The 113,537-nt window shown below is 73.9% G+C and carries 102 protein-coding genes, 5 tRNA genes and 2 pseudogenes (2 of these 109 only partly in view); 84 read left to right on the forward strand and 25 right to left on the reverse strand.

Features of this window, described 5'->3' with window-relative positions:
* A protein-coding gene (locus tag DEH69_RS01275) for an acetylornithine transaminase (RefSeq protein WP_113684980.1) crosses the window boundary here: on the forward strand, window positions 1-448 show its end. Its footprint begins 803 nt before the window's first position; 448 of the gene's 1,251 nt are visible here — the last part of the coding sequence; its start codon lies off the left edge, out of view; its stop codon occupies window positions 446-448.
* 67 nt (window positions 449-515) lie between these two features.
* Entirely contained in the window at window positions 516-1,064 is a 549-nt protein-coding gene (locus tag DEH69_RS01280; protein ID WP_113684981.1) for an arginine repressor, read from the forward strand.
* On the opposite strand, the gene DEH69_RS01285 is transcribed toward DEH69_RS01280, so the two are convergent.
* The 6 genes and pseudogenes from DEH69_RS01285 to DEH69_RS01305 all read right to left on the reverse strand — a co-directional run.
* Window positions 976-1,992 carry a 4-hydroxy-3-methylbut-2-enyl diphosphate reductase gene (locus DEH69_RS01285; RefSeq protein WP_113684982.1) on the reverse strand — a complete coding sequence of 339 codons (1,017 nt, stop codon included), beginning with the start codon at window positions 1,990-1,992 and terminating at the stop codon, window positions 976-978. The genes DEH69_RS01280 and DEH69_RS01285 overlap by 89 nt on opposite strands.
* A gap of 96 nt (window positions 1,993-2,088) precedes the next feature.
* On the reverse strand, window positions 2,089-3,159 hold the full coding sequence (locus tag DEH69_RS01290) for a polyprenyl synthetase family protein (protein ID WP_113684983.1): 1,071 nt from the start codon (window positions 3,157-3,159) through the stop codon (window positions 2,089-2,091).
* Complete coding sequence (locus tag DEH69_RS01295) at window positions 3,156-3,473, reverse strand: hypothetical protein (protein ID WP_113684984.1); 318 nt, start codon at window positions 3,471-3,473, stop codon at window positions 3,156-3,158. The genes DEH69_RS01290 and DEH69_RS01295 overlap by 4 nt, the downstream gene beginning before the upstream one ends.
* Before the next feature lie 207 nt (window positions 3,474-3,680).
* On the reverse strand, window positions 3,681-3,803 hold the full coding sequence (locus DEH69_RS32280; protein WP_258534357.1) for a hypothetical protein: 123 nt from the start codon (window positions 3,801-3,803) through the stop codon (window positions 3,681-3,683).
* 24 nt (window positions 3,804-3,827) lie between these two features.
* The gene (locus DEH69_RS01300) at window positions 3,828-4,679 is read right to left on the reverse strand and encodes a TIGR02452 family protein (protein WP_113684985.1); all 852 of its coding nucleotides are present in this window, start codon (window positions 4,677-4,679) and stop codon (window positions 3,828-3,830) included.
* 71 nt (window positions 4,680-4,750) lie between these two features.
* Window positions 4,751-5,329: pseudogene (locus DEH69_RS01305) on the reverse strand (pyridoxamine 5'-phosphate oxidase family protein); the annotation flags it as partial.
* A 107-nt stretch (window positions 5,330-5,436) separates the two neighbouring features.
* On the opposite strand from DEH69_RS01305, the gene DEH69_RS01310 reads away from it, so the two are divergent.
* Window positions 5,437-6,633 carry an argininosuccinate synthase gene (locus DEH69_RS01310; RefSeq protein ID WP_113684987.1) on the forward strand — a complete coding sequence of 399 codons (1,197 nt, stop codon included), beginning with the start codon at window positions 5,437-5,439 and terminating at the stop codon, window positions 6,631-6,633.
* A complete protein-coding gene (argH, locus tag DEH69_RS01315; protein ID WP_113684988.1) occupies window positions 6,630-8,063 on the forward strand; it encodes an argininosuccinate lyase in 1,434 nt (477 codons plus the stop codon). Before DEH69_RS01310 ends, argH begins: the two co-directional genes overlap by 4 nt.
* A gap of 65 nt (window positions 8,064-8,128) precedes the next feature.
* Here the strand turns inward: argH and DEH69_RS01320 are convergent, their stop codons facing one another.
* Window positions 8,129-9,133, reverse strand: a complete 1,005-nt coding sequence (locus DEH69_RS01320; RefSeq protein WP_181727201.1) for a Gfo/Idh/MocA family protein — start codon at window positions 9,131-9,133, stop codon at window positions 8,129-8,131.
* 91 nt (window positions 9,134-9,224) lie between these two features.
* Here DEH69_RS01320 and DEH69_RS01325 point away from each other — a divergent pair, with 91 nt between their 5' ends.
* From DEH69_RS01325 to DEH69_RS01350, 6 genes are all read left to right on the forward strand, one after another.
* Window positions 9,225-10,088, forward strand: a complete 864-nt coding sequence (locus DEH69_RS01325; RefSeq protein ID WP_113685125.1) for a DUF4132 domain-containing protein — start codon at window positions 9,225-9,227, stop codon at window positions 10,086-10,088.
* Window positions 10,085-15,094 (forward strand): hypothetical protein, encoded by a 5,010-nt coding sequence (locus tag DEH69_RS01330; protein WP_113684989.1) that lies wholly within the window; start codon window positions 10,085-10,087, stop codon window positions 15,092-15,094. Before DEH69_RS01325 ends, DEH69_RS01330 begins: the two co-directional genes overlap by 4 nt.
* On the forward strand, window positions 15,091-16,263 hold the full coding sequence (locus DEH69_RS01335) for an AAA family ATPase (RefSeq protein WP_113684990.1): 1,173 nt from the start codon (window positions 15,091-15,093) through the stop codon (window positions 16,261-16,263). The genes DEH69_RS01330 and DEH69_RS01335 overlap by 4 nt, the downstream gene beginning before the upstream one ends.
* Before the next feature lie 6 nt (window positions 16,264-16,269).
* Window positions 16,270-19,845: a DUF5682 family protein gene (locus DEH69_RS01340; protein WP_113684991.1), complete on the forward strand. Its 3,576-nt coding sequence runs from the start codon at window positions 16,270-16,272 to the stop codon at window positions 19,843-19,845.
* Window positions 19,842-21,749 carry a hypothetical protein gene (locus DEH69_RS01345; RefSeq protein ID WP_113684992.1) on the forward strand — a complete coding sequence of 636 codons (1,908 nt, stop codon included), beginning with the start codon at window positions 19,842-19,844 and terminating at the stop codon, window positions 21,747-21,749. The genes DEH69_RS01340 and DEH69_RS01345 overlap by 4 nt, the downstream gene beginning before the upstream one ends.
* Window positions 21,750-21,882: 133 nt before the next feature.
* Window positions 21,883-22,854: an aldo/keto reductase gene (locus DEH69_RS01350; RefSeq protein WP_113684993.1), complete on the forward strand. Its 972-nt coding sequence runs from the start codon at window positions 21,883-21,885 to the stop codon at window positions 22,852-22,854.
* Window positions 22,855-22,918: 64 nt separating this feature from the next.
* On the opposite strand, the gene DEH69_RS01355 is transcribed toward DEH69_RS01350, so the two are convergent.
* Entirely contained in the window at window positions 22,919-23,599 is a 681-nt protein-coding gene (locus DEH69_RS01355; protein WP_113684994.1) for a 1-acyl-sn-glycerol-3-phosphate acyltransferase, read from the reverse strand.
* Between the two features lie 255 nt (window positions 23,600-23,854).
* Between DEH69_RS01355 and DEH69_RS01360 the strand changes: the two genes are divergently transcribed.
* Complete coding sequence (locus DEH69_RS01360) at window positions 23,855-25,006, forward strand: glycerophosphodiester phosphodiesterase (RefSeq protein ID WP_113684995.1); 1,152 nt, start codon at window positions 23,855-23,857, stop codon at window positions 25,004-25,006.
* Window positions 25,007-25,233: 227 nt separating this feature from the next.
* Window positions 25,234-25,725 (forward strand): GNAT family N-acetyltransferase, encoded by a 492-nt coding sequence (locus tag DEH69_RS01365; protein WP_113684996.1) that lies wholly within the window; start codon window positions 25,234-25,236, stop codon window positions 25,723-25,725.
* A 15-nt stretch (window positions 25,726-25,740) separates the two neighbouring features.
* On the opposite strand, the gene DEH69_RS01370 is transcribed toward DEH69_RS01365, so the two are convergent.
* Complete coding sequence (locus tag DEH69_RS01370) at window positions 25,741-26,190, reverse strand: hypothetical protein (protein ID WP_113684997.1); 450 nt, start codon at window positions 26,188-26,190, stop codon at window positions 25,741-25,743.
* Window positions 26,183-26,560, reverse strand: coding sequence for a hypothetical protein (locus DEH69_RS01375; protein WP_113684998.1), 378 nt, complete (start codon window positions 26,558-26,560; stop codon window positions 26,183-26,185). Before DEH69_RS01375 ends, DEH69_RS01370 begins: the two co-directional genes overlap by 8 nt.
* Window positions 26,561-26,973: 413 nt before the next feature.
* Between DEH69_RS01375 and DEH69_RS01385 the strand changes: the two genes are divergently transcribed.
* From DEH69_RS01385 to DEH69_RS01420, 9 genes are all read left to right on the forward strand, one after another.
* Window positions 26,974-27,987, forward strand: coding sequence for a methionine ABC transporter ATP-binding protein (locus DEH69_RS01385; protein ID WP_113685000.1), 1,014 nt, complete (start codon window positions 26,974-26,976; stop codon window positions 27,985-27,987).
* Window positions 27,984-28,655, forward strand: a complete 672-nt coding sequence (locus DEH69_RS01390; protein WP_113685001.1) for a methionine ABC transporter permease — start codon at window positions 27,984-27,986, stop codon at window positions 28,653-28,655. The genes DEH69_RS01385 and DEH69_RS01390 overlap by 4 nt, the downstream gene beginning before the upstream one ends.
* A 31-nt stretch (window positions 28,656-28,686) precedes the next feature.
* Window positions 28,687-29,562 carry a MetQ/NlpA family ABC transporter substrate-binding protein gene (locus DEH69_RS01395; protein ID WP_113685002.1) on the forward strand — a complete coding sequence of 292 codons (876 nt, stop codon included), beginning with the start codon at window positions 28,687-28,689 and terminating at the stop codon, window positions 29,560-29,562.
* 109 nt (window positions 29,563-29,671) lie between these two features.
* Window positions 29,672-30,283 carry a GNAT family N-acetyltransferase gene (locus DEH69_RS01400; RefSeq protein ID WP_113685003.1) on the forward strand — a complete coding sequence of 204 codons (612 nt, stop codon included), beginning with the start codon at window positions 29,672-29,674 and terminating at the stop codon, window positions 30,281-30,283.
* A gap of 262 nt (window positions 30,284-30,545) precedes the next feature.
* Window positions 30,546-30,680, forward strand: coding sequence for a hypothetical protein (locus tag DEH69_RS32285; RefSeq protein WP_258534358.1), 135 nt, complete (start codon window positions 30,546-30,548; stop codon window positions 30,678-30,680).
* A gap of 271 nt (window positions 30,681-30,951) precedes the next feature.
* Entirely contained in the window at window positions 30,952-32,196 is a 1,245-nt protein-coding gene (gene cbiE / locus DEH69_RS01405) for a precorrin-6y C5,15-methyltransferase (decarboxylating) subunit CbiE (RefSeq protein WP_113685004.1), read from the forward strand.
* Between the two features lie 157 nt (window positions 32,197-32,353).
* Complete coding sequence (cobT, locus tag DEH69_RS01410; protein ID WP_113685005.1) at window positions 32,354-35,116, forward strand: nicotinate-nucleotide--dimethylbenzimidazole phosphoribosyltransferase; 2,763 nt, start codon at window positions 32,354-32,356, stop codon at window positions 35,114-35,116.
* 227 nt (window positions 35,117-35,343) lie between these two features.
* Window positions 35,344-36,549 (forward strand): uroporphyrinogen-III C-methyltransferase, encoded by a 1,206-nt coding sequence (gene cobA / locus DEH69_RS01415; RefSeq protein WP_113685006.1) that lies wholly within the window; start codon window positions 35,344-35,346, stop codon window positions 36,547-36,549.
* Window positions 36,546-37,388 carry an RNA methyltransferase gene (locus tag DEH69_RS01420; RefSeq protein WP_113685007.1) on the forward strand — a complete coding sequence of 281 codons (843 nt, stop codon included), beginning with the start codon at window positions 36,546-36,548 and terminating at the stop codon, window positions 37,386-37,388. The genes cobA and DEH69_RS01420 overlap by 4 nt, the downstream gene beginning before the upstream one ends.
* A gap of 19 nt (window positions 37,389-37,407) precedes the next feature.
* On the opposite strand, the gene DEH69_RS01425 is transcribed toward DEH69_RS01420, so the two are convergent.
* Entirely contained in the window at window positions 37,408-38,472 is a 1,065-nt protein-coding gene (locus tag DEH69_RS01425) for a serine/threonine-protein kinase (RefSeq protein ID WP_181727202.1), read from the reverse strand.
* A 333-nt stretch (window positions 38,473-38,805) separates the two neighbouring features.
* Between DEH69_RS01425 and DEH69_RS31195 the strand changes: the two genes are divergently transcribed.
* On the forward strand, window positions 38,806-38,973 hold the full coding sequence (locus DEH69_RS31195; RefSeq protein WP_181727203.1) for a hypothetical protein: 168 nt from the start codon (window positions 38,806-38,808) through the stop codon (window positions 38,971-38,973).
* 209 nt (window positions 38,974-39,182) lie between these two features.
* Here the strand turns inward: DEH69_RS31195 and DEH69_RS01430 are convergent.
* From DEH69_RS01430 to DEH69_RS01445, 4 genes are all read right to left on the reverse strand, one after another.
* Window positions 39,183-39,254: transfer RNA gene (locus DEH69_RS01430), tRNA-Val, on the reverse strand.
* A 43-nt stretch (window positions 39,255-39,297) separates the two neighbouring features.
* Window positions 39,298-39,369 (reverse strand) — tRNA-Val (locus DEH69_RS01435).
* Between the two features lies 1 nt (window position 39,370).
* A tRNA-Cys gene (locus DEH69_RS01440) sits at window positions 39,371-39,441 on the reverse strand.
* Between the two features lie 22 nt (window positions 39,442-39,463).
* Window positions 39,464-39,536, reverse strand: a tRNA-Gly gene (locus tag DEH69_RS01445).
* 119 nt (window positions 39,537-39,655) lie between these two features.
* Here DEH69_RS01445 and DEH69_RS01450 point away from each other — a divergent pair.
* From DEH69_RS01450 to DEH69_RS01460, 3 genes are read left to right on the forward strand one after another with little or no spacing between them, the layout of a single operon-like run.
* Window positions 39,656-40,756 (forward strand): chorismate-binding protein, encoded by a 1,101-nt coding sequence (locus DEH69_RS01450; RefSeq protein ID WP_113685009.1) that lies wholly within the window; start codon window positions 39,656-39,658, stop codon window positions 40,754-40,756.
* Window positions 40,731-41,555 carry an aminotransferase class IV gene (locus DEH69_RS01455; RefSeq protein WP_113685126.1) on the forward strand — a complete coding sequence of 275 codons (825 nt, stop codon included), beginning with the start codon at window positions 40,731-40,733 and terminating at the stop codon, window positions 41,553-41,555. Before DEH69_RS01450 ends, DEH69_RS01455 begins: the two co-directional genes overlap by 26 nt.
* Window positions 41,556-41,614: 59 nt before the next feature.
* Window positions 41,615-42,457, forward strand: a complete 843-nt coding sequence (locus tag DEH69_RS01460) for a GNAT family N-acetyltransferase (protein ID WP_113685010.1) — start codon at window positions 41,615-41,617, stop codon at window positions 42,455-42,457.
* Here the strand turns inward: DEH69_RS01460 and DEH69_RS01465 are convergent.
* Window positions 42,439-42,957, reverse strand: coding sequence for a DsbA family protein (locus DEH69_RS01465; RefSeq protein WP_113685011.1), 519 nt, complete (start codon window positions 42,955-42,957; stop codon window positions 42,439-42,441). The genes DEH69_RS01460 and DEH69_RS01465 overlap by 19 nt on opposite strands.
* Window positions 42,958-43,041: 84 nt before the next feature.
* On the opposite strand from DEH69_RS01465, the gene DEH69_RS01470 reads away from it, so the two are divergent.
* The gene (locus DEH69_RS01470; protein ID WP_113685012.1) at window positions 43,042-43,464 is read left to right on the forward strand and encodes a hypothetical protein; all 423 of its coding nucleotides are present in this window, start codon (window positions 43,042-43,044) and stop codon (window positions 43,462-43,464) included.
* Window positions 43,465-43,564: 100 nt separating this feature from the next.
* Window positions 43,565-43,762 (forward strand): hypothetical protein, encoded by a 198-nt coding sequence (locus DEH69_RS01475; protein WP_258534359.1) that lies wholly within the window; start codon window positions 43,565-43,567, stop codon window positions 43,760-43,762.
* Window positions 43,763-43,904: 142 nt separating this feature from the next.
* Here DEH69_RS01475 and DEH69_RS01480 read toward each other — a convergent pair whose 3' ends face one another.
* Window positions 43,905-44,318, reverse strand: a complete 414-nt coding sequence (locus DEH69_RS01480; protein ID WP_003959770.1) for an SsgA family sporulation/cell division regulator — start codon at window positions 44,316-44,318, stop codon at window positions 43,905-43,907.
* A gap of 210 nt (window positions 44,319-44,528) precedes the next feature.
* Between DEH69_RS01480 and DEH69_RS01485 the strand changes: the two genes are divergently transcribed.
* The 4 genes from DEH69_RS01485 (at window position 44,529) to DEH69_RS01500 (ending at window position 48,205) form a co-directional block, all read left to right on the forward strand.
* Window positions 44,529-44,948 (forward strand): SRPBCC family protein, encoded by a 420-nt coding sequence (locus tag DEH69_RS01485; protein ID WP_258534360.1) that lies wholly within the window; start codon window positions 44,529-44,531, stop codon window positions 44,946-44,948.
* A 42-nt stretch (window positions 44,949-44,990) separates the two neighbouring features.
* A tRNA-Val gene (locus DEH69_RS01490) sits at window positions 44,991-45,062 on the forward strand.
* Between the two features lie 536 nt (window positions 45,063-45,598).
* Window positions 45,599-47,578 (forward strand): threonine--tRNA ligase, encoded by a 1,980-nt coding sequence (gene thrS, locus DEH69_RS01495; protein WP_113685013.1) that lies wholly within the window; start codon window positions 45,599-45,601, stop codon window positions 47,576-47,578.
* A 69-nt stretch (window positions 47,579-47,647) separates the two neighbouring features.
* A complete protein-coding gene (locus DEH69_RS01500) occupies window positions 47,648-48,205 on the forward strand; it encodes an HIT domain-containing protein (protein ID WP_113685014.1) in 558 nt (185 codons plus the stop codon).
* A gap of 21 nt (window positions 48,206-48,226) precedes the next feature.
* Here the strand turns inward: DEH69_RS01500 and DEH69_RS01505 are convergent, their stop codons facing one another.
* Entirely contained in the window at window positions 48,227-49,906 is a 1,680-nt protein-coding gene (locus DEH69_RS01505; RefSeq protein WP_258534361.1) for a hypothetical protein, read from the reverse strand.
* Window positions 49,907-50,148: 242 nt separating this feature from the next.
* Here DEH69_RS01505 and pgsA point away from each other — a divergent pair, with 242 nt between their 5' ends.
* The 15 genes from pgsA to DEH69_RS01580 all read left to right on the forward strand — a co-directional run bounded on the left by pgsA (window position 50,149) and on the right by DEH69_RS01580 (window position 65,583).
* Window positions 50,149-50,889, forward strand: a complete 741-nt coding sequence (gene pgsA, locus DEH69_RS01510) for a phosphatidylinositol phosphate synthase (RefSeq protein WP_181727209.1) — start codon at window positions 50,149-50,151, stop codon at window positions 50,887-50,889.
* On the forward strand, window positions 50,886-51,833 hold the full coding sequence (locus tag DEH69_RS01515; protein WP_113685016.1) for a phosphatidylinositol mannoside acyltransferase: 948 nt from the start codon (window positions 50,886-50,888) through the stop codon (window positions 51,831-51,833). The genes pgsA and DEH69_RS01515 overlap by 4 nt, the downstream gene beginning before the upstream one ends.
* The gene (locus tag DEH69_RS01520; protein ID WP_113685017.1) at window positions 51,830-52,990 is read left to right on the forward strand and encodes a glycosyltransferase family 4 protein; all 1,161 of its coding nucleotides are present in this window, start codon (window positions 51,830-51,832) and stop codon (window positions 52,988-52,990) included. The genes DEH69_RS01515 and DEH69_RS01520 overlap by 4 nt, the downstream gene beginning before the upstream one ends.
* A gap of 29 nt (window positions 52,991-53,019) precedes the next feature.
* Window positions 53,020-53,583 (forward strand): hypothetical protein, encoded by a 564-nt coding sequence (locus tag DEH69_RS01525; RefSeq protein ID WP_113685018.1) that lies wholly within the window; start codon window positions 53,020-53,022, stop codon window positions 53,581-53,583.
* A 154-nt stretch (window positions 53,584-53,737) separates the two neighbouring features.
* Window positions 53,738-54,652 (forward strand): pyridoxal 5'-phosphate synthase lyase subunit PdxS, encoded by a 915-nt coding sequence (gene pdxS / locus DEH69_RS01530; protein ID WP_113685019.1) that lies wholly within the window; start codon window positions 53,738-53,740, stop codon window positions 54,650-54,652.
* A gap of 16 nt (window positions 54,653-54,668) precedes the next feature.
* Window positions 54,669-55,259 (forward strand): pyridoxal 5'-phosphate synthase glutaminase subunit PdxT, encoded by a 591-nt coding sequence (gene pdxT / locus DEH69_RS01535; RefSeq protein ID WP_113685020.1) that lies wholly within the window; start codon window positions 54,669-54,671, stop codon window positions 55,257-55,259.
* Window positions 55,260-55,328: 69 nt separating this feature from the next.
* Window positions 55,329-56,081: a YebC/PmpR family DNA-binding transcriptional regulator gene (locus tag DEH69_RS01540; protein ID WP_113685021.1), complete on the forward strand. Its 753-nt coding sequence runs from the start codon at window positions 55,329-55,331 to the stop codon at window positions 56,079-56,081.
* 121 nt (window positions 56,082-56,202) lie between these two features.
* On the forward strand, window positions 56,203-56,757 hold the full coding sequence (ruvC, locus tag DEH69_RS01545) for a crossover junction endodeoxyribonuclease RuvC (RefSeq protein ID WP_113685022.1): 555 nt from the start codon (window positions 56,203-56,205) through the stop codon (window positions 56,755-56,757).
* A complete protein-coding gene (ruvA, locus tag DEH69_RS01550) occupies window positions 56,754-57,383 on the forward strand; it encodes a Holliday junction branch migration protein RuvA (RefSeq protein WP_113685023.1) in 630 nt (209 codons plus the stop codon). The genes ruvC and ruvA overlap by 4 nt, the downstream gene beginning before the upstream one ends.
* Before the next feature lie 44 nt (window positions 57,384-57,427).
* Window positions 57,428-58,492, forward strand: coding sequence for a Holliday junction branch migration DNA helicase RuvB (gene ruvB, locus DEH69_RS01555; RefSeq protein ID WP_113685024.1), 1,065 nt, complete (start codon window positions 57,428-57,430; stop codon window positions 58,490-58,492).
* 175 nt (window positions 58,493-58,667) lie between these two features.
* The gene (gene yajC, locus DEH69_RS01560; RefSeq protein ID WP_113685025.1) at window positions 58,668-59,117 is read left to right on the forward strand and encodes a preprotein translocase subunit YajC; all 450 of its coding nucleotides are present in this window, start codon (window positions 58,668-58,670) and stop codon (window positions 59,115-59,117) included.
* Window positions 59,118-59,333: 216 nt separating this feature from the next.
* Window positions 59,334-61,136, forward strand: a complete 1,803-nt coding sequence (secD, locus tag DEH69_RS01565; protein ID WP_258534375.1) for a protein translocase subunit SecD — start codon at window positions 59,334-59,336, stop codon at window positions 61,134-61,136.
* A 1-nt stretch (window position 61,137) separates the two neighbouring features.
* Window positions 61,138-62,364, forward strand: a complete 1,227-nt coding sequence (gene secF, locus DEH69_RS01570; protein WP_113685027.1) for a protein translocase subunit SecF — start codon at window positions 61,138-61,140, stop codon at window positions 62,362-62,364.
* Window positions 62,361-62,921: an adenine phosphoribosyltransferase gene (locus DEH69_RS01575; RefSeq protein ID WP_113685028.1), complete on the forward strand. Its 561-nt coding sequence runs from the start codon at window positions 62,361-62,363 to the stop codon at window positions 62,919-62,921. Before secF ends, DEH69_RS01575 begins: the two co-directional genes overlap by 4 nt.
* Window positions 62,922-63,126: 205 nt before the next feature.
* On the forward strand, window positions 63,127-65,583 hold the full coding sequence (locus DEH69_RS01580) for a bifunctional (p)ppGpp synthetase/guanosine-3',5'-bis(diphosphate) 3'-pyrophosphohydrolase (RefSeq protein ID WP_113685029.1): 2,457 nt from the start codon (window positions 63,127-63,129) through the stop codon (window positions 65,581-65,583).
* 63 nt (window positions 65,584-65,646) lie between these two features.
* On the opposite strand, the gene DEH69_RS01585 is transcribed toward DEH69_RS01580, so the two are convergent.
* Window positions 65,647-66,876 (reverse strand): DUF349 domain-containing protein, encoded by a 1,230-nt coding sequence (locus DEH69_RS01585; RefSeq protein WP_113685030.1) that lies wholly within the window; start codon window positions 66,874-66,876, stop codon window positions 65,647-65,649.
* A gap of 184 nt (window positions 66,877-67,060) precedes the next feature.
* Window positions 67,061-67,891, reverse strand: a complete 831-nt coding sequence (locus tag DEH69_RS01590) for a peptidylprolyl isomerase (protein WP_113685031.1) — start codon at window positions 67,889-67,891, stop codon at window positions 67,061-67,063.
* Window positions 67,892-68,033: 142 nt separating this feature from the next.
* Here DEH69_RS01590 and DEH69_RS01595 point away from each other — a divergent pair, with 142 nt between their 5' ends.
* From DEH69_RS01595 to DEH69_RS01610, 4 genes are all read left to right on the forward strand, one after another.
* Entirely contained in the window at window positions 68,034-68,747 is a 714-nt protein-coding gene (locus DEH69_RS01595) for an MBL fold metallo-hydrolase (RefSeq protein WP_113685032.1), read from the forward strand.
* A gap of 11 nt (window positions 68,748-68,758) precedes the next feature.
* The gene (gene hisS, locus DEH69_RS01600; protein WP_113685033.1) at window positions 68,759-70,021 is read left to right on the forward strand and encodes a histidine--tRNA ligase; all 1,263 of its coding nucleotides are present in this window, start codon (window positions 68,759-68,761) and stop codon (window positions 70,019-70,021) included.
* Between the two features lie 140 nt (window positions 70,022-70,161).
* Window positions 70,162-70,800 (forward strand): vitamin K epoxide reductase family protein, encoded by a 639-nt coding sequence (locus DEH69_RS01605; RefSeq protein ID WP_113685130.1) that lies wholly within the window; start codon window positions 70,162-70,164, stop codon window positions 70,798-70,800.
* Between the two features lie 61 nt (window positions 70,801-70,861).
* Window positions 70,862-72,211 carry a replication-associated recombination protein A gene (locus DEH69_RS01610; protein WP_113685034.1) on the forward strand — a complete coding sequence of 450 codons (1,350 nt, stop codon included), beginning with the start codon at window positions 70,862-70,864 and terminating at the stop codon, window positions 72,209-72,211.
* Window positions 72,212-72,294: 83 nt separating this feature from the next.
* Here the strand turns inward: DEH69_RS01610 and DEH69_RS01615 are convergent, their stop codons facing one another.
* On the reverse strand, window positions 72,295-73,080 hold the full coding sequence (locus DEH69_RS01615) for a DUF2470 domain-containing protein (RefSeq protein ID WP_113685035.1): 786 nt from the start codon (window positions 73,078-73,080) through the stop codon (window positions 72,295-72,297).
* A 43-nt stretch (window positions 73,081-73,123) separates the two neighbouring features.
* Between DEH69_RS01615 and rpsD the strand changes: the two genes are divergently transcribed.
* Complete coding sequence (gene rpsD, locus DEH69_RS01620) at window positions 73,124-73,756, forward strand: 30S ribosomal protein S4 (RefSeq protein WP_113685036.1); 633 nt, start codon at window positions 73,124-73,126, stop codon at window positions 73,754-73,756.
* Here rpsD and DEH69_RS01625 read toward each other — a convergent pair.
* On the reverse strand, window positions 73,744-76,014 hold the full coding sequence (locus tag DEH69_RS01625; protein WP_113685037.1) for an AAA family ATPase: 2,271 nt from the start codon (window positions 76,012-76,014) through the stop codon (window positions 73,744-73,746). The genes rpsD and DEH69_RS01625 overlap by 13 nt on opposite strands.
* A gap of 214 nt (window positions 76,015-76,228) precedes the next feature.
* Between DEH69_RS01625 and DEH69_RS01630 the strand changes: the two genes are divergently transcribed.
* From DEH69_RS01630 to nusB, 14 genes are all read left to right on the forward strand, one after another.
* Window positions 76,229-76,654, forward strand: a complete 426-nt coding sequence (locus tag DEH69_RS01630) for a DUF948 domain-containing protein (protein WP_113685038.1) — start codon at window positions 76,229-76,231, stop codon at window positions 76,652-76,654.
* A gap of 7 nt (window positions 76,655-76,661) precedes the next feature.
* Window positions 76,662-77,024, forward strand: a complete 363-nt coding sequence (locus DEH69_RS31925) for a DUF6167 family protein (RefSeq protein WP_220131158.1) — start codon at window positions 76,662-76,664, stop codon at window positions 77,022-77,024.
* On the forward strand, window positions 77,011-79,680 hold the full coding sequence (alaS, locus tag DEH69_RS01640) for an alanine--tRNA ligase (RefSeq protein WP_113685039.1): 2,670 nt from the start codon (window positions 77,011-77,013) through the stop codon (window positions 79,678-79,680). Before DEH69_RS31925 ends, alaS begins: the two co-directional genes overlap by 14 nt.
* Window positions 79,680-80,144, forward strand: a complete 465-nt coding sequence (gene ruvX / locus DEH69_RS01645) for a Holliday junction resolvase RuvX (protein ID WP_113685040.1) — start codon at window positions 79,680-79,682, stop codon at window positions 80,142-80,144. Before alaS ends, ruvX begins: the two co-directional genes overlap by 1 nt.
* A gap of 86 nt (window positions 80,145-80,230) precedes the next feature.
* Entirely contained in the window at window positions 80,231-81,958 is a 1,728-nt protein-coding gene (mltG, locus tag DEH69_RS01650; protein ID WP_113685041.1) for an endolytic transglycosylase MltG, read from the forward strand.
* Window positions 81,958-82,794: a shikimate dehydrogenase gene (locus DEH69_RS01655; protein ID WP_113685042.1), complete on the forward strand. Its 837-nt coding sequence runs from the start codon at window positions 81,958-81,960 to the stop codon at window positions 82,792-82,794. The genes mltG and DEH69_RS01655 overlap by 1 nt, the downstream gene beginning before the upstream one ends.
* A gap of 105 nt (window positions 82,795-82,899) precedes the next feature.
* Window positions 82,900-84,084, forward strand: a complete 1,185-nt coding sequence (gene aroC / locus DEH69_RS01660; RefSeq protein WP_113685043.1) for a chorismate synthase — start codon at window positions 82,900-82,902, stop codon at window positions 84,082-84,084.
* Window positions 84,081-84,614 carry a shikimate kinase gene (locus DEH69_RS01665; protein WP_113685044.1) on the forward strand — a complete coding sequence of 178 codons (534 nt, stop codon included), beginning with the start codon at window positions 84,081-84,083 and terminating at the stop codon, window positions 84,612-84,614. The genes aroC and DEH69_RS01665 overlap by 4 nt, the downstream gene beginning before the upstream one ends.
* Window positions 84,611-85,729 carry a 3-dehydroquinate synthase gene (gene aroB, locus DEH69_RS01670; protein WP_113685045.1) on the forward strand — a complete coding sequence of 373 codons (1,119 nt, stop codon included), beginning with the start codon at window positions 84,611-84,613 and terminating at the stop codon, window positions 85,727-85,729. The genes DEH69_RS01665 and aroB overlap by 4 nt, the downstream gene beginning before the upstream one ends.
* The gene (locus DEH69_RS01675; RefSeq protein ID WP_113685046.1) at window positions 85,726-86,166 is read left to right on the forward strand and encodes a type II 3-dehydroquinate dehydratase; all 441 of its coding nucleotides are present in this window, start codon (window positions 85,726-85,728) and stop codon (window positions 86,164-86,166) included. The genes aroB and DEH69_RS01675 overlap by 4 nt, the downstream gene beginning before the upstream one ends.
* A 153-nt stretch (window positions 86,167-86,319) precedes the next feature.
* Window positions 86,320-87,015, forward strand: coding sequence for an AAA family ATPase (locus tag DEH69_RS01680; RefSeq protein WP_113685047.1), 696 nt, complete (start codon window positions 86,320-86,322; stop codon window positions 87,013-87,015).
* Window positions 87,016-87,091: 76 nt separating this feature from the next.
* Entirely contained in the window at window positions 87,092-88,207 is a 1,116-nt protein-coding gene (locus DEH69_RS01685) for a M24 family metallopeptidase (protein ID WP_113685048.1), read from the forward strand.
* A gap of 90 nt (window positions 88,208-88,297) precedes the next feature.
* Window positions 88,298-88,864: an elongation factor P gene (gene efp / locus DEH69_RS01690; protein WP_113685049.1), complete on the forward strand. Its 567-nt coding sequence runs from the start codon at window positions 88,298-88,300 to the stop codon at window positions 88,862-88,864.
* A 2-nt stretch (window positions 88,865-88,866) separates the two neighbouring features.
* A complete protein-coding gene (gene nusB, locus DEH69_RS01695) occupies window positions 88,867-89,292 on the forward strand; it encodes a transcription antitermination factor NusB (protein ID WP_113685050.1) in 426 nt (141 codons plus the stop codon).
* Between the two features lie 76 nt (window positions 89,293-89,368).
* Here the strand turns inward: nusB and bldD are convergent, their stop codons facing one another.
* Window positions 89,369-89,869: a transcriptional regulator BldD gene (bldD, locus tag DEH69_RS01700; RefSeq protein ID WP_113685051.1), complete on the reverse strand. Its 501-nt coding sequence runs from the start codon at window positions 89,867-89,869 to the stop codon at window positions 89,369-89,371.
* A gap of 197 nt (window positions 89,870-90,066) precedes the next feature.
* Between bldD and pyrR the strand changes: the two genes are divergently transcribed.
* From pyrR to DEH69_RS01770, 14 genes are all read left to right on the forward strand, one after another.
* On the forward strand, window positions 90,067-90,669 hold the full coding sequence (gene pyrR / locus DEH69_RS01705) for a bifunctional pyr operon transcriptional regulator/uracil phosphoribosyltransferase PyrR (protein ID WP_113685052.1): 603 nt from the start codon (window positions 90,067-90,069) through the stop codon (window positions 90,667-90,669).
* Window positions 90,670-90,760: 91 nt separating this feature from the next.
* A complete protein-coding gene (locus DEH69_RS01710) occupies window positions 90,761-91,810 on the forward strand; it encodes an aspartate carbamoyltransferase catalytic subunit (protein WP_113685053.1) in 1,050 nt (349 codons plus the stop codon).
* Window positions 91,807-93,105 (forward strand): dihydroorotase, encoded by a 1,299-nt coding sequence (locus DEH69_RS01715; RefSeq protein WP_113685054.1) that lies wholly within the window; start codon window positions 91,807-91,809, stop codon window positions 93,103-93,105. Before DEH69_RS01710 ends, DEH69_RS01715 begins: the two co-directional genes overlap by 4 nt.
* Entirely contained in the window at window positions 93,102-93,761 is a 660-nt protein-coding gene (locus tag DEH69_RS01720) for a hypothetical protein (RefSeq protein WP_258534362.1), read from the forward strand. The genes DEH69_RS01715 and DEH69_RS01720 overlap by 4 nt, the downstream gene beginning before the upstream one ends.
* The gene (gene carA, locus DEH69_RS01725; RefSeq protein ID WP_113685055.1) at window positions 93,758-94,879 is read left to right on the forward strand and encodes a glutamine-hydrolyzing carbamoyl-phosphate synthase small subunit; all 1,122 of its coding nucleotides are present in this window, start codon (window positions 93,758-93,760) and stop codon (window positions 94,877-94,879) included. The genes DEH69_RS01720 and carA overlap by 4 nt, the downstream gene beginning before the upstream one ends.
* On the forward strand, window positions 94,872-98,201 hold the full coding sequence (gene carB, locus DEH69_RS01730) for a carbamoyl-phosphate synthase large subunit (protein WP_113685056.1): 3,330 nt from the start codon (window positions 94,872-94,874) through the stop codon (window positions 98,199-98,201). Before carA ends, carB begins: the two co-directional genes overlap by 8 nt.
* 5 nt (window positions 98,202-98,206) lie before the next feature.
* A complete protein-coding gene (locus tag DEH69_RS01735; RefSeq protein ID WP_113685057.1) occupies window positions 98,207-99,319 on the forward strand; it encodes a quinone-dependent dihydroorotate dehydrogenase in 1,113 nt (370 codons plus the stop codon).
* Window positions 99,316-100,155 carry an orotidine-5'-phosphate decarboxylase gene (gene pyrF / locus DEH69_RS01740; protein WP_113685058.1) on the forward strand — a complete coding sequence of 280 codons (840 nt, stop codon included), beginning with the start codon at window positions 99,316-99,318 and terminating at the stop codon, window positions 100,153-100,155. Before DEH69_RS01735 ends, pyrF begins: the two co-directional genes overlap by 4 nt.
* Window positions 100,156-100,391: 236 nt before the next feature.
* Window positions 100,392-100,715 carry an integration host factor, actinobacterial type gene (mihF, locus tag DEH69_RS01745; protein WP_113685059.1) on the forward strand — a complete coding sequence of 108 codons (324 nt, stop codon included), beginning with the start codon at window positions 100,392-100,394 and terminating at the stop codon, window positions 100,713-100,715.
* Between the two features lie 59 nt (window positions 100,716-100,774).
* Window positions 100,775-101,326 (forward strand): guanylate kinase, encoded by a 552-nt coding sequence (gmk, locus tag DEH69_RS01750; protein ID WP_113685060.1) that lies wholly within the window; start codon window positions 100,775-100,777, stop codon window positions 101,324-101,326.
* 62 nt (window positions 101,327-101,388) lie between these two features.
* A complete protein-coding gene (gene rpoZ, locus DEH69_RS01755; protein ID WP_049564394.1) occupies window positions 101,389-101,661 on the forward strand; it encodes a DNA-directed RNA polymerase subunit omega in 273 nt (90 codons plus the stop codon).
* Window positions 101,662-101,789: 128 nt separating this feature from the next.
* Window positions 101,790-103,013: a bifunctional phosphopantothenoylcysteine decarboxylase/phosphopantothenate--cysteine ligase CoaBC gene (gene coaBC / locus DEH69_RS01760; protein WP_113685061.1), complete on the forward strand. Its 1,224-nt coding sequence runs from the start codon at window positions 101,790-101,792 to the stop codon at window positions 103,011-103,013.
* 114 nt (window positions 103,014-103,127) lie between these two features.
* Window positions 103,128-104,336 (forward strand): methionine adenosyltransferase, encoded by a 1,209-nt coding sequence (gene metK, locus DEH69_RS01765; RefSeq protein WP_113685062.1) that lies wholly within the window; start codon window positions 103,128-103,130, stop codon window positions 104,334-104,336.
* Between the two features lie 82 nt (window positions 104,337-104,418).
* The gene (locus DEH69_RS01770; protein ID WP_113685063.1) at window positions 104,419-106,521 is read left to right on the forward strand and encodes a primosomal protein N'; all 2,103 of its coding nucleotides are present in this window, start codon (window positions 104,419-104,421) and stop codon (window positions 106,519-106,521) included.
* Between the two features lie 19 nt (window positions 106,522-106,540).
* Here the strand turns inward: DEH69_RS01770 and DEH69_RS01775 are convergent, their stop codons facing one another.
* Entirely contained in the window at window positions 106,541-107,053 is a 513-nt protein-coding gene (locus tag DEH69_RS01775; protein ID WP_113685064.1) for a hypothetical protein, read from the reverse strand.
* A 250-nt stretch (window positions 107,054-107,303) separates the two neighbouring features.
* Here DEH69_RS01775 and fmt point away from each other — a divergent pair, with 250 nt between their 5' ends.
* The 4 genes from fmt (at window position 107,304) to DEH69_RS01795 (ending at window position 111,660) form a co-directional block, all read left to right on the forward strand.
* Entirely contained in the window at window positions 107,304-108,284 is a 981-nt protein-coding gene (gene fmt, locus DEH69_RS01780; RefSeq protein WP_113685065.1) for a methionyl-tRNA formyltransferase, read from the forward strand.
* Window positions 108,285-108,374: 90 nt separating this feature from the next.
* Window positions 108,375-109,799, forward strand: a complete 1,425-nt coding sequence (locus DEH69_RS01785; protein WP_113685066.1) for an RsmB/NOP family class I SAM-dependent RNA methyltransferase — start codon at window positions 108,375-108,377, stop codon at window positions 109,797-109,799.
* Between the two features lie 42 nt (window positions 109,800-109,841).
* Complete coding sequence (gene rpe, locus DEH69_RS01790; protein ID WP_113685067.1) at window positions 109,842-110,519, forward strand: ribulose-phosphate 3-epimerase; 678 nt, start codon at window positions 109,842-109,844, stop codon at window positions 110,517-110,519.
* 157 nt (window positions 110,520-110,676) lie between these two features.
* Window positions 110,677-111,660, forward strand: coding sequence for a sugar-binding transcriptional regulator (locus DEH69_RS01795; protein WP_113685068.1), 984 nt, complete (start codon window positions 110,677-110,679; stop codon window positions 111,658-111,660).
* Between the two features lie 74 nt (window positions 111,661-111,734).
* Here the strand turns inward: DEH69_RS01795 and DEH69_RS32290 are convergent.
* Window positions 111,735-111,866, reverse strand: a pseudogene (locus DEH69_RS32290) (XshC-Cox1 family protein); the annotation flags it as partial.
* Window positions 111,867-112,296: 430 nt separating this feature from the next.
* Here DEH69_RS32290 and DEH69_RS01805 point away from each other — a divergent pair.
* Window positions 112,297-113,537, forward strand: partial view of a GuaB1 family IMP dehydrogenase-related protein gene (locus DEH69_RS01805; protein ID WP_113685069.1) — the 5' portion only. 223 nt of this gene lie beyond the right edge of the window; the window shows 1,241 of its 1,464 coding nt (coding positions 1-1,241); the start codon lies at window positions 112,297-112,299; the stop codon falls past the right edge of the window.

Consider the following 113,537-nt stretch of genomic DNA (forward strand, 5'->3'; position numbering starts at 1 on the left):
CGCCGGTGGCCTGCCGATCGGCGCGACCCTGGCGTTCGGCGAGGCAGCGGAGCTGCTCACGGCGGGGACGCACGGCTCGACGTTCGGCGGGAACCCCGTCTCGTGCGCCGCTGCCCTCGCCGTCCTCGACACCATCGCGTCCGACGACCTGCTGCAACGCGTCAAGGCCGCGGGCGAGCGGCTGCGCGACGGCGTCTGGGGCCTGGGGCACCCCCTGGTCGACCGCGTCAGGGGCGCCGGGCTGCTGCTGGGTATCGTGCTCACCGAGGCCCTGGCACCCCAGGTGCAACGTGCGGCTCAGGACGCCGGGTTCCTCGTGAACGCGGTCGCGCCCGACGTGGTGCGGCTCGCCCCGCCCCTCGTCGTCGGGGACGCGGAGGTGGACGCGCTGCTCGCGGCCCTGCCCGGCATCCTGGACGCCGCCGACGCGTCGGCCGGGGCGCGGTGACCGGCGTGGCGCGATGACCGACGTGGCCTGATGATCGACGCGGCGCGATGATCGAAGAAGAGGGAGCATGACCGAGGAGCGGCAGCCAGCGGGCGGCGCAGTACCGCAGACCCGGACCGCCCGTCACCGGCGGATCGTCGACATCCTGGGCCGCCAGCCGGTGCGCTCGCAGAGCCAGCTGGCCAAGCTGCTCGCTGACGACGGACTGAGCGTCACCCAGGCGACGCTCAGCCGCGACCTCGACGAACTGGGCGCGGTGAAGATCCGCAACACCGGAGGCGAGCTGATCTACGCCGTGCCGAGCGAGGGCGGCTTCCGCACCCCCCAGGCGCCGCTCGGCGAGTCGGCCAAGGAGGTGCGGATGGCGCGCCTCGCGGAGGAGCTGCTGATCTCCGCGGAGGCGTCGGCCAACCTGGTGGTGCTGCGCACGCCGCCTGGCGCCGCGCAGTTCCTGTCGTCGGTGATCGACCAGGCCCAGCTCCACGACATCCTCGGCACCGTCGCCGGTGATGACACCGTGCTGCTGATCACCCGTCACCCGACGGGCGGCCAGCGGCTCGCGGACCATCTGCTGCGGCTGGTGCAGCGCCAGAAGGAGGCGTCGGGGGAGGGCTGACGGCGGCCAGCCGCCTCGGCAGCGCGAACCGCAGCGTCTCGTCGGCCACCGGCACCTCCTCCACCTCGGCGAACCCCCGCGCGGCCAGCGCGGCGACGAGCCCGGACACGGGCACCTCGGGAACGGAGGCGCCCGAGCTGACGCCCACGGTGGTCACGCCGTCGAACCACTCGTCCCTGACCTGCCCCGCGTCGTCGATGAGCCGCGCGTCGCCCGCGCCCGCGCGCAGCGCCACCTCGACGAGGCGCGCGGAGTTCGATGAGTTGGCCGAGCCGACGACCAGCAGCAGGTCACAGCGGGGGGCGATGGCGCGGACCGCGTCCTGCCGGTTCTGGCTGGCGTAGCAGATGTCGTCGCCCGGCGGGTCGGCCAGCAGCGGCAGCCGCTCGCGCAGCGCGCCCACCGTCTCGGCCACCTCGTCGACGGCCAGCGTCGTCTGCGACAGCCACACCACGCGCTCGGGGTCGGCCACCGGGAGCGCCCTCGCCTGCTCGGGCGACTCCACCACCGTGATCCGCCCGGGGGCGTGGCCCACCGTGCCGGTCACCTCCTCGTGCCCCTCGTGGCCGACGAGCGCGATCTGGTACCCCTCGGCGGCGAACCGTTCCGCCTCGCGGTGGACCTTGGTGACCAGGGGGCAGACCGCGTCGACCACGGACAGCTCGCGCTCGGCCGCCTGGGCGTGCACCTCGGGGGCCACCCCGTGCGCCGAGAGCACCACGACGGAGCCGACCGGCACCTCGTCGAGCTCGTCGACGAAGACGGCGCCCCGCTCCGCCAGGTCCCTGACCACATGCGTGTTGTGCACGATCTGGCGCCGGACGTAGACCGGGGGGCCATGGCGCTCGAGCACCCGCTCCACGGTCTCGATCGCCCGCTCCACGCCCGCGCAGAACCCGCGCGGGGCGGCCAGCAGTACCTTCCCCATCGAAAGCCCTCTCCCTCGGCACCCGTCGGCGTCTCTCAACGTCTCTCAACGTCCCTCGGCGTCCCTCGGCGTCCTTCGGCGTCCTTCGGCGTGCGGTCAGCGGTCCCGGTGCCCGGCGAGCTCGGCCAGCGCGGCCAGGTGCGCACCGGCGGGGTCGGCGGGCTCGGCGGCGTCGAGGCACGCGAGCGCCAGGCGCAGCTCCTCCTCGGCCGCCTCCTCCGCCCACGCCCGGCCGCCCGCCTCCTCCACCAGGGAGGCGAGCAGCGCCGTCTCCTCGGGCTCGGGCGGCGGGGCTTGGCCCGGGTCCCTGCGCTGCTCGCGGGTGTACAGCTCGGACAGGCGGCGCGCGGCCGGGGTGCCCGAGTCGAGCGCGGCGACGACCGGGAGGGACTTCTTCCGGTTCGCCAGGTCCGCCCCCGCGGGCTTGCCGGTGACGGCCGGGTCGCCCCAGATGCCGAGCAGGTCGTCGGTGAGCTGGAACGCCATGCCCAGGTGAGTGCCGAACCTCCGCAGCGACTCGACGCGTTCGGGCGAAGCGCCGCCCCACAGCGCGCCGAGGGCGCACGAGCAGGCGAGCAGCGCCGCCGTCTTGCGCTCGGTCATGGCCAGGCACTCGGGGAGCGACACATGGAAGCGGTCCTCGAAGCTGATGTCCGTGTGCTCGCCCTCGATCAGCTGGGTGGTCGCCTCGCTGAGCCAGCGGATGCCGGTGACGGCGGCGAGCGGGGCTGGCTGCTCGGTCAGCACCCGGCTGGCGTGCATCAGCAGCGCGTCCCCGGCGAGCAGCGCGGCGGACGAGCCGAACACCGTCCACGCGGTGGCCCGGTGGCGGCGCGTGGTGTCGCCGTCGAGGATGTCGTCGTGCAGCAGCGAGAAGTTGTGCACCAGTTCGACGGCGACGGCGGGGGCCATGGCCTCATCGGCGCTGCCGCCCACGGCCTCGGCGCAGCCGAAGACCAGCGCGGGGCGCAGGGCCTTGCCCGCGGGGGCGTCGTCGGGGCGGCCCGTGGCGTCGGTCCAGCCGAAGTGGTAGGACGCCACGCGGGCCACCGGCGTGGGCAGCAAGTGGACCCACTGGCGCAGCGCGGGGTCGAGCAGCGCGCGGGCGTCGCGCAGGGTGTCGCGGGCGGTGTGCGCTCCGCCCGCCGTGTCAGGGACGGTGGTCATGACGGGGCCTCGGCTTCCTGGCGGTGCTCGGTGCGGGCGGGTGGCTCGGTGAGGGCGACGGGCTCGGTAGCGACGGCCGTCCCGGTGCGGGTGAGCGCCTTCGCGACGAGCGCCGCGACGACGCGGGGCCCGGGGATGGTGCGCATCACTTTGCCCCTCACATACTCGCCCTTGACGAAGATGTGACCCTTGCCGTCGCCCGACGAAACACCCGGACCCGCCCCTCTTGCCTCCCCTGGGCCGATGCGGAAGGGAACGTTCGCGGCGGAGGCGGCCCTGGCGACCCCTGAGACCTTGCCGAGGTCGACGGACATCACGCCACTCCCTCATGCGGATCGCTGGTCACATCGCTGATCACGACGTTCAGCTTGACCGTTCGGCGGAGCGGCTGGAACGGCGCGTTGCGCATTGCCCGCGCGCCCCCCGCGCGCCCGCGCGCTCCTGGCGGGTGTCTCAGGCGCGCTGACCAGGAGTTCTGTTCAGGCCAAAGGAAGGGGGTGGTGCGGCCGCCGCGCGCGTAATCACCCGTGTGGGTGAGGAGCGTTCTCCTCGTGCCACGCGTCGGCCAGCAGGGCCCGCACCTGGAGGTCGTGCCGCGTGCCGCCCATGGCGAAGACGCTGCGCACCGGACGCCGCTCCTGCACGGGCAAACCCTGACTGACGCGGCACTAGCCAGCGCCGAACGCGTCGGCGAAGGCCCTTCTGGTCGGCGAGGGCTCACGCCGGTCGAGCACCGCGAAGACCACGTGGTCGAACCGCCGGGCGAACGCCCCGCCCGCGCCGAGCGGTTCGCGGAACGCCTCGGCCACGTGCGCCGGGTCGTTGCGGAACACCCCGCAGCCCCACGCCCCAAGCACCAGCCGCCGGTACCCCGCCGCCGCGGCCACCTCGAGCACGCGCGCCGCCCGCGACCGCAGCGCGCCCGGCACCTCGCCCACCCGCTCGGGGGCGCGCCGGGCTATCACGCCCGCGTTGGGCGCGGCCGAGGTCAGGAACCCGGCCGCGAACGGCTCGGGCAGCAGCGCCCCCTTGTCGTCCCTGAAGACCGGCACGCCGGGGGAGTGGATGACGCGGTCGCTGTAGAACGGGTCGGGGTCGGCCCGGTGCGCCGCGTAGAACTCGGGGACCCGCAGCAGGCACGTGTGGAGCGCCGAGGCCCGGCACAGCGCCTCCTCCTGGGCCCGCGCCCCGTTGAGGTAGCCGCCGCCCGGATTGCGGGCCGAGGCGAAGTTGAGCACGGCGACCGCGCCGCCGCCCCCGGTGACCAGGCGGCGCGCGGCGGCGGTGCTGCTCTCCCCCGTGACCTCGAACGCGGGGACCTCGCGCGCTGGCGCCCCGCCCGGCGTCCCGTGGTCGAGCGGCGGAAGGGGCACGGGCCAGGGACCGAACAGCGCGGTGCCCTCGCGCGCACTGGCCGTTGCCCCGCCGATGTCCACCCGCCGCCCGCCGGGGGCCCGATACCAGCCGGCGGTCACGAACTCCTCGGTCTCCCTGGCGATCCCCCGTAGCCGCGCGCTCACGCCGACTCCCCGTTCACGGCCGCCTCCGAAGGCCCGGACCCCTCGGCGGCCTCCGGCCGCTCGGACGGCGGCGTGGGCGGCAGGGGCAGCGGGAGCCCCGGCAGGCCGTCGATGCTGGCCGCGATGTGCTCCTTCTTGTGGAAGTACGCGTCGAGCGACGCGTCCGTCTCCCGCGCGAAGCGCGAGCCGTGCAGCGGGCGGTCGCCCTCGTAGCCCATGAACGGGACGGCATAGCCGCACGAGTCCCTGATCAGCTCGGCCGTCACCACGATGATCGCCCGCAGCCCGTGGTCGGCCGGGTCGATGGCGGGGAAGCGCGCGAGGAGGGCGGGGAAGCGCGGGTCGTCGCGGAAGACCGGCTCGCCCCTGCCGTGGACGCGCACGACGGTGGGCGGGCCCTGGAACGCGCACCACATCAGGGTGATGCGGCCGTTCTCCCTGAGATGGGCGATGGTCTCCGCGTGGCTCCCCGCGAAGTCGAGATAGGCGACGGTCAGCTCGTCGAGCACCGCGAACGAGCCGGACAGACCCTTGGGCGAGAGGTTCACCGTGCCGTCGGCCGCGAGCGGGGCGGTGGCGGTGAAGAAGAGGGGCTGCGCCTCGATGAACGTCCGAAGCCTGCCGTCGATGCGTTCGTATGACTTCCCCATGTCCCGCAGTATGCCCAGCCCGTGAGGGCTCCTGGCGAGTGGATTGACGAACCATGCGGATGTCTGCATACTTATTCTAGACCGTGCATGCATCATAAGGAGATACCGTGACCCAGCGCGTCGTACTCGCCTACTCCGGCGGTCTTGACACCTCCGTCTGCATCGGCTGGATCGCCGAGGCGACCGGCGCCGAGGTCGTCGCCGTCGCCGTCGACGTCGGCCAGGGCGGCGAGAGCCTGGATGTCATCCGCAAGCGCGCGCTCGCCTGCGGCGCGGTCGAGGCCGAGGTCGTGGACGCCAAGGACGAGTTCGCCGAGGAGTACTGCCTCCCCGCGATCAAGGCCAACGGCCTCTACATGGACCGCTACCCCCTCGTCTCCTCGCTCTCCCGGCCCGTCATCGTCAAGCACCTGGCCGCCGCCGCCCGCAAGCACGGCGCCGACACCGTCGCCCACGGCTGCACCGGCAAGGGCAACGACCAGGTGAGGTTCGAGGCGGGCATCGCCTCCCTCGCCCCCGACCTGAAGTGCATCGCCCCCGTCAGGGACTACGCGATGACCCGGGACAAGGCCATCGCCTTCGCCGAGGCCAAGGGACTGCCGATCGCCACGAGCAAGAAGTCGCCGTACTCCATCGACGCCAATGTCTTCGGCCGCGCCATCGAGACGGGCTTCCTCGAGGACATCTGGAACGCCCCGATCGAGGACATCTACGAGTACACGCAGAACCCCGCCACCGCGCGGGACGCCGACGAGGTCGTCATCACCTTCGAGCGCGGCGCCCCCGTGGCCGTCGACGGCCGCTCCGTCACCATGCTCCAGGCGATCCAGGAGCTCAACGAGCGGGCGGGCGCCCAGGGCGTGGGCCGGATCGACATGGTCGAGGACCGCCTTGTCGGCATCAAGTCCCGCGAGATCTACGAGGCCCCTGGCGCCATCGCGCTCATCGCCGCGCACCAGGAGCTTGAGAGCGTCACGGTCGAGCGCGAGCTGGCCCGTTACAAGCGGCAGGTCGAGCAGCGCTGGTCCGAGCTGGTCTACGACGGCCTGTGGTTCTCCCCGCTCAAGCGGGCCATCGACGGCTTCGTGGCCGAGGCGAACGAGCACGTCAGCGGCGACATCAGGATGACGCTGCACGGCGGCCGCGCCGTGGTCACGGGGCGGCGCTCGGGCCAGTCGCTCTACGACTTCAGCCTCGCCACGTACGACACGGGCGACACGTTCGACCAGTCGCTCGCCAAGGGCTTCATCGACATCTTCGGCCTCTCGAGCAAGATCGCCGCGCGGCGGGACCTCGCCCAGTGACGGCGGCCGAGGGCGGCAGCGACGTCCGGCTGTGGGGCGGCCGGTTCGCCAGCGGGCCCGCCGAGGCCCTGGAGAGGCTCAGCGCCTCCGTCCACTTCGACTGGCGGCTCGCGCCCTACGACATCGCCGGGTCACGCGCCCACGCCCGCGTCCTGCGCCGGGCGGGGCTGCTCACCGAGGACGAGCTGGAGCGCATGCTGGCCGGTCTCGACCGCCTGGCCGCCGACGTCGCGGACGGCTCGTTCACCGGAACGATCGCCGACGAGGACGTGCACACCGCGCTCGAACGCGGCCTGCTCGAGCGGCTCGGCCCCGAGCTCGGCGGCAAGCTGCGCGCGGGCCGCTCCCGCAACGACCAGGTGGCCACCCTCTTCCGCATGTACCTGCGCGACCACGCGCGGATCATCGGCGGGTTGCTCGCCGACCTCCAGGAGGCGCTGATCGGCCTGGCCGAGGCGCACCCGGACGTCGCCATGCCCGGCAGGACCCACTTCCAGCACGCCCAGCCCATCCTGTTCGCGCACCATGTCCTGGCCCATGTCCAGGCGCTGTCGCGGAACGGCGAGCGGCTGCGGCAGTGGGACGCGCGCACGGCCGTGTCCCCTTACGGGGCGGGCGCGCTGGCGGGCTCCTCGCTCGGCCTCGACCCCGAGGCGGTCGCCGCCGAGCTCGGCTTCGACGGCGGCTCGTCGGCGAACTCGATCGACGGCACCTCCGCGCGGGACTTCGTCGCGGAGTTCGCGTTCATCACGGCCATGGCGGGCGTGGACATCTCGCGCATCGCCGAGGAGATCATCATCTGGAACACGAGGGAGTTCTCCTTCGTGACCCTGGACGACGCGTTCTCCACCGGCAGCTCGATCATGCCGCAGAAGAAGAACCCCGACATCGCCGAGCTGGCGCGCGGCAAGTCGGGCCGCCTCATCGGGAACCTGACGGGCCTCCTCGCCACCCTCAAGGCGCTCCCGCTCGCCTACAACCGCGACCTCCAGGAGGACAAGGAGCCGGTCTTCGACTCCTGCGACCAACTCGAGGTGCTGCTCCCCGCGTTCACCGGCATGGTCGCCACCCTCACGGTCAACGCCGCGCGCATGGCCGAGCTGGCGCCCGCGGGCTTCTCGCTCGCGACCGACATCGCCGAGTGGCTGGTCAAGCGGGGCGTGCCGTTCCGCGTGGCCCACGAGGTCGCGGGGGAGTGCGTCAAGGCGTGCGAGGCGGAGGGCATCGAGCTCGACCAGCTCACCGACGAGCAGTTCGCCAAGATCTCCCCGCACCTCACCCCCGAGGTCCGCACCGTCCTGACGGTCGAGGGCGCCATCGCGGCGCGCGACGCGCGCGGCGGCACCGCGCCCTCGGCGGTCGCCGTCCAGCTCGGTGAGTCCAGAGCGGCCCTGGCCGAGCAGCGGGCCTGGGCGGCGGCCACCCGCTGACCGGGCCACCCGTCGGCACGCGCGGCGGGTGACGGGCCGCGGCCCGTCACCCGCCCGCGCCGCGGTCACTCGCCCGCGTAACGCAGCCCGATCCGCTCCCGCACCGCGTCCAGCGTGCGCATCACCGCCAGGCTCCCTTCGAGCGGCACGAGCGGCGACTCCTTCTCCCCCGCGCGCAGGCACCGCATCACCTCGGCCGCCTGATACGCCATCGTCCCCGCGGGCCCGGGGCCCGCGAACTCCTCGGGCTCGGCCCCGTCCCTGTGCAGCACGAAGCGCTCCGGGCTGAAGAACCCCCGGGGGAACGCGATCCGCCCCCGCTCCCCCGTCACCACCGCGGTCCGCGCCGTGTCACCCCGCAGCGAACAGGTCAACGCCGCCACCGCGCCGGAGTCGTAGCCAAGCAGCATCCCGGTGTTGACGTCCACGCCCCCCTCGATCCGCGCGAGCGCCGACACCCGCGCGGGCTCCCCGAGCAGCAGGTGCGCGAACGACACGGGGTACACGCCCAGGTCGAGCAGCGCGCCGCCGCCGAGCGCGGGGTCGAGCAGCCGGTGCCCGGGGTCGAGCGGCCCGCCGATGCCGAAGTCCGCGTGCACCGCGACGACGTCGCCGATCGCCCCGTCGCGCACCAGCTCCACCGCCCGCCGGATCGAGGGGTTGCAGTACATCCACATGGCCTCCATGAGGAAGACGCCCCGCTCCCGCGCCAGGGCGACCAGCTCGCGCGCCTCCGCCTCGTTCAGCGTGAACGGCTTTTCGCACAGCACCGGCTTGCCCGCCTCAAGGCACAGCCGCACGGCCGGGTGGTGGGCGCTGTGCGGGGTCGCGACATAGACGACGTCCACCTCGGGGTCGGCGACCAGCGCGGCCCAGTCGCCGTACGCCCTCGGGATCCCGAAGCGGCGCGCGAACTCCTCGGCGGCGCGCGGCGAACGCGACCCCACCGCGGCCACATCGGCGTCCGGCAGCGCCGCCAGATCCCCGGCCAGCCTGGCCGCTATGCCCCCCGTCGCGAGGATGCCCCACCGCACCGGGCGGTCCTTCGACTCGGCCGCGCGCTCGCCCATGTGACTCTCCTTCTGCCCCCGGGAAGTGCGTTGTCAGTGGGGCCTACTACGGTTTCGATCACTGTAGGAGGCGACCTTCGGGGAGATGGTCATGGGGTGGATGAGCGCGGGCGATTACACCGTCGCCCTCGACGACACGGGGAAGGTTCTCTGCCGGAACAAGGCGGGGAAGCTGCTGAAGTCCGTGCCGTCGAAGATCGCGGACGAGCCGGCCGTCGTCCAGTTGCGGCAGCTGACCGACTGGCTGGCCCGGCACGAGCGCGAGTGCCTGGCCACGGCCGAGCGCTGGATGATCCGCTCGCTGCCCGTTCCCGCCCCCGTCCTGGTCCGCGTCTGGCCCGACCCGGCCTGGCGCGCGGCCCTGCGCGACCTCGTCGTCACCGACGCGGACGGCGCCGTCGCCGGATTCCTGCGCGACGCCGACCCCGAGCGCGGCATCGGCCTGGTCGACCTCGACGGCGACAGCGTCCGCACCGAAGCGCCGGTGCTGCGAATCCCGCACCCCGTCCTGCTCGACGACCTCGACGAGCTGCGGGACTTCGCGACCGAGCTCGGGCTGCGCCAGGGCCTGGGCCAGCTGCACCGCGAGGTCTGGCGCCGCGGCACGGACGGCGCCGAGCCCGTCGACCCGGCCGCCACCTCGGTCGACACCTACGCGGGCGGCGTCTACAAGCAGCTCCGCTTCCTCATCGGCCGCGCCACCTCGCTCGGGTACCGCGTGCGGGGCGGCCAGGCCGTCTGCCCGGTCGTCGAGGACGGCACAACGGTCGAGGCCCGCGTCTGGCTGGGTGAGTACGAGGGGTCCGAGCGCACCGAGACGGGCCCGCTCAGCTGGAACACCCCGGAGGGGCGCGCCCTGCGCCTGGCCGACATCGGGCCCGTCGCGTGGTCCGAGGGCATGCGCATGGCCGCCGCACTCCACGCGGGCCGCGACACCGAGGAGGACGTTCGATGAGCACCGCCACCCCCCAGGCCCACCGCGACGGCCACGTCGCCGCCGGGCTCCTGCTCGACGCGGGCGCCGTCCTGCCGCTCGACGACCCGCGCGGCAGCGGCGGCGATGACGTCGACATCCTGACCGCCCGCGCCTACACCCACCCCGCACTCGACGAGCGGCCCGTGGTGCGCCTGGTGGCCGAGACCCTTGGCGAGGCCGAGGACCTGGCGCTCGGCTATCTCGGCCTCGTCCGCGACGAGGCCGAGGAGGCGCCGCGCGTCGGCCGCGTCCGCCGCGAGAGCCTCGGCTTCCCCGCCTGGGCGCTGGTGAACGACCCGGCGAACGGCCACCACGCGCTCGCCCTCGTCCAGGACATCGAGCGCCTCGCCCGCACGGCGGCCAGCCGCGCCGGGGCGGCCAAGGACGGCTTCGACCAGCTGGGCGATCGGCTCGGGCGATCCGTTCCGCACTTCCTGCCCACGTTCTACGAGCAGGCGGCGCGCGTCTTCCTCTCCCACGAGAACACCTCGTACGCCGCCATGTTCTTCGGCAAGGCCCGCGCCGCCGAGCGCGTCCACGACCTCGAGGTGGACGAGGCGCGGCAGCGCGCGGTCTTCCTCGAGTTCGCCTTCGCCGGGGCCCTCACCGTCAAGGCGCTGCGCGATCACGTCAAGGACCTCACCCGCAGGCTGCCTCCCGAGGAGGCGTGGCGCCAGTTCAGGCAGCTCACCGTCGAGCGCTGCGCGGCCGGGATGCCGCCCTACGCCTCGCTGGCCGCCGACTCCCGCAAGCTCGTCCGCGCCGCCGGGCTCGACGTCGCGGCCGAGGAGCGGGCCCTGGTCGGGGAGCTGCTCGACCACTCGTCCGTGGTGGACGCGCCCCCGTCGTTCTGGACCGGGTACCGGAGCACGCTGGTCGACCTCGCCGCCGAGCGGCCCGGGATCCGCCACCGGCTGCTGTCCCTCATGCCCTCCCAGCTGTCCGTCGAGGGCGGAGGCGACGCGACATGGCTCGACCTGCTCGCCGCCACGGGCGCCGAGCAGCTGCTCGCCGACGACCCGCGCGAGGCCGCCCAGGGCGAGGGCGGGGAAGGGCAGCGGCCGTCGGCCGCGGACTGGCTCTCCCGCTGGAGCGCCCACCTGCAACGCGGCTGGTCCCCCCACCGGTCGCCCGCCACCTACGCGCTGGCCAGGCGCCTCGCTCCCCGGCTGCGCGCCGACGGCGTGCCGGTGGCGTCGTCGGGCCGCCGCCGCGGGTGGCACGACGGCGCCGACGTGGAGCTGCTCGACGCCTGCCTGGCCGAGGGCGCCCCCGTGGCCGACCCGGCCGATGGCCTGGTCCTCGACATGGACGACTGGTTCGGCGCGCCCGATGACGAGCGGTGCGACTTCGCCGCCCTCGCCGCGGACCCGCGCTACCGCCCCCTGCTCACCGCCTCCGTCGGCGCCACCGCCCAGCACCGCGACCCCGAGCGGCTCACCACCGCCGCGGCCCACCCGGTGCTGCGCGAGCTCCTGCGCGACTGGCTCGCCGCCCGCGCCGACGAGGTCACGGCCGCCACCGCGCTCCCCGCGGCCCGCGAGGCTCTTGACCGGCTGGTGGCCGCGGAGCGCGTCGCCGACGACGTCCACCCCGACGCCCTCGCCCGCGTCACCGCCCACGACCTGGCCCCGCTGGTGGCCCGCACCCTGCGCGCCGGGATATTCGACGAGCTGGGTTGGCCCGCCCTCGAGGAGGGCATGCGGCTGATGGCGCCGCACGTATCGGGCAATGGCGCGCGGGCGCTCGGCGTGGAGGAGGCATGGCCCGGGGTCATCCTCGGAAACTCCGCCAAGGCCGTCGTCGTCGGCCCCGACCGCGTCCTCATCGACCACGACGTCCGGATCCCCGACACCGACCTGTGGCGGCGGCCCACGTTCCGCTACGTGGACGGCGAGCTGCTGGTCACCTGGTGGGCCGACGGGGGGCAGCGCGCTTACTGGTCCTCGCGCCCCGACGACATCTTCCCGCTCGGCGGCGCCCACCTGTCGCGCTCCGGGGTGCTGCCCTGCCGGGTCGCCCCGCCGCTGCCGGGCGGCGGCCTGGTCACCGGCGGGCGCGCCGTGCACGCGGGGGACACCAGCTATCCCCAGGAGGCGGCCGTCCTCGCCGACGGCACCGCCTACTGGCGTCTTGAGCACCGCCAACGGGGGAATGTCTGGCGGGAGTTCGACCCGGTCACCGGCGAGGGCGGCCGCGACTCGCTTCCGGCGTTCCTCGCGGGCGGGGCCGCGGACGGCGCCCGCCTGATCCCCCACTACTGCTCCCTGCTGCCGATGGCGTCTGGGCTCGAGGCCACCCCCCTCGGCACCGACGGCTCCCTGCTCGGCTGGTGGGTGCGGTACGAGGAGGCCGATGGCGGCACGTTCAGGGCCCGTGGCACCGATGGCCGCACGGTCAGCCTCACCCGCGGGACCCCCGCCTACATCAGCCCGAGCCAGCCCGTGCCGATCGGCGCGCTGCGGCTGCCAGGCGGCGCCGAGCCGGTGCTCGCGATCAGCCGGAACAACGTGTCCCTCTTCCCCGACGGCGCCGACCGCGCCACGGGGGCGCTTGGCTCGGCCCCGGTCTCCGCGCGCGGCGGCGCCTTCGCGGCGGGCACCCCGCTCATGCCCCCCGTCCCCCTCCTGCACGCCCTCCGCGTCAGGGACGAGACGGGCTCGCTCGCGCTGCGCGAGGTCACCGACGCGACGGCCACGCGGCTGATCGCGGCCGTCGCCGACCTCGACGCCGCGTTCGCCCGCCCCGACAGCGAGGACCGCGAGGCAGGGCGCACCCCCGACCCGGCCGCGCGCGCCAAGGAGTGGGAGCGTGCCCTGGTCGACGCCGTCGGCGCCGAGCTCCCCGCGGTGAAGGACCGCTCCCTGCTGCGCGGCGTCGCGGGCATTGTCCGCTTCGCCATCCGGATGTCCCGCTCCATCGCGCGGCTCACCGGCCCGCGCCAGGACGAGCCGAAGGCCGACGGGCCGATGTTCGCCGACTACCAGCCGCTGCACGGCGCCGACCGCGAGATCGCCGAGGCCGTGGGCACTCTCACCGAGCGGCCCATCCGGCGGCTGTGGAGCAAGGGCCTGTGGAGCTGCCTCCAGCAGATCCGGGCGGTGAACCACGTGCTGAACGGCAAGCCCGCCACCGGCGCCCCGCTCACCGCGGCCGACCGCGCCGAGACGCTGCCCGACGGCTGGCGCGCCGAGCCCCGCACCGCTCCCTGGGGGAGCGGCGACTGGACTGGGCTGCTCGGCAGGCTCCACGCCCTCGCCTACCACGCCACGGGACCCGCCGTCGACGACACCGCGCGCGAGGCGCTCCTGCTGCTCCTCGCCGCGGTCGCCGAGGGCCCGCTCGCGGGCGGCGCGGGCGCGCTGCGCACCACTGTGCTCAAGGAGCCCGGCTCCGCCCTCCAGCGCGGCGGCCACGTCCTGCGCCGCGGCTCCCGCACGGTCGTCATCCTGGGCCGCCTCGGCCACCCCGGGCAGAACGACCGGCACACATGGCTGGCCATGGACCACGACCCCGAGGGCGCGTTCGGCCCGGTCGCGCACTTCACCACCTTCAAGGCGTACCCCGTGGCCCCCGGCCCAGGCGCCGCGTACCTCGCCGAGCTGGTCCGCCTCGTGCGCGAGCGGGGCCCGCTGCCCTGGCGCCCCGAGACGGCCGCCGCGTTCGCCGAGGCCACCGGCGCGGGCACCGTCCAGGCCACCCTGCTGCTCGCCGGGCTCACCCGGGCCCCCCGCACCCCCGCCGACCTCGGCCTCAAGGTGGGCCAGGCCCGCAAGGCCGCCGCGCTCCTGCCGCCCGAGAGCCACGAGCTGCTGGCCGCGCTGCTGAGGGACGACCCGGCCGCGCTGTGGGACTCGGGCCCCGACACCGAGAAGGCGGCACGGCGCTGGACCGCGCTGTTCGGCGCCCGGCTGCGCATCCCCGAGGAGCTGGCCGACGAGCTGAACATCGGCGGCATGGGCGAGGCCGTGCTCAACCCCCAGGACACGCCGTGGCTCACGCGGACCACCACGCAGCGCCTCGGCGCGCACGGCCAGGTCGAGGCCGATGACAGCACGCTGCTGCCCAGCCGGTTCCTGCTGAGCGGGGCCGTCGGCGCCCTGGCCGCCCTCGGCCACGGCCTGCCCTACGGCCACCCCCTGCGCGCCGCCCTGCCCGCCGGGCTCGACGCCCTGCGCCGACGGCTCGCCGACCCGGGGCTGCTCCTCGACCTGCACCTCCAGTGGTCGGCCGACGGGAAGCCCACCGCCAAGAAGATCCGCGCCGCGCACGGCATGCCCGATGAGGGCGGGGCGGGACCCGACGGGATGACCCGCGTGGGCGACGCGTTCGTCCTCGCCCCCTGGTACTCCGGCTCGGAGTACCTCTGGCTGCGCCCCGCGGGGCTCAGCGGGCCCGACGACCCCGCGCTCGGCCTGGTCCAGGGGCTGCTCCCGCCCTCGTCCGAGGGCCGTCTCACCCATCTCCGCACGCTGCTCGGCCCCGACATCGACCGGCTGCTCGCGGCCGGGCACGGCGACGCTGACGGCTTCACCGGCTACGCCCAGGACCCGACCCTGAGCGTTCCCGGGCTCGTCGCCGAGGTCGCGGCCCACCACGGCCTGGGCGAGGACGCCGCCGCGCTCTACCTCCAGCTGCTCGCCCTGCCCGCCCCGACGGACCGCGCCAGGGCCCGCTGGACCGGCTGGAAGCCCGCCCGCGCCAAGCGCGCCGCCGCCGAGCTGTCCGCCACCGACCTGGTGGTCACGGCCCAGCGGTCGCGGGCCGGGCGCAAGCTGTTCCTGCCCTGCGGCTGGCTCGAGCGGGGCGCGCCGCTCCTCCCGGTCGAGACCTGGAAGGCCGGCCTCTACCCCATCGAGGGGCCGATCGTCCCGCTGACCCCCGTCCCCGAGCTGTTCGCCCGGGCGTGGGCCCGGGTCACCGCGGGCGATGGCCCCGCGTACGAGGAGCTTGTCACCCGCGCCACCAGGAAGGGCCGTCGATGACCACGACCACCACCGCCGCGGGCGAGGCCCGCCAGATCACCCCGCCCGAGGAGCGGTACGCCGCCGAGCTGGCGTTCCTCGCCGCCCACGACCCGGGCCCCCGCCCGCCGGGGTGGCGGCTCACGCCCCGCGCGGTCGTCACGTTCGTCATGGGCAGCGAGGGCCGGGCCCTGGCCCTGCCCGACGGCGCGGACCCCAGGGGTCAGCTGCCCCGCAAGCTGGAGATCGGCGGCAAGTTCGTGGGCGACCGCGCCCTGGTCGAGCGGTGCGTCATCACGCTCGCGGGGGAGCGCGGCCTGTTGCTCGTCGGCGAGCCCGGCACCGCCAAGTCGATGCTCTCCGAGCTGCTGTCCGCGGCCGTCTGCGGCACCAGCGCCCTGACCGTCCAGGGCACCGCGGGCACGACCGAGGACCAGCTCAGATACGGCTGGAACTACGCCCTGCTGCTGGCCAAGGGCCCGAGCCCCGAGGCCCTGGTGCCCTCGCCCGTCCTCACCGCCATGACCACGGGCGCCGTCGCCCGGGTCGAGGAGATCACCCGCTGCCTGCCCGAGGTGCAGGACGCCCTGGTCTCCCTGCTCTCCGAACGCCGCCTGGCCATACCCGAGTTGACCGGGACAGGGGCCGCGCAGGCGCATGCCGCCCCCGGCTTCACGCTCATCGCCACGGCGAACCTCCGCGACAAGGGCGTCTCCGAGATGTCCGCCGCCCTCAAGCGCAGGTTCAACTTCGAGACGGTCGGCCCCATCGCCGACCTCGACGCCGAGACCGAGCTGGTCCGCCGCCAGTCCCGGGCCGCCGTCGAACGCTCGGGCGCCGCGTTCCGGGTCGACGACGCCGTGCTCGAGGCGCTGGTCACGGCGTTCCGCGACCTGCGCGAAGGCCGTTCCGCCGAGGGCTGGGAGGTCGAGCGGCCCTCCACCGTGATGAGCACGGCCGAGGCTGTCGCGGTCGCGGGCTCGCTCGCGCTGTCCGCGGCCTACTTCCCTTCGGACCGCGACGTCCTCTCCCTGGTCCCAGGACACCTGCTCGGCGTGGTCCGCAAGGACGAGCCCAAGGACGCCGCCTGCCTCCAGGGGTACTGGGACGGCGCCGTGCGCCGCCGCGCCGAGCAGGGCTCGCCGACCTGGCGCACCCTGTGGGACCTGCGGCACGTTCTGGAGGACTGACGCGCGATGGCCACCGACCCCGGCGCGGCGGAGACCCGCGCGGCCCTGAGCGAGCTCACCGACCCGGCGGGCGCGTTCCTCATCGGCGTGCGGCACCACGCGCCCTCTCTCGCCGCCGCGCTGCCCCACCTGCTGGAGGCGGCCGAGCCCGATGTGCTTCTGGTGGAGCTGCCCGCCGAGCTCCAGGACTGGCTGCCCTGGCTGGCCCACGAGGAGACCAGGGCGCCGGTGGCCCTCGCGGCCGTCCCCCGTGGCGACCGGGGGGCCGAGGGGGACGCGGGCGGCCCGGCGTTCTACCCGTTCGCCGACTTCTCGCCCGAGCTGGTCGCCCTGCGCTGGGCGGCGCGGCGCGGCGTGCCCGCGATCGCCGCCGACCTGCCGCTCGCCGACCGGGCGCACCGCGCGGCCCGCCGCCCCGCGGGCCAGGGGCGGGCCGGGGTCGGCGACGCGCTGCGCGCCCGGCTCACCGGGCGCCCGGGCGACGACCTGTGGGACCGGCTGGTCGAGGCCACCGCCCCGGGGTCCCCACCCGAGGCGCTGCGCCGCGCCGCCCTGCTCACCGGCTGGGCCCTGCGCCGGGACGCGGCGGCCCAGGACTGCGGCATCGACCCGCTCGACCTCGCCAGGGAACGCTGGATGCGCGCCCGGCTGGCCGAGGCCACTGCGGGCGGGCGGCGTGCCGCGGCGGTGGTCGGCGCGTTCCACACCCCCGCCCTCACCCCGGCCGCCCGGCACGACGACGCCGGGGAGGGCTGCGAGAACGCCGGGGAGAACGCCGGGGAGAACGCCGGGGAGAACGCCGGGGAGAACGCCGGGGAACGCCCGTCCGCGGCGCCCGCGGACGGCGGCGTAACCGTGTCGTTGATCCCCTACACCTACGCCCTCCTCGACGAACGCTCCGGATACCCGGCAGGGATCCGCGACCCCGAGTGGCAGCACCTCGTCCTCGGCGCCGCGGGCGACCCCGCCGCCCTGCACGACGCCCTGACCAGGACGGCCGTCCGGATCTGCGCCGCGCTCCGCGCCCAGGACCACCCGTCGGGCCCCGCCGACTCCCGGGAGATCAGCCGCCTGGCCCGCGACCTCGCCCGGCTGCGCGGGCTTCCGGCGCCCGGGCGCGGGGAGTTGATCGAGGCGGTGGGGACCGTGCTCGCCCAGGGCGAGCCCCTGGGCCGTGGCCGGGCCGTCTCACGGGCGTTGGAGGACGTCCTGGTCGGCGCGCGCACCGGCCGCCCCGCCCCCGGCACGCCACGCGGCGGCCTCGGCCCCGCAGTCGAGGCGGAGGTGGCCGACCTCGGGCTGCCGGGGCCGGGCGACGCCGCGGGGCGCGAGCTGCGCCTCGACACCCGCCGCTCCGCCCTCGACCGGCGCCGCGAGCTGCTGCTGCGGCGGCTCGCCGCGTGCGGCGTGCCCTACGCCGAGGAGCAGCGGGTCACAGGCACCGGCGGCACCGAGGCGCTGACCACGCGGTGGCAGGCGCGGTGGACGCCCGCGACCGCCGCGATGCTGGTGGCGGCCGGGGTCCGCGGCGTCACCCCGGCCCAGGCCGCCGAGGGCACGCTCCGCGAGCGGCACCGCGCCGAGCGCGCGGCGGGAGGACCCACCGCGGCCCAGGTCATCACGGGCCTGGACCAGGCCGCCGCCTGCGCCCTCGACGCCCTCACCGGGGAACGCCTGGCCGAGGCCGCCACCCTCCTGCCGGTCGGCGCCACCCTGCCCGAGCTGCTGTCCGCCCTCACCCTCATCGACCGGCTGCGCGCCACAGGCCACGCGGTCGACGCCATCGCCGAGGCGCTCACCACGGCCGCGATCCGCCAGGTCGAGGGGCTCACCGGCTCCGACGAGCTGGCCGACGCTCGCGCCCTGGTCGAGCTGGCCCACCGCGCGGACGCGTTCGGCGGCATGCGGCTGGCCGGGGCCCTTGCGGCGCTGGCCGCCGAGGGCAGCCCGACGATGCGCGGCGCCGCCGCCGCGGTGCGCACGCTGCTGGGCCTCACCACCCCCGAACGGCTCGGCGGCCTGGTCGCCTCCTGGGTGGACGCCGCGGGCGACCCCGAAGCGCGCGCCGCGCTCACCGCCCGCCTCGGCGGCCTGCTGACCGCCGCGGGACCGCTCCTCGAAGCCTCACCCGCCACCCTGGGCCCGCTGCTCGACCGGATCGCCGAGCTGCCCGACCGCCGTTTCCTCGACCGGCTGCCCGCGCTGCGCGGGGGGTTCGACACCCTCAGCCCCGCCGCCCGCGACCGCCTGCTCGACGTCGTGGAGGAGCGCATCGGCGGCCGGGTCGCCGAGCTGCCCGACACCGACCCCCTCACCCTGGAGCGCTGGACGCGGGCCGACCTCGCGGCGGCCGAAGCGCTCGCCGCCCGTGGCCTGCTGCCCCCGCCACGCGACCGCGCGGACGGCGCCGATGACCCCGGCGCAACGCCCCGGGCCCCCGCCCGGCCCCGGGCCCCCGCCCCGCCCGACGAGGCACGCGCCCTCTCCCCGGCCGACCGCTGGCGGCTGCTGCTTGGCCGCCGCGCCGACCGGCTGCCGCCCTCGGCCGCACCGCTGGCCACCGCGCTCGACGAGCTGTACGGGCGCGGCAAGGGCGAGGGCTCGCGGGGCGACCTCGGCCCCTCGTCGGGCGGCGGGCGCCAGGCGCCCTACCCCGGAGTGCGGGAGTGGTCCGAGGAGTTGGCCGCCCTGTTCGGTCCGGGCCTCCGCGAGGAGGTGCTGGCCGCCGCCGTCGCCGCGGGGCGCCACGACGCCGTGCTCGCGCTCGACCCTGACACCGTGCGCCCCTCGGTCGACCTGCTGCGGACCGTTCTGCGGCACGCGGGCGGCCTGCCCGAGGCGCGCGTGGCCCGGCTGCGCCCGCTGGTCGCCCGCCTGGTCGAGGCGTTGACGCGGCAGCTCGCCACCCGGCTGCGGCCCGCGCTCAGCGGCGCCGCCCACCCCCGCCCGACGCGGCGCCCCACCGGGCGCCTCGACCTGCCCCGCACCCTGCGCGCCAACCTCCGCACCGCGCGCCGCTCCGCCGAAGGCGACGTGGTGATCGTCCCCGAGCGGCCGGTGTTCAGGGGCCGCGCCGCGCGCTCGGCCGACTGGCGGCTGATCCTGGTCACCGACGTCTCGGGGTCGATGGAGGCGTCGACGATCTGGTCCGCCCTCACCGCCGCCGTGTTCGCCGGGGTGCCCGCACTCTCCACGCACTTCCTGGCGTTCTCCACCGAGGTCATCGACCTCAGCGGCCATGTGCACGACCCACTCGGCCTGCTCCTCGAGGTCAGCGTGGGCGGCGGCACCCATATCGCCGCGGGGCTGCGCCACGCCCGCTCGCTCGTCACCGCGCCCTCCCGCACCCTCACCGTCGTCATCAGCGACTTCGAGGAGGGCTATCCGCTGGGCGGGCTGCTCGCCGAGGTGCGCGCCCTGGTCGACTCCGGCTGCCACGTGCTGGGCTGCGCCAGCCTCGACGACGCGGGACGGCCGCGTTACTCCACGGCCGTCGCGGGCCAGCTAGTCGCGGCGGGGATGCCCGTCGCCGCCCTCAGCCCCCTCGAACTCGCCCGCTGGGTAGGGGAGAAGATCCGATGACCGCGCCCTCAGCGCCGCCCACCGCGCTGCCGCCCGTCGCCCCCGCCGTGACCGCCGCGCTCGTCGCCGCGCTCAGCCCCCGGCTGCGCAAGCGCCTCGACGCCGCCACGGCCAAGCTCGCCGCCCGCCCCGTGACACGCGAGGGCGACACCGCGCGCGTCGCCGTGGACGACGAGGCCGCGGTCGAGCTGTGCGCCCCCGGGGGCGCGGTGACCGACGCCGACGCCATCCGCTGCGGCTGCCTGCTCGCCCCCGCCTGTGTGCACCGCGCGGCCATCGCGTCGGCGGCGCCGGTCGCGGACGAGGTCCCCGCCCCCGACCCCGCGGGCGAAGGCGCCCAGGACAACGCCCCGGAGCCCGCCCCCGCGTCGGCCGCCGCGACCGAAGAGAACGCCGCGGCCACCGAGCACGCCGATGCCGCCGAGGCCGTCCCGCGCGCGTCGCCCGCCCAGCTCGCCGCCGCCACCGCCCTGTGGACCGCGGGCGCGGCCGTCCTCGAGACCGGCGTCGACGGCGCGGGCGCCCTCGCCCAGGCCGAGCTGCTCGGCGCCGCCCACGCCGCCCGCCTCGCCGGGCTGCACCGCCCCGCCGCCGCGGCGACCGCCGCCGTCGCGGGGCTACGCGCGGCCCGCTCCGCGGATCCGGGCCACCGGCTGGCCGATCTGACCGCCGCGCTCCACGAGTTGCTGACCACCGCGCACGGCGTGGGGCGCGGCGCCACGGGGCCCGAGCTCGCCGTGCTGCGCGGCACCGCACGCCGCCCCTACACCCCGGGCGGGGCGCTGCGGCTCTACGGGCTGTTCTCCGAGCCGGTCCTGGCGGGGACGGGCCACGCGGGCGTCGCCACCTGGGCCGCCGACGCCGAGGGCCGCATCCACAGCGTGCTCGACGTCATGCCGGGCGGCGCCGAACGTGCCGCGTCCGCCGCCGCCCGCACCGTCCGCCTCGGCGACACCGCCCTCACCCACCGCGAGCTGGCCCGCGCGGGGCTGACCGTCTCGGGCGCCACCGTGTCCCCCGATGGCCGCCTCGGCACGGGCGCGGGCGTGCGCGCCGTGCGCGCCTCGGGCGCGGACTGGGACGAGGAGCCGCTGGCCCGGCTGTGGGCGCCCCCGGCGCACGAGCAGGCCGCCCGCGCCCTCGCCGCCCTCGCGCTCCCCGAAGCGCGCCGCCCCCCTGGCGGCGACCTGCTGTTCCTCGACCTCACCGTCACCGGGCACGTCCGCGAGTCCGGCGGCCATGTCATGGCCGCCGACTGCGCTGGCCTGCCCGTGCGCGTCACCGCCGCCGACGACCACCCCGCCCTGGCCCACCGCGACAACCTCAGGCTGCTCGCCGCCGACCCCGGGCTCCAGCTCCGCGTGATCGGCCGCCTGGTGCCCGCCACCCACCCCAGGCTCGCGCTGCTCGCCGCGGGCCGCCCGCCCGGCGCCCGCCGCACCCTGCGCCCCGCCGACCCGCGCGGCAGGATCGACGTCGGCCACGACCGCCTCCAACGCGCCGACCTGCCCCCGCCGCCCGACCCACCGGTGCCACCAGCCGCCGTCGACGAGCCAGCGCCCCCGCCCCTGCACGCCCTGCGCCGCCGCGTCGACCAGGCCGTCGCCGCGGGCCGCCGCACCCTGGCACTCCCCGGGGCGGACGGCGCCGACCTGCGGCGGCTGCGCCGGGCGGGCCTGGTCACGGGCGCCGCCGTGCTCGACGAGCTGCACCGCGCCGCCGCCGACCGGGCCCTCGACGCCTTCGGCCGCCTGCTGCCCGCCGACTCCGACCGCTTCGCCCGCGCCTGGCTCGCCGCGGCCGGGTACGCCGACGCGATGTCCGCGGCCCTGTGCGCCGCCGCCTGGATCCCGGAGCCCGCGGCCGCCCCCGCCCACGGCCCCGACGGGGGGCGGGTAGCGTGACGATCCCGGCGCCCCCGGCCGATCAGGGCCGGGCCCGCCCCCCGTGAACAGCCGCCTCTCGTGAGCAGCCGCCCCCCGTGAGCAGCCGCCTCTCGTGAGCAGCCACCGCCCCAAGGAACCGGAAGGTGCCCGCATGCCGTTCGCCCGCTTCGACCCCGGGGCCACCCCCACCGCCCGCATCGGCCTCGGCCTGGCCGCCGTCGGCCGCCCCGGCTATCTCACCCTGGGCCGGGACCGGGACCTGCCGGTCGACCGCACGCCCGAGGCGTTGCGCGAGCGCAGCCACCGGCTCATGGACGCGGCGCGCGCCTCGGGCGTGCGCTATTTCGACGCCGCGCGCTCCTACGGGCGGGCCGAGGAGTTCCTTGCCGGGTGGCTGGCCGCGCGGCCCGACGCGGCCGACCAGGTCATCGGCAGCAAGTGGGGCTACACCTACACGGCCGACTGGCGCGTGGACGCCGAGGTCCACGAGGTGAAGGACCACGGCGCCCCGACGTTCGACCGCCAGTACGCCCAGACCCGCGCCCTGCTCGGCGACCGCCTCGACCTCTACCAGATCCACTCCGTCACCCCCGAGAGTCCGGCGCTCAACGACCCGGCCGTGCTCGACCGGTTGGCGCGGCTCGCCGCCGACGGCGTCACCGTGGGCCTGTCCACCAGCGGTCCCGGCCAGGCCGACGCGATCCGGGCCGCCCTCGAGGTCACCGTGGAGGGCCGCCCGCTGTTCGGGGCGGTGCAGTCCACGTTCAACGTCCTCGAGCCGTCAGCGGGACCCGCGCTCGCCGAGGCCCACGCCGCGGGCCTGACCGTGATCGCCAAGGAGGTCATGGCCAACGGGCGCCTCGCCCCGCCCGGCGCGCCCCCCGCGCTGCGCCGCGTCGCCGACGAGCACGGCGTCGCCGCGGACGCCGTCGCGCTCGCCGCGGTGCTGCACCGGCCATGGGCCGGGCTCGCGCTCTCGGGCGCGGCCACCGTCGACCAGCTGGCCTCGAACCTGGCCGCCGCCCACGTCAGGCTGACGGAGGACCAGCTCGACCGGCTCACCCGACTGGCCGAACCCCCCGCCGCCTACTGGGCCCAGCGCTCGGCGCTGCCCTGGCGGTGAAGGGGACCTTGGAGGTGAAGGGGACCTTGACGGTGAAGGGGACCCAGCGGTTAAGGGGAACGGCTTAGGCCGCCTTCACCTTGGTGGCGTACATGTCCACGTACTCCTGCCCGGACAGCCGCATCACCTCGGTCATCACCTCGTCGGTGACGGCCCGCAGCACATAGCGGTCGCGCTCCATCCCGTCGTAGCGCGAGAAGTCGAGCGGCTCGCCGAACCGTACGGTGATCCGCCGCCCCCTGCCCACCTTCGGCAGTCCCCTGCCGCCCGGCTGCACCCGGTCCGTGCCGATCACCGCGAACGGCACCACGGGGGCGCCCGTCATCAGGGTCAGCCGCGCGATGCCCGTGCGGCCCCTGTACAGGCGTCCGTCGGGTGACCTGGTGCCCTCGGGGTAGATCCCGAAGATCTTGCCCTCCTCCAGCACCCTGCGCCCGGTCATCAGCGCGGCCACGCCACCGTGCCCGCCGTCCCGGTCCACCGGGATCATCCCGACGGACGTGAAGAACCAGGCCATCAGCCGCCCCTTGAGCGTGCGGCCCTTGACGTACTCGTCCTTGCCGATGAAGAACACCTGCCGCTCCAGGACCAGCGGCGGCAGGATCGAGTCGATGAACGTGAGGTGGTTCCCGGCGAGGATCACCGGACCACTGCCGGGGATCCGCTCGGCCCCCTCGACCCGCGGTCGCAGGAAGAGTCTCAGCAACGGGCCGAGCAGCACCTTCAGCAGCAGGAAACGGGACAACTTCCCCTCCGGTCGGTCATGGGCGTGCGTACCTCCGCAGCCTTGAGGACGATACTCGCGCTTCGGCCCACGTCGCGCACGGGGTGGACACCGCCGATACTCGGCTTTGATGTGCCTTCGTCGACTGTTTCCCTCCGCGTACCTGTACGAACGGGCCCGCGTCCCTACGATCGTCCGCGATCACGGGGCCGCTTCTCCCGCACCCGCGGGCGCGGGAGAAGCGGCCACGACGGGACCGAGCCCAACGGAGAGACCATGGCAGCTCACCACCCCTCACCCCTCGGCCGACGGGCCATGCTCGGCGCGGCGGTCGCCGGCGCGGGCGCCGCCGCCCTCCTCGGCACCGCGACCCCCGCGGGCGCCGTCGGCCGCCCCGCGGGCCGCGCCGCGACGGACGACCTGCGCACGCCGACGATCGTCGCCCACCGCGGCGCCTCCGGCTACCGCCCCGAGCACACCATGGGCTCCTACCAGCTCGGCCTCGACCTGGGCGCCGACATCATCGAGCAGGACCTGGTCCCCACCAAGGACGGGCACCTCGTCTGCCGCCACGAGAACGACATCACCGGCACGACCGACGTGGCCGACCACGCCGAGTTCGCCGACCGCCGCACTACCAAGACGGTGGACGGGGTGGAGTTGAACGGCTGGTTCACCGAGGACTTCACGCTGGAGGAGCTGAGAACCCTCAGGGCCACCGAGCGGATCCCGGACCAGCGTCCGAACAACACGCTGTACGACGGCCGTTGGCGCATACCCACCTATGACGAGGTGCTGCGCTGGGCCGCCGACGAGGGCCGCCGCCGCGGCCGTCCTGTCTGGCTGTACACCGAGACCAAGCACCCCACCTACTTCCGCTCCATCGGCCTGGGCCTCGAACGCCCGCTGGCGAACCTGCTGCGCAGGCACCGCCTCCACCGCGCCAGCGCCCCCGTGATCCTCCAGTCGTTCGAGCCCACCAGCATGCGGCGCATGGCCGACCTGGTGGAGACCCCGCGCGTGGTGCTGTTCTCCTCGGCCGACTCGCGGCCCTGGGACCTTCAGGAGGCGGGCGACCCGCGCACCGTCGCCGACCTGATCACCCGTCGCGGCCTGCGGGAGATCTCCGCGTACGCCCAGGGCATCGGCCCGACGCTCGACCTCGTCATCCCCAGGAAGTCCGACGGCTCGCTCGACCAGCCCACGCGCCTGGTCCGCGACGCCCACGACGCCGACCTCCTGGTGCACCCGTACACGCTCCGCAACGAGAACCGCTACCTGCCCGCGGAGTTCCGCCGCGGCGACGACCCCCACGCCTACGGCGACGTCTTCGGCGCCCTCGCCACCTACTTCGGCACGGGCATCGACGGGGTCTTCGCCGACCACCCCGACACCGCGCTGCTCGCCGCCGCCGACTTCCGCCGCTGACCCGGCCGTTCGCCGCGGGAACACCCGGCGAACGGTCAGCTGCGCTCCGGAGTCGGGAATCTCACAAGCCAGTTGGCTCCCGCACATTCCCCCGGGCCCGCGCCGCCCAGCACAATGCAGACGGCGCGGGTCCGACCGACCCGCGTCGTCAGGGCGAACGCCAGCCGAGGGCGCGGCCTCCCCACCCCTCGAGGCCGGCTCCACACCTCATCAGGAGGCATGCGCACATGGGCATGAGCGTGACGATCGACAAGGCGACTGGGCAGGACGCCGAGTACATCCTGAAGCTCCAGTACCTCTGCTACCAGTCGGAGGCCGAGCTCTACGGCGACTACAGCATCGACCCGCTGACCGAGACCCTCGCCGAGCTGCGCGCCGAGGTGGCCGACACATGCGTGCTCGTGGCCCGGCTCGGCCGCGAGGTCGTCGGCTCCGTCAGGGGCCGGGTGGACGCGGACGGCACGGCGTGCATCGGCCGCCTCATCGTTCACCCCCGCATGCAGCGTCACGGCCTCGGCGGGCGGCTGCTCGCCGAGATCGAGCGGCGCCTGGCGGCCGAGCGCGACGCGGCGCGCTACCGGCTGTTCACCGGCCACCGCAGCGAGGGCACCCTGCGCCTCTACCGCAGGCTCGGCTACGCCCCGGTCGCCACGGAGGAGATCTCCCGGCAGCTGAGCCTGGTCACCCTGGAGAAGGACGCCATCCCCGCGGGCGCGTGAGGCCCCTCGACCCTCTCAGGCCCGCCCCTCCTCGCGCGGGGCTGGCCTGGCCCTTCTCAGCCACAGCAGCCCCGTGACCGGCAGGATCAGCGGGAAGAAGACATAGCCAAGGCCGTAGTCCGACCACACGGTCGCGTCGGGGAACGCCGAGGGATCGATCAGTGTCCAGGTCCCCACGGTCAGCACGCCCACCAGCTCGGCCGCGCACGCCACGAGCGCCACGCGCCGCGCGCCCTCGCCGCCGCGCACCAGCGAGACGGTGATGAACGCGTACACCAGCGCGGCCACCGCCGAGAGCACATAGGCGAGCGGCGCCTCGTCGAAGCGCGTGGACAGCTGATACACCGAACGGGACGCCGCGCCCACGGTGAAGACGCCGTAGAGCGTGACCAGCAGCCGCCCCGGCCCCTGCCGCAGATCGGGACCCGCGCTCCCCGCGGTCCGTCGCGCCGTACCCTCAGCCACCGCCGGTGCCTCCCGACCACACATCCGCGAGCCTCAGCTGGAGCACGGCGAGCACCAGGGCGCCAGCGGCGACCGTGGCCGAGCCCCAGCGGCTGCGTTCGCCCAGCGCCACCACCCCGACCACGGGCAGGCACAGCGGGATCGACACCAGGTACGAGACGAATACCGCGGTGCCTTCGCCCGCGGGCCGTTCGCCGTTCGAGAGCTGCGCGAGCGCGATGACCAGCTGCGCCAGCGCGAGGAGCAGCACCAGCGCCATCCCGAGGTAGTGCCAGTCCTTGACGGGCTGGTCGCGCAGCGCCGCGTATCCGCACCACAGGGCCAGCAGCAGCGCGGTCACCCCGACGGTCACGGTCAGTGGCGTGAGCATGCGCCGACTCTAACGGGCCCCCGCCGCGCGCCCGCTGGCCGGGGGCGCCTCGTCGGCCCGCTGGCGGTCGCGACGTGGCGTTGGCCACACCACCACAGTCTGCGACGGTGGTGCGGGGGAACGCGTGTTTTACTGGTGCGTATGACCACGACGAGCAGCCGTTTCCGGTTGGCCCAGGCAGCCCCGATGCCCGGCGCTCGTTGTTGTTGTCGCATGGGCGACCGCTGAGGGCCCCTGACACCCGGCCCCTGACACCCGGCCCCTGCCCCGGCCCTGACCCCCGGCACCAGGCGCCCCTGAGCGACACCGCCCGTCCCTGAATCCCCTGCCACGCCAGGTGTGTGCCCCCGCGTGCGCGCCCGCGCGCCCGTGATCCCGCACGCCCTGGCGCGAGAGAGCCATGGAATCCCACTGTGATCACCATCAGTGACCTGACGAAGGTCTACCGCGCGCGCGGCCGCGACGTCACCGCGCTCGACGGCGTCAGCCTCCATGTCGAGCCCGGTGAGGTGCACGGCGTCATAGGCCGCAGCGGAGCGGGGAAGTCCACCCTGATCCGCTGTGTCAACCAGCTGGAGCGCCCCACCTCGGGCACGGTGACCGTCGACGGGCTCGACCTGACCGCCCTCGCGGGGAAGGGCAACAGGGCGGGCCGCCCGCTGCGCCGGGCGCGCGGCGGCATCGGCATGATCTTCCAGCACTTCAACCTGCTCTCCTCGCGCACCGCCCAGGGCAACGTCGAGCTGCCCCTGGAGATCCAGGGACTCGGCCGCCGCGAGCGCGCCCGCAAGGCCGTCGAGCTCCTCGACCTCGTCGGCCTCGCCGACCGCGCCCGCGCCCACCCCGCCCAGCTCTCGGGCGGCCAGAAGCAGCGCGTCGGCATAGCCCGCGCCCTGGCCGGGGACCCCAAGGTGCTGCTGTCCGACGAGGCCACGTCCGCCCTCGACCCCGAGACCACGGGATCCGTGCTGCGCCTGCTGCGCGACCTCAACCGGCAGCTCGGCCTGACCGTGCTGCTCATCACGCACGAGATGGACGTGGTCAAGGCCGTGTGCGACTCGGCGTCGCTCATGGAGAACGGCCGCCTCACCGAGTCGGGCCGCGTCGACGACCTGCTGGCCACCCCCGGCTCCCGGCTCGCGCACGCCCTCTTCCCACTGGGCACCGCCGACCGCGGCCCCGACCGCACGGTGGTCGACCTGACGTTCCACGGCGAGGCGGCCGGGGCCCCGGTGATCTCCCGGCTCGCCCGCGCCCACGGCATCGACGTCTCGATCGTGGGCGCCACCGTGGAGAGGGTCGGCACCCGCCAGATCGGCCGGATGCGCGTCGAGCTCCCCGGCCCCGCCGAGAAGAACGCCGCCCCCCTCGCCTTCCTGCGCGACCAGGGCCTCACCGTCGAGCTGCCGGGGGAGGAGCCGCGATGACCTGGGACGAGATGCGGCCCCTGCTCGAACAGGGCACGATCGACACCCTCTACATGGTCGGCTGGGCCACTCTCTACGCCGTCGTCGGCGGGCTCCCGCTCGGCGTTCTGCTCGTGCTCACCGACCGGGGGCGCCCGCTGGCCAACGCCGTGGTCAACCGGGTCATCGGCGTGATCGTGAACATCGGCCGCTCGCTGCCGTTCATCATCCTCATGGTCGCGCTGATCCCGTTCACGCGCTTCGTCGTCGGCACCGCCGTGGGCCCCACCGCGGCCGTCGTGCCGCTCGCCATCGGTGCCATCCCGTTCTTCGCCCGCCTGGTCGAGACGGCCGTCCGCGAGGTCGACCTCGGCCTGGTCGAGGCCGTGCAGGCCATGGGCGGCTCCACCTGGACCGTGGTCCTCAAGGTGCTGCTGCCCCAGGCCCTGCCCTCCCTGGTCGCCGGGCTGACCACCACCGTCATCGCCCTCATCGGCTACTCCGCCATGGCGGGCGCCGCGGGCGGCGGCGGCCTCGGCACCCTCGCCCTCACCTACGGATACCAGCGCTTCGAGAACGGCTTCATGCTCGCCACCGTCGTCGTGCTGATCGTCATCGTCACGGCGGTGCAACTGCTCGGGGACGGCATCGTCCGCCTCCTGCACCGCCGCGAACGCTCCACCGGCTGAACCACGCCACCACCCGAAAGGCACACCCGCCATGGGCAGCACCCGCACCCTCCGCACCACCGGCACCGCCCTGGCCGCCACCGCGGCCCTCGCCCTCGCCCTGACCGCCTGCGGCACCGACTCCGACCCGGACACCGGTGGCGGCGACGGCGGCGGCGAGAGCTCGGGCGACGCCCCCCTGAACGTCGCCGCGGGCCCCGTCCCGCACGCCGAGATCCTGAACTTCGTGAGAGAAGACCTCGCCGAGGAGGCCGGACTCGACCTGGAGGTCACCGAGTTCACCGACTACGTCCTGCCCAACACCGCACTCGACTCCGGCGAGGTGGACGCCAACTTCTTCCAGCACAAGCCCTACCTCGACGACTTCAACGCGAACCAGGGCACCGACATCGTCCCCGTGGTCAACGTCCACCTCGAGCCGCTCGGCCTCTACTCCCACACCCTCGACAGCGCCGACGCCCTGGCCGATGGCGACACCATCGCCGTGCCCAACGACGCCACCAACGAGGGCCGCGCGCTCAAGCTCCTCGCGGACAACGGCGTGATCGAGCTGGCCGAGGGCGTCGGCGTCGAGGCCACCCTGGCCGACATCACCGACGACCGCGGCCTGTCGTTCGAGGAGTTGGAGGCGGCCACCCTGCCCCGCGCCCTCGACGACTTCGACGCGGCGATCATCAATGGCAACTACGCCCTGGAGGCGGGCATCACGCCCGCCGACGACGCCCTCGTCATCGAGGACTCCGAGGGCAACCCCTACGCCAACTTCCTCGCCGTCAGGGCAGGGGACGAGGACGACCCCCGGATCACCACCCTCGCCGAGCTGCTGAACACCGACGAGGTCAGGCAGTTCATCGAGGACACCTACCAGGGCTCCGTGGTCCCCGCCTTCGGCGAGCCCGCGGCCTGACCCGGCGTCATCACCCGACCGGGCCCCGTGAGGGGCCCGGTCACCGGCGCCGCGCCCGCCCCGCCCATACTGCATGCTGTCCCCCCGTAACCCCGGCAGGGAGAGGCGCATGACATCCACCTTCCCCGACATCTCCATCAGCACCGACCGCTTGGTGCTGCGCCCGTTCGAGGAAGCGGACATCCCCGAGCTCACCGCGATGATGAACGACGAGCTCACCGCGGCCTGGACGTCCGTGCCCATCCCCTACACCCACGCGGAGGCGCGGAGCTGGATCACGGGCCGCGCCCCGGCCGAGCGCACCCAGGGCCGCGGCATCGTCTTCGCCGTGAACGAGCTGCTCACCCACCGGCTCGTCGGCAGCGTCCACCTCATGAACACCAACTGGCACGCGCTGTCCGCCGAGGTGGGCTATGTCGTCGCCCCCTGGGCCAGGGGCGAGGGCTACGCCGCCGAGTCCGTCCTGGCCACGGCCCACTGGCTCTTCCACGACCAGAAGTTCGAACGCCTCGAGCTGCGCACCGCCGCGGGCAACACCGCGTCCCAGCAGGTCGCCCAGAAGATCGGCTGCGTGAGCGAGGGGGTGCTGCGCAACGCGCTCATAGTCCGCTCCAGAACCGAGGACGGCGGCTGGACCGACATCCGCACCGACCTCATCGTCTGGGGCCTGCTCCCCGAGGACCTCGAGGACGCCCCGCCCGTGCAGTACAGCGCGGGTTGATCGGCCTTTCTCATCCACCTTCGGGTCCGTTCATGGCCACCGTGTGAAGGGAATGTCGGCGGCCCGTCCCCGTCCGACCCGATGTTCGAGAGGGTCGTCATCGACCCCGTCGGCGGCGGCCGCGTCATCACCACCGACGCGCCGGGTGCCGGGCCCGACGCGCGCTGCACCGCGGGCCTGCGCGTCAACCACAGGCCGCGGAGCGAGTCTTGGGTCGACGCGGCGTTCGTCCGCTCCGGCAGGCGGCACCCTGACGTTCGATATGTCGGACGCCCCGGACGACTGGGGCACCGAAGAGGACGACGTGCCGCCCTCGTATACCGAGGGGATGAACGCCCGCAATGGCGTGGGTACTTCGCCCGACGGGCGGGGCGACCTGGCGTCGACGTCGCGCTGATCGACGCGTACGACGCCCCCCGCCCCGCCCCGCCCCGCCCCGCCCGGTCCGCGCCCCGCCCGGTCCGCGCCCCGCCCCGTCCGCGCCCGTGAGCTGATCGCTCGCTCGACATCGCTCGCGTGGGCGCCGTCGCCACCCACCGGGCGACGGCGCCCACGGCATCGGTGAGTTGCCCGGTCCCCCCGCACCCGGTGCACCGCGATCGCGGGAAACGGATTAGGCTCGACGCCGTCCCCGACGTGCGAGCGAGTCCTACAGGAGCAGCCCGACCATGGCCGACCGCGTCACGGTGATCGGATGGGACGGCTCCCCGCTCGACCCCGCCGCCCGCGCAGCGCTCCATGCGGCGACCCTGGTGGCGGGCGCCCCCCGCCACCTCGACCTGCCCGAAGTCCCCCCGCACGCCGAGCGCGTGCGCCTGGGGAGCGTTTCCCTCGCCGCGCGCCGGATCGCCGCGCACCGGGGCACCGCCGTGGTGCTCGCCGACGGCGACCCGGGGTTCTTCGGCGTCGTGCGCGACCTGCGCGACCCCGCCCATGGCCTCGAGGTCGAGGTCGTCCCCGCCGTCTCGGCCGTCGCCGTCGCGTTCGCCCGCGCCGGGATGCCCTGGGACGACGCCCGCGTCGTCGTCGCCAACCGCCGCACCCTGCGCCGCGCGGTCAACGTCTGCCGCGCCCACCCCAAGGTTGCCGTCCTCACCTCGCCCGGCGCGGGCCCCGCCGAGATCGCCCTGCTGCTCGGCCAGGTGCATCGCACGTTCGTTATCTGCGAGGCCCTGGGCACCGAGGCGGAACGGGTCTCCGTCCTCACCTCGGACACCGTCTCCCAGCACCGCTGGACCGACCCCAACCTGGTCATCGTCATAGGCGGCAGCGGCAGCGGCAGCACCCAGTCGGCCGACACCAGTTGGCTGGCCGGGCTCGACCCCGCCGCCTCGGGTCAGCCGCGCGGGATCGGCCTCGAACGCTCCGCCTACGGGCCGTCCGCGCCGGGGGACGCGCCGGAGGGCGCGGGGCGCGACCGCCGCCTGCGCGCGCTCCAACTCGCCGCCCTCGGCCCCGGCATGGGCGACCTGCTGTGGGACGTGGGCACCGGCGACGGCATCGCGGCCGTCGAGGCCGCCCGCCTCGGCTCGGCCGTCATCGCCGTCGACCGCGACGCCCAGGCGTGCGCGCGCGCGGAGGCCGCCGCGCGTCGGCTCGGGCTCCAGGTCCACGCCGTTCACGGCGTCGCGCCCCACGTTCTCGAGGACCTGCCCGAGCCCGATGTGATCCGCGTCGGCGGGGGAGGGCAGCGCACGCTGGCCGCCTGCGCCGACCGCCGTCCGCAGCGGCTCGTGACCCACGCGATGACGCGCGATCAGGCCGAGGCGGCCGGGCGGGTGCTGGCGGGCGCGGGCTTCACGGTCGAGTGCACCCTGCTCCAGTCCGTCGAACTGGAGACCGCGGACTGGTCGGAACGCGGCAGGAGCGTTGTCTTTCTGCTCGTCGCCAGTCGTCTGTCGACACCCCGGTGACAAACCGGGATCATCCGGGGCCACTCGTGCACCCGTGATCAGCGCGGGGCGTCGGCCCAGGTAGGCTCATGGATCGTTGTGCCGTCAGCCGGACTTGATGATTCGTCCATCAATGTCCGGGGTTGGAAGGAGCACGTGCGATGGGCGAGGTGGACGCATGACGGACCCCGGCCAGATGCCGGAAGGGGCGCCGCAGCCGGAGCCGGCGGGCGGACCGACGGAGCGACCGGTGCCGCAGCCCGGGGTTCCTGGCTCCGCCGTCTATCCCTTCCCCGGCCAGCCCGACGAGGCGGGCGACGCCGAGGACGAGGATCTGCTGATGCCCGGCGCGAACGGCGCGTGGGGCGACGCCGCGATCGCTCCCCGCCCGCGCGCCGTGGCGGCCGAGCCCAGCACGCAGCGGCTCGCCGCCGTTCCCCCGCCGGGACCCACGCCCACCGAGCCGGAGTATCTGGACATCGCCTCCCAGCAGCACCAACCCCCATCCCAGCCGCACCAGCCCCAGCCGCACCAGCCGCAGCCCGCTCCCGAGCCGGTCCCCGCCCCGCCCGCCGCGGCGGCCGCCGCACCCCAGGCCGGGGTGCCGACCCCCGCGCCCGCCCCTCGGGAGCAGGCGCCCTCCGCGCAGCCCGAGCCGGAGGCCGTGCCCGTGCGGGCCGCGCCCGCCCCCGCCGCGCCCCCACCCGCCCCAGCCGTCGCGCAGCCCGAGCCCGCCCCGGCGCCCGCGCCCGCGCAGGAGGCGCCGAGCGCGCCCCCGCCCAGCCCGCTGCCCGGCACCCTGCCCACCCCGCCAGGGGCGTGGCAGCCCATCGCCCCCGCCGCGCCCGAGCCGGAGCCCGCGGCCCCCGAGCCGCAGGCCCCCGCGCCCGCCCCCGCCGCCGAGGCGCAGCCCAAGCCCCAGCCCGCCGAGCCCATTCCCGCGCAGGCCGAGCCCGTTACGCCAACGGCGCCCGCACCCCAGCCCGTTGCCCCCCAGCCCGTTGCCCCCCAGTCGGTTGCTCCCGAGCCGGTTGCTCCCGAGCCGGTTGCTCCCGAGCCGGTTGCCGCGGTGCCCGCGCCCAGGAGCGCGCCCTCGGCGCCCTCGACCCCCGTCGCGGAAGCCGCGCCCGCGCCCGCCCCCGCGGAACAGGCCACTGAACAAGCCCCCGCGCCGGAGCCCGCGCCCGCTCAGGAGGCGCCGAGCGCGCCCCCCGCGCCCGCCTACCCCGAGCCCGAGCGCGAGGCCGTTCACCGCCTGATGCGCGAACGCCGCGACGTCCACCGCGGCTTCCGCCCCGACCCCATCCCGCACGACGTCCTGCTGCGCGTCCTCCAGGCCGCCCACACCGCCCCGAGCGTCGGCCTCTCCCAGCCGTGGGACTTCCTGATCATCCGCTCGCCCGAGACCCGCGCCACCGTGCACGAGCTCGTCGAGCGCCAGCGCGAGGCATACGCGAGCTCCCTCCCCAAGGCCCGCGCCAAGCAGTTCAGGGAGCTGGGCGCCGAGGCCGTCGTCCAGGCCCCCGTCAACATCGTCGTCACCGCCGACCCCACCCGCGGCGGCCGCCACACCCTCGGCCGCCCGACCCAGCCGCAGATGGCCCCCTACTCCTCGGCCCTCGCCGTGGAGAACCTCTGGCTCGCCGCCCGCGCCGAGGGCCTCGGCGTCGGCTGGATCAGCTTCTTCGACGAGCGCGAGCTCGTCCGCGCCCTCGACCTCCCCGAGCACCTGGAGATCGTCGCCTACCTGTGCGTGGGCCACGTGGACGCGTTCCCCGCCGATGGCGACGCGGCCGACCGCGGCCCCGCCCAGCGCCGCCCGCTCTCCTGGGTCGTCCACGAGGAGGCGTACGGCCGCCGCGCGCTTCCGGGTTCCGAGCCCCACGACCTGCTCAGCGAGACCCTTGCCGAGGTCCGCCCGCTCGACGCCCAGGCCCTCGGCGAGGCGTGGGAGCGCCAGAAGCGGATGACCAAGCCCGCGGGCGCGCTCGGCGCCCTCGAGGTCATCTCCGCCCAGCTCTGCGGGCTTTCCCGCTCGTGCCCCCCGCCCGTCCCCGAGCCCGCGGCCGTCGCCGTCTTCGCCGGGGACCACGGCGTCCACGCCCAAGGCGTCACCCCATGGCCCCAGGAGGTCACCGCCCAGATGGTGGGCAACTTCCTCGGCGGGGGAGCGGTGTGCAACGCCTTCGCCGCCCAGGTCGGCGCCGAGGTCTGCGTGATCGACGTCGGCGTGCGCGCCGAGCTCCCCGGCGCCACCGGGCTGGTGCCCCGCAAGGTCAGGCCCGGCACGGGCGACATCACCGAGGGCCAGGCGATGACCCGCGACGAGGCGCTGCGCGCCCTCGAGGTCGGCATCGAGACCGCCCGCGACCTGGTCGCGGGCGGCAACCGAGCGCTGCTGACCGGCGAGATGGGCATCGCCAACACCACCGTCTCCGCCGCCCTGATCGCCGTGTTCACCGACGCCGAGCCCGCCGAGGTCACGGGGCGCGGCACCGGCATCGACGACGAGACCCACGCCAGGAAGGTCGATGTCGTCCGCCGCGCCCTGGCCCGCCACGAGCCCGACGCCACCGACCCGCTCGGCGCGCTCTCGGCCGTCGGCGGCCTCGAACACGCCGCCCTCACCGGGCTGATCCTCGGCGGCGCCTCCCTGCGCGTCCCCGTCATCCTCGACGGCGTCAGCGCGGGCGCCGCCGCCCTCGTCGCCCGCGCGATCGCTCCCGAGGCGGTCTCCGTGTGCATCGCGGGCCACCGCAGCGCCGAGCCGGGCCACCAGGCCGCGCTCACCGCGCTCGGCCTGCGCCCCCTGGTCGACCTCGACCTGCGCCTCGGCGAGGGCACGGGCGCGCTGCTCGCCCTCCCCGTGGTGCAGAGCGCGGCCAGGGCGATGCGCGAGGTCGCGACGTTCGACGGAGCCGGAGTCACGGAGAAGAGCTAGAAGAGCGAGAAGAGCTAGCCGTATGGACGTCAAGCGTTGCCGACCCGGCTGATCAACACACCCAGGGCCCGTCTTCCGGATCCTCGCGGATCAGCGAACGGCGTCGGACACGGTGGTCCGCGGGCTCGTCGTCGAAGTCCGCCCGGGCAGGGCCTAGGGTGTGGGGGCCGAACGGGTCGCACCCGCGTTCGGCAGGCCCGTTCCCCCGCGAGGAGTCACCCCAAGCGATGCCCACCCACCCCGCTTACCCCGTCGGCCTGCGGCTCTCAGGCCGCCGCGTCCTGGTGCTCGGCGGCGGCACCGTCGCCCAGCGGCGGCTGCCCGCGCTGCTCGCCGCGGGCGCCGACGTCCGGCTGGTCGCACCCGAGGTCACCCCGTCCGTGCAGGCCATGGCGGACGCGGGGGAGTTCGTCTGGGAGCGCCGCGGGTACCGCGCCGGCGACCTCGAAGGCGCCTGGTACGCCCTGATCGCCACCGACGACCCCGAGGTCAACGCCGCGGCATCCGCCGAGGCCGAGGGGCGCCGCGTGTGGTGCGTGCGCAGCGACGACGCCGAGGCGGCGACCGCGTGGACGCCCGCGACGGGCCGCAGCGACGGCGTGACCGTGGCCGTGCTCACAGGGCGCGACCCCCGCCGTTCCGCCGCCGTCAGGGACGCCGTGGTCGAGGGCCTGCGCGACGGCACGCTCGGCGCGCCACGGCACCGCGGCCGCGTCCCCGGCGTGGCCCTGGTCGGCGGCGGCCCCGGCGACCCCGACCTGATCACCGTGCGGGGGCGCAGGCTGCTCGCCGAGGCCGACGTCGTGATCGCCGACCGGCTCGGCCCCCGCGACCTGCTCGACGAGCTGCCCCCGCATGTCGAGGTCATCGACGCCGCCAAGATCCCCTACGGCCGCGCCATGGCCCAGGAGGCGATCAACGCCGCGCTCCTCGAGCACGCGAGGGCGGGGCGTTCGGTGGTCAGGCTCAAGGGCGGCGACCCCTATGTCTTCGGCCGCGGCAAGGAGGAGGCGCTCGCGCTCGCCGAGGCGGGCGTCGCGGTGACCGTGGTCCCCGGCGTCACCAGCGCCGTCGGCGTCCCGGCCGCCGTCGGGATCCCCGTCACCCACCGGGGCGTCGCCCATGAGTTCACCGTGGTCAGCGGCCATCTCGCGCCCGACGACCCCCGCTCCCTGGTCGACTGGCCCGCCCTCGCGGCCCTGCGCGGAACCCTCGTGCTGCTGATGGCCGTCGAACACGCCGCCGCCATCGCCGCCACGCTCGTCGCCCACGGCCGCCCCGCCGACACCCCGGCCGCCGTCGTCCAGGACGGCACCACGGCCGCCCAGCGCCGCGTCGACGCCACCCTGGGCACGCTCGCCCGCCGCATCGACGAGGAGGGCGTGCGCCCGCCCGCCGTGATCGTCATCGGCGACGTGGTGAACGCCGGATGACCGCGCCAGCCCTCGTTCCGGCCCCCGTTCCCGGGCCCATCCCGGTCGATGACCCCGACGACCCCAGGCTCGCCGACTACACCTCGCTCACCGATGTCGCCCTGCGGCGGCGCGTCGAGCCCGCGGGCGGTCTCTTCATGGCCGAGGGCGAGAAGGTCATCCGCCGCGCCCTGCGCGCCGGTTACCCCATGCGCTCGATGCTGCTGACCCCGCGCTGGGCCGAGGCGATGGGCGACCTGGTCGAACGCGCCGGGGCCCCCGTCTATGTGGTGAGCCCCGCGCTCGCCGAGCGCGTCACAGGCTTCCACGTCCACCGCGGCGCCTTGGCCTCGATGTGCCGCACCCCGCTCCCCGAGCCGGGCGACCTGCTCGCCACCGCGCGCCGCCTCGTCGTCCTCGAGGCCGTCAACGACCACACCAACGTCGGCGCCGTCTTCCGCAGCGCCGCGGCGCTCGGCATGGACGCGGTGCTGCTCTCGCCCGACTGCGCCGACCCGCTCTACCGGCGCTCGGTCAAGGTCTCGATGGGCGCGGTGTTCTCGCTGCCCTACGCCAGGCTCGGCCGGTGGCCCTGCGGCCTCGCGGCGGTGCGCGACGCGGGGTTCAGGCTGCTCGCCCTCACCCCGGCCGAGGGCGCGCGGGACATCGCCGAGGCCGTCGAGGACGACCGGGACGCCCGCGTGGCGCTGCTGCTCGGCGCCGAGGGCGAGGGGCTCACGCCGCGCGCCCTGGCCGCGGCGGACGCCCGCGTGCGCATCCCCATGGCGCACGGCATCGACTCGCTCAACGTCGCGGCGGCGGCAGCGGTCGCCTGCTACGCCCTGGCCCGCCCCCGCTGAACGCCCCGCCCCGCGCCGCTCAGATGGGCCCCTGGCAGCCCTGCGCCGCCGCGACGCCGAGCGCCACGAGCAGCGTCACCGTGACAAACACGACAAGCCGCTGCCGCAGCAGCCTCCGGTCCACCGGGCGCCGCTTGCGCTGAGCGGGCCGCGTCCGGCTCCCCGCGGACGCGGGCGCCGTCCGCGTGCCCGGCTGCCGGGGAGCCGGCGCGCGCGCCGGCGCGTTCGCCCGTGGATGGCTCGCGGTGGACTGCGTCGCGCCCCGCGCCTCACGTGCGGCGATCTCCTTGAGCCGCAGCGACAGCTGGAGCGTACTGGGCCGCTCCGTCGGCGACTTGGCCAGGCACGAGCGCAGCAGCGGCGCCAGCGCGGCGGGCACGCCCCGCAGTTGGGGCTCCTCGTGCACCACGCGGTAGAGCATCACCTCGGAACTGCCCTGGCCAAACGGGGAGTCGCCGAGCGCCGCGTACGCCAGCGTGGCCCCGAGCGAGAACACGTCGCTCGCGGGCGTCACCGGCTGCCCGCGCACCTGCTCGGGCGCGAGGAAGCCGGGGGAGCCCACGGCCGTTCCGACATGGGTCAGGGTGCTGGCCCCCGTGGCCCACGCGATGCCGAAGTCGATGATCCGCGGGCCCTTGGGGGACAGCAGGATGTTGGACGGCTTGAGGTCCCGGTGCACCACCCCGGCCTCGTGCACGGCGACCAGGCCCTCGGCGAGCGCCGCGCCGATCGCGGCCGTCTCGGCGGCGGAGAGCGGCCCCTCCTCCATCACCTTGTCGTGCAGCGAGGGCCCCGGCACATACTGGGTGGCGAACCACGGCCGTGTGGCGTCGAGATCGGCCGCCACCAGCCGGGCCGTGCAGCCCCCGCGGATCCGCCGCGCCGCGGACACCTCACGCGCGAACCGCGAACGGAACTCCTCGTCCTCGGCCAGATCCGGCCTGATCACCTTGAGCGCGACCCGCTGCCCGCGCCGGTCGGAGCCGAGGTACACGACCCCCATGCCCCCGGCCCCGAGCCGCCGGTGGAGCCGGAACGCTCCGACGACTCGCGGGTCCTCGCGCCGGAGCCGCATCATCGCCATGTCCACCTCGCTGCCCCGTGCTTGTGATGAGCCACAGCTTACGGACTGCGCGGCCCGAGCAGTGATAAGGCCGCGCGCACGCCCCCCCACGCGCACCAGCGGGTTGACGCTCCGCACCCCTGGGGGAAAACCCCGGCTCGGGCACGCGGTCCTCCACCCTGGGGAGTAGCCAGGTGGCACGCTTCTCATCCTGGGGGATGCCCCCAGGTCAGTACGCCGGGCTGACGTCCCGGAAGGTGCCGCCCGCCTAATGTATGGACCAGGCGGCGGGCGTAACACTCGTCCCCCGAGGTCACCCGCCCGCCGCCCCAACCCCACGACAGGAGTGGACAGATGGCGCGCACCGCGGCACGGACCGGCACCGCTAGGGCCGAGCGCCGCCACCCGCTGGTGGCGACGGCCATGGTGCTGCCTCTCGCCCTCGTCCTGGCCGTGGCGATCGGCGGCGTCGAAGCCGTCATGACACAGGCGTCGTCCGTGGCCGGCACGCTGGGGCGCTGAGCGGCGCCCCGGGCCCGGGAGAGCGGCCCGGGTCGGGGACACCGGCTGACAGCCCCGTGGGGACGGGGGTGAGGCGGACGACCAAGGGCCCGGACAGCTGGGGAGCTGTCCGGGCACCAGTCCGTTCAACGGCACGTCGAAGCACGTCGAAGCACCTTCGCGCACATGGGAAGAGGCCGGAGAGCGTGGACTCTCCGGCCTCCCGGCGGTGCGCGATACTGGGATTGAACCAGTGACCTCTTCCGTGTCAGGGAAGCGCTCTCCCGCTGAGCTAATCGCGCGGGCCCGGAGCCGGGGCTCCGGGGCGGGTCCTCGCGGACCTCGTGGACGATACTGGGATTGAACCAGTGACCTCTTCCGTGTCAGGGAAGCGCTCTCCCGCTGAGCTAATCGTCCGAGGTGGAGACGGGATTTGAACCCGTGTAGACGGCTTTGCAGGCCGTTGCCTCGCCTCTCGGCCACTCCACCGGATGGGGGCGGGCCCCCTTCGAGCGGACGACGAGACTCGAACTCGCGACCCCCACCTTGGCAAGGTGGTGCTCTACCAACTGAGCTACGTCCGCAGTGCTGTCCCCGCCACCACTTCCGTGACCCGGCGACGTCATGAACTTTAGCGGATCCGCCTCTCAGCTCAAACTCGGTATCCCCGCCACCCCGCCGAGGCGCGCCTAGAATCGCACGTGTGCACGACCTGCCCCCGCTCGCCCGTTTCGGCGGGCTCCTCGCCACCGGCCTGCGCGACGTGACCGACGACCCGGCCGCGCTCGACTCCACCGGCTGGTGGGCGGTGGTCCACACCTACGAAGGGCGGCTGGTCTGCGCCAGGTTCGCCGACGTCCGCCCCGCGCCCTCGCCCCCCGCCGACCCAGGGCGCTGGCGCGGCCCGGCCCCGGGGGAGTGGACCAGCTCGCTCGACCGCGACGCCTATGTCGCGGGCGTCGAGCGCGTTCGCGCGCACATCGCGGCGGGCGACGTCTACCAGGCCAACCTCTGCCGCGTCCTGTCCGCGCCCCTGCCAGGACCGGCCGACATCGACGCGCTCACCGCGCTGCTCGCCGCCCGCAACCCCGCGCCGTTCGCGGGCACCGTGCGCCTGCCCGCGCACGGCGTCGCCGTCGCGACGGCCTCGCCCGAGCTGTTCCTGCGCCGCCGCGGCCGCACCGTGGAGTCGGGCCCGATCAAGGGCACCGCCCCCACGCCCGAGCTGATGCTGCCCAAGGACCGCGCCGAGAACGTCATGATCGTCGACCTGGTCCGCAACGACCTCGGCCGGGTCTGCGCCCCCGGCACCGTGACCGTTCCCCGCCTGTGTCACATCGAGCACCACCCCGGGCTCGTCCACCTGGTCTCCGCCGTCCGCGGCGAGCTGGCGCCCGGGGCCGGATGGGCCGAGCTGCTCGCGGGCACGTTCCCGCCGGGCTCGGTCACCGGCGCCCCCAAGTCCGGTGCCCTGCGCGTCATCGACGACCTGGAGCCCGTGGAACGCGGCCCCTACTGCGGCGCGGTCGGCTGGGTCGACGCCGACCGCGGCGCGGGCGAGCTCGCCGTCGGCATCCGCACCTTCTGGATCGACACGGGAGTCGGCGCGGGAGGCGAGGGCGAACGGGCCCGCCCCGTGCTGCGGTTCGGCACGGGCGCAGGGATCACCTGGGACTCCGACCCCGCGGGGGAGTGGGCCGAGACCGAGCTCAAGGCCGCGCGCCTGGTAGGGGTAGCGTCTACGGGAGGGCAGCCCCGCGAGTTCGAAGGGATCCGATATGGCGCTGATTTGGCTGGACGGTGAGCTGCGCGACGCCGACAGTGCGCGCGTCTCCGTCTTCGACCACGGACTGACCGTCGGCGACGGCGTGTTCGAGACGATCAAGACCGAGGAGGGGCGCCCGTTCGCCCTCACCCGCCACCTCGACCGGCTCGCCGTCTCGGCCGCGGGACTCGGCCTGCCCGCGCCCGACCTCGACGACGTGCGCCGGGCGTGCGCCGCGGTGGTGAAGGCCCTTCCACTGCCCCTCGGCCGCCTCCGCGTCACCTACACCGGAGGCGTCGGCCCGCTCGGCTCCGACCGCGGCCAGGCGCCGCCCACCCTCGTGGTCGCCCATGTCGAGGGCGCCCGCCTCCCCGAGTCCACCGCCGTCGTCACCGTCCCGTGGACGCGCAACGAGCGGGGCGCGCTCACCGGGCTCAAGACGACCTCCTACGCCGAGAACGTCATCGCCCTGGCCCGCGCCCGCAAGTCCGCCGCGTCCGAGGCGCTGTTCGGCAACACCGCCGGCCACCTGTGCGAGGGCACGGGGAGCAACGTGTTCGTGGTCATCGACGGGGAGTTGCACACGCCGCCGCTCTCCTCGGGCTGCCTCGCCGGAGTCACCCGCGCGCTCGTCGTCGAGTGGTCGGGCGCCAAGGAGACCGAGCTGCCGCTCGGCGCCCTGCGCGAGGCGGACGAGATCTTCCTGACCTCCACGGCCCGCGATGTCCAGGCCGTCCGCCGCGTCGACGACCGCGAACTGCCGGGCGCCCCGGGCCCCGTGACAGCCGAGGCGCTGCGCGTCTTCCGCGAGCGCTCGGCCGCCGACATCGACCCCTGACCGCCCCGCGCGGAAATTGGGGTGGCTCACGTCACGTTTCACGGGGTATTGATCAGCGGATGACGACCACATTGCGCCCCGCGGGTCCCGAGGAGAGCGGCGCGGACGGGCTCCGCAGCCGTCCGTTCGACATCAGGGTCAACGGCCGCCGCGCCGGCGCGCTGCGCCTCACCGTGTACGCCACCGAAGGCGACGTGTTCGGGCGGATCGCCCAGCTCGAGATCGCCCCCGACGACCGCCGCCGCGGCCGGGCCACCGTCGCCGCGCTCGCGGCCGAGGAGGTGCTGCGCGGCGAGGGCTGCCGCCAGGTCGTGGCCTCCGTACCCGCGACGGCGGACGGCGCGTTGGAGCTCGCCAGGTCGCTCGGCTATCTCGAACGCAACCTCAACATGGCCAAGGAGCTGCCCGAGCACCCCCCTTCCCTGCCCAGGGGCCTCGCGGCCCGCGCCATGACAGGGCCCGAGTTCGAGGACTGGCGCGTCGAGGCGCGCGAGCGGTATGTGCGGGAGTGGGTCGAGCGGGGCGTTCCCGAGACGACCGCCGAGGAACGCGGCCGCTCCGCCCATGCCACGCTGCTCCCCGAAGGGCTCGCCACCGAGCGCGCGGCCCTGCGCGTGCTGACCCACGATGACCTGCCGGTCGGCACGCTGTGGCTCTCCACCGACCCCGAGCGGCTGCCGCACGGCGCCGACGCGTATGTCTTCTCGGTAGCCGTGGACGAGAAGCACCGCGGCCGCGGCCACGGCAGGGCGCTGATGATCGAGGCCGAACGCCTCACGCGCGCCGCGGGCGGCCGCGTCCTCGGGCTCAACGTCTTCGCGGGCAACACCCCGGCGCTGCGGCTCTACGCCTCACTCGGCTACCGGCCGGTCGAGCACCACCTCTACAAGCCGCTCGGCTGATCCAGCAGCGACTCGGCGATCTCGGCGATCCGCTCGCGCAGGCCCTCCTGGCTCCTGCCCCCGTCCAGGCGTGTGCCGCCGATGACATAGGTCGGCGTACCGCTGACCCCGAGCGCCTCGCCCTCGGCCTGGTCCGCGTCGACCATGAGCATGTGCCGCCCGTCGATCAGGGCGGTGTCCACCTCGTCCGCGTCGAGCCCGAGATCGCGTGCGACCTCGAGCAGCACCACGGTGCCCCGCGCACCGAGGTCGGCGGTGCGGGCCAGCAGCGCCGTCCAGTACGCGTCGCCCCGGCCCTGGGCGTAGGCCTCCTCGGCCGCCTGCGCGGCGGCGAGTGCGTGCGGGTGGCTGGCGAGCGGGAAGTGGCGGCGCCTGATCTCCAGGGCCTCCCCGAACCGCTCCCGCAGGGCGAGCAGGTCGGATTCCGCGCGGTGACAGTCGGGGCACTGGAGGTCACACCACACGTCCAGCACGGCGCGGCGGCCGGTCGTCTCGTTCATGGGCCCCAGTCTCGCACCCGGAGATTCCCCTGATCCGCGCCCGAGGCCATGGCCTTACGGAGGGCGGCGCGGCAGGATGGAAAGATGTTGATCGGCACTGTCTGTACCCTTCTATCCGCCGCGGGCCTAGGCGTCGCCTTCCTGGTGGCGCGCCGCAGGCGCTACGCGCTGGCGCTGCGGACCGCCGCCGTGGCCCTGCTGCCCGTGGGCCTCGCGATGACGGGCGTGGTGCGCTTCGTGGTCAATATGACCTTCAACCCCGTGGCCTGGGCGGGCTTCGGCGTGCTGGCCTGCGCGGTGCTGCTGTTCCTCTCCGGCCGCCTGGCCGACGGCCGAGGGCGTGGCGCCCCCGCGGCGGGCCCCGCCCCCGACGCCATGGCCGTGACCGGCGGCGCCACGCCCTCGCTCCCCGGCTCCAGGGGCGCGGGCAGGAAGGCCAAGGGCGCCGCCGCCGACCCGGACGACTTCTCCGACATCGAGGCCATCCTCAAGAAGCACGGCATCTGATCGGACCGTGACACGCACGGGTCGACATTCCGTGTAACGTTGCACAAATGCGACGTGTTGATCGCGGAGCGCCCCCCGCCTGCGCCATGATCGCGACGACATGGCGCACATCACCAGGGAGCCGACTCCCGACTCAAGCGGCGGGCCACACCCCGCCGCCCCGCAGGACACCGCACCCGGCGCCCCCGAGGGCAACGGCTGCCTCTTCGCTCTCTCCCAGCCCCCGCTGATGCTCTTCCTCGCCGTCATCGGCGCGCTGCTGCTCATCGCGGGGGTGCATGACCAGTTCCTGCTCTGACAGTCCCTGACAGTGATGATGCCCCCCGCACACGCACGACGGCGCCGCCGCGGCCCGGGGGCCACGACGGCGCCGTGCGCCGTGTATCGCCGGTCCCGCGCCGTCGCCCCGAGTCAGACGGCGTTGGGGGACCGGCGGGTCTCTAACTCTCCGCCAGGATGTGCGAGAGCTCCGTATCAAGGTCGAAGTGCCGATGCTCGGTGCCCGGTGGCACCGCGGCGTCGGTCCGCTTCAGGAACGACTCGAGGGCGCGGGCCGGAGCCTCGAGAAGCGCCTCGCCCTCGGGTGAGCTGAGGGCGATGCAGACGACTCCCTGGCCATGGCTCCGGGAGGGCCACACCCGGACGTCGCCGGTGCCCGTGGGGCGGTGCAACCCTTCGGCCAAGAGGTCTCGGGCGAAAACCCATTCGACGGTTTCTTCGGCTCCGGTGTGAAACGTGGCGTGTACGGCGTAGGGGTCCGCCGTGTCATACCGCAGCCCCGCGGGTACAGGAAGTGAGGACTCGCTCGATACAACGAGGCGCAGGTGCAGCTCGCAGCTGACCGTGGTGTTCATAAGCGCCAGGGCCTTTCGCTCAGTGTGCGCTCGGGGATTCGCACGTCGGCCAAATCGAGATGCCACGTACGCGTCGGTTGTAAACCCCTCTGCCCTAATTATGGCCTTTAATGTCATTCCAATGGGGGAGCAGCGATATGGGTTATAGCAGGAGATAGCGTGATCGCCGACAGCCGGACAAACCGATTCCGATTCCGCGGAGACTGGTGGGTGGCAGCGCCGCCCGACGCCGTCTATGACGTCCTGGTCACGCCCGAGGACTACCCCCGCTGGTGGCCCCAGGTCCGCGAGGTCGTGCGGACCGGTCCCGACACCGGGTCGTGCCGTTTTCGCTCGGCCCTCCCGTTCGACCTCCGCGTCGGGATCACGGAGACATGCCGCGACCCCGGGACCTGGACGCTCCACATCGCGCTGAGCGGCGACCTCGACGGCTGGCTGCGCTTCTCCGCCAGCCACAGGGACCCCGGCACCCGGGTCCACTGGGAGCAGGACACCGCGCTCACCAAGCGGCTACTCCGGCCGCTGGCACGGCCGTTGCGCGCGGCGTTCACCGCCAACCACGCGCTGATGATGCGGGGCGGACAGCGAGGTCTGCGCACCTGGTTGGGAGTTCATTTGGATGACGGGTGATCCACACGGTATGGTTCTACCCGTGCCGCGGTGAGCGGCCCCGGGCGATTAGCTCAGCGGGAGAGCGCTTCGTTCACACCGAAGAGGTCACTGGTTCGATCCCAGTATCGCCCACGAGTGCGAGGGTGAAGTGTGTCCACAGAACGCGTGGACCGCTTCGCCCTCGTTGTTGTGGCTCGGCTTCGCCTCGCGTAGCGGGGGCTTTGCCACCCGCACCCCCTCATGGGCCGGTGGTGTCCACGGAACGCGTGGGCGGCTTGGCTCTGGTTGTTGTGGCTCGGCTTCGCCTCGCGTAGCGGGGGCTTTGCCACCCGCACCCCCTCATGGGCCGGTGGTGTCCACGGAACGCGTGGGCGGCTTGGCTCTGGTTGTTGTGGCTCGGCTTCGCCTCGCGTAGCGGGGGCTTTGCCACCCGCACCCCCTCATGGGCCGGTGGGTGGGTGCGGCGAGTCCGAGTGGCTTCGCGGACATTGGGTGGGGCCGTCCCGGGCTCGCGCGGCGAACGCTCCTCCCACCCGCACCCCCGCGCGGCGACCACCGTTCTCGCGCGGCCAGCGCTTTCTGCTTCGCCCTCGGGTGCTCCCGGTCGGTACGATGCCAACCGCGCAGCGCAGGCTGCTTCCGTACGCCATGAGTGTCAGGAGAGACCGGTGTCAGACGTCCGTGTGATCATCAAACGCGATTCCGAGCGGGAAGAACGCGTGGTGGCCACGGGCACGACGGCCGCCGCGATCTTCGAGGGCGACCGGTCCGTCGTCGCCGCCCGCGTCTGGGGCGAACTACGGGACCTCGACCGCCCGCTGGCCGACGGCGACGAGATCGAGCCCGTTCTCATCGGGTCGCCCGACGGCCTCGACATCCTGCGCCACTCCACCGCGCATGTCATGGCGCAGGCCGTGCAGGAGCTGTTCCCCGAGGCCAAGCTCGGCATCGGGCCGCCCGTGAAGGACGGCTTCTACTACGACTTCGACGTCGAGCGGCCCTTCCAGCCCGAGGACCTCGGCCGCATCGAGAAGCGCATGCAGCAGATCCAGAAGCAGGGGCAGCGCTTCTCGCGCCGCGTGGTGGGCGATGCCGAGGCCAGGGACGAACTCGCCGGTGAGCCCTACAAGCTGGAGCTGATCGGGCTCAAGGGCTCAGCCGCGGACCAGGCCGAGGGCGCGGGCGCCGAGGTCGGCGCGGGCGAGCTGACCATCTACGACAACGTCGACCCCGCCTCGGGTGACGTCCGCTGGAAGGACCTGTGCCGCGGCCCGCACCTGCCCAGCACGCGGCTGATCCCGGCGTTCAAGCTGATGCGCACCGCGGCCGCGTACTGGCGTGGCAGCGAGAAGAACCCCCAGCTCCAGCGGATCTACGGCACCGCGTGGCCGAGCAGGGACGAGCTCAAGGCCCATCTGGCGTTTCTCGCCGAGGCCGAGAAGCGCGACCACCGCAGGCTGGGCGCCGAGCTCGACCTCTTCTCCATTCCCGAGGAGCTCGGCTCGGGACTCGCCGTCTTCCACCCCAAGGGCGGGGTCATCCGCCGGGTCATGGAGGACTATTCGCGGCGCCGCCACGAGGAAGCCGGGTACGAATTCGTCAACACCCCGCACATCACGAAGGCGAATCTCTTCGAGACCTCGGGCCATCTGCCGCACTACGCCGAGTCGATGTTCCCGCCCATGGAATTCGATGGGCAGGACTATTACCTCAAGGCGATGAACTGCCCCATGCACAACCTGATTTTCCGGGCGCGTGGGCGGTCCTACCGGGAATTGCCGCTGCGGCTTTTCGAGTTCGGCACGGTCTACCGGTATGAGAAGTCCGGCGTCGTGCACGGCCTCACCCGCGCCCGCGGCTTCACCGTGGACGACTCGCACATCTACTGCACCAAGGAGCAGATGCCCGACGAGCTGGACACGCTGCTGACCTTCGTGCTCAACCTGCTGCGCGACTACGGCCTCAGCGAGTTCTACCTCGAGCTGTCCACCCGCGGTGACTCGGACAAGTTCATCGGCGAGCCCGAGGAGTGGGCCGAGGCCACCGAGGTGCTGCGCCAGGCCGCGGGCAAGCAGGGGCTCGAGCTGGTCATGGACCCGGGCGGCGCCGCGTACTACGGGCCGAAGATCTCCGTTCAGGCCAAGGACGCCATCGGCCGCACCTGGCAGATGTCCACGATCCAGGTCGACTTCCAGCAACCCAAGCGGTTCGCGCTCGAATACACCGCGGCGGACGGCTCACGGCAGCGGCCCGTCATGATCCACCGGGCGCTGTTCGGCTCGATCGAGCGGTTCTTCGCCGTCCTGGTCGAGCACTACGCGGGCGTCTTCCCGCCGTGGCTCGCGCCCGTGCAGGCCGTCGGCATCCCCATCGGCGACGCCCACGTCCCCTACCTGGAGGCGTTCGCCGCCGAGGCCAGGGGGCGCGGGCTGCGGATGGATGTCGACGGCTCGTCCGACCGCATGCAGAAGAAGATCCGCAACGCCCAGAAGCAGAAGGTCCCGTTCATGGTCATCGCCGGGGACGACGACATCGCCGACGGCGCGGTCAGCTTCCGCTACAGGGACGGCTCGCAGAAGAACGGCGTCCCCCGCGACGAGGCCCTGGCCGAGATCGCCGACGCGGTCGCACGACGCGTCCAGGTCTGACCGAGCGCCCGGGGGCGGGGCCGGATCCAGCCACCGCCCCTGGGCCCTTCCACCGCACGCCAACGCCATATGCTGGCCCGCATGAGCAGCGAGCCGGAGCAGCAGATCGGGGTCGGGACGCCGGACGCTTTCCAGCGCCTCTGGACCCCCCATCGGATGGCCTACATCCAGGGCGAGGGCAAGCCCACCGGCGACGGGGCCGGGGACGGCTGCCCGTTCTGCTCGATTCCCGGCAAGAGCGACGAGGACGGCCTGGTCATCGCCCGCGGCGAGGTCACCTACGCCGTCCTGAACCTCTACCCGTACAACAGTGGCCACCTGCTCGTGGTGCCCTACCGCCACGTCGCCGACTACACCGAGCTCGACCACGCCGAGACCGTCGAGCTGGCCGAGCAGACCAAGCGCGCCATGACCGCGATCCGCACGGCCTCGGGCGCCCACGGCTTCAACATCGGCCTCAACCAGGGCTCGGCCGCGGGTGCGGGCATCGCCCCCCACCTGCACCAGCACGTGGTGCCGCGGTGGGGCGGGGACGCCAACTTCATGCCCGTCGTGGGGCATACCAAGGTTTTGCCCCAACTCCTCGCCGACACCCGGCGGATGCTCGCCGACGTCTGGCCCGCCTGAGCGCGGCGGGCCGCGCCCGGCTCACATGTTGTACTCGTCCGCCTTCCGCGGCTCGGCGGTCTGCACCTGACCGCTGAGCGCCTGCGACCTGCTCTCGAACGCCGAGACGTCCACGCCGTGTTCGTCGAGCACCCGCATCGCCGCCGCGTGCGCCACCCGCAGCACAGGCGTCACGGCCCGCAGCGCGTCGTCCATCATGAAACGGTGCTTCCACGGCGCCGTCGCCCACGTGTGGCGCAGGCCGAACGGCTCGGGCAGGCTCAGCGTGCCGCCGTACTTGTCGAGCGTCGCCGGGAACCACGTCAGCGGCGCCCGCGCCGCCAGCCGCACCACTTCCTTGGCGTCCACGTAGGGCAGCGGCTGCTCCACCATCTTCCAGGGCTTGCTCGCGCTGCGGATCTTCTTCTTCTTGGTGTCGGGGCCCTTGCGGAAGAAGCCGTGGAGCGGGCCGAGCGCGTGCGCCGTCACCTCGATCCGCAGCGTGTGGTGCAGCACGGTCACCGTGATCATCATCGTGATCACCAACTCGCCGTCCCACAGCACGAACTGCACGCCGAGGTAGTGCCGGTCGCCCTTGTCGAACTGCTGCTCGTTGCAGATCCGCTGGACCTCGATGTTGCTGAAGCTGTACCCCTCGGTGTTGGGGCCCTCGGGGCGCGAGATGGCCCCCGCCCCGTTGCCGACGTGGCGGACCACCCAGTGCGTTATGGAGGGGGTCGGGAAGCCGCCGGTGTGCAGCGGCCCGCGTTCGAGCAGCCGCAGCTGGTCGTGCATCGCGCGGGCGACGTCCCACGCGCGGAACGGGTCGATGTCCCGCGTCGCGTCCTTGGGCCGCAGCTCCTCGGCCAGCTGCCAGCTGGCCCAGCGCACGCCCATGCCCAGTATCCCGTCGGTGCCCGCGTAGTGGAGCAGATTGCTGCTCTGCTCGGCCGCCAGCTTGGCCAGGCCCACCCGCAGCCGCTCGGCCTCCGCGTCGTTGGGGTTCTGCGGAACGGCCTCGGGGATCTGCGCGCCGCTCCCGCCGCCGCCCAGCAGGTCCGACCAGTGCGCCCGAAGGTTCTTCGCGGTGCGCTCGCAGATCTGCTTCGCCAGGTACCAGCCGATGATCGGCGCGGGCAGCGCGGCCCACACATAGATCTGGAGCACGCCGTCGACCGGCAGCCGCAGCACCATCAGCACGATCAGCGCGGCGACCAGGACAAGACCTGCCATGCCGAACGCGCCCGCTCGCCGGTCCTGCGCCCCCGCGATCGTCCGGCGCAGCTGGAAGAGGCCGAGCCATATCAGGACGCCGGGCAGGAAAAGCAGCCCGAAGACGATCATGATGGCGGTCAGCTGCCGGTCCCGCTGCCTGCGGATGCGCTTGGCGGCCAGGCTGTGCTCCACCACCGTCTGCGGCTCGGCGCCGAAGGACTGCACTATCGGCTTGCGCCCGTCGGCCAGCATCCGCACCTCGATGGCGCGCGTGAACGCCTCGCCGAGGTTGGGCTCAAGGAGGGAGAAGCGCCCGGCCTTCACCTCGGCCTTGTCATTGGGGTCGCGGATGTCGGCGGGCGCGACGCCCTCGCGGTAGGCCACCGAGGCGATCGCGCTGCTCACCCCGGTCCTTCCGCTGTCCGCAGCGGACAGCGGGACCTGGGCCCCGGGCGCGAAGTCGAACTCCACCCCCGCCGATCGCTTCAGGTCGTCCAGCCCGGCCACCGAACACCCCCACAGTCCTCACACGCCTCGAACGCCAGCCGCCTCCAGGCCAGTTCCCTTCCCGGAGGTCCGGCACACCTGCCCGGACCAGCCTAGCGGCGCGCGGCGGCCCGCAGGGCCACAACGACCGGCTTCGCGCCATCAGCCGGGGCCCGCGTCACCGCCCCGCGCACGTGGCTACGATGGGGCTTTCGGACGGCCGCCCCGACGCGGCCCGCTGCGACCTGACCCCTGGGAAGGACATGCTCAACAAGTACGCGCGTGCATTCTTCACGCGTGTCCTCACGCCGTTCGCCGCCTTCCTGCTGAGGATGCGGGTGACGCCGGACGCCGTGACGGTGACAGGGACCGCCGGAGTCATGGCGGGAGCACTGGCCTTCTACCCCAGAGGGGAGTTCTTCTGGGGCACCGTCGTCATCACCCTCTTCGTCTTCTCGGACCTCGTCGACGGAAACATGGCGCGGCAGATCGGCACATCGAGCCGGTGGGGCGCGTTCCTCGACTCCACCCTCGACCGGGTGGCCGACGCCGCCATCTTCACCGGCATCGCGCTCTGGTACGCAGGGAACGGCGACAACCTGACGCTCTGCGCCGTCACCATCTTCTGCCTGGCCAGCGGCCAGGTCGTGTCGTACACCAAGGCGCGGGGCGAGAGCATCGGCCTGCCGGTCCGCGTCAACGGGCTGGTCGAACGCGCCGAGCGCCTGGTGATCACGCTCGTCCTGGCCGGATTCGCCGGGTGGGAGCGGACGTTCGACGTGCCGCACATCGGCCTGCTGCTGCCGCTCGCCCTGTGGGTAGTGGCCGTCGGCAGCCTGATCACCCTCATCCAGCGCGTGGTCACCATCCGTCGCGAGTCCGCCGAGGCCGACGCCGCCGAGGAGCGGGAGCGCGGGCGGGAACGGGAGCCGGAACGCGAGCGGAAACGCGAGCGCGAGCGCGAACAGGGCAGCGAGCAGGCCCGGCAGAGCGGCCCGGCATGAGGGACCGGCTCGCCGACGCGCTCTACGCGGCCGGGTGGGGCGGGATCAAGCGCCTGCCCGAGCCCGCGGCCCAGGCCCTGGGCCGCCGGGTCGCCGACTCCGCGTGGCGCCGCCGCACCGCCGGGGTGCTGCGCCTCGAGGCCAACCTCGCGCGGGTCGTCCCCGGCGCGGGACCCGATGAGCTGCGCGAGCTGTCCCGCGCCGGGATGCGGTCCTACCTGCGGTACTGGATGGAGATGTTCCGGCTGCCCGCGTGGGGCACGGAGCGGATCAGGGGCGCGTTCAAGACCCAGGACTTCGAGCACCTGACGGACGCCATAGAGGGCGACCGCGGCGTCATCCTGGCCCTGCCGCACATGGCCAACTGGGACCTGGCCGGGGCCTGGATGGTCACCGCACTCGAGACGGAGTTCGGCACGGTCGTCGAGCGCCTGAAGCCCGACCGCCTCTTCGACCGCTTCGTCGCCTATCGCGAGTCCCTCGGCATGGAGGTCATTCCGCACACGGGCGGCGCCTCGTTCGGGCGCCTGGCGCGGCGGCTGCGGGCCGGGGGCCTGGTGTGCCTGGTCGCCGACCGCGACCTGTCGGCGTCCGGCGTGGACGTGACGTTCTTCGGCGAAACCGCCCGCATGCCGGGCGGGCCCGCGCTGCTGGCCCAGCAGACCGGCGCGCTGCTCCTGCCGGTCACCCTGTGGTACGACGAGCCGCCGGTGATGCGCGGCCGGATAATGCCTCCGGTACCCGTGCCCGAGACCGGCACCCGCGCCGAACGGACCGCCGTCATGACGCAGGCCCTGGCCGACCACTTCGCCGCGGGCATCGCGGCGCACCCCCAGGACTGGCACATGCTCCAGCCGCTGTGGCCCGCCGACATCGCCCGGCACGCCGCCGCGGCGGGCGGCGACGGGCGCGAGGGCTCGGGCCGAGGAGGCGGAACGGCATGAGGATCGGCATCGTCTGCCCCTACTCCTGGGATGTGCCGGGCGGTGTCCAGTTCCATGTCCGCGACCTGGCCGAGCACCTGATCAGGCGCGGCCACCACGTGTCCGTCCTCGCCCCGGCCGACGAGGACACCCCGCTGCCGCCCTATGTGGTCGCGGCCGGGCGCGCCGTCTCCGTTCCGTACAACGGCTCGGTGGCGCGCGTGAACCTCGGCGTGCGCTCCGTGGCGCGCGTGCGGCGCTGGGTGCACGAGGGCGACTTCGACGTGCTGCACATCCACGAGCCGTCCGTTCCCTCGCTCGGGCTGCTGACGTGCTGGGCGGCGCGCGGCCCGATCGTCGCGACGTTCCACACCTCCAACCCCCGCTCGCGCGTCATGATCGCCGCCTATCCGATGCTCCAGCCCGCGCTGGAGAAGATCAGCGCCCGCGTCGCCGTCAGCGAGTACGCCCGGCGCACCCTCGTGGAACACCTGGGCGGGGACGCGGTGGTGATCCCCAACGGCGTCGACGTCGGCTTCTTCGCGGACGCCGAGCCCAAGGCGGAGTGGCAGGGCGGGACCATCGGGTTCATCGGCCGCATCGACGAGCCGCGCAAGGGGCTTCCCGTCCTGATGCGCGCGCTGCCGCGGATCCTGCGGGAGCGCCCGGGGGCCAGGCTGCTGGTGGCGGGGCGCGGCGACGAGAAGGAGGCGGTGGCCGGGCTGCCCGACGACCTCAGGGGGCGCGTGGAGTTCCTCGGCATGGTGAGCGACGAGGACAAGGCCAGGCTGCTGCGCAGCGTCGACCTCTACGTCGCTCCCAACACCGGGGGCGAGAGCTTCGGCATCATCCTGGTCGAGGCCATGTCGGCGGGCGCGCCCGTGCTGGCGAGCGACCTGGACGCGTTCGCCCAGGTGCTCGACGGGGGAGCGGCGGGGCAGCTCTTCCCCAACGAGGACGCCGCCGCGCTGGCCGCCGCCGCCGTCCGCCTGCTGGGGGACCCGGCCAGGCGGAACGAGCTGCGGGAGCGCGGCAGCGGGCATGTGCGCAGGTTCGACTGGTCGACCGTCGGCGCCGATGTGCTCGCGGTCTACGAGACGGTCACGGCGGGCGCCGATGCGGTGGCCCCCGACGACCGGGCCGGGTTCCTCGGCCGCCTCGGCCGCACCCGCGACTGAGGCCGCGGGCCCTGCCGGTAGGGTGACGCATCGTGACCACCGTCATCTGGATCGTTCTCGTCCTGGTGCTGATCGGCGTCTACCTCAGCTGGACCGCGGGGCGTCTCGACCGGCTGCACGCGCGCATCGACGCGGCGCGCGCGGCGCTCGACGCGCAGCTCCTGCGGCGCGCCTCCGTGGCCCAGGAGCTGGCCACCGCCGGGGTGTTCGACCCGGCCGCCTCCATGGTCATCTACCAGGCGGCGCACGCCGCGCGGCTCGCGCCCGAGGACCAGCGCGAGGTCGCGGAGAGCGAGCTGAGCCAGGCGCTGCGGGCGGTGTTCGCCGAGAGCGCGCAGGTCGTCGCGGTCCGTGAGGCGCCGGGCGGGCAGGCGAGCGCCGACGAACTCGAGGCCGCGGTGCGCCGGGTGCCGATGGCCCGGCGTTTCCACAACGACGCGGTGCGCGCCGCGCGGGCCGTGCGCCGCCATCGCACGGTGCGGTGGTTCAGGCTGGCGGGGCACGCGCCGTTCCCGCTGGCGTTCGAGATGGACGACGAGCCGCCCGCGGCGCTGGTCGAGCACGCGGCACGGCCCGATCGTCCAGGCCACTGACTGCCGATTGGCTCTTTTCGCCCGGGGCCACTTCGCGGTTTCATCGAAGGTGGCCTCGGCCGCGGGGCACGACGCCCACGCCGCCACCGGTCCTACGATGGGGCGTACCACCCCATCTCTCCCCAGAAGCTACCGCTGAGTGAGGTCAGATCCCGTGTCGAGCACGTCATCCCACGCCCCCCAGACGCCCGAGACCGGCACCGCCCGGGTCAAGCGCGGCATGGCCGAGCAGCTCAAGGGCGGAGTGATCATGGACGTGGTCACCCCGGAGCAGGCGAAGATCGCCGAGGACGCGGGGGCCGTGGCCGTCATGGCGCTCGAGCGCGTTCCCGCCGACATCCGCAAGGACGGCGGCGTGGCCAGGATGTCCGACCCCGACATGATCGACGGCATCATCGAGGCCGTGTCCATCCCCGTGATGGCCAAGTCCCGCATCGGGCACATCGTCGAGGCCCAGGTCCTCCAGGCGCTCGGCGTCGACTACATCGACGAGTCCGAGGTGCTCACCCCGGCCGACGAGGTCAACCACACCGACAAGTGGTCCTTCACCACCCCGTTCGTGTGCGGCGCCACCAACCTCGGCGAGGCCCTGCGGCGCATCGCCGAGGGCGCGGCCATGATCCGCTCCAAGGGCGAGGCCGGCACGGGGAACGTCGTGGAGGCCGTCCGCCACATGCGGCAGATCAGGGGCGAGATCGGCCGCCTGCGCGCCCTCGACAACCACGAGCTGTTCGCCGCGGCCAAGGAGCTGCGCGCCCCCTACGAGCTGGTCAAGGAGGTCGCCGCGCTGGGCAAGCTGCCGGTGGTGCTGTTCTCCGCGGGCGGCGTGGCGACCCCGGCCGACGCCGCGCTGATGCGGCAGCTGGGCGCGGAGGGCGTGTTCGTCGGCTCGGGCATCTTCAAGTCGGGCGACCCGGCCAAGCGGGCCGCGGCCATCGTCAAGGCCACGACATTCCACGACGACCCCAAGATCGTCGCCGATGTCTCCCGCGGCCTCGGCGAGGCCATGGTCGGCATCAACATCGACACCCTGCCCGACGGCGAGCGCTACGCCTCGCGCGGCTGGTGAGCGGAGGGCGGCGCGCGTGACCTCCCCCCTCATCGGCGTCCTCGCCCTCCAGGGAGACGTCCGCGAGCACCTGGCCGCCCTGACCGGGGCGGGCGCACGGGTCACCACCGTGCGCCGCCCCGAGGAGCTGGCCGAGGTCGAAGGACTGGTCATCCCCGGCGGCGAGTCGACCACCATCTCCAAACTGGCCCACGCCTTCGGGCTGCTCGAACCCCTGCGCGCACGCGTCAGGTCCGGCATGCCCGCCTATGGCTCGTGCGCGGGCATGATCATGCTCGCGGACAAGATCCTCGACCCCCGCTCGGGCCAGGAGACCGTCGGCGGCATCGACATGATCGTGCGGCGCAACGCCTTCGGGCGGCAGAACGAGTCGTTCGAGGCCGCCGTCGAGATGGCAGGGGTGCCCGGCGGCCCGGTCGACGGCGTGTTCATCCGCGCGCCCTGGGTAGAGTCCACCGGCGCCCTGGCCGAGACGCTCGCCGTCCACGAGGGGCACCCGGTCGCCGTGCGCCAGGACCGGCTGCTGGCCACCGCGTTCCACCCGGAGCTCACCGGCGACCACAGGGTCCACGCACTCTTCGCCGACATGGTGCGCACGGCGCGGTAGCACACTGCCGGTAGGATCAAACACGTTGATCGATGAGGGAATTTCTGGTGACATCGAAGGAGCAGCGCTGTGTCCGGCCACTCCAAGTGGGCAACCACCAAGCACAAGAAGGCCGTGATCGATGCCAAGCGCGGCAAGCTGTTCGCGAAGCTGATCAAGAACATCGAGGTCGCCGCGCGGACCGGCGGCGGTGACCCCGAGGGGAATCCCACGCTCTACGACGCCATCCAGAAGGCCAAGAAGAGCTCGGTCCCCAACACCAACATCGACCGCGCGGTCAAGCGCGGCGCGGGCCTCGAAGCGGGCGGCGCCGACTACCAGACGATCATGTACGAGGGGTACGGGCCGAACGGAGTGGCCGTCCTCATCGAGTGCCTGACGGACAACCGCAATCGCGCGGCCTCCGACGTCCGCGTCGCCATGACCCGCAACGGCGGCTCGATGGCCGACCCGGGATCCGTGTCCTACCTGTTCAACCGCAAGGGCGTGGTGATCGTCCCCAAGGCGGGCCAGACCGAGGACGACGTGCTCGGCGCGGTGCTCGACGCGGGCGCCGAGGAGGTCAACGACCTGGGCGAGTCGTTCGAGGTCGTCAGCGAGGCTGGCGACCTGGTCGCGGTGCGCACCGCCCTCCAGGAGGCCGGGATCGACTACGACTCGGCCGAGGCGGGCTTCCTGCCGACGGTGCAGGTCGAGCTCGACGAGGACGGCGCCCGCAAGATCTTCCGGCTGATCGACGCCCTCGAGGACAGCGACGACGTGCAGAACGTCTTCGCCAACTTCGACGTGGCCGACGACGTGATGGCCAAGGTCGACGCGTAGCACATCGTTCAACACCCCCAAGACCTCGTCGGCTCACGGCGATTGTCGGTGGGGGCGGGTAGCGTGCCGCGTGTCCCGCCCGAGCCGTTCCGGCGGGGAGCCGTCGAACGAGGGAGGGCCCGTGCGGGTACTGGGAATCGACCCCGGGCTGACCCGCTGCGGTGTCGGTGTCGTGGACGGGGCCCCGGGGCGCGCCCTGCGGATGGCCGCGGTGGGCGTGCTGCGCACCCCGGCCAGCGCCGAGACCCCGCTGCGGCTCGTGGCCATCGAGCGCGGCCTGGAGGAGTGGCTGGACGCCCACAGGCCCGAAGCGGTCGCCGTGGAGCGGGTGTTCAGCCAGCACAACGTCCGCACCGTCATGGGGACCGCGCAGGCGAGCGCGGTGGCCATGCTCTGCGCGGCCCGGCGCGGCCTGCCCGTCGCCCTGCACACGCCGAGCGAGGTCAAGGCCGCCGTCACCGGCAGCGGGCGCGCCGACAAGGCACAGGTCGGCGCCATGGTCACGCGCCTGCTCCGCCTCGACGCGCCCCCCAGGCCCGCGGACGCCGCCGACGCCCTCGCGCTCGCCATCTGCCACATCTGGCGCGCCCCGGCCCACGACCGCATCAGGCGGGCCCACGCGGCGGCGCGCCGCGAGCCGCCCGCCCCCCGACCGAAGGGCACCATCCCCTCATGATCGCCTTCGTCGCAGGACCCGTCGCCGCCCTCGCCCCCGACTCCGCGGTGGTCGAGGTCGGCGGCATCGGCGTCGCCGTCCAGTGCACCCCTGGCACCCTCGCGGGGCTGCGCGTGGGGGAGCGCGCCAGGCTCGCCACGTCGCTCGTCGTCCGGGAGGACTCCCTCACGCTCTACGGCTTCGCCGACGACGACGAGCGAGGGGTCTTCGAGCTGCTCCAGACCGCGAGCGGCGTCGGCCCCCGCCTCGCCCAGGCCATGCTGGCCGTGCACAGCCCCGACGCGCTGCGCCGTGCCGTCTCCACCGGCGACGAGAAGGCGCTCACCGCCGTGCCCGGCATCGGCAAGAAGGGCGCGCAGAAGCTCCTGCTCGAGCTGCGCGACCGCCTCGGCGCCCCGCTGTCCACCGCCGCGCCCGAGGCGGGACCCGCGCGCGCCGCGGCGCCCCCCGGCTGGCGCGAGCAGCTCCAGACCGCCCTCGTCGGCCTCGGCTACGCCCCGCGCGACGCCGACGGCGCCCTGGCCGCCGTCGCCCCGCAGGCCGAGGCGGCCGAGGCCGAGGGCGCGGCCCCCGACGTCCCGAGGCTGCTGCGCGCCGCCCTGCAAACCCTCAACCGCACCAGGTAGGCCCCCGTGAGCAGCGAGGCGGCCCGGGCCGGAAGGCGAACACCATGAGCTGGGACGAGCAGACCGACGGCGTGGAGGAGCGCCTGGTCGGCGCCGCCGCCGACCGGGATGACCTGGCGGTCGAGGCGGCGCTGCGCCCCAAGGACTTCGGCGAGTTCATCGGCCAGACCCGCGTCCGCGAGCAGCTCGACCTGGTGCTGCGCGCCGCCCGCGCCCGCGGCGCGACCGCCGACCACGTCCTGCTCTCGGGCGCCCCGGGGCTCGGCAAGACGACCCTCTCCATGATCATCGCCGCCGAGATGGGCGCCCCGATCCGGATCACCTCGGGCCCCGCCATCCAGCACGCGGGCGACCTGGCCGCCATCCTGTCCTCCCTCGCCGAGGGCGAGGTGCTCTTCCTCGACGAGATCCACCGGATGTCGCGGCCCGCCGAGGAGATGCTCTACATGGCGATGGAGGACTTCAGGGTCGACGTCATCGTCGGCAAGGGCCCGGGGGCCACGGCCATCCCCCTGGAGCTGCCGCCGTTCACCCTGGTCGGCGCCACCACGAGGGCCGGGCTGCTGCCGCCACCGCTGCGCGACCGCTTCGGGTTCACCGGGCACATGGAGTTCTACGAGCCCGCCGAGCTCGAACGCGTCGTGCACCGCTCGGCAGGGCTGCTCGCCGTCGAGGTGACGAAGGACGGCGCAGCCGAGATCGCGGGGCGCTCGCGCGGCACCCCCCGCATCGCCAACCGCCTGCTGCGCCGGGTGCGCGACTACGCCCAGGTCCGCGCGGACGGCGTGGTGACCCACGAGGCGGCCAGGCGCGCGCTCGCGGTGTACGAGGTGGACGAGCGCGGCCTCGACCGGCTCGACCGCTCGGTCCTGCACGCCCTGCTCAACCTCTTCGGCGGCGGCCCCGTGGGCCTGTCCACGCTCTCGGTCGCGGTGGGGGAGGAGCGCGAGACCGTGGAGGAGGTCGCCGAGCCGTTCCTCGTCAGGGAGGGGCTGCTCGCCAGGACGCCGCGTGGCCGCGTCGCCACCCCCGCGGCCTGGCGCCACCTCGGCCTGACGCCGCCGACGCGGGAGGGCGGGACGGGACAAGACGGACTCTTCGGGATGTGAGGCGTTCCCCGCACCGCGGATTTCACGCCCCCGGAACTCCGGTGGCATCCTGAACGTTGTTCCCCGAGTACGGCCTCCCCTAGACTCCGCCGTTGCCGACCCCGTGCGGGAAGGCATGCCCGCCCCCCATACGTCAGGTCGCCTCAGCGGCCGAACAAAAGGAAATCCCTCCGCCGTGGACATCGCGTTTCTCTTCCCCTTCATTCTGCTCATCGGCGTCATGTTCTTGATGACGCGCTCCGCCAAGAACCGGCAGCGTCAGGCTCTCGAGATGCGGGACTCGATGGAGCCGGGGTCGGGGGTGCGGACCATCGGCGGCATGTACGCCGAGGTCAAGGAGGTCAGGGAGGACACGGTCCTCCTCGAGGTCGCCCCCGGGGTGCACGCGGTCTACGCGAAGAACGCCATCGGCGCCGTCCTCGACGCGGACGAGTACCAGCGGATCATCAACGACGAGCCGTACGTGGACGACGAGGACGAGGCCCCGGTCGTTCCCGATGACGCCTCCTCCCTCACCGAGGACGACGGCGACCGCGTCGAGCTCGGCAAGGCCGACACCGACGACGCCGTGACGTCCGACTCTCCTGACAGCTCCCCCAAGGAGCCGCGCGACCCCAAGTCCTGAGCGCGAGGCGGCTTCGGCCGCCCGTCAGCCATTCCGCCGCGCGGCGGTCACCGGCCGCGGACCGCTGGACAGAGAGAAGACGAGAAGGTGGCGACACCGAAGAAGAGCCTTAGGTCCTCCTCCGCCAAGAGAGGCGGGAGGACCAAGGGAGCGCAGGGGAGGCCCGGGCGGGCCCTGACGCTGATTTCGCTGATCGTGGTGAGCTTGGTCGCGGGGATGTTCGCCTCGGGTCACACCACGCCCCGCCTGGGCATCGACCTCGCCGGCGGCACGAGCATCACGCTCGCCGCCGTGGCCGAGGAGGGCAACGAGGACGCGATCAACTCGACGAACCTCAACACCGCCGTCAGTATCATCGAGCGCCGGGTCAACGGCCTCGGCGTCTCCGAGGCGGAGGTGCAGACCCAGGGCGACCGGAACATCATCGTCAACATCCCCAGGGGCACCAACGAGGAGCAGGCGAGGGAGCAGGTCGGCACCACGGCCGAGCTCGGCTTCCGCCCCGTGCTGACGATGGCCTCCGCGGCGCCCCCGGCCGAGTCGGGCGATGAGCCCACCGAGGAGCCGAGCGACGGCGCGAGCGAGGACACGGGCGATGAGCCCACCGACGAGGAGTCGGGCGAGCCCACGGACGAGCCGAGCGACGGAGCGGGCGAGGACACGGGCGAGGAGCCGAGCGACGACGCCAGCGAGGAGCCCGCGGACGAGGCGTCAGGCGACGAGAGCCAGAGCCTCGGCGTCCCCGGCGCCCGCGACGGCGGCCTCGGCACCATGAGCCTGGCGTCCTACCCGGCCCAGGACGCCTCGGATGAGCCGAGCGATGAGCCGAGCGACGGCGCGGGCGAGGAGCCCACCGACGAGGAGTCGGACGCCGCCGCCGACGAGGGCGGCGCGGGCGACGAGGCCCCGGCCGACCCGCAGGCCCAGCTCGACGCGCTCGACTGCACCACCGAGGCGGGGCGCCTCGAGGCCAGCCGCGCCGCAGCCCAGGCCCAGGACGACGAGCCCGTCGTGACGTGCGACGCCGAGGGCACCACCAAGTACGCCCTCGGCCCCGTGGCCGTCCCTGGCCGTGACGTCAGCGGCGCGGACGCCGTCTACGACACCCAGCGCGGCCAGGGCTGGATCGTCCAGATGGACTTCAGCAACTCAGGCGCCGACAAGTTCGCCGACATCACCGCCGAGCTGGCCATGCAGGTCGAGCCGCAGAACCGCTTCGCCATCGTGCTCGACGGCGAGACCGTCTCCGCCCCCTCCGTCTCCGAGCGCCTCGGTGGCGGCAGCGCCGAGATCTCCGGTGGCTTCACGCAGGCGTCCGCTGAGGACCTGGCGAACATCCTCCAGTACGGCGCGCTGCCCCTCACCTTCGAGGAGGCGAGCGTCTCCACCGTCTCGCCGACCCTCGGTGACGAGCAGCTGCGGGCGGGCCTGATCGCGGGCGGCATCGGCCTCGCCCTCGTCATCGCCTACATGCTGGTCTACTACCGCGGCCTGGCGCTGATCGCCATCGCCAGCCTCGTCGTCTCCGCGGCGCTCACCTACTCGCTGATGGCGCTGCTCGGCCCGATGATCGGTTTCGCGCTCAACCTCCCGGCCGTGTGCGGTGCGATCGTCGCCATCGGCATCACGGCGGACTCGTTCATCGTCTACTTCGAACGCATCAGGGACGAGGTCAGGGAGGGCCGCAGCCTGCGCCCCGCCGTCGAGCGGGCCTGGCCGCGCGCCCGACGGACCATCCTGGTCTCCGACTTCGTCTCCTTCCTCGCCGCAGCGGTCCTCTTCGTGGTCACCGTTGGCAAGGTGCAGGGCTTCGCGTTCACGCTGGGCCTGACGACGGCGCTCGACGTGGTGGTGGTCTTCCTGTTCACGAAGCCGCTGATGACCCTGCTGGCCAGGCGGAAGTTCTTCTCGGGCGGCCACTCGTGGTCGGGGCTCGACCCCAAGCGCCTCGGGGCCAGGCCGATCCTGCGCGGCGCCCGGCGTCCGGCACCCGTTCCCAGCGACCCCAAGGAGGCGTGAGATGTCACGGCTCGGTGATCTCGGCGCCCGGCTCTACCGGGGAGAGGTCGGCGTCGACTTCGTCGCCCGCCGCAAGATCTGGTACCTGGTGTCGATCGTGATCACGGTCCTGGCCTTCGCCGGGGTGGGGGTCAAGGGTCTGCACATGGGTGTGGAGTTCGAGGGCGGCGCGGTCTTCACCACCCCGCCCACCTCCGTCTCCACCGAGACCGCGGAGGAGGTGGCGGAGGAGGCGTCGGGCAGCCAGGCCCTCGTCCAGACGCTCGGCGACGACGGCTCGATGCGCATCCAGGTCAGCGGCCTGGACACCGAGCACTCCAACGAGACGCGCGCCGCACTCGCCGACGCGCTCGACATCGAGACCGAGGCACTCAACGCCGAGCTGATCGGCCCGAGTTGGGGCTCCCAGATCGCGAACAGAGCCTGGCAGGGCCTGGCGATCTTCCTCGTCCTCGTGGTCATCTACCTGGCCATCGCGTTCGAGTGGCGCATGGCACTTGCCGCGCTGATCGCGCTGATCCACGACCTCACGATCACCGTCGGCGTCTACGCCCTGGTGGGTTTCGAGGTCACACCGGGCACGGTGATCGGCCTGCTGACCATCCTGGGCTATTCGCTCTACGACACGGTCGTGGTCTTCGACGGCCTGCGCGAGACCACCCGCAACTTCATGAAGCAGAGCCGCCACACCTACGCCGAGCTGGCCAACCGCAGCCTCAACGGCACGCTGGTCCGCTCGATCAACACCTCGGTGGTGGCCCTGCTCCCCGTCAGCGCCCTGCTGTTCATCGGCGGTGGCGCGCTGGGCGGCGGCATGCTCAACGACATCGCCCTGTCGCTGTTCGTCGGCCTCGCCGCGGGCGCGTACTCCTCGATCATGATCGCGACCCCCCTGGTTTCGGACTTCAAGAGCCGTGACCCGGTGGTCGCCGCCCATGACCGCAAGGTGCTCGCCCGGCGGGCCAAGCGCGAGGAGCTCGGGCTCGGCGCGGATGCCGACACCGACGACGAGGACGAGGACGAGTCCGCGGACGACGACGCCCCGCGGCGGCTCTCGGACCGGGACCTCGAGGTCCCGGGCCTGGAGCGCGACGCCCGCGAGCCCGAGGACGAGGCCCGCGCGCCCGTGGCCGCGGCGGGCGCCGCCCCGCGTGGCTCCCGCGGCCCGCGCCGCCAGCCGATGTCGCGGAGCCGTGGCAAGGGCCGTCCCTCGGGGAAGCGCCGGTGACGGCCGAGGCCAGGTCGCGCGCCGAGGTCGAGGCGCTGCTCCGTGGCCGGATCCGCGATGTCCCCGACTACCCCAAGCCGGGCATCGTCTTCAAGGACATCACCCCGCTGCTCGCCGACCCCGAGGCGTTCACCGCGCTCACCGACGCGCTGGCCGCGTTCAGCCTGGAGCACGGCGCCACCAAGGTCGTCGGGCTCGAGGCCAGGGGCTTCATCCTTGCCGCCCCCGTGGCCGTCCGCGCGGGCCTGGGCTTTGTCCCGGTCCGCAAGGCGGGCAAGCTCCCCGGGGCCACCCTCGCGCAGGCGTACGAGCTCGAGTACGGCAGCGCGGAGATGGAGATCCACGCCGAGGACCTGTCGGGGTCCGACCGCGTGCTGGTCATCGACGACGTGCTGGCCACCGGGGGCACCGCCGAGGCCGCCCTGCGGCTGATCCGGCGCTCCGGCGCCCAGGTCGCCGGACTGGCCGTGCTGATGGAGCTGGGATTCCTGCCGGGCAGACAGCGGGTGCTCCCCGCCCTGGACGGCGCCCCCTACCAGGCGTTGCTCACCGTCTGAAAGCGCCCGCGCACGCCCCGGGCTCCCGTCACGCGGCGGGCGCCCGGGAGCGTACGCGGGCTTGCGCGCGTGCGGATCCCCTGGGCTCGTTACCATGGCAGTCCGATCGATTCCGGCCGGACTCTCCTCAGGCCGCCCGCGGCACGGAGGACCGCTCCCCCTCCCCGCCGGTCCACGGCGGGGAAGGGCCCGAGAAGGAGTGCTCTTGCCAGACGACGCCCAGCCGCTCACCTCGACCCAGCGGAAGAGTGCCAAGCCGTCCGCCGCCGCCCTCGGCTGGCGGGACGGCGAGGACAGCCGTGCCCCGGCACCGGCGACGGCGCCGTCGGCCCCTGCCGTCTCAGGCGTCTCGGGCCGCTCCGGCTCGTCGAACCGCGTACGGGCCCGCCTCGCCCGGCTCGGCGTCCAGCGCTCCAGCCCGTACAACCCCGTGCTCGAGCCGCTGCTGCGCGTCGTCAGGGCCAACGACCCCAAGGCCGACACCGCGCTGCTGCGCCGCATCGAGCGCGCCTACCAGGTCGCCGAGCGGTGGCACCGCGGCCAGAAGCGCAAGAGCGGCGACCCGTACATCACCCACCCGCTGGCCGTGACGACGATCCTGGCCGAGCTGGGCATGGACGCGGCCACGCTGATGGCCGGGCTGCTGCACGACACCGTCGAGGACACCGAGTACGGCCTCGACACCCTCCGCAGGGACTTCGGCGACCAGGTCGCCCAGCTCGTCGACGGCGTCACCAAGCTGGACAAGGTCAAGTTCGGCGAGGCGGCCCAGGCCGAGACCGTCCGCAAGATGGTGGTGGCCATGGCCAGGGACCCCAGGGTCCTGGTCATCAAGCTCGCCGACCGCCTGCACAACATGCGGACGATGCGCTTCCTCAAGCGGGAGAAGCAGGAGCAGAAGGCCCGCGAGACGCTGGAGATCTACGCCCCGCTGGCCCACCGCCTGGGCATGAACACCATCAAGTGGGAGCTCGAGGACCTGGCGTTCGCGATCCTCTACCCCAAGATGTACGACGAGATCGTCCGCCTGGTCGCCGAGCGCGCGCCCAAGCGCGACGAGTACCTCGCCACCGTCATCGACGAGGTCCAGTCCGACCTGCGCGGCGCCCGGATCAAGGCCGCGGTCACCGGGCGGCCCAAGCACTACTACAGCGTCTACCAGAAGATGATCGTGCGCGGCCGGGACTTCGCGGAGATCTACGACCTGGTGGGCATCAGGGTCCTGGTGGACACCGTCCGCGACTGCTACGCAGCGCTCGGCACCGTGCACGCGCGGTGGAACCCTGTGCCGGGGCGGTTCAAGGACTACATCGCGATGCCCAAGTTCAACATGTACCAGTCCCTGCACACGACGGTGATAGGGCCAGGGGGCAAGCCGGTCGAGCTCCAGATCCGCACGTTCGACATGCACAGGCGGGCGGAGTTCGGCATCGCCGCCCACTGGAAGTACAAGCAGCAGGCGGTCGCGGGCTCCTCCAAGGTGCGCTCCGACGCCCCGAAGAAGGGCGAGCGCAGGGGCGGCCGTACCACCGTCGACGACATGGCCTGGCTGCGGCAGCTGCTCGACTGGCAGAAGGAGACCGAGGACCCGGGGGAGTTCCTTGAGTCGCTGCGCTTCGACCTGTCGCGCAACGAAGTGTTCGTCTTCACGCCCAAGGGCGACGTGATCGCGCTGCCCGCGGGCGCGACGCCGGTCGACTTCGCGTACGCCGTGCACACCGAGGTCGGCCACCGCACGATAGGGGCCAAGGTCAACGGCCGCCTGGTGCCGCTCGAGTCCACGCTGGACAACGGCGACACCGTGGAGATCTTCACGTCCAAGGCCGAAGGCGCGGGGCCATCGCGCGACTGGCTGGCCTTCGTCAAGTCGCCCCGCGCGCGCAACAAGATCAGGGGCTGGTTCTCCAAGGAGCGCAGGGACGAGGCGATCGAGCAGGGCAAGGACTCCATCGCCCGCGCCGTGCGCAAGCAGAACCTCCCGATCCAGCACGTGCTCAGCGGCGACGCGCTGGTCACCCTGGCCCACGAGATGCGCTACCCCGACATCTCGTCGCTCTACGCCGCGATCGGCGAGGGCCATGTCTCGGCGCAGAGCGTGGTGCAGAAGCTCGTCCAGGCGGTCGGCGGCGAGGAGGCGGCCAACGAGGACATCTCCGAGGCGGCCCCGCCGGTCCCGGTCCGCGCCAAGCGGCGCACGACGGCGGACCCCGGCGTGGTGGTCAAGGGCGTGGACGACGTCTGGGTCAAGGTCGCCCGCTGCTGCACGCCGGTGCCGGGCGACCCGATCATCGGCTTCGTCACGCGCGGCAACGGCGTCTCTGTGCACCGGGCCGACTGCCTGAACGTCGACTCCCTCGCTCAGGAGCCCGAGCGGATCCTGGACGTCGAGTGGGCGCCCACCCAGTCATCGGTCTTCCTGGTCGCCATCCAGGTCGAGGCCCTCGACCGGTCACGGCTGCTCTCCGACGTCACGCGCGTCCTGTCGGACCAGCACGTGAACATCCTCTCGGCCGCCGTCCAGACGTCGCGGGACCGGGTGGCCACGTCCCGTTTCACGTTCGAGATGGGCGACCCCAAGCACCTGGGCCATGTGCTCAAGGCCGTGCGCGGCGTCGAGGGCGTCTACGACGTCTACCGCGTCACCTCGCCGCGCAGGCCCTGACGCGAGCGGCGGAGGGGAGGAGCCGGACGACGCCGCGCCTCCCCTCCGCCACCGGCGCCCCGCTCAGCCGCCGAACTCCTGAAGCCCCTTGAGCGCCTGGTCAAGCAGCGCCTGCCGCCCGGCCAGCTCCTGCTCCAGCTTCTGCGCCTTGGCGGCGTTCCCCTGGGCCCTGGCGCGCTCCGCCTGCTCCCGCAGCCGGTCCACGGCGTCCTGCAACTGCCCGGTCAGGCCCGCGGCCCGCGCCCGCGCCTCGGGGTTGGTGCGGCGCCACTCGGCGTCCTCGGCCTCGGCGACGGCCCGCTCGACGGCGTGCATCCGGCCCTCGATCGCGGCCCTGGCGTCCCTTGGCACATGGCCGATGGCCTCCCAGCGCTCGCCGATCGACCGCAACGCGGCCCGCGCCGCCCGCAGATCGGTGATCGGCAGCAGCTTCTCGGCCTCGGCCGCCAGCTGCTCCTTGAGCGCGAGGTTGTCGCGGTGCTCGGCGTCCCGCTCGGCGAACGCCGACCCGCGGGCCTGGAAGAAGACGTCCTGCGCCGCCCTGAAACGGGTCCACAGGTCCTCCTCGGCGTCCCGGTGCGCCCGGCCCGCCGCCTTCCACTCCCGCATCAGCTCGCGGTAACGGGCCGCCGTCGGGCCCCAGTCCGTGGAATCCGACAGGCTCTCCGCCTCCGCGATCAGCTTCTCCTTGCGCCGCCGCGTCTCCTCGCGCTGCGAGTCGAGCGCGGCGAAGTGCGACTTGCGGCGCTTGGAGAACGCCGACCTGGCCTGCGAGAACCGGTGCCACAGCTCGTCGTCGGTCTTCCTGTCGAGCCGGGGCAGGCCCTTCCAGGTGTCGACGAGGCCGCGCAGCCGCTCACCCGCGACCCGCCACTGCTCGCTCGCGGCCAGCTCCTCGGCCTCCGCGACCAGCGCCTCCTTGGCCGCCCTGGCCTCCTCGCTCTGCCGGGCCTTGGCCGCCTTCCGCTCCTCGCGGCGCGCGTCGACCAGGGCGACCAGCTCGTCGAGGCGGCGGCCGAGACCGACGAGGTCGCCGACCGCGTGCCCGGCGTCGACCTGCTCCCGCAGGTGGCCGATGGCCGTCATGGCGTCCTTGGCCGACAGATCGGTGGTCCGCACCCGCCGTTCGAGGAGGTCCACCTCGACGACCAGGCCCTCGTACTTGCGCTCGAAATAGGCGAGCGCCTCCTCGGGGGAGCCCGCCTGCCAGGAGCCGACGACCTTCTCGCCGTCCGGCGTCCGCACGTACACGGTCCCGGTTTCGTCAACACGGCCCCACGGCTCGCTGCTCACAGCGCCTCCTCGTCTGATGCGCACGACGGGGCCCGACGCCCCCGGCACCGTCCACAGTTCTCGACCGGTCGGCGGCCCTTTTCTCCCGCCCGACCGGCGCAGGCACCCTGCACAACGCCAACATAGGTGACACCGTGCCCGGCTGTCCGCACCTTGCTCGCCGGAAAATACCGGTGAACGAGGCTCACTCCGCCGCAACCTCCTCCACGGTCGCCTCGTTGATCACCACCGTGGCGTTCGGCGCGGTCGTCCCGTTGGCGTCGGGCGGGGCCGCACCCGTCTCGGCGATCAGCTCGACCACGTCGAGCCCGGCCGTCAGCGTCCCGAACGGCGTGTACTGCGCGGGCAGCTCGCTGTCCTCGTACACCACGAAGAACTGGCTGCCGCCCGTGTCGGGGCCGCTGTTGGCCATCGCCACCGTGCCCGCGGGGTAGACGCCGTCGGCCACCTCGGGGGCGTCGAGGTTCTCGTCGGGCAGGCTGTAGCCGGGGCCGCCCTGGCCCGTGCCCTGCGGGTCGCCGCACTGGAGCACGAAGATGCCCTCGGTCACCAGCCTGTGGCAGCGAGTGTGGTCGAAATAGCCCTCGCCAGCGAGGAAGGCGAACGAGTTCACCGTGCGCGGCGCCGCCTCGGCGTCCATCGTGATCTCGATGTCGCCGCACGTGGTCGCGAGCCGCATCACGTAGTCGCTCGCGGCGTCCACGGCCATCTCGGGCTCCTCCTCCCACTGCGCCGTGGTCGGCTCGCCCTCGGCCGGGGCCTCGCAGGGGTCGTCGGGCGGCGTGGTCGCCTCGTCCCCCGGCTGCGCGCCGTCCTCCGCCGCCGCGTCCGAGCCGCCGTCGTCCCGGTTCACGGCCACCAGGGCGGTCACGCCGCCTGCCACCAGCACGACAAGCGCGACCGAGAGCAGGACGCGGCGCCGGCGACCTCGGCGGTACCGGCTCGCCCTCCGCTCCTGCTGCCGCTCGAACTTCGCACGCGCGAGCTGCTTGCGCCGCTGCTCCTTGCTGACCACCGCGCTCTCCCTTGTCTGTCGGGGACTGGAACTCACGTACCTCAAGTGCGCCGTGGCGTCACCGTATACGGGTTCGCCCGTCCTGCACCGCCGCCGGTAGGCTCTGGCAAAACAGCCACCCACGACGACCGTGAGGACGACCGTGCTCATCGCTGGCTTCCCCGCCGGGGCCTGGGGGACCAATTGCTACCTGGTCGCGCCCGCCGCGGGCGAGGAGTGCGTGATCATCGACCCGGGGCACCGCGCCGCCCCCGGGGTCGATGAGGCCATCGCCAAGCACCGGCTCAAGCCGGTCGCCGTGATCCTCACCCACGGCCACATCGACCACGTCGCCTCGGTGGTGCCCGTCTGCGGCGCCCACGACGTGCCCGCCTGGATCCACCCGGCCGACCGCTACATGCTCGATGACCCCGAGAAGGCCCTCGGCGTCCGCATCGGCCAGCCGCTCATGGGCGAGCTGACCGTGGGGGAGCCCGACGACCTGAGGGAGCTGGCCGACGGCGCCGAGCTCGAGCTGGCGGGGATGAGCCTCACCGTCGCGCACGCCCCCGGCCATACCAAGGGGTCGGTGACCTTCGGGCTGCCCGAGCAGGCGGACGTTCCGCCGGTGCTGTTCTCGGGCGACCTGCTGTTCGCCGGCTCCGTCGGACGCACCGATCTGCCCGGGGGTGACCACCTCGAGATCCTGCGCTCGCTGGCCCGTGTCTGCCTGCCGCTCAGTGACTCGACCGTGGTGCTCTCCGGGCATGGCCCGCAGACCACCATCGGCCGCGAGCGCGCCACCAACCCGTTCCTGCGGGAGCTGGCCGCCGGCCGGGCGGCGGCCGACGCCGCCGCACAGCGACCAGGAATGTGAAGAATCCTTTCGTGAGCAGCTTCTCCGCCCCCAAGGGCACGTACGACCTCATCCCGCCGGACTCCGCCGCGTTCACCGCGGTGCGCGACGCGCTCGCGTCCCCGCTGCGCGGCGCGGGCTACGGCTATGTCGAGACCCCGGGCTTCGAGCACGTCGAGCTGTTCTCCCGGGGCGTCGGCGAGTCCACGGACATCGTGACCAAGGAGATGTACACCCTCACCACCAAGGGCGGCACCCACCTCGCGCTGCGCCCCGAGGGCACCGCGTCCGTCCTGCGCGCCGCGCTCCAGGCCAATCTGCACCGGACCGGGAACCTCCCGGTCAAGCTCTGGTACTCCGGCACGTACTACCGCTACGAACGCCCCCAGGCCGGCAGGTACCGCCACTTCTCGCAGGTCGGCGCCGAGGCGATCGGGGCCGAGGACCCGGCGCTCGACGCGGAGTTGATCATCCTGGCCGCCGAGGCCCACCGCTCGCTCGGCCTGACCGGGGTGAGCCTGCTGCTCAACTCCCTGGGCGACGCCGAGTGCCGCCCCGCGTACCGCGCCGCGCTCCAGGCGTTCCTGCGCGGGCTCGACCTCGACGAGGACACCAGGGCCAGGATCGAGATCAACCCCCTGCGCGTCCTGGACGACAAGCGCGAGAGCGTGCGGCGTCAGCTCGTCGGCGCCCCGATGATGCGTGACCACCTGTGCGAGTCGTGCAAGGCGTACCACGAGGGCGTCCGCGACCTGCTACGCGAGGCGGGCGTCCCCTTCACGGATGACGACCGGCTGGTCCGCGGCCTGGACTACTACACCCGCACCACGTTCGAATTCGTGCACGGCGGCCTCGGCTCCCAGTCCGCGGTCGGCGGCGGCGGGCGGTACGACGGGCTCTCGGAGATGATCGGCGGGCCCAGGCTGCCCTCGGTCGGCTGGGCGCTCGGCGTGGACCGCACGGTGCTCGCCCTGCGCGCCGAGGGCGTCGCGCTCGATCTCCCGCCTGCCACCGACGTGTTCGCGGTGCCGCTCGGCGAGGAGGCGAGGCGCGCGTTGTTCACGCTGGTCACGGGGCTGCGGCGGGGCGGGGTCCGCGCCGACTTCGCCTATGGTGGAAGAGGGCTCAAGGCCGCGATGAAGGCGGCCAACCGCAGTGGCGCCCGCTTCGCCGTCGTGGCGGGCGACCGGGACCTGGCCGACGGCGTCGTCCAGGTGAAGGACCTGGCCAGCGGGGATCAGGCGCCCGTCGCCCTCGCCGTGGCGGTCGAGGAGCTGCGCCAACGGCTCGGCTGAGGGCCGCGATTCCCCTCGCCCAGGACCTTTGCCAGGTTGACATCAGCGGCGGGTGAGCGTTGTGTCACTGATGGGCGTCGCCGAGGGACGTCGCCGAGGGACAGGGGTGGCTGGCCACCCGGACACGAGGGATGAACGAGATGGCAGCAGCTGCGGTGGATGTGGCCCCGTCGGACGAGGCCGGTGCGGAGGGCGAGCGGGGGGCCGTGGGCGCGGGGCGCGGCTTCGCGCTGACGCTGGTGATCACCGGCTTCGCCGGACTGCTCGCGGCCTGGGTCATCACGCTGGACAAGTTCCACCTGCTCGAGGACCCGGACTTCTCCCCGGCGTGCAGCATCAACCCCGTGGTCTCCTGCGGCAACATCATGGAGAGCGACCAGGCCGAGGTCTTCGGGTTCCCCAATCCGATGCTCGGCCTGGTGACCTACGGCATGGTGATCGCCATCGGCATGGGCCTGCTGGCCGGCGCCAGGTACCGGCGGTGGTTCTGGCTCGGCCTCCAGGCCGGGACGCTCTTCGGGGTGGGCTTCTGTACATGGCTCCAGTACCAGTCGCTGTACGAGATCGGCGCGCTGTGCCTGTGGTGCTGCCTGGCCTGGGTCGCGACCATCGTCATGTTCTGGTACACGACGCTGCACAACGTCCGCCACGGCATCCTGCCCGCGCCCGAGGGCGTGCGGCGGACGTTCGAGGAGTTCCACTGGCTGGTCCCCGCGGTGCACATCGGGATCGTCGGCATGCTGATCCTGACCCGCTGGTGGGACTTCTGGACCAGCTGAGCCGCGGGCGGTGCCTCGGCGGCGTGACCCGTTGTCGGTGGCGTGACTTAGGGTCGGGGGTGTGGAGCCCGACCTGTTCACCGCGGCCGCCGAGGAGCGCGCCGAGAAGGACCCCACCGGGCGGCCGCTGGCCGTCCGGATGCGTCCGCGCACCCTTGACGACGTCGTGGGGCAGCGGCATGTGCTGCGCCCCGGGTCGCCCCTGCGGCGCCTGGTGGGGGAGGGCGGCGGCGGCCCGGCGGGGCCCTCGTCCGTCATCCTGTGGGGCCCGCCCGGCACCGGCAAGACGACGCTTGCCTATGTCGTCAGCCAGGCCACCGACAAGCGCTTCGTCGAGCTGTCCGCCATCACCGCGGGGGTCAAGGAGGTGCGGTCGGTCATCGAAGGGGCCCGCCGCTCCTCGGGGGCGTACGGCAAGGACACGGTCCTGTTCCTCGACGAGATCCACCGCTTCAGCAAGGCGCAGCAGGACTCCCTGCTCCCCGCCGTGGAGAACCGCTGGGTGACCCTGATCGCGGCCACCACGGAGAATCCGCACTTCTCGGTGATCTCCCCGCTGCTCTCGCGCTCCCTGCTGCTGACGCTCGAGCCGCTGACCGAGGACGACCTGCGGGCGCTGCTGCGCAGGGCCGTGGCCGATGAGCGCGGCCTCGGCGGCGCGGTCACGCTGCCCGACGACACCCAGGCGCACCTGCTGCGGATAGCGGGCGGCGACGCGCGCCGGGCGCTGACCGCGCTCGAGGCCGGGGCGGGCGCGGCGCTGGCCAAGGGCGAGAAGGAGATCGGGCTCGCCACCCTCGAGGAGGCGGTCGACCGGGCCGCCGTGCGGTACGACAGGGACGGGGACCAGCACTACGACGTGGCCAGCGCGTTCATCAAGTCCATCAGGGGCTCCGACGTGGACGCGGCGCTGCACTACCTGGCGCGGATGGTGGAGGCGGGGGAGGACCCGCGTTTCATCGCGAGGCGGCTGATGATCTCGGCGAGCGAGGACATCGGCCTCGCCGATCCGACGGCCCTGCCGACGGCCGTCGCGGCGGCCCAGGCGGTGGCGATGATCGGCTTCCCCGAGGCGGCCATCACCCTCGGGCACGCCACCATCGCCCTCGCCCTGGCCCCCAAGTCCAACGCCGCGGTGGTCGCCATCGGCGAGGCGCAGGCCGATGTGCGCGCAGGACTCGCGGGCCCGGTGCCCGCGCACCTGCGGGACAGCCACTACAAGGGCGCGGAGAAGCTCGGCCACGGCCAGGGGTACCAGTACCCCCACGACCTGCCGGGCGGCATCGCGGCCCAGCGGTACGCCCCCGACACGGTGCACGGCAAGCGGTACTACCGCCCGACCACGCACGGCGCCGAGGCGCGCTACGGCGAGGTGCTCGACCGGGTCCGCCGGCGCCTGACCGAGGAGTGACCGGCGAGGCGTCCACTCGGGGCGCGTTGGGGTGCTCGGGCGGTCAGGTCGTCGGGCGGTCAGGGGCTCGGGTGCTCGGTAGGTCAGGTGCTCGCGGCCTCGAAGAGCTGGCGCATCGCGCGGCGGAGCTGGGCGATGTCGCCGACGGGGGCCGGGAATTCGAAGCGGGCGTCGAAGCACGAGGCACCCGCGCGGAAGCGCACCCGCAGCCCGAAGCGGTCGAGGCCAAGCGGCGTGACGGCCTCGGCGCACGAGGCGTTGGTGCCGTCCAACAGCGAGCACAGCGAGCGGAGTTGGGCGCCGTGCGCGGCGGCGAGGTGCTGGAGCAGCTCGGCCTCGTACCGCGCCAGAGGATCGGGGTCCGCCTCGGCCAGCTCGTCCGGCTCGACGTGCGAGCTGCCCCACAGGTCGTCGATGTACGCCTCGCCCGCCTCAAGGCGCAGCAGCGACCAGCCGGGGCCCGGCATCGGCCCGCAGTCGGCGAGCAGCCGCGCGCCCGTGGCGTGCGCGCGGCCCTGCGCGGCCGTCAGCCAGCCCGCCACCCAGCCGCGGCCCCTGACCCGGTGGGGCACGGCGACCGGCGCGATGTCGGTGATCTCCATCACGGCCGTCACCTCGTCATCCCGCGCGTGGGCGGCGGCCCGCGCGGCCGGGCAGGCGTCGGGGACCAGCAGGAAGAGGTCTCCGGTGCCCGCCACCGCGCGCGCCTCCACGACGCTGGGACCCGGTTCACCAGGCTCGGCCTCGGGAATCGACAGCACCGCGGAGGCGTTGGACTCCACCAGGGTGCGCACCCGCTCCGCGGCCGAGGGGCCCCGGGCCTCCTCGCCCGGGCATCTCGCGGGAGCGGGAACTCCGAATCGCGTCATGCTCACTCCTCAGATAAGGTAAGCCTCACCTAACTTACATGAGATGCCCGGAGGTCCGCTCCCCGTGAACCAGTCACGTCCCAAGATCAAGAAGTCACGCGCCCTCGGCATCGCCCTGACCCCGAAGGCGGTCAAGTACTTCGAGAAGCGCCCCTATCCGCCGGGCGAGCACGGGCGTGGCCGCAAGCAGACCAGCGACTACAAGGTCCGCCTCCTGGAGAAGCAGCGCCTGCGCGCCCAGTACGACATCAGCGAGCGCCAGATGGTCCGCGCCTACGAGCGCGCCCGCAAGGTCGAGGGCAAGACCGGCGAGGCCCTCATCGTCGAACTGGAGCGCCGCCTCGACGCGTTGGTGCTGCGCTCAGGGCTGGCCCGCACCATCTACCAGGCGCGCCAGATGGTGGTGCACGGTCACATCGCGGTCAACGGGCGGAAGGTGGACAAGCCGTCGTTCCGCGTGCGCCCGCAGGACGTCGTCACCGTGCGCGAGCGCAGCCGGGCCAAGCACCCCTTCCTGGTCGCCCGCGAGGGCGGCTACGCGCCGGACGGCGAGACCCCCCGCTACCTCGAGGTCAACCTGGAGGCCCTGGCGTTCAGGCTCGACCGCGACCCGCAGCGCCGCGAGGTCCCCGTGCTGTGCGACGAGCAGCTGGTGGTCGAGTACTACGCCCGCTGACCGCCCGGCGACGGCCCGGGCTCCCCGCCGTCCCCGCGGGGGGCCGCGGGGAGCGCGGGCCGCGAGTCGTCGCGGCTCGCGGGCAGCGCCCTCGGCGCGGCGGCCCCCGGGCGCGCGCCCGCGCCGTCCGCGCGGCGTAGCGCCCTGGCCACCGCCCGGTCGGTGTCGAGGCGTTCGCCCTCGCGGAAGCACGCGCGGAAGCGCGTCGCCCCCAGCCGCCGCCGCAGATGGCGCTCGCAGTGGATGTGGGGCGCGTTGAAGTACTCCGAGCCGAACATCCGCATCCCCACCGAGGCCCACACCTTCGCGGCCGCCCCCTGGATCACCGCGGCCTCCGCGGGGTCGCCCTCCGAGGCCGTGATCCCGGCGAGCAGCTCGAGCGCCAGGACCGTGCCGACCAGGTCATGGAACGCGTGGGCCGCGGGCAGCGACGCCTCCACCAGCTCGCGCGCCTCCGCCAGGTCCCCCCGGCTCCACGCCGCGAAGCCCAGGACATAGAGCGCGTAGGCGCGCGCCCAGCGCTCGCCGTGCTCGTCGCACACCCCGCGCGCCTCCTCGCACAGCCGCACCGCCTCAGCCAGGTCCCCCTGGAACGCGATGGCCATCGCCAACTGCGCCTTGCACATCAGCACTTCGCTGTTCAGCTCGCTGATCTCCTCGAAGCGGTCGAGCGCCGCCCGCAGCAGCTTCTCGGCCCGCTGCACCTCGTCGCTGATGAGCGCCAGGCAGCCGCGCCTGTGGTTGCTGTAGGCGGCGGCCCTGGCGTTGCCCGAGCGCTCCGCGCCCTCCTGGCACTCGTGCAACGCCGTCAGCGCCTCCGCCGTGTCGCCCTGGAGCACGGCCACGTAGCCGACCACCCACAGCGCCTTGAGCCTGATCTCCTCCTGGTCGGTCTCCCGCCGCAACGCCCTCCGCAGCCAGTGCCTGCCCTCGCCGAGCCGCCCGCAGCCGATCCAGCAGAACCACAGCGTGCCCGCGAGGTAGAGGCCGAGGCGGCCCTCCTCCTCGTCGTCGAGCGCGAATTCCAGGGCCGCCCTCAGGTTGGGCATCTCGTCCTCGATACGCCGCGCCACCTCCGCCTGGCGCGGGCTGAACCACTCCAGCTCGCACCAGGTGACCAGGCCCGTGCACCAGTCCCTGTGGCGGCGGCGCAGCCGGTCGGCGTCCCCCGTCGCTGCCAGCCAGTCGGCGCCGTACGCCCGCAGCGTGTCCAGCATCCGGTAGCGCACGCCCGACGCGGCGTCCTCCCGGGTCAGCACCGACTGCGCGACCAGCTCGGTCAGCACGTCGAGCACTTCGTCGGCCGGCAGGTCGGGCCCCGAGCACACATACTCGGCCGCCTCCAGGTCGAAGTGGCGGGCGAAGACCGAGAGCCGCGCCCACAGCAGCCGCTGCGCAGGGGTGCACAGCTCGTGGCTCCAGCCGATCGCGGTGCGCAGCGTGTGGTGGTGCGGGGGCGCGCCCCTGTGGCCGCCGACCAGCAGCCTGAAGCGGTCATCCAGGCGGTGCAGCGTCTGGTCGAGCGAGAGCGTCCGCAGCCGGCCCGCGGCCAGCTCGAGCGCCAGCGGGATCCCGTCGAGCCGGTGGCACAGCTCGGCCACCACCGCGTGGTTCTCCTCGGTCACCGCGAACCCGGGCAGCACGGCCGCCGCCCGGTCCGCGAAGAGCCAGGCCGCCTCGCTCAGCGGCGCCAGCTCGCTCGCCTCGCCCGAGCCCGGCGTCGGCGCGGAGAGCGGCGGCAGGGGGTAGAGGCGTTCCCCCGCGACGCCGAGCGGGCAGCGGCCCGTCGCCAGCACCCGAAGGCCCGGCGCCCTGCGCAGCAGGTCGAGCACCAATTCGGCGGAGGGCTCCACCAGATGCTCGAACCCGTCGAGGACAAGGAGCAGCCGCCGTTCGGCCAGCCGCTCGGTGAGCACCGCGCGCGGCGGCCTGCCCGTGTGGTCGGTCAGGCCCAACGCCTCGACCACCGCGTGGTCGAGCAGCTCGGGGTCGCGCACCGTGGCCAGCTCCACCAGCCAGACGCCGTCGGAGAACCGCTCCTGGAGCTGCCGCGCCGCCTGCACCGCGCACCGCGACTTGCCCACCCCGCCGACCCCGGTCACCGTGACCAGCCGCGAGGAGGTCAACTGCCCTGTCAACGCCCCGACTTCGGCGTGACGCCCGATGAACCTCGTGAGCTCGGCCGGGAGGTTGCCCGGGCTGCGGCCGAGCCTCGCCGTCTCCCTGGCTTCGGACTCGGAACCCTGAAAGCCTCGCATGGGACACGCAGCGTACTCGGATGTATGCAGAACGTACAATTGTGGCCGTCGGCCCTTGGCAGGAGCCCGGGGAATGCGGTACAGGCGGGGGAGCGAGGCGCGATAGGGTCGGGTCCTGCCGCCGCCCCCACCCGGGCCGCCGAGCCGGTGAGCGGCGGCCGACCCCGTGTGCGGGGGAGTGGGAAATGACCCGTCCGAGGGAAGCGGTGCGAACGTGTCCGGTGGTGAAGTGGCCGGCCTCCTGGTGGCCGTCTTCTGGGCGATCCTGGTCTCGTTCCTCGCGGTGGCCCTGGTCAGGCTGGCCCAGGCCCTCAGGGCCGCGACCGAGCTGGTCACCAGCGTCACCGAGCGTGCCGTGCCGCTGCTCGGCGAGGCGTCCGACACCGTCCGCTCGGCCCAGGCGCAGCTGGACCGCGTCGAGACCATCACCACCGACGTCCAGGAGGTCGCCGCCAACGCCTCGGCGCTCTCGAGCACCGTGGCCACCACGTTCGGCGGGCCCCTGGTGAAGGTCGCGGCGTTCGGCTACGGCGTGCGCCGCGCGCTGCGCCGCCGGGCCCCCGCGACCCCCGAGGCGCAGGCCGCCCCACGGGCCCGAAGGCTCCCGGGGCCGCGCCGCCGCTCGACCGGAAAGGACTGATCCGCCCGTGTTCCGCCGTGCGTTCTGGTTCACCACAGGCGCCGCCGCAGGCATCTGGGCCACCACCAAGGTCCAGCGCACCCTCCGCGGCCTCGCGCCCGAAAGCCTCGCCGTCAGGGCGGCCGACCGCGCCGCGGCGGCGGGCCACCGGGTGCGCGACTTCGCGCTCGACGTCAGGTCAGGGATGGCCCAGCGGGAGAGCGAGCTGAACGACGCGCTCGGCATCGAGCCCGCGCGCGCCCCCCATGCGCTCCCACCCGCGCCCGCGATCCAGCCCCACCGCCCCCGCCGAACCGAGCGAACCGAACGCCCCGAGCGAACCGAACGCCCCGGACGATCCGAAAAGAGGACCACTGATGGAGTCGGCTGAAATCCGCCGCCGCTGGCTGAGCTTCTTCGAGAAGCGCGGGCACCTCGTCGTGCCCTCGGCGTCGCTGATCGCGGACGACCCCACGCTGCTGCTCGTCCCCGCGGGGATGGTGCCGTTCAAGCCCTACTTCCTCGCCGAGGCCCGCCCGCCCCACCCGCGCCTGGTCAGCGTGCAGAAGTGCGTGCGCACCCCGGACATCGACGAGGTCGGCAAGACCACCCGGCACGGCACGTTCTTCCAGATGTGCGGCAACTTCTCGTTCGGCGACTACTTCAAGGAAGGCGCGATCACGCTCGCCTGGGAGCTGCTGACCAGCTCCGTCGCCGACGGCGGCTACGGCCTCGACCCCGAGCGGCTGTGGATCACCGTCTACGAGCAGGACGACGAGGCCGAGCAGATCTGGCGCGACGTCGTCGGCGTTCCCGCCGAGCGCATCCAGCGCCTCGGGATGGGCCCCAACTTCTGGTCGATGGGCGTGCCGGGACCCTGTGGCCCCTGTTCCGAGATCAACTACGACCGCGGCCCCGAGTTCGGCCCCGAGGGCGGCCCCGCCGTCAACGAGGAGCGCTATGTCGAGCTGTGGAACCTCGTGTTCATGCAGTACGAGCGCGGCCCGGGCGAGGGCAAGGAGGACTACCCGATCCTGGGCGACCTCCCCGCCAAGAACATCGACACGGGGCTCGGCCTCGAACGCCTCGCCATGGTCCTCCAGGGCGTCCAGAACATGTACGAGACGGACACCCTGCGCGTCGTCATCGACAGGGCGGGCGAGCTGACCGGCGTCCGCTACGGGCAGTCCGACGCCACCGACGTCTCGCTGCGCGTGGTCGCCGACCACATGCGCACCTCCGCCATGCTCATCGGCGACGGCGTCACCCCGGGCAACGAGGGCCGCGGCTACGTCCTACGCCGCATCATGCGCCGCGCCATCCGCAACATGCGGATCCTGGGCGCCACGGGACCCGTCGTCGCCGACCTCGCCGACGTCGTGCTGGCCACCATGGGCCAGCAGTACCCCGAGCTGCTCACCGACCGCCGCCGCATCGAAACGGTCGCGCTGGCCGAGGAGTCGGCGTTCCTCAAGACCCTCAAGGCCGGCACCAACATCCTGGACTCCGCCGTCACCGAGACGCGCGCCGCGGGGTCCACCGTGCTCCCCGGCGACAAGGCGTTCCTGCTCCACGACACCTGGGGCTTCCCTATCGACCTCACCCTCGAAATGGCCGCCGAACAGGGCCTGTCCGTGGACGAGGGGGGCTTTCGGCGGCTGATGAAGGAGCAGCGGGAGCGCGCCAAGGCCGACGCCCGCGCCAAGAAGCAGGGCCACGCCGACCTGTCCGCCTACCGGGCCGTCGCCGACGCCGCGGGGCTCTCGGAGTTCATCGGCTACACGCAGACCGCCGCCGAGTCCTCCGTGGTCGGGCTGCTGGTCGACGGCGCCTCGTCGCCCGCCGCCGTCGAGGGCGACGACGTCGAAGTCGTCCTCGACCGCACCCCGTTCTACGCCGAGGGCGGCGGCCAGCTGGCCGACACCGGCCGGATCCGGCTCGAGTCGGGGGCCGTTGTCGAGGTCCGCGACGTGCAGCAGCCGGTGCCCGGCGTCATCGTGCACAAGGGCGTCGTCCAGGTCGGCGAGGTGACGGTGGGCGCCGCCGCGCACTGCCTCATCGACATCCACCGCCGCCGCGCCATCGCCCGCGCCCACAGCGCCACGCACCTGACGCACCAGGCGCTGCGCGACGCCCTCGGCCCCACGGCCGCCCAGGCCGGGTCCGAGAACGCCCCGGGCCGCTTCCGCTTCGACTTCGGCTCGCCCGCCGCCGTCCCCGGCTCCGTGCTCGGCGACGTCGAGCAGAAGATCAACGAGGTGCTCGGCCGCGAGCTCGACGTCACCGCCGAGGTGATGTCGATGGAGGAGGCCCGCAAGCAGGGCGCCATCGCGGAGTTCGGCGAGAAGTACGGCGACCGGGTCCGCGTGGTCACCATCGGCGACTACTCCAAGGAGCTGTGCGGCGGCACCCATGTGCACAACACCGCCCAGCTTGGCCTGGTCAAGCTGCTCGGCGAGTCCTCCATCGGCTCGGGCGTGCGCCGCGTCGAGGCCCTGGTCGGCACCGACGCCTACCGCTTCCTGGCCCGCGAGCACGCCGTGGTCGCGCAGCTCACCGAGCTGGTCAAGGGCCGTCCCGAGGAGCTGCCCGAGCGGATCTCCGGGATGCTGACCCGGCTGAAGGACGCCGAGAAGGAGATCGAGCGCTTCCGCGCCGAGAAGGTCCTCCAGGCCGCGGGCGGCATCGCCGCCGCAGCCCGGGACATCCGCGGCGTCGCCCTGGCCAGCGGGCGCGTTCCCGACGGCACCACCGCCGACGACCTGCGCCGCCTGGTGCTCGACGTGCGCGGCAGGATCAAGGGCGACAGGGCCGCCGTGGTGGCGCTGTTCACCGTGGTGAACGGGCGCCCGCTCACCGTCGTCGCCACCAACGAGGCGGCGAGGGAACGCGGCCTGAAGGCCGGTGACCTGGTGCGCGCCGCCGCCAAGGCCCTTGGCGGCGGGGGCGGCGGCAAGCCCGACGTCGCCCAGGGCGGCGGGCAGGACCCCGCGGCCATCGACGACGCGCTGGCCGCCGTCGAGCGCCAGGTCGGGGACACCGCCTGATGCGACGCGGCAGGCGCCTCGGTGTCGACGTGGGCGAGGCCAGGATCGGGGTCGCCTCGTGCGACCCCGACGGGCTCATCGCCACCCCGGTGGAGACCGTGCCGGGGCGCGATGTCCGGGCCGCCAGGCGGCGGCTTGCCCAACTGGTCGCCGCATACGAGCCGATCGAGGTCGTCGTGGGGCTGCCGCGCTCCCTCCGCGGCGGCGAGGGCCCGGCCGCGGCGCGGGTGCGGGCGTTCGCCGAGCGGATCGCCCACGACGTCGCGCCGGTCCCGGTGCGGCTGGTCGACGAGCGGCTGAGCACCGTCACCGCGACCCGGGGCATGCGCGCCTCGGGCGTCAAGGAGCGCAAGGGCAGGTCGCGCGTCGATCAGGCGGCCGCGGTCGTCATCCTCCAGAGTGCCCTTGAGACGGAGCGCTCCTCGGGCCGCCCGCCGGGGCAGTGCGTCGAAGTGGTTGTCTGATCGCGATACGGTAACGTTCCGCGCGACAGGGCAGTGTTGCGGACTGCGGGGGAAAACGGCTGCCGCCTTGCTTCACAAGGGGTTCGATGACTGAGTATGGCCGGAGTCCCGGCTCCGAACCGTGGCACCCCGACGACCCGCTCTACGGAGAGCAGAACTGGTCGGGCGGGTACGACGGCACGGGTGGCCAGTCCGCGCCGGGCGGCGGCTGGCAGGAGGGGTACGACGCCCAGGCGCAGTACCCGCAGGCGCAGTACTACCCCGGACAGCGGGCGGAGCAGGGCGGCTGGGATACCGGCGACCCCTACTACGCCCAGGGCCAGTACCCGCGGCAGGCCCAGCACCCCCAGCAGGGCGGCTATGGCACCGGTGAGTTCCAGCAGCCCTACGGCACGCAGGAGATGTACCTCCAGCAGGACCCGTACGGGCAGCGGCACCCGCAGCATCCCCAGCAGACCCAGCACCCGCCCCCCTACCAGTCGCAGCAGTCGCAGCAGGCCCAGCAGGCCCAGTACCCGCAGCAGACGCAGGCGATGCCCCCGCAGCAGATGCCGCCGCAGGGCATGCCGCGCCAGCAGTCGGGTCCGGGGCAGGGCCCAGGCGGCGCCGCTCCGGGCGGCCCCTACGACGACCTGGCGGGCCCCGACCCCGAGACCGGCTGGGACCCGGGACCCGACCAGGGCGAACGGGACTTCTTCAGCCGCGACGACGACGATGACGACGCCGACCGCGACGCCCCCACGCGCACGGGCCGCCGCGGCGACCGCCCCAAGAAGCGGCGCGCGGGCTGCGGCTGCGTCGCGATCGCGCTCGTTGTCGTGGGCGGCCTCGGCGGCGTCGCGTGGTACGGCTACGGCTTCTACCAGGACCGTTTCGGCGCCGCCCCCGACTACGCGGGCGAGGGCTCGGGCGAGATCCAGATCGAGATCCCCGAGGGCTCGTCGGTCTCCGCCATCGGCAACATCCTCAGGGAGGCGGGCGTGGTCAGGAGCCATGACGCGTTCGTCCAGGCCGCGGGCGACGACGGCCAGTTGATCCAGGCGGGCATCTACACCCTGCGCGAGCAGATGTCGGCCGAGTCCGCCGTGGCGCTGCTCCTCGACCCCGCGTCCTCCGCCGCCAACACCCTCACCATCCCCGAGGGCGAGCGCGCCTCCGACATCTACGCCCTGATCGACGCGCAGTTGGGCCTGGACGAGGGCGCGACCGCCGAGGTCGCCGAGACCGCGGACATCGGGCTGCCGGAGTGGGCCGAGGGCGACCCTGAGGGCTTCCTCTTCCCCGCGCGGTACGACGTGGGCGAGGAGACCACCCCCGAGCAGCTGCTGACGCGCATGGTCGACCGCGCCGAGGACGAGTTCGCCGAGATCGACCTGGAGGGCCAGGCGGCCGAGCTTGACCGCACCCCGCGCGAGATCCTGATCATCGCCTCGCTCATCCAGGCCGAGGCGCAGGAGGACGAGGAGTTCGGCCAGGTCGCGCAGGTCATCTACAACCGGCTCGAGCTGCCGATGATGTTGCAGTTCGACTCGACGATCAACTACGCGCTCAACCGCGATACCCTCGAGGTCTCCTACGAGGACACCGAGCTCGACTCCCCCTACAACACCTACCAGGTGGATGGACTTCCGCCCGGCCCCATCGACAACCCAGGGCACCAGGCGCTCGAAGCGGCGCTCAACCCCACCGAGGGCGACTGGCTCTACTTCGTGACCGTCCGCCCCGGCGACACCAGGTTCACCGCCGACCACGACGAACACGAGCAGAACGTCAGGGACTTCAACGCCGCCCAGGCCGAGGAGGGGGAGGGCTGATGGGCGACCCACCGGCGGAACGGCACGCCGCGGTCATCGGCTCGCCCATCGCGCACTCCCTCTCCCCGGTCCTGCACCGGGCCGCCTACCGCGCGCTCGGCCTCGACACGTGGGACTACGGGCGTTTCGAGATGGACGAGCGGGGCCTGCCCGGGTTCATCGAAGGGCTGGGCCCTGGCTGGGCCGGGCTCTCGCTGACCATGCCGCTCAAGCGCGCCGTGCTCCCGCTGCTCGACGAGATCAGCGAGACCGCCGCGTCCATCGAGGCCGCCAACACCGTGGTCTTCGGCGACGACGGGCGGCGCCGCGGCGACAACACCGACGTCCCCGGCATGGTCCGGGCTCTCCGCGAGCGCGGCCTGACCGAGGTGGGGGGCGCCGCGATCCTGGGCGCGGGCGCCACCGCGGCCTCGGCCGTCGCCGCGCTCGGCCAGGTCTGCACCGGCCACATCACCGCGTATGTGCGCAGCGACGAACGCGCCCGCGAGATGCACGGCTGGGGCGAGCGCCTGGGCATCCCCGTGCGCACCGCCGCGTGGTCCGATGCCGAACGCGCCCTGACCGAGCCCCTGGTGATCGCCACCACCCCGGCCGGCGCCACGGACGGCCTCGCGGGCGCGGTGCCCGAGCGCCCCGGCGTGCTGTTCGACGTGCTCTACGACCCCTGGCCCACCGCGTTGGCCGGCGCCTGGACCCGCAGGCGCGGCCATGTCATCGGCGGCCTCGACCTCCTGGTGCACCAGGCCGTGCTCCAGGTCGAGGCCATGACCGGCATCGCCCCCGCGCCCGTCAGGCAGATGCGCGCCGCGGGCCGCGCGGCCCTCGCCGCCCGCTGAGCGAGACCGCCGTCTCGCGACGCAGACGGCGGACGGGCGCCGCTCGCGGACGTGGCAGGATCGGCGGTGGTACACCGTCCGGTCGAGGAACATTGAGGAGCACCGTTGAGCAGGCTGCGCTGGCTGACAGCGGGAGAGTCGCACGGACCGGCCTTGGTGGCCACGCTCGAGGGGCTGCCCGCCGGGGTCCCGATCACCACCGACATGGTGGCGGACGCCCTGGCCCGGCGTCGGCTCGGCTACGGTCGCGGGGCCCGGATGAAGTTCGAGCGCGACGAGGTCACCTTCATCGGCGGCGTCCGGCACGGCCTCACCCTGGGCTCGCCCGTGGCCATCATGGTCGGCAACACCGAGTGGCCCAAGTGGGAGCAGGTCATGGCCGCCGACCCGGTGCCGGACGACGTGCTCGCCGGGCTCGCGAGGAACGCCCCGCTGACCCGCCCGCGCCCCGGCCACGCCGACCTGGCGGGCATGCAGAAGTACGGCCTGAACGACGCCAGGCCCATCCTGGAGCGCGCCTCCGCGCGCGAGACGGCCGCCCGCGTCGCCCTCGGCACCGTCGCCCGCTCGTATCTGCGGGAGACCGTCGGCGTCGAACTCGTCTCGCACGTCGTGGAGTTGGGCGGCGCGGCGGCCCCGGGCGGCCTGCTGCCACGCCCCGAGGACACCGCGCGGCTCGACGCCGACCCGGTGCGCTGCCTCGACCCCGAGGCGAGCGAGGCGATGGTGGCCGCGATCGACCAGGCCCACAAGGACGGCGACACCCTCGGCGGCGTCGTCGAGGTGGTCGCCCACGGCGTGCCGGTGGGCCTGGGCTCCCACGTCCACTGGGACCGCCGCCTCGACGCCCGCCTCGCCGGGGCGCTCATGGGCATCCAGGCCATCAAGGGCGTCGAGTTGGGCGACGGGTTCGACCTGGCCCGGGTGCCGGGCTCGCTCGCCCACGACGAGATCGTGCCGGGCCCCGACGGCGTCCGCCGCGCGTCCGGGCGCTCGGGCGGGACCGAAGGCGGCCTGTCCACCGGCGAGTTGCTGCGCGTGCGCGCCGCGATGAAGCCCATCGCCACGGTGCCGAGGGCGCTGGCCACGGTCGATGTCGCGACCGGCGAGACGACGCGCGCGCACCACCAGCGTTCCGACGTGTGCGCGGTCCCGGCCGCGGGGATCGTCGCCGAGGCGATGGTCGCGCTGGTGCTCGCGGACGCCGTCGCCGAGAAGTTCGGCGGGGACAACGTGACCGAGACCCGCCGCAACGTGACCGGCTTCCTCGACAACCTGGAGATCCGGTGACCGCCCCAGCGCCCGGCCGCGGGCCCGCCGTCGTGCTGGTCGGGCCGCCCGGCTCCGGCAAGTCCACCGTCGGCGCGCTGCTGGCCGAGCGCCTCGGCCGCACCCTGCGCGACACCGACCGGGACATCGAGGAGGCGGCGGGCAAGGCGATCCCCGAGATCTTCCTCGACGACGGCGAGCCGCGCTTCCGCGAGCTCGAGGCCGCCGCCGTCCGCGCCGCCGTCACCGGGCACGACGGCGTGGTCGCGCTGGGCGGCGGCGCCGTGCTCGACCCCGGCACCCGCGCCCTGCTAACGGGCCTGCCCGTCGTCTTCCTCGACGTCGCGCACGGGGAGGCCGTCCGCCGCGTCGGCCTCGACGCCGCCCGCCCGCTGCTCGCCATGAACCCCAGGCAGCAGTGGCGCACGCTCATGGAGCAGCGCCGCCCGTTCTACACCGAGGTCGCCCGCGCGGTGGTGCAGACGGCCGACCTGACCCCCGGCGAGGTCGCCCAGGCCGTTCTCGACGCATTGGAGCTCACGACCGCATGACCACCACTTCCGCCCAGGGCGGCCGCATCCCCGCCGCGACCCGGATCACGGTCGGCGGCAGCGCGGGCACGGCGCCCTACGACGTGCTGGTAGGGCGCCGCCTCCTCGGCGAGCTGCCGGGACTCATCGGCACCACGGCACGCCGCGTCGCGGTGCTGCATCCCGAGGCGCTCGACGAGACCGGCGACGTGGTGCGCCAGGACCTCGCCGACCAGGGTTACGAGACGATCGCCGTCCAGCTGCCCAACGCCGAGGAGGCCAAGACCGCGGGCGTCGCCGCGTACTGCTGGAAGGCGCTCGGGCAGTCGGGGTTCACCCGCACCGACGTCATCGTGGCGGTCGGCGGCGGCGCGACGACCGACGTGTCGGGCTTCGTGGCCGCGAGCTGGCTGCGCGGCGTCCGCTGGATCGCCGTGCCGACCACCGTGCTCGGCATGGTGGACGCGGCCGTCGGCGGCAAGACCGGCATCAACACCGCCGAGGGCAAGAACCTGGTGGGCGCCTTCCACCCCCCGGCGGGCGTGCTGTGCGACCTGGCCGCGCTCGACTCCCTGCCGGTCAACGACTACGTCTCGGGGCTCGCCGAGATCATCAAGGCCGGATTCATCGCCGACCCGGCGATCCTCGAGCTGATCGAGGCCGACCCCGGGGCGGCCCGCCACCCCGAGGGGCCGCACACCGCCGAGCTGATCGAACGCGCCATCCGCGTCAAGGCCGGGGTGGTGGCGAGCGACCTCAAGGAGTCGGGCCCGCGGGAGATCCTCAACTACGGCCACACCCTCGCGCACGCCATCGAGAAGAACGAGCGCTACTCCTGGCGGCACGGCGCGGCCGTCTCCGTCGGCATGGTCTTCGCCGCCGAGCTCGGCCGCCTCGCGGGCCGCCTCGACGACGCGACGGCCGACCGGCACCGTGCCGTTCTCGCGTCCGTCGGCCTGCCGGTGACCTACCGCGGCGCGCCATGGGAGCGGCTGCTGGAGACGATGCGGGTGGACAAGAAGTCCAGGGGCGACCGGCTGCGCTTCATCGTGCTCGACGGGCTGGCCCGCCCCGCCGTCCTCGAAGGGCCCGACCCGGCCCTGCTGGTCGCCGCGCACGCGGAGGTGGCCGGATGAGCCGCCGCGTCCTGGTGCTCAACGGGCCCAACCTCGGCCGCCTCGGCTCCCGCGAGCCCGACGTCTACGGCTCGACGTCCTACGCCGGGCTCGTCGAGCGCTGCGCCGCGCTTGGCGATGAGCTCGGGCTCGACCCCGAGGTCAGGGAGACCAACGACGAGGGCGAGCTGATCCGCTGGCTGCACGAGGCCGCGGACGGCGCGCTGCCCGTGGTGCTCAACCCCGGCGCGTTCACCCACTACTCCTACGGCCTGCGCGACGCTGCGGCCCAGCGCACCGCCCCGCTCATCGAGGTGCACATCTCCAACCCGTACCGCAGGGAGGAGTTCCGTCACACCTCGGTGATCGCCTCGGTGGCCAGCGGCACGGTCGCGGGCTTCGGCATCGGCTCGTATCTGCTGGCCCTGCGGGCGGTCGCCGACCAGCTCGCCGACTGAAGCAGCCCAGGGCGGCACTGTCCGGGCTCCCCAGGCGTTCACGACAACGAAAGGCCCGACCGGTACGGTGTGTCAGGCCCGAAGGGACGCACGAGCCGCCGCGCCGTGCGCTGAGATGACGGACATGGGGATCGGATGCAACAGCCCGGTGGGATGCCCGTGCCACCCCCGGCTCCGTTCGACGGGGGGGCTCCAATCGACGGGGGGGCGACCGGGCACGTCAGGCTGCCGCCAGGCAGCGTGGTGCCCGCGCCCACCCCGGCGCCGGGCGCCGCGGCGCCCGACATCGCGCACGCCGGGGTGGCGGTGCTGCTGATCGGCCCCGCGGGGGCGGGCAAGACGACGGTGGCGAGGTTCTGGGCCGAGCGCAGACCCGTGCCCACGGCCCACATCAGCCTCGACGACGTGCGCGAATGGGTGCGTTCGGGGTTCGCCGACCCCCGCTCGGGCTGGGACGACCGCTCCGAGGCGCAGTACCGCCTCGCGCGCCGCACGTGTGGCTTCGCCGCACGGAACTTCCTGGCCAACGGCATCTCCTGCATCCTCGACGACGCCGTCTTCCCCGACCGCCCCGCCGTGGGCCTCGGCGGCTGGAAGCGCCATGTGGGCCCCGGGCTCATCCCGATCGTGCTGCTGCCGGGGCTCGACGTCGTCCTGGAGCGGAACGCCGCGCGCACCGGCACCCGGCGCCTCTCCGACGAGGAGGTGGCCACGATCCACGGCCGCATGGCCGGGTGGTACGGCTCGGGCCTGCCCATCATCGACAACTCCAGGCACGACGTGGCGACCACCGCGCGGATGCTGGACGACGCGGTGGCGCGCAGCCTGTCCCACCCGCCGCAGTGGTGACCCGTCGGTGACCCGTCGCGCTCGTCCGGACGTGTTCAGGCGGCCGAAGAGGCGCGGGCCCGCATAGGCTCGGTCCATGTCCGAGGTTCACGCGGCCCGACGGTCACGGCTGCGGACCCGCTGCTCGCCAGCGGGCGGTAGCGTGGCCGCCCTCGTCTCCCTGCCGGCCAACGTCCGCTACCTGGCGGGCTGCGCCCCCGAGGGGGCCGTGCTGCTCGTGGGCCCGTCGGGCGACGACGTGCTGCTTGGCCACTGGGACCACGGCGGCGACCCCGCGGGCCCGCCGCCCACCGAGGACCAGGGCCTGCGCGTGGCGCCCCTTGGCGGGGAGGCCGACCCCGCGGTGGCCGCCGCCGAGCTGGCCGCCGAGGGCGGTGCCGACACCCTGGCCGTCGAGGAGCACCACCTGACCGTCGCCCGCCACCGGGCCGTCGCGGCCGGTGTGTCGGGGCTCGGGCTCGTCGACCTGGAGTGCGCGGTGGAGCGGCAGCGGCTGGTCAAGGACGAGGAGGAGATCGCGGCGCTGCGGGTGGCCGCCGAGATCACCGACAGGGCGCTGGGGGAGCTGCTCGAGTCGATCCTGGTGGGCCGCACCGAGCGCCATCTCGCGCTGGAGCTGGAACGCCGCCTGGTGGACCATGGCGCGGACGGCCCGGCGTTCCCCACCTCGGTCGCCACCGGCAGCCACTCGGGCCTGGCCGGGCACCGGCCCACGGACCGGCGGGTGGAGGAGGGGGACTTCCTGACCGTGTGCCTGGGCGCCCGCTTCCGCGGGTACCGCTGCCGGATCGGGCGGACGTTTGTCATCGGGACCAGCCCCGACGACTGGCAGATCGAGCTGTACGAGGTCGTCTTCGCCGCTCAGCGCGCCGCGCGTGAGGCGCTGGCCCCTGGCGCGGAGTACGCGGCCGTCGACCGGGCCGCGCGGGACGTGCTCGACGCCGCGGGGCACGGCACGGCGCTCGGCCCGGTGACCGGGCGCGGGGTCGGCCTGGAAATCGGGGAGGACCCTCGGTTGTCCCCCGCGGCCATGGGTAGACTGGGCCCTTGCGTGCCGGTCACCGTCGAGCCGGGGGTGCATCTTCCAGGCCGGGGTGGTGTCCGGATCGATGACACGCTGGTCGTCCGCTCACCCGCGGACGGCGGACCCGAGCTACTCACCATCACGACCAAGGAACTCCTCGCCCTCTAGGGCGTGTTCCGGAATACGCCTGGCCCTTCCCGGGCGGCCGGGGGGGACCTCGGTCACCGCAAGCAGCAGTCGGTAGGAGAATCCGCAACCGTGGCCACCACCAACGACCTCAAGAACGGCATGGTGCTCAAGCTCGACGGGGGCCAGCTGTGGTCCGTCGTCGAGTTCCAGCACGTCAAGCCCGGCAAGGGCGGCGCTTTCGTGCGCACCAAGCTCAAGAACGTACTCTCCGGCAAGGTGGTCGACCGGACCTTCAACGCCGGCACCAAGGTGGACACCGCCACCGTGGACCGGCGGGGCATGCAGTTCTCCTACAAGGACGGCAGCGACTTCGTGTTCATGGACACGGAGACCTACGACCAGCTGCACATCACCCCGGATACCGTGGGCGAGGCCGCCAACTACCTGCTCGAGGGCCAGGACTGCACGGTCGCCATCCACGAGGAGAACCCCCTCTTCGTGGAGCTGCCCGCCGCCGTCGAGCTGGTCATCGAGTACACCGAGCCTGGCGTCCAGGGCGACCGCTCCACGGGCGGCACCAAGCCCGCCAGGCTGGAGACCGGGTACGAGATCGGCGTGCCGCTCTTCATCACGACCGGCGAGAAGATCAAGGTCGACACCCGCTCCGGCGAATACCTCGGCCGGGTGAACAGCTAACCGTGGCTGCCCGCAGCAAGGCCCGCAAACGTGCCCTGCAAATCCTCTTCGAGGCCGACCAGCGCGGCGTGCCCGCCACCGATGTCCTCGCCGACTGGGCCAGGCTGGCCCTCACCGACGACCGGCAGCCGCGGGTCAGCGACTTCACCCGTCAGCTGGTCGAGGGCTACGCCGGGCACACCGCGCGCATCGACGAGCTGATCGCCCAGTACACCGTCAGCTGGCCGATCGACCGCATGCCCGTGGTGGACCGCAACATCCTGCGGCTCGCCACGTTCGAGCTGATCTGGCAGGACGAGACGCCCGACGCCGTGGTGCTCGACGAGGCGGTGCAGCTGGCCAAGGAGTTCTCCACGGACGACTCACCGGCCTTCGTCAACGGCCTGCTCGGCCGTCTGAAGGACCTGAAGCCCACGCTTCGCCGCTGACGACGCGATGCTCCCACGAGGGGGTGGCGGGCCGCACCGGCCCACCACCCCCTCGGCCGCTCTCGGCGAGGACGCCTTAAGACTCCTCGGCCTGCACCGCGCGCCGCGCGTCCGCGCCCAGCACGCCCCAGCTGATCAGCTGCTCGGTCAGCACCGAGGGCGACTGGTCGTAAATCACGGCCAGCGTGCGCAGGTCGTCCTGGCGGATCGACAGCACCTTGCCGTTGTAGTCACCGCGCTGGCTCTGGATCGTCGCGGTGTACCGCTGGAGCGGCCCGGCCTTCTCGCTGGGCACATGGGCGAGGCGCTCCAGGTCGAGGACGAGCTTGGGCGGCGGCTCGGCGGCGCCCCCCGGGGTCGAGCCGGGCAGAAGCTCCTGCACCGGGACCCCGTAGAAGTCCGCCAGCTCCGCGAGGCGCTGCACGGTGACGGCTCGGTCGCCGCGCTCGTAGGAGCCGACGACGACCGCCTTCCAGCGGCCCTGCGACTTCTCCTCGACCCCATGGAGCGACAGACCCTGCTGGGTGCGGATGGCCCGGAGCTTGGCCCCGAGCTGTTTGGCGTATTCGCTGGACATGTGTCTCCCCGGAACGGCTGCTTCGTAACTCACTGTGAGGTTACGCAGCGTAATAAGTCTCGTCAAGCCGGGGGCGGGGACCATGCCTCTGACCTGTAGGAATGCGGAGCGTGCCGGTGACCCTGGTAGGGTCGGGGCGTTCGACCGACGTCCTTTAAGGCCCGTCCCGTGAGGCGGGGAAGGAGGTCCGCACTTCCATGGACTCAACGCCCGACACCCAGCCCTCCGTGCCCGCCCCCTCCGCGGCGGCGCGCACCGTTCTCGAGGGCCCCGACATCGCGCGGGCCCTCACCCGCATCGCCCACGAGATCGTCGAGCGCGCCAAGGGCGCCGACGACGTGGTGCTCCTCGGCATCCCGACCCGTGGCGTCTTCCTGGCCCGACGGCTGGCCGACAAGCTGCGCCGGATCACCGAGCTCCCGCTTCCCGTGGGCTCCCTCGACATCACGATGTACCGGGACGACCTGCGGCTGCGCCCGGCGCGCGCCCTGGCGCGCACCGACATCCCCGGCGAGGGCATCGACGGGCGGCTGGTCGTCCTGGTGGACGACGTGCTGTTCTCGGGGCGTACCATCCGCGCCGCCCTCGACGCCCTGGGCGACATCGGCCGCCCCAGGGCGGTGCAGCTGGCGGTCCTGGTGGACCGCGGCCACCGCGAGCTGCCGATCCGCGCCGACTACGTCGGCAAGAACATCCCCACCTCGCTGCGCGAGACGGTCAAGGTGCAGCTCACCGAGGAGGACGGCCGCGACGGCGTGCTGCTCGGCGTGCGCGAGCCCGCCCCGTCCGGCGAGCGGTAGCCCTCTTCGCCGCCCCGGATCCCCGCACGCCGACACCACGCTTCCCTCACCCGCGCCCGCACGCCGCGGAAGACACCACGGAAGGCACCAGATGAAGCGTCACCTCATCTCGGCCACCGATCTCACCCGTGACGACGCCGTCCTGATCCTCGACACCGCTGAGGAGCTGGCCCGCGTCGCCGACCGGCCGATCAAGAAGCTGCCGACCCTGCGCGGCCGCACCGTCGTCAATCTCTTCTTCGAGGACTCCACCCGCACCCGGATCTCCTTCGAGGCCGCGGCCAAGCGGCTCTCCGCCGATGTCATCAACTTCTCGGCGAAGGGCTCGTCCGTCTCCAAGGGCGAGTCGCTCAAGGACACCGCGCTGACCCTGGAGGCCATGGGCGCCGACGCCGTGGTCATCAGGCACCACGACTCCGGCGCCCCGCACCGCCTCGCCACCTCCGACTGGATCGGCGGCTGCGTGATCAACGCGGGCGACGGCACGCACGAGCACCCCACGCAGGCGCTGCTCGACGCGTTCACGCTGCGCCGCAGGCTCACCGAGGGCCCCGGCGGCGGCGTCGGGGGCGACCTGGCGGGCCGCCGCGTCACGATCGTCGGCGACATCCTGCATAGCCGGGTGGCCCGCTCCAACATCCACCTGCTCACGACGCTCGGCGCCGAGGTCACCGTGGTCGCCCCGCCGACGCTGCTGCCCATCGGCGTCGGCCACTGGCCCTGCGCGGTCTCCTACGACCTCGACTCCGTGCTGCCCAAGTCGGACGCGGTGATGATGCTCCGCGTCCAGCGCGAGCGCATGAACGCCGCCTACTTCCCGACCGAGCGCGAGTACGCCAGGCGTTACGGCCTCGACGGCGACCGGATGGCGCGCATGCCCGAGCACGCCGTCGTGATGCACCCGGGCCCGATGAACCGGGGCATGGAGATCACCGCCGAGGTCGCCGACTCGCCCCGATGCACGGCCGTCGAGCAGGTCTCGGGCGGCGTCAGCGTGCGCATGGCGGTGCTCTACCTGCTGCTCGGTGGCGCGGGCCCCGCCGACACCACCCGCCCCGACACCACCCGCCCCGACCTCACCCGCTCCGACCTCACCCGTACCGACACGACCCGCTCCGACGAGAACGGACAGCCAGCATGAGCCAGCAGACCCAGCGGACCCTGATCCGTGGCGCCCACGTCCTGGGCGGGGCGCCGGGGGACGTCCTGATCGACGGCGGCGCGATCGCCGAGATCGGCGCGGGACTGCCCGCCGAGGGCGCCGCGGTGATCGACGCGGCCGGGCTCGTCCTGCTGCCGGGGCTCGTCGATCTGCACACCCATCTGCGCGAGCCGGGGCGCGAGGACTCCGAGACGGTCCTCACCGGCACCAGGGCCGCGGCCGCCGGTGGCTTCACCGCCGTGCACGCCATGGCCAACACCTTCCCCGTCGCCGACACCGCGGGCGTCGTCGAGCAGGTGTGGCGCCTGGGCCGGGAGTCCGGGTACTGCGACGTGCAGCCCGTGGGCGCCGTCACCGTCGGCCTCGACGGCAAGCAGCTGGCCGAGCTGGGCGCGATGCACGAATCGGCCGCGGGCGTCGTGGTCTTCTCCGACGACGGCAAGTGCGTCGACGACGCCGTGATCATGCGCCGCGCCCTCGAGTATGTGAAGGCGTTCGACGGCGTGATCGCCCAGCACGCGCAGGAGCCGAGGCTGACCGAGGGCGCCCAGATGAACGAGGGCGTCGTCTCCGCCGAGCTGGGCCTGACCGGCTGGCCCGCCGTCGCCGAGGAGGCGATCATCGCCCGCGACGTCCTGCTCGCCGCCCATGTCGGCTCCCGGGTCCACGTGTGCCACCTGAGCACCGCGGGCTCCGTCGAGCTGGTGCGCTGGGCCAAGTCCAAGGGCTGGAACGTCACGGCCGAGGTCACCCCGCACCACCTGCTGCTCACGGACGACCTGGTGCGTTCCTACGACCCGGTCTACAAGGTCAACCCCCCGCTGCGCACCGAGGCCGACGTGCTGGCGCTGCGCGAGGCGCTGGCCGACGGCACCATCGACTGTGTGGCCACCGACCACGCCCCGCACCCCCACGAGGACAAGGACTGCGAGTGGGGCGCCGCAGCCATGGGCATGATCGGCCTGGAGACGGCGCTGTCCGTCGTGCAGCACACCATGGTCGACACGGGCCTGCTCGACTGGGCGGCCGTCGCCGACCGGATGTCCGCAAGGCCCGCTGCCATCGGCCGCCTGGCCGGGCACGGCCGCCCGATCGCCGCGGGGGAGCCCGCCAACCTGGCGCTGGTCGACCCCGCGCACCGTGCCGTGGTGGACCCGACCGCGTTTGTCTCGCGCAGCCGCAACACCCCCTACCGCGGCCTCGAGCTTCCCGGGCGCGTGATCCACACGTTCCTGCGCGGGCGGGCCACCGTTGTGGACGGTGAGCTGGCATGACCGGCGCCCTTCACACCTCCTCCCACCCCTCGTTCCACCCCGCCCTGCTCGCCGCCGAAGAGGTCGAACGCCGCTCCGCCGAGGTCACCGACTGGGCCGCCAGGATCGCCTGGGTCGTCGGGCTGCTGCTCTTCGTCGCCCTGGTCTACTGGCTGATGCGCGAGGGCTGGAAGTGGCGGGCCACCCTCCAGGGCGACCTGCCGCCGCTCGCCCCGCTGCCCGACGAGGGTGGCGCGCCCGTGCTGCGGCTGAGCGGCACGTACCACGGCACGACCACGGCGGGGCGGTGGCTCGACCGCATCGTCGCGCACGGGCTGGGCGCGAGGAGCCGCGCCGAGCTGTCCCTGACCGGCGCGGGCGTGGCCGTGGAGCGCCCCGGCGCCGCCGGGTTCCTCATCCCGTCCGACCGGATCCGCGGCGCACGCCTGGACAAGGGCATCGCGGGCAAGGTGCTGACCGAGGGCGCCCTGCTGGTGATCACCTGGGCGCACGGCGACCGGCTGCTGGACTCGGGGTTCCGCTCCGACCGCGCCGCCGAGCACGCCGACTGGCTCGACGCGCTCGGCCCGTTCTCCCCCTTCGACCCGCCCGCCCCCGCACAGACCGCCCCCGCCAAGACCGCCCCCGCCAAGACCGCCCCGGAAGGTGCCCGATGACCCCCACCCCAGCCGTGCTCGTCCTCGAGGACGGCCGCGCGTTCCACGGCCGGGCCTACGGCGCGGTCGGCGAGACGTTCGGCGAGGCCGTCTTCGCCACCGGCATGACCGGCTACCAGGAGACCTTGACCGACCCCTCCTACCACCGCCAGGTGGTCGTGATGACCGCCCCGCACATCGGCAACACCGGTGTCAACGACGAGGATCCCGAGTCCCGGCGCATCTGGGTCGCGGGCTATGTCGTGCGCGACCCGGCGCGCACTCCCTCCAACTGGCGCTCCGTGCGCTCCCTCGACGACGAGCTGGCCGCCCAGGGCGTCGTCGGCATCAGCGGCGTCGATACCCGCGCGCTGACCCGGCACCTGCGCGAGCGCGGCGCCATGCGCGCGGGCGTGTTCTCGGGCCCCACGCTCGGGGACCACGCGACCCTGCTCGAACGCGTCCGCTCCGCCCCGGTGATGACGGGCGCCGACCTGGCCGCCGAGGTCGCGACCACGGAGCCCTATGTCGTCCCCGCGGTGGGGGAGAAGCGCCTCACCGTCGCCGCGGTGGACCTGGGCATCAAGGGCATGACCCCGCGCCGCATGGCCGAGCGCGGCGTCGAGGTCCATGTGCTGCCCGCCACGGCCACGTTGGACGAGGTCTACGCGGCCGACCCCGACGGGGTGTTCTTCTCCAACGGCCCCGGCGACCCCGCGGCGGCCCACCACCCCGTCGAGCTGATGCGGGGCGTGCTTGAGCGGGCGACGCCGCTGTTCGGCATCTGCTTCGGGAACCAAGTGCTCGGACGCGCCCTGGGATTCGGGACGTTCAAGCTCAAGTACGGCCACCGCGGCATCAACCAGCCGGTCAAGGACCTGGCCACGGGCCGCGTCGAGGTGACCGCGCACAACCACGGCTTCGCCGTGGACGCCCCGGTCGGCGAGGCGTCCGAGACGCCGTTCGGCCGCGTCGAGGTCTCCCACGTCTGCCTCAACGACAACGTCGTCGAGGGGCTGCGGCTCATCGACCGCCCGGCGTTCAGCGTCCAGTACCACCCCGAGGCGGCCGCGGGACCCCACGACGCCGCCTACCTGTTCGACCGCTTCACCGCACTGATGGAGGGCCAGCGTGCCTAAACGTTCCGACATCCGGTCCGTCCTGGTCATCGGCTCGGGCCCGATCGTCATCGGCCAGGCGGCCGAGTTCGACTACTCGGGCACCCAGGCATGCCGCGTCCTGAAGGCCGAGGGCCTGCGGGTCATCCTGGTCAACTCCAACCCCGCCACGATCATGACCGACCCCGAGATGGCCGACGCCACCTATGTGGAGCCCATCACCCCGGAGTTCGTCGAGCGGATCATCGCCAAGGAGCGCCCCGACGCGCTGCTGCCCACCCTGGGCGGCCAGACCGCGCTCAACACCGCGGTGGCGCTGCACGAGTCGGGCGTCCTCGCGGCGCACGGCGTGGAGCTGATCGGCGCTAACGTCGACGCGATCCGCAAGGGCGAGGACCGCGACCAGTTCAAGGACGTCGTCGCCGCCGTCCGCGCGGCCACGGGCCATGGCGAGTCGGCGCGTTCGGTCATCTGCCACTCGATGGACGACGCGCTCGCGGGCGTCGCCGATCTTGGCGGCTACCCCGTGGTGGTGCGTCCCTCGTTCACCATGGGCGGCGCGGGCTCGGGCTTCGCGCACGACGAGGCCGAGCTGCGTCGCATCGCGGGGCAGGGGCTCGCGCTCTCGCCGACCACCGAGGTGCTTCTCGAGGAGTCCATCCTCGGCTGGAAGGAGTACGAGCTCGAGCTGATGCGCGACCGGAACGACAACGTCGTCGTGGTCTGCTCCATCGAGAACCTCGACCCCATGGGCGTCCACACCGGCGACTCCATCACCGTCGCCCCCGCGATGACCCTGACCGACCGCGAGTACCAGATCCTGCGCGACATCGGCATCGCCGTCATCCGCGAGGTCGGCGTGGACACGGGCGGCTGCAACATCCAGTTCGCCGTCAACCCCGAGGACGGCCGCGTCGTCGTCATCGAAATGAACCCCAGGGTCTCCCGCTCGTCCGCGCTCGCGTCCAAGGCCACGGGATTCCCGATCGCGAAGATCGCCGCCCGCCTCGCCATCGGCTACTCACTCGACGAGATCCCCAACGACATCACCGAGCGCACGCCCGCGTCGTTCGAGCCCACGCTCGACTATGTGGTCGTCAAGGTGCCGAGGTTCGCGTTCGAGAAGTTCCCAGCCGCGGACGCCACCCTGACCACCACGATGAAGTCCGTCGGCGAGGCCATGGCCATCGGCCGCAACTTTACCGAGGCCCTCAACAAGGCGCTGCGCTCGGTCGAGAAGTCCGGGTCGCAGTTCGACTTCGGCTCGGGCCCCGGCGACCCGAGGGAGCTGGGCGACAAGCACGCCCTGCTGGCCAAGGCCGCCATCCCCACCGACGGGCGGCTGAACACCGTGATGCGCGCCATCCGCGCGGGCGCCACCCCCGGGGAGGTGTTCGAGGCCACCCGCATCGACCCGTGGTTCGTCGATCAGCTGTTCCTCATCAAGGAGACGGCCGACGCGCTCGCCGCGGCCGAGCGGCTCTCGCCCGAGCTGCTCACCGAGGCCAAGCGGCACGGCTTCTCCGACGCGCAGATCGGCGCCATCCGCGGGCTGCGCGAGGACGTGGTGCGCGAGGTCAGGCACGCGCTCGGCGTGCGCCCCGTGTACAAGACGGTGGACACGTGCGCCGCCGAGTTCGCCGCGCGCACCCCGTATCTCTACTCGTCCTACGACGAGGAGACCGAGGTCACTCCGCGCGAGCGGCCCGCCGTGATCATCCTGGGCTCGGGGCCCAACCGCATCGGCCAGGGCATCGAGTTCGACTACTCGTGCGTCCACGCGTGCTTCGCGCTGAGCGACGCCGGCTACGAGACCGTGATGGTCAACTGCAACCCCGAGACCGTCTCCACCGACTACGACACCTCCGACCGGCTCTACTTCGAGCCGCTGACGCTGGAGGACGTCCTGGAGATCGTGCACGCCGAGACCCAGGCGGGCCCGGTCGCCGGGGTCATCGTCCAGCTCGGCGGCCAGACCCCGCTCGGCCTCGCCCAGGCGCTCAAGGACAACGGTGTGCCCATCGTCGGCACGTCGCCCGAGGCGATCGACCTGGCGGAGGAGCGGGGGGCGTTCGGGCGGGTGCTCGCCGAGGCGGGGCTGCCCGCGCCCAAGTACGGCACGGCGTTCTCCTTCGAGGAGGCCAAGACCATCGCCGCGGGCATCGGCTACCCGGTCATGGTGCGCCCCAGCTATGTCCTGGGCGGGCGCGGCATGCGCATCGTCTACGACGAGCCCGCGCTCGCCGAGTACCTGGAGCACCACGCCGGGCTGATCTCCGAACACCCGGTCCTCGTCGACCGGTTCCTCGACGACGCCATCGAGATCGACGTGGACGCGCTCTACGACGGCCAGGAGCTCTACCTCGGCGGCGTGATGGAGCACATCGAGGAGGCGGGCATCCACTCGGGCGACTCCGCGTGCGCCCTGCCGCCCATCACCCTGGGCGCCAGCGACATCACGCGGCTGCGGTCATCGACCGAGGCCATCGCGCGGGGCGTCGGCGTGCGCGGCCTGATCAACATCCAGTTCGCGCTCGCGGGCGACATCCTCTACGTCCTGGAGGCCAACCCCCGCGCCTCGCGCACCGTTCCCTTCACGTCCAAGGCCACCGCCGTGCCGCTGGCCAAGGCCGCCGCCCGCGTCTCGCTGGGCGCCACCATCGCGGAGCTGCGCGCCGAGGGCCTGCTGCCGCCGACCGGCGACGGCGGAACGCTGCCGCTGACCGCGCCGATCTCCGTCAAGGAGGCCGTGATGCCCTGGTCGCGCTTCCGCGACGCGCACGGGCGTGGCGTGGACACGGTGCTCGGGCCCGAGATGCGCTCCACGGGCGAAGTCATGGGCATCGACACGGTGTTCGGCACGGCGTACGCCAAGTCCCAGGCGGGCGCGTACGGCGCGCTGCCGACCAAGGGCCGGGCGTTCGTCTCCGTCGCCAACCGCGACAAGCGCGCCATGATCTTCCCGGCGCGCGCCCTGGCCGAGCACGGCTTCACGCTGCTGGCCACCGAGGGCACCGCCGAGGTGCTCAAGCGGAACGGCATCAGCGCCACGGTCGTGCGCAAGCACAGCGAGGGCCAGGGGCCCGACGGCGAGCCCACGATCGTCCAGCTCATCCACGAGGGACAGGTGGACCTCATCATCAACACGCCGTTCGGCACGGGCGGTCGGCTCGACGGATACGAGATCCGCACCGCCGCCGTCGCCCGCGGCGTCCCGTGCCTCACCACCGTCCAGGCGCTGTCCGCCGCGGTGCAGGGCATCGACGCGCTGGGGCGCGGAGAGGTCGGCGTGCGCTCCCTCCAGGACCACGCGCGCGACCTGACCGCCGCGCGGGAGGGCTGACCGCGATGTCCGCCTATGGGCTGTTGTTCTCCGCTGTGCTGCGCCGGCTCGACTCGGAGCGCGCCCACCGCGCCGCCTTCGGGCTGATCCGCGCGGCGGGGCGCGTGCCCGGGCCGCGCGCCGTGGTGCGCGCCGCCTACGCGCCCGCACATCCCGAGCTGCGCGTGCGCGCCCTGGGACTCGACCTGCCTGGCCCCTTCGGCCTCGCCGCCGGATTCGACAAGAACGCCGAGGGCATCGGCCCGCTCGCCGCGCTCGGCTTCGACTTCGTCGAGGTCGGCACCGTCACCGCGCGCCCCCAGCCGGGCAACGACCGCCCCCGCCTCTTCCGGCTCACCCCCGACCGCGCCCTGGTCAACCGCATGGGCTTCAACAACGACGGCGCCGATGCCGTCGCCGCCCGCCTGGCCCGAAGGCCCCGCCAGGGCCCGGTCGTCGGCGTCAACATCGGCAAGACCAAGGTCGTCCCCGAGGCGGAGGCCGCGGCCGACTACGCCGCCGCCACCGAACGGCTCGCCGCCCACGCCGACTACCTCGTGGTCAACGTCTCCTCGCCCAACACCCCAGGGCTGCGCGACCTCCAGGCCGCCGACCGGCTGCGCCCGCTGCTCGCCGCGGTCCGCGCGGCGGCCGACCGCGCCACGCCCGCGCGGCGCGTCCCCCTGCTGGTGAAGATCGCGCCCGACCTGGCGGACGAGGACATCGACGCCGTCGCCGATCTCGCCGTCGAGGCCGGGCTCGACGGCATCATCGCCACCAACACCACTGTCTCCCGTGAGGGGTTGATCAGCAACCCGCGCACCGTGGCTTCCACGGGCGCGGGCGGACTGTCGGGCGCCCCCTTGCGCGACAGGTCACTTGCCGTGCTCCGCCGCCTCCACGCGCGTGCCGGGGACCGGCTCACGCTCGTCGGCGTCGGCGGCATCGAGACCGCCGACGACGCCTGGCGGCGCATCCTCGCGGGCGCCACCCTGATCCAGGGCTACAGCGGCTTCGTCTACGCGGGACCCGCCTGGGCCCGCGCGATCCACCGCGGCCTGGCCGAGCGCCTGGCGGCCAGCCCGTACGCGACGCTCGCCGACGCCGTCGGCGCCGAGGGAAGGGACCGCACCCGATGACCGCACCCGAGCCGTTCGGCGCCAGGCTGCGCCGCGCGATGGACGCGCGCGGCCCGCTGTGCGTCGGCGTCGACCCGCACCCCGCGCTGCTCGCCGCGTGGGGCCTCGGCGACGACATCGGCGGCCTCGAACGCTTCTGCGCCACGGCCGTCGACGCGCTCGCCGACCGCGTGGCCGTCCTCAAGCCGCAGTCGGCGTTCTTCGAGCGCTTCGGCTCGCGCGGCATCGCCGTCCTGGAGCGCACCGTCGCCGAGGCGCGCGCGGCCGGGGCGTTGGTGATCATGGACGCCAAGCGCGGCGACATCGGCTCGACGATGGCGGCGTACGCCGGCGCGTTCCTCGACAAGGGCTCCCCGCTGTTCTCCGACGCCGTCACCCTCAGCCCCTACCTCGGCTACGGCGCGCTGCGCCCCGCCCTCGACCTCGCCGCGGCGGGCGGCTGCGGCGCCTTTGTCCTCGCGCTCACCTCCAACCCCGAGGGCGCCGAGGTCCAACGCGCCACATCCGCGGGGGGCGTGAGCGTCGCGCAGGGCGTGCTCGACCGCCTCGCGGCGGACAACGCGGGCGCCACGCCGCTGGGTTCGTTCGGCGCGGTCGTCGGCGCCACCCTGCGTGAGGCGGGCGCCGACCTGGCGATCAACGGGCCGCTGCTCGCGCCGGGGCTCGGCGCCCAGGGCGCCACGGCGGCCGATCTCCCGCGCGTCTTCGGCGGGGTGCTGCGCAACGTCGTGCCGAGCACCAGCCGCGGCGTCCTGCGGCATGGCCCCGATGTGGCGGCACTGCGTGCCGCGGCGGAGCGCGAGGCCGCCGAAGTCGCCCGATTCACCGGTGCCTGAGCGTGACGAGCCATGGCGATGAGGCGCCAGCCGTAGGTATATGCCCGGAAATGTCGGTGACGCTCTCCATCTGACCTGGAGTTTTTGTCGATTCTCCCTGACTTATTGCGGTGACGGCCGCTAGTCTCCGTCGAGAGCGGAGCAGCCGAGCGTCGCTCGTTGCTCCCCTGGTGCGGGGCTACTAGGTTCCTCACCGTTCCGTATCCGACACGTTCGACAACCGAGGTGACGTAGGCGTGGCTCTACCGCCCCTTACCCCTGAACAGCGCGCAGCCGCGCTTGAGAAGGCCGCAGCGGCTCGCCGGGAGCGCGCCGAGGTCAAGAATCGGCTCAAGCACTCCGGTGCCTCGCTGCACGAGGTCATCAAGCGGGGCCAGGAGAACGACGTCATCGGCAAGATGAAGGTCAGTGCCCTGCTCGAGTCGATGCCCGGCGTCGGCAAGGTCCGCGCGCGCCAGATCATGGAGCGGCTCGGCATCTCGGAGAGCCGCCGGGTCCGCGGGCTCGGGTCCAACCAGATCGCCGCGCTCGAGCGCGAGTTCGGTACCAGCAAGTCCTGACGTCCCGCGCCCGCCGACCGGATTTTCCCCGTCGGCGCGGGAGACGGGATAATCGCCGCATGACCGATCGTCCGCGACTGACCGTGCTCTCCGGCCCCTCAGGGGTCGGCAAGAGCACGGTCGTCGCCCATCTCCGCAAGGCCCACCCCGAGGTGTGGCTCTCCGTCTCCGCGACCACGCGGAAGCCGCGCCCCGGGGAGCGGCACGGCGTGCACTACTACTTCGTGGACGACGGGGAGTTCGACAAGCTGATCGCCAACGGCGAGCTGCTGGAGTGGGCCCAGTTCGCCGGGCACCGTTACGGAACGCCCCGCCGCGCCGTGCTCGAACGGCTCGACGCGGGGAAGCCGGTGCTCCTCGAGATCGACCTCCAGGGCGCCAGGCTGGTCCGCGAGTCCATGCCCGAGGCCCGGCTTGTGTTCCTCGCGCCGCCCAGTTGGGAGGAGCTGGTCCGCCGCCTCACGGGCCGCGGCACCGAGCCGCCCGAGGTGATCGAGCGCCGCCTCGCCGTGGCCAGGACGGAGCTCGCGGCCGAGCCCGAGTTCGACGTCACCCTGGTCAACACCTCGGTCGAGGGCGTCGCCGCGGAGCTGCTAGCCTTGATTCGTTGACCCATATGTCACCGCGGGGTACGCCCAACGCCCTCCCGCGGACTTCCAGCGGAAGGCAGAGAGTGTCCTCTTCCATCACCACGCCCGAGGGCATCATCAACCCCCCGATCGACGAGCTGCTTGAGGCGACCGACTCGAAGTACAGCCTGGTGATCTACGCGGCCAAGCGCGCCCGCCAGATCAACGCGTACTACTCGCAGCTCGGCGAGGGCCTGCTGGAGTACGTCGGCCCGCTGGTGGACACGCATGTGCACGAGAAGCCGCTCTCTATCTCGCTCCGTGAGATCAACGCCGGGCTGCTGACCTCCGAGGCCGTCGAGGGCGCCACGGACTGAGGCCGTCACAGGCCGGGGCGCGCGGCGCCCGAGGGTTTCCGTCACGAGGCCCGGCAGCGGGAGCTGCCGGGCCTCGCGTCTGCCGTGATGTCTGCCGAGCGGGCCAGGGCCCGCGGAAGGGGCGAGCGATGGATCAGCCCAGGGTCGTTCTCGGAGTGGGCGGCGGCATCGCCGCCTACAAGGCGTGCGAGCTGCTGCGGCGCTTCACCGAGTCGGGGCACGAGGTCCGCGTCGTGCCCACGGCCTCGGCCCTGCGCTTCGTCGGCGCCGCCACCTGGGCCGCGCTCTCCGGGGCCCCCGTGGCCACGGAGGTGTGGGACGACGTCGACGAGGTCCCGCACGTGCGGATCGGCAAGCGGGCCGACCTCGTCGTCATCGCCCCCGCCACCGCCGACGTCCTCGCGAGGGCGGCCGGGGGCCGGGCCGACGACCTGCTGACCAACGTTCTGCTGACCGCCCGCTGCCCCGTGGTGTTCGCGCCCGCCATGCACACCGAGATGTGGGAGCACCCGGCCACCCGGGAGAACGTCGCGACGCTGCGCCGCCGCGGCGCCGTCGTCATCGAGCCCGCGGAGGGGCGGCTCACGGGCGCCGACACCGGCAAGGGGCGGCTGCCCGAGCCCGAGGCGATCTTCCAGATCTGCCGCCGCGTCCTGGCGCGCGGCGCGGGGGCCGCGGCCCCCGACCTCGCGGGCCGCCATGTCGTGATCAGCGCGGGCGGCACGCGCGAGCCCGTCGACCCCGTGCGTTTCCTCGGCAACCGCTCGTCGGGCAAGCAGGGCTATGCCCTCGCCCGCGCGGCCGTCGCGCGCGGTGCCCGCGTCACCCTGGTCGCCGCCAACGCCGCGCTCCCCGATCCCGCGGGGGCCGATCTTGTGCGCGTCACCACGGCGCTCGAGCTGCGCGAGGCCGTGCTCAAGGCCGCCGCGGACGCCGACGCCGTTGTCATGGCGGCGGCCGTCGCCGACTTCAGGCCCGCCGCCCGCGCCGAGAGCAAGATCAAGAAGGTGCCGGGCCGCGACCCCGACCCCATCGCCCTCGTCCGCAACCCCGACATCCTGGCCGAGCTGTCGTCGGCGAAGCCCCCGGGCCGCGTCGTCGTCGGCTTCGCCGCCGAGACCGACGACGTCCTGGCCAACGGCCGCGCCAAGCTCGCCGCCAAGGGCTGCGACCTGCTCGTGGTCAACCAGGTGGGCGAGGACCGCGCCTTCGGCACCGAGGAGAACGAGGCCGTTCTGCTGGCCGCGGACGGCGGCGAGACACCGGTGCCGCACGGCCCCAAGGAGGCGCTGGCGGACGCGATCTGGGACGCCGTGGCCCACCTCTTCAGGGGCGCGCGCCCCGGCGCGTGAGCCGGGGCGCGGTCTTACAGTACGGGCGGCCTCTACCCCCTTCGGCGGCCGGGCCGTTAGGGTGTCATCGGCATCCGTAGCCAGTCAGCAGCCGCTGCAACCCAAGGGAGCGATGTGTCCCGCCGTCTTTTCACCTCGGAATCCGTCACCGAGGGTCATCCAGACAAGATCGCCGACCAGATCAGCGACACCATTCTGGATGCGCTCCTGCGGGAGGACCCCGCCTCACGCGTCGCCGTCGAGACGCTGATCACCACCGGCCTCGTGCACGTCGCCGGCGAGGTGACCACCAAGGCGTACGCGCCCATCGCGCAGCTCGTGCGCGAGAAGATCCTGGACATCGGCTACGACTCGTCGAAGAAGGGCTTCGACGGCGCCTCGTGCGGCGTCTCGGTGTCCATCGGCTCGCAGTCAGCCGACATCGCGCAGGGCGTCGACTCCGCCTACGAGGCGCGCGTCGAGGGCGACGACGACGAGCTCGACCGGCAGGGCGCGGGCGACCAGGGCCTGATGTTCGGCTACGCGTGCGACGAGACGCCCGAGCTGATGCCGCTGCCGATCCGGCTCGCGCACCGCCTCTCGCACCGGCTCTCCGAGGTCAGGAAGAACGGCACCATCCCCTACCTCCGCCCCGACGGCAAGACGCAGGTCACCATCGAGTACGACGGCGACCGCGCCGCCCGCCTCGACACCGTCGTGGTCTCGAGCCAGCACGCCGCCGACATCGACCTGGACTCTCTGCTCGCGCCCGACGTGCGGGAGTTCGTGGTCGAGGCCGAGCTGAAGCTGCTGCGCGACGAGGGCATCAAGCTCCAGACCGAGGGCTATCGGCTCCTGGTGAACCCCACGGGTCGCTTCGAGATCGGCGGCCCCATGGGCGACGCCGGGCTGACCGGCCGGAAGATCATCATCGACACCTACGGCGGCATGGCGCGGCACGGCGGCGGCGCGTTCTCCGGCAAGGACCCCTCCAAGGTGGACCGCTCGGCCGCCTACGCCATGCGCTGGGTCGCCAAGAACGTCGTGGCCGCGGGCCTCGCGGGCCGCTGCGAGGTGCAGGTCGCGTACGCGATCGGCAAGGCCGAGCCCGTGGGCCTCTTCGTCGAGACCTTCGGCACCGCCACCGTCGCCCCCGAGCGCATCGAGCAGGCCATCTCCGAGGTCTTCGACCTCCGCCCCGCCGCGATCATCCGCGCCCTCGACCTGCTGCGCCCCATCTACGCCCAGACCGCCGCTTACGGGCACTTCGGCCGTGAGCTGCCCGACTTCACCTGGGAGCGCACCGACCGCGTCGAGGCCCTGCGGGCGGCGGCCGGGATCTGACGGCGGGGGCGGCTCCCCGGGGTCCGGCTCCGGGATCCGGCGACCGGGGCCGGGTGTCACCGGCCTCTGGTGTACTGGCCATGTGGGTGGTCGAGAGGAGCACGGGGAGCAGCTCGCGCTGGTCAAGGGGGTCGCCCCCCGGGCCAGGCCGCGGACGTGGCGCGGCGTTCCCGCGGCCGGGCGGCTGCCCGTGGCGCGCGTGCTGGTGGACAAGGGCCTGGTGCACCTGGACCGGTTCTTCGACTACGCGGTGCCCGCCGCCATGGACGTCGACGCCCAGCCGGGCGTCAGGGTCCGCGTGCGCTTCGGCGCGGGGCAGCGCGAGGGGCGCCGCGAGGGCGGCCGGCTGATCAACGGCTTCATCGTCGAGCGCCGCGCCGAGAGCGACTTCCCCGGCGTGCTCGCCCCCCTCGCCCAGGTGCTCTCCACCGAACGCGTCCTCACGCCCGAGCTGCTCGCGCTGTGCAGGGCCGTCGCCGACCGTTACGCGGGCGCGCTCGCCGACGTGGTCTCCCTCGCGGTGCCCCCGCGGATGGCCAAGGCCGAACGCGCGCCCTCGCCCGACCCCGCGCGCCCCCCGGCGGCTCCCGAGCCCGCGGGCTGGGCGCGCTATCCCAGGGGCCGGGCGTTCCTCGACGCCCTCGGCGGCGGCGGGGCCCCCCGCGCGGTGTGGACCGCGCTGCCGGGCCCTGGCTGGCCGGACGAGCTGGCCCGCGCCCTCGCCACCGCGCTTGCCGCGGGCCGTGGCGCCCTCGCGGTGCTGCCCGAGGGGCGGGCCGCCGCCCGCGTCGACGCCGCGCTCACCGCGTTGATCGGCCCAGGACACCATGTGCTGCTGACCGCCGACGCGGGGCCCGAGGCGCGGTACCGCAGGTGGCTCGCGATCAGCAGGGGCTCGGTGCGCGGCGTGGTGGGGACGCGGGCGGCGATGTTCGCGCCGGTGCGGGACCTCGGCCTCGTCGCCGTGTGGGACGACGGGGACGACGGGCACCGCGACGAGCGCGCCCCCCAGCCGCACGCCCGCGAGGTGCTGGTGCTGCGCGCGGCGCAGGAGCGGGCCGCCGCGCTGATCGGCGGCCACGCGGTGACGACGGAGGCGGCGCGGCTCGTCGAGACGGGCTGGGCGGGGCCGCTGCTGGCCGACCGCGAGACGGTGAGGGCGACGGCGCCGCTGATCAGGACGGTCGGCGACGACGACCAGGCGCGCGACCAGGGCGCGCGTTCGGCCCGGCTGCCCACCCTCGCGTGGAACGTTCTGCGGGACGGCCTCGCCCTCGGGCCCGTGCTGATCCAGGTGCCGCGCCGCGGCTATGCCCCGCGCCTGGCGTGCGCCCGCTGCCGCACGCCGGCGCGCTGCGGCGCGTGCCATGGCCCGCTGGCCGCCGTGGGCGCGGACGAGGCGCTGCGCTGCGGCTGGTGCGGGGCCGAGGAGCCCGCGTGGCACTGCGAGGAGTGCGGCGGCGACAGGTTGCGCGCGGTGGTGGTGGGCGCCCGGCGCACGGCGGAGGAGCTGGGGCGCGCGTTCCCCGCCGTGCCGGTGCGCACCTCGGGCCGCGACCACGTCCTCGACTCGGTGCCCGACGCACCGGCGCTCGTCGTCAGCACGCCGGGCGCCGAGCCCGTGCCCGAGGGGCCCGGCTATGCCGCGGCGCTGCTGCTCGACGGCTGGACGCTGCTCGGGCGCCCCGACCTGCGGGCCGCCGAGGAGGCGCTGCGCCGCTGGCTCGGCGCCGCGGCGCTGGTCAGGGCGCGGGCCGACGGCGGCACCGCGGTGGTGCTCGCCGAGCCGACCCTGCGCCCGGTGCAGTCCCTGGTGCGCTGGGACCCCGCGGGCCACGCGAGGCGCGAGCTGGCCGACCGGGCCGCGCTCGGCTTCCCGCCCGTGTCGCGGATGGCCGCCGTCAGCGGGCCGCCCGAGGCGGTCGCGGGGCTGCTTGCGGCGGCCGAGCTGCCGGGCGACGCCGAGGTGCTCGGGCCCGTGCCGCTTCCTGTGCCCGAGCCGGGGCGCCCGCGCCGCACGGGCGATCCGCCGCCGGGGGAGCGGTGGGAGCGGGCCCTGGTGCGCGTTCCTCCCGGCGCCGGGGCGGCCATGGCCGACGCGCTGCGCACCGCCCAGGCCGCCAGGCTCGCCCGCAGGGAGGGGCCGGGCGTCCGGGTGGTCGTCGACCCCCAGGACATCGGCTGACCCGGCGCGCCCCCCCGCGCTATCCGCTGCGCTGCCCGGGGAACACCCCCGGCCTGGCCTCGCCCTGCACCGGCGCGGGCGGCCGCACGGGCACGCCGCGCGCGGCCGGGACCGTGGGGGGCGCGGGACTCTCCGCGCGCGCGGGCTCGCGCGCCGGGGCGGGCGGCCCCCCCGGTGGGCCCGCCGGGCGCCGCGCCCCGTACCTGCGGTGGACGGCCTGTTTGGTGACCCCGAGCGCCGAGCCCACCGCGTCCCACGAGAAGCCGAGGGAACGGTCGAAGTCCACCGCCGCGGTGACCAGGGCCTCCACGCTGTCCCGCAGCTCCTGGGCCAGCCGGACGGTCGGGGCGGGGGCGCGCCCGTACACCACGAACCCGGCCGAGGGGCCGGTGCGTCGGGGGCGGTAGACATTGCCCAGCTGTGCGGTCAGGGTGCGCAGCGCGTCCACCTGGCGGCGGACCCGCTCGATGTCCCGGACCAGCAGATGCAGGCTGGCCCGTGCCTGAGCGTCAGGGGTGGCGTGGTCGGCCATCAACAAGCCTCTCGAACCGGCGTCAAGGAAGCGGGCCCGAAATCGGCCCGTTGCGGTCAATCTGTCTTGACCAACGCGCGGCGGCGGTCGGGGTCACGCTGTCGGAGCGCATCGTCAACTCGGCGGAGCGCACGGGGAGCTGTACGCCCCCGCCGGCGCGCCGCCGTCGCCGAACGTAGACTGTCCAGCCGCTCCACGTGTCCGTCCCGGCATCCGTCCGGCACCCGTCCGAGAGGTTGGCACCCGAACGATGAGGCTCGTCTTCGCCGGCACACCCGAGGTCGCCGTGCCCTCGCTCGACGCCCTGCTCGCGTCGGACCGGCACGAGGTGGTCGCCGTGGTCACCCGCCCCGACGCGCCCGCGGGCCGGGGGCGGCGGCTGGTGCCGAGCCCGGTGGCCGAGCGCGCCGCGGAGGCGGGGATCGAGATCCTGCGGCCCGCGCGGCCGAGGGAGCCTGAGTTCCTCGACCGGCTGCGCGCCCTGGCCCCCGACTGCTGCCCCGTGGTCGCCTACGGCGCGCTGCTGCCCAAGGTCGCCCTTGAGATCCCCCGCAACGGCTGGGTCAACCTGCACTTCTCGCTCCTGCCCGCCTGGCGCGGCGCCGCCCCGGTGCAGCACGCGCTGCTCGCGGGCGACGAGGTGACCGGCGCGACGACGTTCCTCATCGAGGAGGGCATGGACTCGGGCCCCGTCTACGGGGTGCTGACCGAGCGCGTCAGGCCCGAGGACACCAGCGGCGATCTGCTGACACGGCTCGCGCTCGCCGGCTCCGGGCTGCTCGCGGCCACGATGGACGGCATCGAGGACGGCTCGCTGGTCGCCAGGCCGCAGCCCGCCGACGGCGTCAGCCTCGCGCCCAAGATCACCGTGGCGGACGCCGCCGTGGACTGGGCGGCGCCCGCGTTGCGCGTGGACCGCCAGGTGCGGGCGTGCACGCCGGCGCCAGGGGCGTGGACGACGTTTCGCGGCGAACGCCTCAAGCTGCGGCAGGTCTCCCTCGCGCCGGAGCACGGAGGGCTCGCGCCGGGCGAGCTGGCCGTGGACAAGCGGGCCGTCCGCGCGGGCACAGGCTCGCACGCCGTCGCGCTCGGCTGGGTGCAGCCCCAGGGCAAGAAGCCCATGCCCGCCGCCGACTGGGCCCGCGGCGTCCGCCTCGCCCCCGGCGAGTGCCTCGGCGGCGACGCGGGCGCCAGGGGCACGGACGCCCACGGCGCGGATCCCCACGGCTGAGCCCTGCCCGTCGACCACCCCGTCGGCTCCCCGCGAGGCCGCCGTAGGCTGGGGAGGCATGTTCCCGCACCACCGGAGTTGACCGTCCCGATGAGCACTCGGCCGCGCCGCCCCGCCGCCAGGCCCTACCGCCGCCCCCGCAGGGACCCGGTGCGGATCCTCGCCTTCGAGGCGCTGCGCGCCGTCGACGAGCGCGGCGCCTACGCCAACCTCGTGCTGCCCCCGATGCTGGCCAGGGCCAGGGCGGCGGGCACGCTCGACGCCAGGGACGCCGCGCTCGCCACCGAGCTCGTCTACGGCACGCTGCGCCGCCAGGGCACCTATGACGAGGTGCTGCGGGAGTGCGTGGACCGGCCGCTGCGCGAGGTGGACCCGCCGGTGCTCGACGTGCTCTCCCTCGGCGCCCACCAGCTGCTCGGCACCCGCATCCCCAGCCACGCCGCGGTCAGCTCGTCCGTCGAGCTGGCCCGCTGCGTGCTGGGCGACGGGCGCGCCAAGTTCGTCAACGCCGTGCTGCGCCGCGTCGCCGCGCGCGATCTCGACGGCTGGCTCGCCGAGTTGGCCCCGCCCTACGACGACGACCCCGAGGGCCACCTCGGCCTGGTCCACTCCCACCCGCGCTGGGTGGTCTCGGCGCTGTGGGACGCGTTGGGCGGCGGCCGCGAGGAGATCGAGCGCCTGCTCGCCGCGGACAACGAGCGGCCCACCGTCACCCTGGTCGCCCGCCCCGGGCGCGCCACCGTGGCCGAGCTGACCGAGGAGGGGAGGGCCGAGCCGGGGCGCTGGTCGCCGTTCGCCGCGCGCCTCGCGGAGGGCGGCGAGCCGGGCGCGGTGGACGCCGTGCGCGAGGGCAGGGCCGGGGTGCAGGACGAGGGCAGCCAGCTGGTCGCGCTCGCGCTGGCCAACGTCCCGCTGACCGGCGCCGACACCCGCTGGCTCGACGCGTGCGCGGGCCCGGGCGGCAAGGCCGCGCTGCTCGCCGCCTTGGCCGCGGGGCGGGGCGCGCAGCTGCTGGCCGCGGAGAAGCAGCCGCACCGCGCGCGCCTGGTCGCGCGCGCCCTCGCGGATAACCCGGGCCCCGCCCGCACCGTCGTCGCCGACGGCACGCGCCCCGCGTGGCGGCCCGGCACGTTCGACCGGGTGCTCGTGGACGTGCCCTGCACGGGCCTCGGCGCGCTGCGCCGCCGCCCCGAGGCGCGCTGGCGCCGCGGGCCCGAGGACCTGGACGGGCTCACCCGGCTCCAGCGCGCGCTGCTGCGCTCCGCGATCGAGTCGACGCGTCCCGGAGGCGTCGTCGGGTACGCGACCTGCTCGCCACATCTGGCCGAAACCCGCCTGGTGGTCGGCGATGTGCTGAAGGGGCTCGCGGACGCGGGGGGCCCGGGCGCGGAGTGGATCGACGCGCGCCCCCTGCTGCCCGGCGTGCCCGACCTCGGCGAGGGTCCCGACGTGCAGCTGTGGCCGCACCGGCACGGCACCGACGCGATGTATCTGGCGCTGCTGCGGCGGATCTGATCCCCCGCCACGGCGCGGAAGACGATGTTGAATACTGGCGCCATGGCTCAGATCAACCCCAGCATGCTGTCGGCCGACTTCGCACGGCTCGCCGACGAGGCGAAGGCCGTCCAGGGCGCCGACTGGCTCCATGTCGACGTGATGGACAACCACTTCGTGCCGAACCTGACGCTCGGGGTGCCCGTCGTCGAGGCGCTGGGCCGGGCCACCGACACCCCGCTCGACTGCCACCTGATGATCGAGGACCCCGACCGCTGGGCGCCCGCCTATGTGGACGCGGGCGCGGGCTCGGTCACGTTCCACGTGGAGGCCGCCGCGGCCCCCGTGCGGCTGGCGCGGGAGATCAGGGCCAAGGGGGCGCGCGCCTCGATGGCGCTCAGGCCCGCCACCCCGATCGAGCCGTACGAGGACCTGCTGCCCGAGCTGGACATGCTCCTGGTGATGACGGTCGAGCCGGGCTTCGGCGGGCAGGCGTTCCTCGACATCATGCTGCCCAAGATCCGCAGGACCCGGCAGCTCATCGAGCGGCACGGCCTCGCCCTGTGGCTCCAGGTCGACGGCGGGGTCTCGGCGGAGACCATCGAACGCTGTGCCGAGGCGGGCGCCGACGTCTTCGTCGCGGGCTCGGCCGTCTACGGGGCCGAGGACCCGGCCGCCGCGGTGCGGGCGCTGCGCGAGCTGGCCGAGCGGGCCGCGCCGCCCCACGCCACATCCCGGTGAACGCTGGCTGTCGATCCGGTTCCCCGGCCCTCCGCACCGGCGGGAACCGGCCGTCGGCCACCGGGATCTGCGAGGATGAACACGCGTATGTGTGCGGGGACACAAACCGGAGGACAGTGAGGTGAGTGCGGTGCCGACCGGGAGGTCAGCCACACGGATGGGGCCCGCGGAGCTGATGCAGGCGGCGGCGATGGCCCGCCGCTTCTACTTGGAAGGCAAGTCGAAGATCCAGATCGCGGACGAGTTCGGGGTCAGCCGCTTCAAGGTGGCCCGCGTCCTGGAGTCGGCCGTGGAGCACGATCTGGTCCGCATCGAGATCAGGGTCCCCGCCGAGCTGGACGCCGACCGCTCCGACGCGCTGCGGGCCCGGTACGGGCTGCGGCACGTCGTGGTCGCCGAGTCCCCCTCGGGGGCCGCGGACGACACGCCCGATCCCGAGCATCTGGGCGAGGTGGCCGCGGAGTTGCTGGGCGAGCTGGTCGCCGAGGGCGACGTGCTCGGGCTGGCCTGGGGCCGCTCCACGATCCACATGGCGGCGGCCCTGCGCGAGCTGCCGCCGTGCACCGTGGTGCAGCTGACGGGGGTCTACGACGCGGGCACGGCCGAGCGCGGCTCGGTCGAGGCCGTGCGGCGCGCGGCGACGGTCTCGGGGGGCGCGGCCCACCCGATCTACGCGCCGATGCTGCTGCCCGACCCCGGCACGGCGGCGGCGCTGCGGCGGCAGCCGGGGATCGCGGCCGCGTTCGAGTACTTCGACAAGGTGACGATCGCCGCGGTCTCCATCGGCTCGTGGGAGACGGGCGTCTCCGCGGTCCACGACATGCTGGGCAAGGAGGAGCGCGAGCACTACGACTCGCTCGGGGTGGCCGCCGAGATGTCGGCGCACCTGTTCGCATCCGACGGGCGCCGGGTCGGGCGCGACCTGGGGGAACGGTGCATCACGGTCGAGGCCGAGCGGCTGCGCCGGGTGCCCGAGGTGGTCGCCATCGCGGGGGGCGCGAGAAAGGCCGACGCGATCGGCGCGGTGCTGCGTTCCGGCCTGGTCACCAGCCTGGTCACCGACACGGCGGCGGCCGACCGGCTGCTGACGCAGCCCACGGGGGAGCGCCCCGCCCTGGAACGCGCCGACCCCGACGTCTGACCGGGCGGCCGCGACGGACGTGAGGTCCGCGATGGCCGCGACGTGCGTCGATCGACACGGCCCGCCTCGATCTCTGTCCGGAGGTAGCGGTGCGGCCAGTCGACGACGACGCGGTCGGCGTCCGGGAACCTGCGGGTCGTTGCAAGGACCGGCCTGGCGTCGCACACGGTCACGTCATATCCGACGAAGGAGCCCAGCCGGGCCACACGACGAGGAGTTCTTCGACTGGAACCTGCGCCACGCGCTCGAGGACTGCCACGGGGACATGCGTCTGCGCGGGGCACGCGACGAGCAGGAGAAGGCTCTCGGCCGCGCACTGCGCTCTGTGCCCCGAGGTAGCCCGGAGCCGACACTCCCGAGGTCACCGAGGTCGAGCAGCGCTGGAGCCCAGGCTTCGATGCGCAGAGCCGCTGTTTGCGGACGATCCGAGCGCTGCGCGGCCTGGACGGGCCGCCTGACCCTGGGCGGTCCTCGGCTCGCACGTGGGACGGGGCCCGGGTAGCGTTTTGTTGTAAGGCAGGTTCCTGCCCGGCACCGGAGCCCCCGTACCTCCTTGGAGGATCACATGATCGCGGGGGCGCTTTGCTGTGTCTTCGTGGGAGTGACCTGCGACATTTCGCGTGAAATTGTGGGTCTATGCGTTTCCTTGAGGCCACCACAGGTCGCTACGTAGAGTCATCTCCGGTTCCCTACGACCTGACGTATGACGACGTCTTCATGGTCCCGGGCCGTTCGGCGGTCTCGTCCCGCCAGGACGTGGATCTGTCCACGCCGGACGGCACGGGGACGACGATCCCCCTCGTCGTGTCGAACATGACGGCGGTGGCGGGCCGCCGCATGGCGGAGACGGTGGCCCGCAGGGGCGGCCTCGCGGTCATCCCGCAGGACATCCCGCTCGACGTGGTCACCGAGGTGATCGCCTGGGTCAAGCGTCGCCACCTCGTCCTTGACACCCCGATCGTGCTCGCGCCCACCCAGACGGTGGGCGACGCCCTGGCGCTGCTGCCCAAGCGGGCGCACGGCGCGGGCGTCGTGGTGTCGGCGGAGCGGCCCGTCGGCATCGTCACCGAGGCCGACCTGCTCGGCGTGGACCGCTTCACCCAGGTCGGCGAGGTGATGTCGCGCGACCTGCTGGTGCTTGACGCGGGGATGGACCCGCGGGAGGCGTTCACCGCGCTGGACTCCGCGCACCGCAAGATCGCGCCCGCCGTCACCGCCGACGGGCGGCTCGCCGGGATTCTCAGCCGCAAGGGCGCGCTGCGCGCGACGCTGTACCGTCCCGCGACGGACGGCGGCGGGCGGCTGCGGATCGCGGCGGCGGTCGGGATCAACGGCGATGTGGCGGGCCGGGCCAAGGCGTTGCTCGAGGCCGGGGTCGACACGCTGGTGGTGGACACCGCGCACGGGCACCAGGAGTCGATGATCGCGACGCTGCGGGCCGTGCGCGGGCTCGACCCCGGCGTGCCGGTCGTGGCCGGGAACGTCGTCTCGGCCGGGGGCACGCGCGACCTGATCGAGGCGGGGGCCGACATCGTCAAGGTGGGCGTGGGCCCCGGCGCGATGTGCACGACGCGGATGATGACGGGGGTGGGGCGGCCTCAGTTCTCCGCGGTGCTCGAATGCGCCGCCGCCGCGGCCGAGTTCGGCAAGCACGTGTGGGCGGACGGCGGCGTGCGGCACCCGAGGGACGTGGCGATGGCGCTGGCCGCCGGCGCCTCCAATGTGATGATCGGCTCGTGGTTCGCCGGGACGTTCGAGTCCCCCGGCGACCTCCAGCAGACGGCGGACGGGCGGCTGTACAAGGAGAGCTTCGGCATGGCGTCGGCGCGCGCCGTGCGAAACCGCACGAGCGAGGAGTCGGCCTACGACCGGGCGCG

Origin of the sequence: Streptomyces sp. PT12 (genome assembly GCF_003311645.1) — a bacterium.
Taxonomy (GTDB): Bacteria; Actinomycetota; Actinomycetes; order Streptomycetales; family Streptomycetaceae; genus Streptomyces.

Bases quoted from the DNA above. Each gene is read 5' to 3' on its own strand.
- cobT (WP_113685005.1), top strand. From the start codon at position 32,354: ATGACGGACCCCGGCCAGATGCCGGAAGGGGCGCCGCAGCCGGAGCCG.
- DEH69_RS01335 (WP_113684990.1), top strand. From the start codon at position 15,091: ATGACCACGACCACCACCGCCGCGGGCGAGGCCCGCCAGATCACCCCG.
- DEH69_RS01395 (WP_113685002.1), top strand. From the start codon at position 28,687: ATGGGCAGCACCCGCACCCTCCGCACCACCGGCACCGCCCTGGCCGCC.
- rpsD (WP_113685036.1), top strand. From the start codon at position 73,124: ATGCCCGGAGGTCCGCTCCCCGTGAACCAGTCACGTCCCAAGATCAAG.
- DEH69_RS01675 (WP_113685046.1), top strand. From the start codon at position 85,726: ATGAGCCGCCGCGTCCTGGTGCTCAACGGGCCCAACCTCGGCCGCCTC.
- DEH69_RS01480 (WP_003959770.1), bottom strand. From the start codon at position 44,318: ATGAACACCACGGTCAGCTGCGAGCTGCACCTGCGCCTCGTTGTATCG.
- DEH69_RS01735 (WP_113685057.1), top strand. From the start codon at position 98,207: ATGTCCGCCTATGGGCTGTTGTTCTCCGCTGTGCTGCGCCGGCTCGAC.
- DEH69_RS01375 (WP_113684998.1), bottom strand. From the start codon at position 26,560: ATGCTCACGCCACTGACCGTGACCGTCGGGGTGACCGCGCTGCTGCTG.
- DEH69_RS32285 (WP_258534358.1), top strand. From the start codon at position 30,546: ATGTCGGACGCCCCGGACGACTGGGGCACCGAAGAGGACGACGTGCCG.
- pyrR (WP_113685052.1), top strand. From the start codon at position 90,067: ATGGACTCAACGCCCGACACCCAGCCCTCCGTGCCCGCCCCCTCCGCG.
- DEH69_RS01425 (WP_181727202.1), bottom strand. From the start codon at position 38,472: ATGGCGATGATGCGGCTCCGGCGCGAGGACCCGCGAGTCGTCGGAGCG.
- DEH69_RS01360 (WP_113684995.1), top strand. From the start codon at position 23,855: ATGGCAGCTCACCACCCCTCACCCCTCGGCCGACGGGCCATGCTCGGC.
- cobA (WP_113685006.1), top strand. From the start codon at position 35,344: ATGCCCACCCACCCCGCTTACCCCGTCGGCCTGCGGCTCTCAGGCCGC.
- pyrF (WP_113685058.1), top strand. From the start codon at position 99,316: ATGACCGCACCCGAGCCGTTCGGCGCCAGGCTGCGCCGCGCGATGGAC.
- ruvA (WP_113685023.1), top strand. From the start codon at position 56,754: ATGATCGCCTTCGTCGCAGGACCCGTCGCCGCCCTCGCCCCCGACTCC.
- DEH69_RS01460 (WP_113685010.1), top strand. From the start codon at position 41,615: ATGACGACCACATTGCGCCCCGCGGGTCCCGAGGAGAGCGGCGCGGAC.
- DEH69_RS01420 (WP_113685007.1), top strand. From the start codon at position 36,546: ATGACCGCGCCAGCCCTCGTTCCGGCCCCCGTTCCCGGGCCCATCCCG.
- DEH69_RS01720 (WP_258534362.1), top strand. From the start codon at position 93,102: ATGACCGGCGCCCTTCACACCTCCTCCCACCCCTCGTTCCACCCCGCC.
- DEH69_RS01685 (WP_113685048.1), top strand. From the start codon at position 87,092: ATGTCCGAGGTTCACGCGGCCCGACGGTCACGGCTGCGGACCCGCTGC.
- DEH69_RS01340 (WP_113684991.1), top strand. From the start codon at position 16,270: ATGGCCACCGACCCCGGCGCGGCGGAGACCCGCGCGGCCCTGAGCGAG.
- alaS (WP_113685039.1), top strand. From the start codon at position 77,011: ATGGAGTCGGCTGAAATCCGCCGCCGCTGGCTGAGCTTCTTCGAGAAG.
- DEH69_RS01680 (WP_113685047.1), top strand. From the start codon at position 86,320: ATGCCCGTGCCACCCCCGGCTCCGTTCGACGGGGGGGCTCCAATCGAC.
- secF (WP_113685027.1), top strand. From the start codon at position 61,138: ATGTCACGGCTCGGTGATCTCGGCGCCCGGCTCTACCGGGGAGAGGTC.
- DEH69_RS01605 (WP_113685130.1), top strand. From the start codon at position 70,162: ATGGCAGCAGCTGCGGTGGATGTGGCCCCGTCGGACGAGGCCGGTGCG.
- DEH69_RS01400 (WP_113685003.1), top strand. From the start codon at position 29,672: ATGACATCCACCTTCCCCGACATCTCCATCAGCACCGACCGCTTGGTG.
- DEH69_RS01500 (WP_113685014.1), top strand. From the start codon at position 47,648: ATGCTGGCCCGCATGAGCAGCGAGCCGGAGCAGCAGATCGGGGTCGGG.
- DEH69_RS01290 (WP_113684983.1), bottom strand. From the start codon at position 3,159: ATGACCACCGTCCCTGACACGGCGGGCGGAGCGCACACCGCCCGCGAC.
- DEH69_RS01625 (WP_113685037.1), bottom strand. From the start codon at position 76,014: ATGCGAGGCTTTCAGGGTTCCGAGTCCGAAGCCAGGGAGACGGCGAGG.
- DEH69_RS01320 (WP_181727201.1), bottom strand. From the start codon at position 9,133: ATGGGCGAGCGCGCGGCCGAGTCGAAGGACCGCCCGGTGCGGTGGGGC.
- DEH69_RS01470 (WP_113685012.1), top strand. From the start codon at position 43,042: ATGTTGATCGGCACTGTCTGTACCCTTCTATCCGCCGCGGGCCTAGGC.
- DEH69_RS01775 (WP_113685064.1), bottom strand. From the start codon at position 107,053: ATGGCCGACCACGCCACCCCTGACGCTCAGGCACGGGCCAGCCTGCAT.
- DEH69_RS01345 (WP_113684992.1), top strand. From the start codon at position 19,842: ATGACCGCGCCCTCAGCGCCGCCCACCGCGCTGCCGCCCGTCGCCCCC.
- DEH69_RS01390 (WP_113685001.1), top strand. From the start codon at position 27,984: ATGACCTGGGACGAGATGCGGCCCCTGCTCGAACAGGGCACGATCGAC.
- DEH69_RS01280 (WP_113684981.1), top strand. From the start codon at position 516: ATGACCGAGGAGCGGCAGCCAGCGGGCGGCGCAGTACCGCAGACCCGG.
- pgsA (WP_181727209.1), top strand. From the start codon at position 50,149: ATGCTCAACAAGTACGCGCGTGCATTCTTCACGCGTGTCCTCACGCCG.
- DEH69_RS01285 (WP_113684982.1), bottom strand. From the start codon at position 1,992: ATGGGGAAGGTACTGCTGGCCGCCCCGCGCGGGTTCTGCGCGGGCGTG.
- mltG (WP_113685041.1), top strand. From the start codon at position 80,231: ATGACTGAGTATGGCCGGAGTCCCGGCTCCGAACCGTGGCACCCCGAC.
- DEH69_RS31195 (WP_181727203.1), top strand. From the start codon at position 38,806: ATGGCGCGCACCGCGGCACGGACCGGCACCGCTAGGGCCGAGCGCCGC.
- DEH69_RS01520 (WP_113685017.1), top strand. From the start codon at position 51,830: ATGAGGATCGGCATCGTCTGCCCCTACTCCTGGGATGTGCCGGGCGGT.
- DEH69_RS01365 (WP_113684996.1), top strand. From the start codon at position 25,234: ATGGGCATGAGCGTGACGATCGACAAGGCGACTGGGCAGGACGCCGAG.
- DEH69_RS01475 (WP_258534359.1), top strand. From the start codon at position 43,565: ATGGCGCACATCACCAGGGAGCCGACTCCCGACTCAAGCGGCGGGCCA.
- DEH69_RS01515 (WP_113685016.1), top strand. From the start codon at position 50,886: ATGAGGGACCGGCTCGCCGACGCGCTCTACGCGGCCGGGTGGGGCGGG.
- DEH69_RS01795 (WP_113685068.1), top strand. From the start codon at position 110,677: ATGGGGCCCGCGGAGCTGATGCAGGCGGCGGCGATGGCCCGCCGCTTC.
- DEH69_RS01325 (WP_113685125.1), top strand. From the start codon at position 9,225: ATGGGGTGGATGAGCGCGGGCGATTACACCGTCGCCCTCGACGACACG.
- DEH69_RS01615 (WP_113685035.1), bottom strand. From the start codon at position 73,080: ATGACGCGATTCGGAGTTCCCGCTCCCGCGAGATGCCCGGGCGAGGAG.
- ruvX (WP_113685040.1), top strand. From the start codon at position 79,680: ATGCGACGCGGCAGGCGCCTCGGTGTCGACGTGGGCGAGGCCAGGATC.
- rpe (WP_113685067.1), top strand. From the start codon at position 109,842: ATGGCTCAGATCAACCCCAGCATGCTGTCGGCCGACTTCGCACGGCTC.
- DEH69_RS01350 (WP_113684993.1), top strand. From the start codon at position 21,883: ATGCCGTTCGCCCGCTTCGACCCCGGGGCCACCCCCACCGCCCGCATC.
- DEH69_RS01330 (WP_113684989.1), top strand. From the start codon at position 10,085: ATGAGCACCGCCACCCCCCAGGCCCACCGCGACGGCCACGTCGCCGCC.
- DEH69_RS01715 (WP_113685054.1), top strand. From the start codon at position 91,807: ATGAGCCAGCAGACCCAGCGGACCCTGATCCGTGGCGCCCACGTCCTG.
- secD (WP_258534375.1), top strand. From the start codon at position 59,334: ATGTTCGCCTCGGGTCACACCACGCCCCGCCTGGGCATCGACCTCGCC.
- DEH69_RS01465 (WP_113685011.1), bottom strand. From the start codon at position 42,957: ATGAACGAGACGACCGGCCGCCGCGCCGTGCTGGACGTGTGGTGTGAC.
- fmt (WP_113685065.1), top strand. From the start codon at position 107,304: ATGAGGCTCGTCTTCGCCGGCACACCCGAGGTCGCCGTGCCCTCGCTC.
- bldD (WP_113685051.1), bottom strand. From the start codon at position 89,869: ATGTCCAGCGAATACGCCAAACAGCTCGGGGCCAAGCTCCGGGCCATC.
- aroB (WP_113685045.1), top strand. From the start codon at position 84,611: ATGACCACCACTTCCGCCCAGGGCGGCCGCATCCCCGCCGCGACCCGG.
- DEH69_RS01710 (WP_113685053.1), top strand. From the start codon at position 90,761: ATGAAGCGTCACCTCATCTCGGCCACCGATCTCACCCGTGACGACGCC.
- ruvB (WP_113685024.1), top strand. From the start codon at position 57,428: ATGAGCTGGGACGAGCAGACCGACGGCGTGGAGGAGCGCCTGGTCGGC.
- carA (WP_113685055.1), top strand. From the start codon at position 93,758: ATGACCCCCACCCCAGCCGTGCTCGTCCTCGAGGACGGCCGCGCGTTC.
- gmk (WP_113685060.1), top strand. From the start codon at position 100,775: ATGACCGATCGTCCGCGACTGACCGTGCTCTCCGGCCCCTCAGGGGTC.
- coaBC (WP_113685061.1), top strand. From the start codon at position 101,790: ATGGATCAGCCCAGGGTCGTTCTCGGAGTGGGCGGCGGCATCGCCGCC.
- DEH69_RS01785 (WP_113685066.1), top strand. From the start codon at position 108,375: ATGAGCACTCGGCCGCGCCGCCCCGCCGCCAGGCCCTACCGCCGCCCC.
- DEH69_RS01655 (WP_113685042.1), top strand. From the start codon at position 81,958: ATGGGCGACCCACCGGCGGAACGGCACGCCGCGGTCATCGGCTCGCCC.
- DEH69_RS01455 (WP_113685126.1), top strand. From the start codon at position 40,731: ATGGCGCTGATTTGGCTGGACGGTGAGCTGCGCGACGCCGACAGTGCG.
- DEH69_RS01295 (WP_113684984.1), bottom strand. From the start codon at position 3,473: ATGTCCGTCGACCTCGGCAAGGTCTCAGGGGTCGCCAGGGCCGCCTCC.
- cbiE (WP_113685004.1), top strand. From the start codon at position 30,952: ATGGCCGACCGCGTCACGGTGATCGGATGGGACGGCTCCCCGCTCGAC.